The 112816-nt window shown below is 65.3% G+C and carries 105 protein-coding genes, 2 tRNA genes and 1 pseudogene (2 of these 108 only partly in view); 50 read left to right on the plus strand and 58 right to left on the minus strand.

Going from position 1 to position 112816, the window contains the following annotated elements; genetic code table 11:
* On the minus strand, window positions 1-840 hold the 5' portion of the coding sequence (gene mutM / locus AAFG07_RS41900; RefSeq protein WP_342725364.1) for a bifunctional DNA-formamidopyrimidine glycosylase/DNA-(apurinic or apyrimidinic site) lyase. 42 nt of this gene lie to the left of the window's left edge; 840 of the gene's 882 nt are visible here — the first part of the coding sequence; it begins with the start codon at window positions 838-840; its stop codon lies off the left edge, out of view.
* 138 nt (window positions 841-978) lie between these two features.
* Between mutM and ubiE the strand changes: the two genes are divergently transcribed.
* From ubiE to AAFG07_RS41940, 8 genes are all read left to right on the plus strand, one after another.
* Window positions 979-1740, plus strand: coding sequence for a bifunctional demethylmenaquinone methyltransferase/2-methoxy-6-polyprenyl-1,4-benzoquinol methylase UbiE (gene ubiE / locus AAFG07_RS41905; protein ID WP_342725365.1), 762 nt, complete (start codon window positions 979-981; stop codon window positions 1738-1740).
* A complete protein-coding gene (gene ubiB / locus AAFG07_RS41910; protein ID WP_342725366.1) occupies window positions 1737-3311 on the plus strand; it encodes a 2-polyprenylphenol 6-hydroxylase in 1575 nt (524 codons plus the stop codon). The genes ubiE and ubiB overlap by 4 nt, the downstream gene beginning before the upstream one ends.
* 64 nt (window positions 3312-3375) lie before the next feature.
* Complete coding sequence (coaBC, locus tag AAFG07_RS41915) at window positions 3376-4800, plus strand: bifunctional phosphopantothenoylcysteine decarboxylase/phosphopantothenate--cysteine ligase CoaBC (protein WP_342725367.1); 1425 nt, start codon at window positions 3376-3378, stop codon at window positions 4798-4800.
* Window positions 4797-5255 (plus strand): dUTP diphosphatase, encoded by a 459-nt coding sequence (dut, locus tag AAFG07_RS41920; RefSeq protein WP_342725368.1) that lies wholly within the window; start codon window positions 4797-4799, stop codon window positions 5253-5255. The genes coaBC and dut overlap by 4 nt, the downstream gene beginning before the upstream one ends.
* A gap of 328 nt (window positions 5256-5583) precedes the next feature.
* Window positions 5584-8094, plus strand: coding sequence for an ATP-binding protein (locus AAFG07_RS41925; protein WP_342725369.1), 2511 nt, complete (start codon window positions 5584-5586; stop codon window positions 8092-8094).
* On the plus strand, window positions 8091-9614 hold the full coding sequence (gene tsaE / locus AAFG07_RS41930; RefSeq protein ID WP_342725370.1) for a tRNA (adenosine(37)-N6)-threonylcarbamoyltransferase complex ATPase subunit type 1 TsaE: 1524 nt from the start codon (window positions 8091-8093) through the stop codon (window positions 9612-9614). The genes AAFG07_RS41925 and tsaE overlap by 4 nt, the downstream gene beginning before the upstream one ends.
* A gap of 87 nt (window positions 9615-9701) precedes the next feature.
* Complete coding sequence (locus AAFG07_RS41935) at window positions 9702-10022, plus strand: PilZ domain-containing protein (protein ID WP_092120760.1); 321 nt, start codon at window positions 9702-9704, stop codon at window positions 10020-10022.
* A gap of 116 nt (window positions 10023-10138) precedes the next feature.
* Window positions 10139-10861, plus strand: a complete 723-nt coding sequence (locus AAFG07_RS41940; RefSeq protein WP_342725371.1) for a nucleotidyltransferase family protein — start codon at window positions 10139-10141, stop codon at window positions 10859-10861.
* A 14-nt stretch (window positions 10862-10875) separates the two neighbouring features.
* On the opposite strand, the gene AAFG07_RS41945 is transcribed toward AAFG07_RS41940, so the two are convergent.
* Together AAFG07_RS41945 and AAFG07_RS41950 are read right to left on the minus strand one after the other, a co-directional pair.
* Window positions 10876-11889 (minus strand): DUF2891 domain-containing protein, encoded by a 1014-nt coding sequence (locus AAFG07_RS41945; protein ID WP_342725372.1) that lies wholly within the window; start codon window positions 11887-11889, stop codon window positions 10876-10878.
* Window positions 11886-12788 carry a hypothetical protein gene (locus AAFG07_RS41950; protein ID WP_342725373.1) on the minus strand — a complete coding sequence of 301 codons (903 nt, stop codon included), beginning with the start codon at window positions 12786-12788 and terminating at the stop codon, window positions 11886-11888. Before AAFG07_RS41950 ends, AAFG07_RS41945 begins: the two co-directional genes overlap by 4 nt.
* On the opposite strand from AAFG07_RS41950, the gene AAFG07_RS41955 reads away from it, so the two are divergent.
* The 4 genes from AAFG07_RS41955 (at window position 12760) to trxA (ending at window position 21016) form a co-directional block, all read left to right on the plus strand.
* Window positions 12760-13881, plus strand: a complete 1122-nt coding sequence (locus AAFG07_RS41955) for a LysR family transcriptional regulator (protein ID WP_342725374.1) — start codon at window positions 12760-12762, stop codon at window positions 13879-13881. The two genes, AAFG07_RS41950 and AAFG07_RS41955, sit on opposite strands and share 29 nt — an antisense overlap.
* An 83-nt stretch (window positions 13882-13964) precedes the next feature.
* Window positions 13965-17111 carry a double-strand break repair protein AddB gene (gene addB, locus AAFG07_RS41960; RefSeq protein WP_342725375.1) on the plus strand — a complete coding sequence of 1049 codons (3147 nt, stop codon included), beginning with the start codon at window positions 13965-13967 and terminating at the stop codon, window positions 17109-17111.
* Window positions 17105-20581, plus strand: a complete 3477-nt coding sequence (gene addA / locus AAFG07_RS41965) for a double-strand break repair helicase AddA (RefSeq protein WP_342725376.1) — start codon at window positions 17105-17107, stop codon at window positions 20579-20581. Before addB ends, addA begins: the two co-directional genes overlap by 7 nt.
* Before the next feature lie 114 nt (window positions 20582-20695).
* Entirely contained in the window at window positions 20696-21016 is a 321-nt protein-coding gene (trxA, locus tag AAFG07_RS41970) for a thioredoxin (RefSeq protein WP_016847387.1), read from the plus strand.
* 216 nt (window positions 21017-21232) lie between these two features.
* On the opposite strand, the gene AAFG07_RS41975 is transcribed toward trxA, so the two are convergent.
* The 13 genes from AAFG07_RS41975 to aroA form a co-directional block, all read right to left on the minus strand.
* Entirely contained in the window at window positions 21233-21973 is a 741-nt protein-coding gene (locus AAFG07_RS41975; protein WP_342725377.1) for a metallophosphoesterase family protein, read from the minus strand.
* A gap of 128 nt (window positions 21974-22101) precedes the next feature.
* Window positions 22102-23445, minus strand: a complete 1344-nt coding sequence (locus AAFG07_RS41980) for a folylpolyglutamate synthase/dihydrofolate synthase family protein (protein ID WP_342725378.1) — start codon at window positions 23443-23445, stop codon at window positions 22102-22104.
* The gene (gene accD / locus AAFG07_RS41985; RefSeq protein ID WP_342725379.1) at window positions 23442-24383 is read right to left on the minus strand and encodes an acetyl-CoA carboxylase, carboxyltransferase subunit beta; all 942 of its coding nucleotides are present in this window, start codon (window positions 24381-24383) and stop codon (window positions 23442-23444) included. Before accD ends, AAFG07_RS41980 begins: the two co-directional genes overlap by 4 nt.
* 106 nt (window positions 24384-24489) lie before the next feature.
* Window positions 24490-25326 (minus strand): tryptophan synthase subunit alpha, encoded by an 837-nt coding sequence (gene trpA / locus AAFG07_RS41990; RefSeq protein WP_342725380.1) that lies wholly within the window; start codon window positions 25324-25326, stop codon window positions 24490-24492.
* A complete protein-coding gene (gene trpB / locus AAFG07_RS41995) occupies window positions 25323-26540 on the minus strand; it encodes a tryptophan synthase subunit beta (protein WP_092120781.1) in 1218 nt (405 codons plus the stop codon). The genes trpA and trpB overlap by 4 nt, the downstream gene beginning before the upstream one ends.
* The gene (locus tag AAFG07_RS42000; protein WP_342725381.1) at window positions 26537-27208 is read right to left on the minus strand and encodes a phosphoribosylanthranilate isomerase; all 672 of its coding nucleotides are present in this window, start codon (window positions 27206-27208) and stop codon (window positions 26537-26539) included. Before AAFG07_RS42000 ends, trpB begins: the two co-directional genes overlap by 4 nt.
* Window positions 27209-27283: 75 nt before the next feature.
* Entirely contained in the window at window positions 27284-27670 is a 387-nt protein-coding gene (locus tag AAFG07_RS42005; RefSeq protein WP_207834248.1) for a LapA family protein, read from the minus strand.
* A gap of 83 nt (window positions 27671-27753) precedes the next feature.
* Complete coding sequence (locus tag AAFG07_RS42010) at window positions 27754-28083, minus strand: integration host factor subunit beta (protein ID WP_050426527.1); 330 nt, start codon at window positions 28081-28083, stop codon at window positions 27754-27756.
* 174 nt (window positions 28084-28257) lie between these two features.
* On the minus strand, window positions 28258-29235 hold the full coding sequence (gene sppA, locus AAFG07_RS42015) for a signal peptide peptidase SppA (RefSeq protein ID WP_342725382.1): 978 nt from the start codon (window positions 29233-29235) through the stop codon (window positions 28258-28260).
* A gap of 290 nt (window positions 29236-29525) precedes the next feature.
* The gene (rpsA, locus tag AAFG07_RS42020) at window positions 29526-31235 is read right to left on the minus strand and encodes a 30S ribosomal protein S1 (protein ID WP_342725383.1); all 1710 of its coding nucleotides are present in this window, start codon (window positions 31233-31235) and stop codon (window positions 29526-29528) included.
* Window positions 31236-31298: 63 nt separating this feature from the next.
* On the minus strand, window positions 31299-31568 hold the full coding sequence (locus AAFG07_RS42025) for a hypothetical protein (protein ID WP_342725384.1): 270 nt from the start codon (window positions 31566-31568) through the stop codon (window positions 31299-31301).
* Window positions 31569-31613: 45 nt separating this feature from the next.
* The gene (gene cmk / locus AAFG07_RS42030; protein ID WP_342725385.1) at window positions 31614-32243 is read right to left on the minus strand and encodes a (d)CMP kinase; all 630 of its coding nucleotides are present in this window, start codon (window positions 32241-32243) and stop codon (window positions 31614-31616) included.
* The gene (gene aroA / locus AAFG07_RS42035; RefSeq protein WP_342725386.1) at window positions 32240-33577 is read right to left on the minus strand and encodes a 3-phosphoshikimate 1-carboxyvinyltransferase; all 1338 of its coding nucleotides are present in this window, start codon (window positions 33575-33577) and stop codon (window positions 32240-32242) included. The genes cmk and aroA overlap by 4 nt, the downstream gene beginning before the upstream one ends.
* Before the next feature lie 146 nt (window positions 33578-33723).
* On the opposite strand from aroA, the gene AAFG07_RS42040 reads away from it, so the two are divergent.
* From AAFG07_RS42040 to AAFG07_RS42050, 3 genes and pseudogenes are all read left to right on the plus strand, one after another.
* Window positions 33724-34134 carry a TIGR02300 family protein gene (locus tag AAFG07_RS42040; RefSeq protein ID WP_092126373.1) on the plus strand — a complete coding sequence of 137 codons (411 nt, stop codon included), beginning with the start codon at window positions 33724-33726 and terminating at the stop codon, window positions 34132-34134.
* Between the two features lie 94 nt (window positions 34135-34228).
* A tRNA-Ala gene (locus tag AAFG07_RS42045) sits at window positions 34229-34304 on the plus strand.
* 132 nt (window positions 34305-34436) lie between these two features.
* Window positions 34437-34676: pseudogene (locus AAFG07_RS42050) on the plus strand (GIY-YIG nuclease family protein).
* Window positions 34677-34686: 10 nt separating this feature from the next.
* On the opposite strand, the gene AAFG07_RS42055 reads toward AAFG07_RS42050, so the two are convergent.
* Complete coding sequence (locus AAFG07_RS42055) at window positions 34687-35148, minus strand: MarR family transcriptional regulator (RefSeq protein ID WP_342725387.1); 462 nt, start codon at window positions 35146-35148, stop codon at window positions 34687-34689.
* Between the two features lie 172 nt (window positions 35149-35320).
* Between AAFG07_RS42055 and AAFG07_RS42060 the strand changes: the two genes are divergently transcribed.
* The 8 genes from AAFG07_RS42060 to AAFG07_RS42095 all read left to right on the plus strand — a co-directional run bounded on the left by AAFG07_RS42060 (window position 35321) and on the right by AAFG07_RS42095 (window position 42624).
* The gene (locus AAFG07_RS42060) at window positions 35321-35746 is read left to right on the plus strand and encodes an organic hydroperoxide resistance protein (RefSeq protein ID WP_076863571.1); all 426 of its coding nucleotides are present in this window, start codon (window positions 35321-35323) and stop codon (window positions 35744-35746) included.
* Window positions 35747-35963: 217 nt separating this feature from the next.
* Complete coding sequence (locus tag AAFG07_RS42065) at window positions 35964-37169, plus strand: CaiB/BaiF CoA-transferase family protein (RefSeq protein WP_342725388.1); 1206 nt, start codon at window positions 35964-35966, stop codon at window positions 37167-37169.
* 249 nt (window positions 37170-37418) lie between these two features.
* Window positions 37419-38735 (plus strand): sn-glycerol-3-phosphate ABC transporter substrate-binding protein UgpB, encoded by a 1317-nt coding sequence (gene ugpB, locus AAFG07_RS42070; protein WP_229168473.1) that lies wholly within the window; start codon window positions 37419-37421, stop codon window positions 38733-38735.
* A gap of 162 nt (window positions 38736-38897) precedes the next feature.
* Window positions 38898-39779 carry a sn-glycerol-3-phosphate ABC transporter permease UgpA gene (gene ugpA, locus AAFG07_RS42075; RefSeq protein WP_342725389.1) on the plus strand — a complete coding sequence of 294 codons (882 nt, stop codon included), beginning with the start codon at window positions 38898-38900 and terminating at the stop codon, window positions 39777-39779.
* Window positions 39779-40627: a sn-glycerol-3-phosphate ABC transporter permease UgpE gene (gene ugpE, locus AAFG07_RS42080; RefSeq protein ID WP_223971514.1), complete on the plus strand. Its 849-nt coding sequence runs from the start codon at window positions 39779-39781 to the stop codon at window positions 40625-40627. The genes ugpA and ugpE overlap by 1 nt, the downstream gene beginning before the upstream one ends.
* A complete protein-coding gene (locus AAFG07_RS42085; protein WP_342725390.1) occupies window positions 40627-41709 on the plus strand; it encodes a sn-glycerol-3-phosphate import ATP-binding protein UgpC in 1083 nt (360 codons plus the stop codon). The genes ugpE and AAFG07_RS42085 overlap by 1 nt, the downstream gene beginning before the upstream one ends.
* Before the next feature lie 172 nt (window positions 41710-41881).
* On the plus strand, window positions 41882-42307 hold the full coding sequence (locus AAFG07_RS42090) for an Hsp20 family protein (protein WP_092120814.1): 426 nt from the start codon (window positions 41882-41884) through the stop codon (window positions 42305-42307).
* A gap of 50 nt (window positions 42308-42357) precedes the next feature.
* Window positions 42358-42624 (plus strand): DUF1150 domain-containing protein, encoded by a 267-nt coding sequence (locus AAFG07_RS42095; RefSeq protein ID WP_176534635.1) that lies wholly within the window; start codon window positions 42358-42360, stop codon window positions 42622-42624.
* Between the two features lie 110 nt (window positions 42625-42734).
* On the opposite strand, the gene AAFG07_RS42100 is transcribed toward AAFG07_RS42095, so the two are convergent.
* Both AAFG07_RS42100 and AAFG07_RS42105 read right to left on the minus strand, forming a co-directional pair.
* On the minus strand, window positions 42735-44066 hold the full coding sequence (locus AAFG07_RS42100; protein ID WP_342725391.1) for an MFS transporter: 1332 nt from the start codon (window positions 44064-44066) through the stop codon (window positions 42735-42737).
* A 338-nt stretch (window positions 44067-44404) separates the two neighbouring features.
* On the minus strand, window positions 44405-44752 hold the full coding sequence (locus AAFG07_RS42105; RefSeq protein WP_342725392.1) for a DUF6665 family protein: 348 nt from the start codon (window positions 44750-44752) through the stop codon (window positions 44405-44407).
* 262 nt (window positions 44753-45014) lie between these two features.
* On the opposite strand from AAFG07_RS42105, the gene AAFG07_RS42110 reads away from it, so the two are divergent.
* A complete protein-coding gene (locus AAFG07_RS42110; RefSeq protein ID WP_342725393.1) occupies window positions 45015-45572 on the plus strand; it encodes a cytochrome P460 family protein in 558 nt (185 codons plus the stop codon).
* Between the two features lie 50 nt (window positions 45573-45622).
* Here the strand turns inward: AAFG07_RS42110 and AAFG07_RS42115 are convergent, their stop codons facing one another.
* From AAFG07_RS42115 to AAFG07_RS42140, 6 genes are all read right to left on the minus strand, one after another.
* Entirely contained in the window at window positions 45623-45823 is a 201-nt protein-coding gene (locus AAFG07_RS42115) for a hypothetical protein (protein ID WP_342725394.1), read from the minus strand.
* Between the two features lie 42 nt (window positions 45824-45865).
* Window positions 45866-46108, minus strand: coding sequence for a hypothetical protein (locus AAFG07_RS42120; protein ID WP_342725395.1), 243 nt, complete (start codon window positions 46106-46108; stop codon window positions 45866-45868).
* Between the two features lie 91 nt (window positions 46109-46199).
* Complete coding sequence (locus AAFG07_RS42125; RefSeq protein WP_342725396.1) at window positions 46200-46580, minus strand: hypothetical protein; 381 nt, start codon at window positions 46578-46580, stop codon at window positions 46200-46202.
* Between the two features lie 279 nt (window positions 46581-46859).
* Window positions 46860-48398, minus strand: coding sequence for an AMP-binding protein (locus AAFG07_RS42130; protein WP_342725397.1), 1539 nt, complete (start codon window positions 48396-48398; stop codon window positions 46860-46862).
* Window positions 48399-48541: 143 nt separating this feature from the next.
* The gene (locus AAFG07_RS42135) at window positions 48542-49672 is read right to left on the minus strand and encodes a DUF5938 domain-containing protein (protein WP_342725398.1); all 1131 of its coding nucleotides are present in this window, start codon (window positions 49670-49672) and stop codon (window positions 48542-48544) included.
* Between the two features lie 36 nt (window positions 49673-49708).
* Window positions 49709-50512: an SDR family oxidoreductase gene (locus AAFG07_RS42140; protein ID WP_342725399.1), complete on the minus strand. Its 804-nt coding sequence runs from the start codon at window positions 50510-50512 to the stop codon at window positions 49709-49711.
* A gap of 331 nt (window positions 50513-50843) precedes the next feature.
* Between AAFG07_RS42140 and AAFG07_RS42145 the strand changes: the two genes are divergently transcribed.
* Complete coding sequence (locus tag AAFG07_RS42145; protein WP_342725400.1) at window positions 50844-51482, plus strand: TetR/AcrR family transcriptional regulator; 639 nt, start codon at window positions 50844-50846, stop codon at window positions 51480-51482.
* A gap of 200 nt (window positions 51483-51682) precedes the next feature.
* Here AAFG07_RS42145 and ptsN read toward each other — a convergent pair whose 3' ends face one another.
* From ptsN to AAFG07_RS42185, 8 genes are all read right to left on the minus strand, one after another.
* The gene (gene ptsN / locus AAFG07_RS42150; protein WP_029082506.1) at window positions 51683-52144 is read right to left on the minus strand and encodes a PTS IIA-like nitrogen regulatory protein PtsN; all 462 of its coding nucleotides are present in this window, start codon (window positions 52142-52144) and stop codon (window positions 51683-51685) included.
* Between the two features lie 231 nt (window positions 52145-52375).
* Window positions 52376-52975 (minus strand): ribosome-associated translation inhibitor RaiA, encoded by a 600-nt coding sequence (gene raiA, locus AAFG07_RS42155; RefSeq protein ID WP_176534627.1) that lies wholly within the window; start codon window positions 52973-52975, stop codon window positions 52376-52378.
* A gap of 185 nt (window positions 52976-53160) precedes the next feature.
* Entirely contained in the window at window positions 53161-54816 is a 1656-nt protein-coding gene (gene rpoN, locus AAFG07_RS42160) for an RNA polymerase factor sigma-54 (protein WP_342725401.1), read from the minus strand.
* 90 nt (window positions 54817-54906) lie between these two features.
* Window positions 54907-55893, minus strand: coding sequence for an LPS export ABC transporter ATP-binding protein (gene lptB / locus AAFG07_RS42165; RefSeq protein ID WP_342725402.1), 987 nt, complete (start codon window positions 55891-55893; stop codon window positions 54907-54909).
* A 262-nt stretch (window positions 55894-56155) separates the two neighbouring features.
* The gene (locus AAFG07_RS42170) at window positions 56156-56899 is read right to left on the minus strand and encodes an LptA/OstA family protein (RefSeq protein WP_342725403.1); all 744 of its coding nucleotides are present in this window, start codon (window positions 56897-56899) and stop codon (window positions 56156-56158) included.
* A 5-nt stretch (window positions 56900-56904) separates the two neighbouring features.
* A complete protein-coding gene (gene lptC / locus AAFG07_RS42175) occupies window positions 56905-57630 on the minus strand; it encodes an LPS export ABC transporter periplasmic protein LptC (RefSeq protein ID WP_342725404.1) in 726 nt (241 codons plus the stop codon).
* Window positions 57631-57812: 182 nt separating this feature from the next.
* A complete protein-coding gene (locus AAFG07_RS42180) occupies window positions 57813-58427 on the minus strand; it encodes a ribonuclease D (RefSeq protein ID WP_212312608.1) in 615 nt (204 codons plus the stop codon).
* 242 nt (window positions 58428-58669) lie between these two features.
* Complete coding sequence (locus AAFG07_RS42185) at window positions 58670-61450, minus strand: autotransporter outer membrane beta-barrel domain-containing protein (RefSeq protein WP_342725406.1); 2781 nt, start codon at window positions 61448-61450, stop codon at window positions 58670-58672.
* 442 nt (window positions 61451-61892) lie between these two features.
* Between AAFG07_RS42185 and AAFG07_RS42190 the strand changes: the two genes are divergently transcribed.
* Complete coding sequence (locus AAFG07_RS42190) at window positions 61893-63158, plus strand: MFS transporter (RefSeq protein ID WP_342725407.1); 1266 nt, start codon at window positions 61893-61895, stop codon at window positions 63156-63158.
* A 153-nt stretch (window positions 63159-63311) separates the two neighbouring features.
* Here AAFG07_RS42190 and AAFG07_RS42195 read toward each other — a convergent pair.
* Window positions 63312-63398: transfer RNA gene (locus tag AAFG07_RS42195), tRNA-Leu, on the minus strand.
* A gap of 148 nt (window positions 63399-63546) precedes the next feature.
* On the opposite strand from AAFG07_RS42195, the gene AAFG07_RS42200 reads away from it, so the two are divergent.
* Window positions 63547-64515, plus strand: coding sequence for a complex I NDUFA9 subunit family protein (locus AAFG07_RS42200; RefSeq protein WP_342725408.1), 969 nt, complete (start codon window positions 63547-63549; stop codon window positions 64513-64515).
* A 188-nt stretch (window positions 64516-64703) separates the two neighbouring features.
* Here the strand turns inward: AAFG07_RS42200 and AAFG07_RS42205 are convergent, their stop codons facing one another.
* Entirely contained in the window at window positions 64704-65510 is an 807-nt protein-coding gene (locus AAFG07_RS42205) for an undecaprenyl-diphosphate phosphatase (RefSeq protein WP_298371300.1), read from the minus strand.
* Between the two features lie 262 nt (window positions 65511-65772).
* Here AAFG07_RS42205 and AAFG07_RS42210 point away from each other — a divergent pair, with 262 nt between their 5' ends.
* The 3 genes from AAFG07_RS42210 to AAFG07_RS42220 are packed head-to-tail and all read left to right on the plus strand — an operon-like array spanning window position 65773 to window position 68436.
* Window positions 65773-66465: a glutathione S-transferase family protein gene (locus tag AAFG07_RS42210; protein ID WP_097671348.1), complete on the plus strand. Its 693-nt coding sequence runs from the start codon at window positions 65773-65775 to the stop codon at window positions 66463-66465.
* Window positions 66414-67604, plus strand: a complete 1191-nt coding sequence (gene queG / locus AAFG07_RS42215) for a tRNA epoxyqueuosine(34) reductase QueG (RefSeq protein ID WP_342725410.1) — start codon at window positions 66414-66416, stop codon at window positions 67602-67604. Before AAFG07_RS42210 ends, queG begins: the two co-directional genes overlap by 52 nt.
* Before the next feature lie 34 nt (window positions 67605-67638).
* Complete coding sequence (locus AAFG07_RS42220; RefSeq protein WP_342725411.1) at window positions 67639-68436, plus strand: acyl-CoA thioesterase domain-containing protein; 798 nt, start codon at window positions 67639-67641, stop codon at window positions 68434-68436.
* A 96-nt stretch (window positions 68437-68532) separates the two neighbouring features.
* On the opposite strand, the gene AAFG07_RS42225 is transcribed toward AAFG07_RS42220, so the two are convergent.
* Window positions 68533-69003, minus strand: a complete 471-nt coding sequence (locus AAFG07_RS42225) for a nuclear transport factor 2 family protein (protein WP_342725412.1) — start codon at window positions 69001-69003, stop codon at window positions 68533-68535.
* Between the two features lie 135 nt (window positions 69004-69138).
* Window positions 69139-69930 (minus strand): alpha/beta hydrolase, encoded by a 792-nt coding sequence (locus tag AAFG07_RS42230; protein ID WP_342725413.1) that lies wholly within the window; start codon window positions 69928-69930, stop codon window positions 69139-69141.
* Window positions 69931-70158: 228 nt separating this feature from the next.
* Between AAFG07_RS42230 and infC the strand changes: the two genes are divergently transcribed.
* From infC to rplT, 3 genes are all read left to right on the plus strand, one after another.
* The gene (gene infC / locus AAFG07_RS42235; RefSeq protein WP_092126381.1) at window positions 70159-70698 is read left to right on the plus strand and encodes a translation initiation factor IF-3; all 540 of its coding nucleotides are present in this window, start codon (window positions 70159-70161) and stop codon (window positions 70696-70698) included.
* A gap of 393 nt (window positions 70699-71091) precedes the next feature.
* Window positions 71092-71292, plus strand: a complete 201-nt coding sequence (gene rpmI, locus AAFG07_RS42240) for a 50S ribosomal protein L35 (protein WP_008539890.1) — start codon at window positions 71092-71094, stop codon at window positions 71290-71292.
* 77 nt (window positions 71293-71369) lie between these two features.
* A complete protein-coding gene (gene rplT, locus AAFG07_RS42245) occupies window positions 71370-71729 on the plus strand; it encodes a 50S ribosomal protein L20 (protein ID WP_029081033.1) in 360 nt (119 codons plus the stop codon).
* A gap of 2 nt (window positions 71730-71731) precedes the next feature.
* Here rplT and AAFG07_RS42250 read toward each other — a convergent pair whose 3' ends face one another.
* Entirely contained in the window at window positions 71732-72142 is a 411-nt protein-coding gene (locus tag AAFG07_RS42250) for a hypothetical protein (RefSeq protein WP_342725414.1), read from the minus strand.
* A 195-nt stretch (window positions 72143-72337) separates the two neighbouring features.
* On the opposite strand from AAFG07_RS42250, the gene pheS reads away from it, so the two are divergent.
* The 5 genes from pheS (at window position 72338) to AAFG07_RS42275 (ending at window position 78408) form a co-directional block, all read left to right on the plus strand.
* Window positions 72338-73420: a phenylalanine--tRNA ligase subunit alpha gene (gene pheS / locus AAFG07_RS42255; RefSeq protein ID WP_342725415.1), complete on the plus strand. Its 1083-nt coding sequence runs from the start codon at window positions 72338-72340 to the stop codon at window positions 73418-73420.
* Window positions 73421-73602: 182 nt separating this feature from the next.
* Window positions 73603-74037, plus strand: a complete 435-nt coding sequence (locus AAFG07_RS42260; RefSeq protein WP_342725416.1) for a DUF559 domain-containing protein — start codon at window positions 73603-73605, stop codon at window positions 74035-74037.
* Window positions 74034-76442: a phenylalanine--tRNA ligase subunit beta gene (pheT, locus tag AAFG07_RS42265; protein WP_342725417.1), complete on the plus strand. Its 2409-nt coding sequence runs from the start codon at window positions 74034-74036 to the stop codon at window positions 76440-76442. The genes AAFG07_RS42260 and pheT overlap by 4 nt, the downstream gene beginning before the upstream one ends.
* A 210-nt stretch (window positions 76443-76652) precedes the next feature.
* The gene (locus AAFG07_RS42270; RefSeq protein ID WP_342725418.1) at window positions 76653-77429 is read left to right on the plus strand and encodes a sulfite exporter TauE/SafE family protein; all 777 of its coding nucleotides are present in this window, start codon (window positions 76653-76655) and stop codon (window positions 77427-77429) included.
* Between the two features lie 34 nt (window positions 77430-77463).
* Window positions 77464-78408 (plus strand): MBL fold metallo-hydrolase, encoded by a 945-nt coding sequence (locus AAFG07_RS42275; RefSeq protein ID WP_342725419.1) that lies wholly within the window; start codon window positions 77464-77466, stop codon window positions 78406-78408.
* A 316-nt stretch (window positions 78409-78724) separates the two neighbouring features.
* Here the strand turns inward: AAFG07_RS42275 and AAFG07_RS42280 are convergent, their stop codons facing one another.
* Window positions 78725-80134, minus strand: coding sequence for an FAD-dependent oxidoreductase (locus AAFG07_RS42280; protein ID WP_342725420.1), 1410 nt, complete (start codon window positions 80132-80134; stop codon window positions 78725-78727).
* A gap of 198 nt (window positions 80135-80332) precedes the next feature.
* Between AAFG07_RS42280 and AAFG07_RS42285 the strand changes: the two genes are divergently transcribed.
* Window positions 80333-81214, plus strand: coding sequence for a YiiX/YebB-like N1pC/P60 family cysteine hydrolase (locus tag AAFG07_RS42285; protein ID WP_342725421.1), 882 nt, complete (start codon window positions 80333-80335; stop codon window positions 81212-81214).
* Window positions 81215-81366: 152 nt separating this feature from the next.
* Window positions 81367-82992, plus strand: a complete 1626-nt coding sequence (locus AAFG07_RS42290) for a glycosyltransferase family 39 protein (protein ID WP_342725422.1) — start codon at window positions 81367-81369, stop codon at window positions 82990-82992.
* Here the strand turns inward: AAFG07_RS42290 and AAFG07_RS42295 are convergent, their stop codons facing one another.
* Window positions 82993-85080 (minus strand): TonB-dependent receptor, encoded by a 2088-nt coding sequence (locus AAFG07_RS42295; protein ID WP_342729401.1) that lies wholly within the window; start codon window positions 85078-85080, stop codon window positions 82993-82995.
* A gap of 261 nt (window positions 85081-85341) precedes the next feature.
* On the opposite strand from AAFG07_RS42295, the gene nikR reads away from it, so the two are divergent.
* A complete protein-coding gene (nikR, locus tag AAFG07_RS42300) occupies window positions 85342-85779 on the plus strand; it encodes a nickel-responsive transcriptional regulator NikR (protein WP_342725423.1) in 438 nt (145 codons plus the stop codon).
* Window positions 85780-85935: 156 nt separating this feature from the next.
* Here nikR and AAFG07_RS42305 read toward each other — a convergent pair whose 3' ends face one another.
* Window positions 85936-86883, minus strand: coding sequence for a hydroxymethylglutaryl-CoA lyase (locus AAFG07_RS42305; protein ID WP_342725424.1), 948 nt, complete (start codon window positions 86881-86883; stop codon window positions 85936-85938).
* Window positions 86884-86890: 7 nt separating this feature from the next.
* Window positions 86891-88060: a CoA transferase gene (locus AAFG07_RS42310; RefSeq protein ID WP_342725425.1), complete on the minus strand. Its 1170-nt coding sequence runs from the start codon at window positions 88058-88060 to the stop codon at window positions 86891-86893.
* Between the two features lie 121 nt (window positions 88061-88181).
* On the opposite strand from AAFG07_RS42310, the gene AAFG07_RS42315 reads away from it, so the two are divergent.
* From AAFG07_RS42315 to AAFG07_RS42325, 3 genes are all read left to right on the plus strand, one after another.
* Window positions 88182-89105 (plus strand): LysR family transcriptional regulator, encoded by a 924-nt coding sequence (locus tag AAFG07_RS42315; protein ID WP_342725426.1) that lies wholly within the window; start codon window positions 88182-88184, stop codon window positions 89103-89105.
* A gap of 253 nt (window positions 89106-89358) precedes the next feature.
* Window positions 89359-90771, plus strand: a complete 1413-nt coding sequence (locus AAFG07_RS42320) for an MFS transporter (protein ID WP_342725427.1) — start codon at window positions 89359-89361, stop codon at window positions 90769-90771.
* Window positions 90772-90920: 149 nt separating this feature from the next.
* Window positions 90921-91673: a sulfate transporter family protein gene (locus tag AAFG07_RS42325; RefSeq protein ID WP_342725428.1), complete on the plus strand. Its 753-nt coding sequence runs from the start codon at window positions 90921-90923 to the stop codon at window positions 91671-91673.
* On the opposite strand, the gene AAFG07_RS42330 is transcribed toward AAFG07_RS42325, so the two are convergent.
* The 6 genes from AAFG07_RS42330 to nth all read right to left on the minus strand — a co-directional run bounded on the left by AAFG07_RS42330 (window position 91670) and on the right by nth (window position 98570).
* Entirely contained in the window at window positions 91670-93172 is a 1503-nt protein-coding gene (locus AAFG07_RS42330) for a DHA2 family efflux MFS transporter permease subunit (RefSeq protein ID WP_342729402.1), read from the minus strand. The genes AAFG07_RS42325 and AAFG07_RS42330 overlap by 4 nt on opposite strands.
* A 62-nt stretch (window positions 93173-93234) precedes the next feature.
* Window positions 93235-93747, minus strand: coding sequence for an isoprenylcysteine carboxylmethyltransferase family protein (locus AAFG07_RS42335; RefSeq protein ID WP_342725429.1), 513 nt, complete (start codon window positions 93745-93747; stop codon window positions 93235-93237).
* The gene (locus tag AAFG07_RS42340; RefSeq protein WP_342725430.1) at window positions 93744-94805 is read right to left on the minus strand and encodes a type III polyketide synthase; all 1062 of its coding nucleotides are present in this window, start codon (window positions 94803-94805) and stop codon (window positions 93744-93746) included. Before AAFG07_RS42340 ends, AAFG07_RS42335 begins: the two co-directional genes overlap by 4 nt.
* A gap of 131 nt (window positions 94806-94936) precedes the next feature.
* Window positions 94937-96568 (minus strand): MFS transporter, encoded by a 1632-nt coding sequence (locus AAFG07_RS42345; RefSeq protein ID WP_342725431.1) that lies wholly within the window; start codon window positions 96566-96568, stop codon window positions 94937-94939.
* Window positions 96555-97706: an HlyD family secretion protein gene (locus AAFG07_RS42350; protein ID WP_342725432.1), complete on the minus strand. Its 1152-nt coding sequence runs from the start codon at window positions 97704-97706 to the stop codon at window positions 96555-96557. The genes AAFG07_RS42345 and AAFG07_RS42350 overlap by 14 nt, the downstream gene beginning before the upstream one ends.
* A 66-nt stretch (window positions 97707-97772) precedes the next feature.
* A complete protein-coding gene (gene nth / locus AAFG07_RS42355; RefSeq protein WP_342725433.1) occupies window positions 97773-98570 on the minus strand; it encodes an endonuclease III in 798 nt (265 codons plus the stop codon).
* Between the two features lie 22 nt (window positions 98571-98592).
* On the opposite strand from nth, the gene AAFG07_RS42360 reads away from it, so the two are divergent.
* The gene (locus tag AAFG07_RS42360) at window positions 98593-99153 is read left to right on the plus strand and encodes a DUF2244 domain-containing protein (protein ID WP_342725434.1); all 561 of its coding nucleotides are present in this window, start codon (window positions 98593-98595) and stop codon (window positions 99151-99153) included.
* Between the two features lie 57 nt (window positions 99154-99210).
* Window positions 99211-100110 carry a bifunctional helix-turn-helix domain-containing protein/methylated-DNA--[protein]-cysteine S-methyltransferase gene (locus AAFG07_RS42365; protein WP_342729403.1) on the plus strand — a complete coding sequence of 300 codons (900 nt, stop codon included), beginning with the start codon at window positions 99211-99213 and terminating at the stop codon, window positions 100108-100110.
* Window positions 100111-100246: 136 nt separating this feature from the next.
* Here AAFG07_RS42365 and AAFG07_RS42370 read toward each other — a convergent pair whose 3' ends face one another.
* From AAFG07_RS42370 to dnaK, 8 genes are all read right to left on the minus strand, one after another.
* Complete coding sequence (locus tag AAFG07_RS42370) at window positions 100247-100870, minus strand: 2,3-bisphosphoglycerate-dependent phosphoglycerate mutase (RefSeq protein WP_342725435.1); 624 nt, start codon at window positions 100868-100870, stop codon at window positions 100247-100249.
* Window positions 100871-100917: 47 nt separating this feature from the next.
* Window positions 100918-101730, minus strand: coding sequence for a 4-hydroxy-tetrahydrodipicolinate reductase (gene dapB, locus AAFG07_RS42375; protein WP_342725436.1), 813 nt, complete (start codon window positions 101728-101730; stop codon window positions 100918-100920).
* Between the two features lie 132 nt (window positions 101731-101862).
* The gene (locus AAFG07_RS42380; RefSeq protein WP_057020363.1) at window positions 101863-102159 is read right to left on the minus strand and encodes a DUF1330 domain-containing protein; all 297 of its coding nucleotides are present in this window, start codon (window positions 102157-102159) and stop codon (window positions 101863-101865) included.
* A 23-nt stretch (window positions 102160-102182) separates the two neighbouring features.
* Entirely contained in the window at window positions 102183-102905 is a 723-nt protein-coding gene (gene pyrF, locus AAFG07_RS42385; protein ID WP_342725437.1) for an orotidine-5'-phosphate decarboxylase, read from the minus strand.
* A gap of 6 nt (window positions 102906-102911) precedes the next feature.
* Entirely contained in the window at window positions 102912-103490 is a 579-nt protein-coding gene (locus tag AAFG07_RS42390; protein ID WP_342725438.1) for an NAD(P)H-dependent oxidoreductase, read from the minus strand.
* Between the two features lie 51 nt (window positions 103491-103541).
* Window positions 103542-104144, minus strand: coding sequence for an rRNA adenine N-6-methyltransferase family protein (locus AAFG07_RS42395; protein WP_097671376.1), 603 nt, complete (start codon window positions 104142-104144; stop codon window positions 103542-103544).
* 100 nt (window positions 104145-104244) lie between these two features.
* Window positions 104245-105375, minus strand: a complete 1131-nt coding sequence (dnaJ, locus tag AAFG07_RS42400; RefSeq protein WP_298371208.1) for a molecular chaperone DnaJ — start codon at window positions 105373-105375, stop codon at window positions 104245-104247.
* Between the two features lie 182 nt (window positions 105376-105557).
* Window positions 105558-107459 (minus strand): molecular chaperone DnaK, encoded by a 1902-nt coding sequence (dnaK, locus tag AAFG07_RS42405; RefSeq protein WP_097671378.1) that lies wholly within the window; start codon window positions 107457-107459, stop codon window positions 105558-105560.
* Window positions 107460-108035: 576 nt separating this feature from the next.
* Here dnaK and AAFG07_RS42410 point away from each other — a divergent pair.
* The 4 genes from AAFG07_RS42410 to AAFG07_RS42425 all read left to right on the plus strand — a co-directional run bounded on the left by AAFG07_RS42410 (window position 108036) and on the right by AAFG07_RS42425 (window position 111138).
* Window positions 108036-108971, plus strand: coding sequence for a hypothetical protein (locus tag AAFG07_RS42410; RefSeq protein WP_342725439.1), 936 nt, complete (start codon window positions 108036-108038; stop codon window positions 108969-108971).
* 96 nt (window positions 108972-109067) lie between these two features.
* Window positions 109068-109778, plus strand: coding sequence for a bifunctional nicotinamidase/pyrazinamidase (gene pncA, locus AAFG07_RS42415; RefSeq protein WP_342725440.1), 711 nt, complete (start codon window positions 109068-109070; stop codon window positions 109776-109778).
* Window positions 109779-109802: 24 nt separating this feature from the next.
* Entirely contained in the window at window positions 109803-110645 is an 843-nt protein-coding gene (locus AAFG07_RS42420) for a helix-turn-helix domain-containing protein (RefSeq protein WP_342725441.1), read from the plus strand.
* 67 nt (window positions 110646-110712) lie between these two features.
* On the plus strand, window positions 110713-111138 hold the full coding sequence (locus tag AAFG07_RS42425; protein WP_342725442.1) for a VOC family protein: 426 nt from the start codon (window positions 110713-110715) through the stop codon (window positions 111136-111138).
* Window positions 111139-111185: 47 nt separating this feature from the next.
* Here AAFG07_RS42425 and grpE read toward each other — a convergent pair whose 3' ends face one another.
* Together grpE and hrcA are read right to left on the minus strand one after the other, a co-directional pair.
* On the minus strand, window positions 111186-111791 hold the full coding sequence (grpE, locus tag AAFG07_RS42430; protein WP_342725443.1) for a nucleotide exchange factor GrpE: 606 nt from the start codon (window positions 111789-111791) through the stop codon (window positions 111186-111188).
* A gap of 164 nt (window positions 111792-111955) precedes the next feature.
* Window positions 111956-112816 carry the 3' portion of a heat-inducible transcriptional repressor HrcA gene (gene hrcA / locus AAFG07_RS42435; protein ID WP_342729404.1) on the minus strand. It continues 228 nt past the right edge of the window, so 861 of the gene's 1089 nt are visible here — the last part of the coding sequence; the start codon falls outside the window, past its right edge; the stop codon is at window positions 111956-111958.

Genomic DNA, 112816 nt, shown 5'->3' on the forward strand with positions numbered 1-112816 from the left:
CTGGGTGAAGCGCCTGACGATGCCCTCGCAGCCCGATGTGCGGCACTTCTCGCCTTCGCGGTCGTAGACCTGGAACGAATGCTGGAAGTAGCCGAGATCGCCGTTGGTCAATCGATGGTCGCTGATCGAGGAGCCGCCGGCCTTGATCGCCTGGTTGAGCACCGAATGGATCGCGTCGACCAACCGTTTGGAATGGTCGGTGGGCTCGGCCTTCTTCGTTGCAAGCGTCGCGGCCAATCGCCGCGGCGACAAATGCGAGCGAAACAGCGCCTCGCAGACATAGATGTTACCAAGTCCCGCCACCACGCGCTGATCGAGCAGCGCGGCCTTCAGGCTGGTCTTCTTGTTGCGGCACGAGCGCGCCAGCATCGCCGCGTCGAATTCGTTGCCGAGCGGCTCCGGTCCGAGCCCCTTCAACAACGGTTCGTCCTCGATCGCGTTGCGGGCGATGATCTTCATGTAGCCGAAGCGCCGCGGATCGTTGAAGACGACGGCCGCGCCGGACGACATGTGGAACACGACATGATCGTGCGCGCGATCCTCGCTGCGCGGATGGTGAAACTGTCCCGGCGCCGCCGCGCCCTCCTGCTTCAGCACGCGGAACGAGCCCGACATGCCCAGATGCATCAGCAGCACGTCGCCGGAGTTCAGGTCCGCCATCAGATATTTGGCACGGCGGCCGAGCCCGGTGATGGTCTGGCCCTCGAGGCGGGCGATAAAGTCTTTTTGAAACGGAAACCGCAAATCCTTGCGGCGGGCCTCGGCCTTGAGGATTTTGGACCCTTCCATGGCCGGTTGCAGGCCGCGGCGGACGGTCTCGACTTCGGGTAATTCCGGCATGGTAGGCATTCACCTTTTGGAAGTGACGTGATAGCGCCATTGCGGCCGCCGCGCTATGGTCCGGCTGGAGCGTTTTCGAGCGAAGCGGGCACCGGTTCGCGTGAAGAAAACGCGACCAAAAAGTAAGAGTATGAGTTGATGGATCGGCCGGATCAAACCACCCATTTCGGCTTCAGGGACGTGCCCCTGGGCGAGAAGCAGACGCTGGTGAACGAGGTGTTCCACAGCGTGGCGTCGCGCTACGACCTGATGAACGATCTGATGTCGGTAGGCCTGCACCGGGCCTGGAAGGACGTCATGATCACGACGCTCGACCCGCCGAAGGGCGACCGGCCGTTCGCGCTGCTCGACGTCGCCGGCGGCACCGGCGACATCGCGTTCCGGGCCGCCAAGACCGCGGGCACCGGCTTCCATGCCACGGTCTGCGACATCAATACCGACATGCTCGCCGTCGGCCGCGAACGCGCCGCCAAGCAGCACCTCGATGACCGCGTGTCGTTCGTCGAGGGCAATGCCGAGGCGTTGGGTTTCGGCGACCGCGCGTTTGACGCCTACACCATCGCGTTCGGCATCCGCAACGTGCCGCAGATCGACCTCGCGCTGCGCGAGGCCTACCGGGTGCTCAAGCCCGGCAGCCGCTTCCTGTGCCTGGAATTCTCTACCGTCGATGTGCCCGGCCTCGACCGGATCTACGACCTGTTCTCGTTCAAGGTGATCCCGCCGCTCGGCCGCGCCGTCACCGGTGACGCCGAGTCCTATCAATATCTCGTCGAGTCGATCCGCAAATTCCCGCGGCCGAACGCGTTCGCCGACATGATCGGCGCCGCCGGCTTTGCGCGCGTGAAGTGGCAGAGCCTCTCCGGCGGCATCGTAGCGCTGCATTCGGGCTGGCGTTTGTGATCTCTGCACTGACCCACATTTCGCGCCTTGCCCGCGCCGGTTTCGTGTTTGCGCGCGAGGGCGTGTTCGGCGTCGTCGATCCCGCGCTGGTGCCGCCGCCAGGGCAGCTCGCGCTGAAGCTGGCGCGGCTGATCGAGCGCCGCTCCGCCAAGTCAGGTCCACGGCTGTCGCGCGCGCTGACCCGGCTCGGGCCCGCCTATCTCAAGCTCGGGCAATTCCTCGCCACTCGGCCCGACGTGGTTGGCGTCGCGATGGCGCGCGATCTCGAAGCCCTGCAGGACCGGCTGCCGCCATTCGCGCAGGAAGAGGCCGAAGCTGTCCTCACGCAATCGCTGGAACGGCCGCTGTCGCAGGCCTTTGTGCATCTGGGTCCGGCGGTTGCGGCAGCCTCGATCGCGCAGGTGCACCGCGCCGAGGTCGAGCGCGATGGCGTGCGCCATCAGGTTGCGGTCAAGGTGCTCCGGCCCAATGTCGCCGCGCGCTTCCGGCGTGACCTCAGCGACTTCTTCTTTGTCGCGCACAAGGCCGAGACGCATTCCGCCGAGGCGCGACGTCTGCGGCTGATCGAGGTCATCAACACGATGTCGCGCTCGGTCGCGATGGAGATGGACCTGCGGCTCGAGGCGGCCGCGTTGTCCGAGATGGCCGAGAACACCCGCGACGATCCGGACTTCCGCGTGCCGGCGGTGGATTGGGATCGCACCGCCCACAGCGTGCTGACGATGGAGTGGATCGACGGCATCGCGCTGAACGACCACGCCCGGCTGGCGGAGGCCCAGGTCGACCTGCCGGACCTCGGCCGCAAGGTGATCCAGAGCTTCCTGCGCCACGCGCTGCGCGACGGCTTCTTCCACGCCGACATGCATCCGGGCAACCTGTTCCTCGACGAGGCCGGCCGCCTCGTTGCCGTGGATTTCGGCATCATGGGGCGGCTCGGGCTGAAGGAGCGGCGCTTCCTCGCCGAGATCCTGCTCGGCTTCATCACCCGCGACTATCGCCGCGTCGCCGAGGTGCATTTCGAGGCCGGCTATGTGCCGAGCCATCATTCGGTGGAGAATTTCGCGCAGGCGATCCGCGCCATCGGCGAGCCGATCCACAACCGCACCGCCGAGGAAATCTCGATGGCGAAGCTGTTGACGCTTCTGCTCGAGGTCACCGGCCTGTTCGACATGCAGACGCGGCCCGAACTGATCCTGCTGCAGAAGACCATGGTGGTGGTCGAGGGCGTGGCGCGCGGCTTCGATCCCAAGCTCGACATCTGGAAGATCGCCGATCCGGTGGTGCGCGAATGGATCACGCACAATCTCGGCCCGGCCGGACGCATCCAGGGCGCGATATCGGGTGTGGGCGAGCTCGGCCGCGTCATCGCCAATTTGCCGTCGATCGCCAGCCGCGCCGTGACCGTGCTCGAGCAGCTCGAGACCATGACGCGGGAGGGCCACATGCTGTCGTCCGACTCGATCGACGAAATGGCCCGCGCCGAGGCCCGCAAGGCGCGGGTGCAGACCGTCGGCCTCTGGGTCATTGCCGCGGCCCTGATCGCAATCTTTTTCGCCATCCGGGCCCATTGATTGCAATGCATGCACCATGTGATAGCATCGCTATCATATTTGAGCACCATGCCGAGGGCACGCCATGGCCAGCCTGACCATCCGCAAACTCGACGACGCCTTGAAGGCCTATCTGCGGCTTCGCTCCGCCAAAAACGGCCGCTCGGTCGAGGAGGAGGTCCGGGTGATCCTCCGGGAGCTCGCAGAGGGCGGCACGGCGCCCGCAGAGACGCCCGGCGCAGGTTCCGCGACAGTTGCAGCCCCTGCTCCACGGGTCGCCAGCGCGGCCGGCGAGCCCCGCGTGACCCTGATCATCGGTGGCGGGATCGCAGCCTACAAGGCGCTGGATTTGATCCGGCGGCTCAAGGAGCGGCACATCCAGGTCCGCTGCGTGCTGACCAAGGCGGCCCAGCAGTTCGTCACCCCGCTGGCCGCCAGCGCGCTGTCGCATGAGCGCGTCTACACCGACCTGTTCGACGCCGAGAGCGAGTTCGACGCCGGCCATATCCGCCTGGCGCGGGACTGCGATCTGATCGTGGTGGCGCCGGCGACCGCCGACCTGATGGCCAAGATGGCGCAGGGCCATGCCGACGACCTCGCCACCGCCACGCTGCTCGCGGCCAACCGGCCGATCCTGCTGGCGCCGGCGATGAACCCCTTGATGTGGAACAACCCGGCCACCCGCCGCAACGTGTTGCAGCTGCGCCGCGATGGCGTCCACACCGTCGGTCCCAATGCGGGGGAAATGGCGGAGGCCGGCGAGGCCGGCGTCGGGCGGATGGCCGAGCCGACCGAGATCGCCGCCGCCGCCGACCGCATGCTGCGCCCGCCGCAGCCGCGCCCGCTCGCCGGCAAGCGCGTGCTGATCACCGCCGGCCCGACCCATGAGGCGATCGACCCGGTCCGCTACATCGCCAACCGCTCGTCCGGCAAGCAGGGCTTTGCCATTGCCGCCGCAGCGCGCGCCGCCGGCGCCGAGGTCGTGCTGGTGACCGGCCCGGTCGAGCTCGGCGATCCCCAGGGCATCTCCGTCATGCGGGTAGAATCCGCGCGCGACATGCTGCATCGGGTCGAGGCCGCGCTGCCGGTCGACGTCGCGATCTTCGCCGCCGCGGTCGCCGACTGGCGGGTCGCCACGGAAGGCAGCCAGAAACTGAAAAAGACCGCGGCCGGGATGCCGCCGCTGCAACTCGTCGAGAACCCCGACATCCTTGCGACGATCTCCAAGCTGAAGGAGAAGCGGCCGCCGCTGGTGATCGGCTTTGCCGCCGAGACCGAACATCTGATCGAGAACGCCAAGGCGAAGTTCGCGCGCAAGGGCTGTGACTGGATCGTCGCCAACGACGTCTCGCCGGCGACCGGCGTGATGGGCGGCGACCGCAACACCGTTCACCTGCTCTCGCGCGAGGGCAAGGACGTCACCGTCGACTCCTGGCCGGTCATGACCAAGGAAGAAGTCGCGAGCGCGCTGGTGTCGCGCATCGCAAGAGCCGTAGGAACCGCATTGTGAGCGCCACCATCAAGGTCGAAATCCACCAATTGCCGCACGGCGCAGATCTTCTGCTGCCGATCTACCAGACCGCCGACGCAGCGGGACTCGACCTGCTGGCCGCAGTGCCGCGGTCGGCGCCGCTGCTGCTGCTGCCGGGCCGCTACGAGATGGTTCCGACCGGACTGACGATCGCGCTGCCGCCGGGCTATGAGGCGCAGGTGCGGCCGCGCTCCGGCCTCGCCGCCAAATACGGCGTCACGGTGCTGAATTCGCCCGGCACGATCGACGCCGACTACCGCGGCGAGATCAATGTGCTGCTGATCAATCACGGCCAGGAGGCGTTTTCGATCCGGCGCGGCGAACGTATCGCGCAGATGGTGATCGCGCCGGTCACAAGGGCCGAGCTGGTTCCGGTCGGCGTGCTGTCGTCGACCGATCGCGGCAGCGGCGGCTTCGGCTCGACCGGACGCTAGAACGCGACCGGAGAAGTGTGCGGCCGTCTCCGGGAGATCACGCTTCGGCGCGCGCTCTCCGCGCGAATACGGAGTCAATTCGCATAAAATCCACATCGCCCGCCGCATTTTTTCACAGCGGATTCTGCGTTCACGGTCTGGACTCTTACTCGCCGAGTCCGGTTGGGACTATTCTGGATTGATTCGAGCGCGACGGGGGGTCTTCGTCGGGCTGTTGGGTCCTGCTTGGGCATGATCCCCGGACAGACGTTATACGTTTGCCGTGGGGGAATACCGGTCTCCTGTTTTCCGGATCATGCCTTAAGGTTTGTGCGTTCTGGGGCAACATATGTCGGGCGTAGTCGCGGCAATGCGTCGAACCCTGCTGTCATGCACCTCACTGGCGCGCGACGGCATGCTTGGGCTCGCCATCACCGTATTGCTGCCGGCCCGCACCTCATTTGCCGCCGAGAGCCTGGTGGCCCAGGCGATGTCGGATCATTTCGGCTTCAATCATCAGGAGGTCGCGGTTCTCGCGACGTCGTTCGCGCTGGTCGGCTTCTCGGCCGTCGCCGCGATCCTCTTGATGCGCACCCGCCTGCGCGCCACAAGGAACGAGGAACAGTTGCAGTCCGAGATCACGGACCTGCAGGCGCAATCGGACCGGCTGCGCGCGCTGCTGTTCGTCGAGCCGCAGGTCCTGATCTCCTGGGCCGCCGGCGACAACCGGCCGCAGATCTCGGGCGACGTCTCGCTGGTGATGTCGCAGGAAAGCGCGCCGCAACGCATCCTCGCCTTCGGAACCTGGCTGCCACCCGAGCCGGCGCTGCAGATGGACCATGCGGTCGACGCGCTGCGCGAAAAGGGCGAGGCGTTCCTGCTCAACCTCTCGACCTCGGCGGGCCGCGCCATCGAGGCGATGGGCCGCGCGATCGGCGGCCAAGCCATCGTGCGGATCCGCGAGCTCGGCGGCCTGCGTCGCGAACTCGCCGAATCCAACCTGCGCTACAAGACGCTGCAGGAGGAGACCGAGCTGCTGCGCGATTTCGCCGCCGCCGCGCCGTGGCCGATCTGGGCCAAGAGCCTCGAGGGCAATCTGCGCTACGCCAACGCGGCCTATGTCCGCGCCACCGAGGGCAAGAGCGTGTCGGACGCGCTGCAGCGCAACCTCGAACTGCTCGAAAGCGACCAGCGCACCGAACTGACTCGCGCGCTGAACGACAATGCCAATTATGCCGCACGGCTGCCGATCGTGGTCAGCGGCGAGCGGCGGATCTACGACGTGCAGGCGCTCAAGCTGTCCGGCGGCAGCGCCGGCATCGCGATCGACGCCAGCGAGGCGGCTGCGCTGCGCGCGGCGATCGCACGGATGGTCGAGGCGCACCGGCGCACGCTCGACCAATTGTCCTCAGGCGTTGCCGTGTTCGATGCCGACCGGCGGCTCACCTTCTACAACGAATCCTATCGGCGGCTATGGGGCCTCGACCAGGCCTTCCTCGACAGCAACCCCGACGATTCCAGCGTGCTGGACCGGCTGCGCGCCAACCGCAAGCTGCCCGAGCAGCCGGATTTCCGCGCCTGGAAGGCCAAGCTGCACGAAGCCTACCGCGCGGTCGAATCCGAGACCTACACCTGGTTCCTGCCCGACGGCCGCGCCATCAGCGTCGTCACCACGCCGAACCTCGAGGGCGGCGTCACCTATCTGTTCGACAACGTCACCGAGAGCCTCGACCTCGCGCGCCGCTACGACCGCCTGACGCGGGTGCAGCGCGAGACCCTCGACAATCTCGGCGAGGCGGTCGCGGTGTTCGGCAGCAACGGCCGCGCCGAGCTGTTCAACCCGCCGTTCGCCAAGATGTGGAAGCTGCCGGCCGATGCGCTGCAGGGCGAACCGCATATCGAGGCGGTGGAGGCGCTGTGCCGGCCGCTGTTCGACGACGCGCTGACCTGGCGGACGCTGCGCGAGCAGATCACCGCGATCGAGAACCGCGCGCAGGTCGCGCTCAAGCTCGAGCGCAAGGACGGCAGCGTGCTGAATTGCATGACCATCCCGCTGCCCGACGGCAAGACCTTGCTGGCCTTCCAGGACATCACCGACACCGAGAATGTCGAGCGGGCACTGCGCGAGCGCAACGAGGCGCTGGAAGCCGCCGACCAGATGAAGGTGGATTTCGTCCACCACGTCTCCTACGAGCTGCGCGCGCCGCTCACCACCATCATCGGCTTCGCGCATTTCCTCAGCGATCCCTCGACCGGGCCGCTGACGCCGAAGCAGGCCGAATATCTCGACTACGTCACCAAATCGACCAACGCGCTGCTGGCGCTGACCAACAACATTCTCGATCTCGCCACCATCGATGCCGGCGCGATGAAGCTCGAGCTCGGCCCGGTCAATATCGGCCAGGCGATCGAGGCCGCCGCCGAAGGCATCCAGGACCGTCTCGCGACCGACCGCATCACGCTGAAGGTCGATATCGAGCCCAACATCGGCGCCTTCGTCGGCGACGAGCGGCGCGTGGTCCAGGTGCTCTACAATCTGCTCGCCAACGCGGTCGGCTTCTCGCCGCATGACGCCACCGTCGCGATCAGCGCGCACCGCACCGAGCACAGCGTGGTGTTTTCGGTGACCGACGCCGGTCCCGGCATTCCGGCCGAGATGCGCGACAAGGTCTTCAACTGGTTCGAGAGCCATTCGCACGGCTCGCGGCATCGCGGCGCGGGGCTTGGCCTGTCACTGGTCCGCTCCTTCGTCGAACTGCATGGCGGACGGGTGCGCGTCGATTCGACCGTAGGCCGCGGCACGACCGTGACCTGCGACTTCCCGATCGACCAGACCGCACATCGCAACGCCGCGGAATGACGGCGACCTCGACATTCGCGGTGGCGCTCGCGAACGAAACCGCGACGGCCGAGCTGATGGCCGACCTCGCGCTCCTGATCGGCGCCGGCGACGTCATCACGCTGTCGGGCGACCTTGGCGCTGGCAAGACCGCGGCCGCCCGCGCGCTGATCCGCTACCTCGCCACCGACGAGACGCTGGAAGTGCCGAGCCCGACCTTCACGCTGGCGCAGACTTATGACCTGCCGTCGTTTCCGCTGGTTCATGCCGACCTCTACCGCATCAACGATGCCAGCGAACTCGAGGAGATCGGGCTGTCGCCACTGCCCGACGACGTCGTGGCACTGATCGAATGGCCGGAACGCGCGCCGGACGCCATGCCCACCGACCGCATCGACATCGCGTTCAGCCACCGCCCGGCGCTCGGATCGGCGGCCCGCGCAGCCGAGATCACCGGCCATGGCAAAGGCGCGGCGAAGGTTGCGCGGCTCAACGAGCTGCGCCAGTTCCTCGAGCGCGGCGGCTTCCTCAACGCCCGGCGCGAGCGCATGCCGGGCGATGCCTCGACGCGCTCCTATGCGCGCCTGCGCAACGACGACGGCAGCGTCATCCTGATGAACTCGCCGCGCCGCCCCGACGGCCCGGCGATCTACAACGGCCGGTCCTACAGTGCAGCGGTGCATCTCGCCGAAGACGTCAGGCCGTTCGTCGCCATCGGAAACGGCCTGCGCAAGCACGGCTTCTCCGCACCCGCGATCCGCCACATCGATCTCGAATCCGGCTTCCTGATCACTGAGGATCTCGGCGCCGAAGGCGTGATCGAGGGCGATCCGCCGCAGCCGATCGCCGAGCGTTACGAGGCCGCCGTCGACATGCTCGCGGCGCTGCATCGCGAGGCGCTGCCGGAGCAGCTGCCGCTGACATCGGACGAAAGCTACGACATCCCGGTGTTCGATATCGACGCCTGGCTGATCGAGATCGGGCTGATGCTGGAATGGTACCTGCCCGACCGCGGCGTGCAGCCAAGCGAGGATCTCCGCAGCGAATTCCTCGGGATGTGGCGCGGCCTGCTGCGGAAGCCCGCCGCGGCGCCGCAGACCTGGGTGATCCGCGACTTCCATTCGCCGAACATCATCTGGCTTGCCGAGCGCACCGGCATCCTGCGCGTCGGAATCATCGACTTCCAGGACGCGCTGCTCGGCCCTGCGGCCTATGACGTGGTGTCGCTGCTGCAGGATGCGCGGATCGACGTGCCCGAGCAGCTCGAGCTGTCGCTCTTGACCCGCTACATCAAGGCGCGGCGCGCGACCGACGAGAGCTTCGATCCGGCGGGCTTCGCCGAACTCTATGCGATCATGTCGGCGCAGCGGAATACCCGCCTGCTCGGCACCTTTGCGCGGCTCAACCGCCGCGACGGCAAGCCGCAATATCTCAAGCACCAGCCGCGGATCTGGACCTATCTCGAGCGGTCGTTGGCCCATCCGGCACTGGCGACCTTCCGCATCTGGTACACAGCCAACGTCCCTCCCCCGGTACCGTAGTTTACGGGTTATTAGCCTTGGGTCTCCTAAGGTTGCGGAGGCCGCTTTTCATCCAGGGCGCGGTCGGATCGGGAGCAGGACCACACGATGGGGACGGAACGACGCAAGGGCGATCGTGTCACGTTTGAGCGCGGCATAGCCGCGCACATGATGGGCATTGACGGCACCTGGCGGCGCGACTGCACCATGGAAGACGTGTCGGAGACGGGCGCCAAGCTCTCCGTCGACGGCTCGGTCGAGGGCCTGAACCTGAAGGAGTTCTTTCTGCTGCTGTCGTCCACAGGATTGGCCTATCGCCGCTGCGAGCTGGCGTGGGTCAATGGCGACCAGATCGGCGTCAACTTCCTCAAACAAGGCGACAAGAAGAAGAAAACTGCCAGACGCGGCGCGCAGGCTGCCGACGTCTAGGCCCGTTGCCGTCTTACGGCCGTCATGTCCGGTGACTATGGCGTCTGATCGATGCGCTTGCCGAATCGCCGTGATATGATCGGCGCCGAGAGATGATGACCGAGAATATCAGGAAAATGCCCGTCACTCCCCACAAGGCTATGGTGCTCGCTGCGGGCCTCGGCGTGCGCATGCGCCCCCTGACTAACACGATGCCGAAGCCGCTGGTGAGCGTCGCCGGCCAGCCACTGCTCGATCATGTGCTCGACAAGCTCGCCGGCGCCGGCGTCAGTGAAGCGGTCGTGAACGTACACTACCTGCCCGACCAGATCATCGAGCACGTCAAGACCCGCAGCAGCCCGCATGTGATCATCTCCGACGAGCGCGACCAGGTGCTCGGCACCGGCGGCGCGGTGGTGAAGGCGCTGCCGCTGCTCGGCGATACGCCGTTCTTCCATCTCAATGCCGACACGATGTGGATCGACGGTGTGCGCTCCAATCTGGCGCGGCTGGCCGAGACCTTCGACCCCGCGCGGATGGATATTCTGCTGCTGATGGCGCCGACCGCCTCGAGCATCGGCTATAGCGGCCGCGGCGACTATTCGATGTTGCCGGACGGCGCGCTGCGCAAGCGTCGCGAGAACCAGGTGGTGCCGTTCGTCTATGCCGGCGCCGCGATCATGTCGCCTGCGCTGTTCGCCGACGCCCCCACCGGCGAATTCTCGCTGACCAAGATGTTCGACCGCGCCAACGAGCAGGAACGGCTGTTCGGCCTGCGCCTCGACGGCGTCTGGATGCATGTCGGGACCCCCGACGCGATCCAGGCCGCGGAAGAAGCCTTCCTGGAAAGCGTCGCGTAAGCCGCTCGCCGCTGTCAGCCTTCGGCGTCGATGGCGAGCACCGCAAAACTCGCGAGCCAGTGCTCGCCCATATAGTCGCCGGCGATATGCGGCAGGCCGGCGTCGAGATGGCCTCGCGCAGCATCCAGCAGGATCGGGCGCCGCGCATCGCCCTCCGGCAACGCGACGGCCAGCGCGCGCCAGCACCATGCCCGGCTGAGATTGAGCCCGTCGAGATGCGCAAGCTTGCCATCCGACCGATCGGTGACTGTTGCAGGCCGGAACAGGGTTGCGGGCTCGCGTTGCGCAAGCCGCGGCAGGAAGCGGTCGAACCAGGGCAGGAAGTCGCCCGGCGCCAGCAGCCGGCGCATGCATTCGGCTTCGATCAGCGCCGACGACTGGAAATCATCGCCGCTCGGCTCGCCCCAGGCGGGACAATCCTGATCGGCGCCGTACCAGCGCAGCGCGGTCTCGCGGAGCAGCGCACTGAGCGCATCGTCCTGCGTCACCGCGGCATAGTCGGCGGCCATGCGAAGCCCGAACGCGGTGTTGAAATGCGTGCCGACCCGCACCGGATAGGTGGCGAGCGGCAGGAAATCGCGAAAGCGTTGCGCGAAGATTTGGGCCAGCGGAGCAATCAACCCGCGCCATCGCGTTTCGTCCAGACGCGCGAGCTCCGCCGCTAGCTTCAACAGCCAACCCCAGCCGTAGGGCCGCTTGAAGCCGCGCGCCGTCGGCGCCGCGAGATAGGCGCATTCGGCCGCGATCTTCTCCGTGACAAACTGTGCGTCGAACAAAGCGCGGATATCGTCCGCCGCTTCGGATGCCGGATAGCGGCGCAGTAGCCGGGCGAGCATCCAGTAGCTATGGACGCAGGAGTGCCAGTCATAGCTGCCGAAGAACACCGGATGCAGCTCACGCGGCGTCCGCGCGTCCTGCGGCCCTGCCAGCACATGATCCGGCTTGTTCGGATACTTGCGTGTGACATGGCCGAGCGCGATGCGGGCGAAACGGACGGCGAGGTCTTCGGTCAGGATCGTCGCGCTCATGATGGGGCTTTCTCCTTTCGCTCGCGCCGAACCAGCATCTCGATCAGGCGCGGCATCATATAGATCGGAAACTGTGTGGCGGCGAAGAACAGCGCCGTCATCGGCGACACCGCCGCGCCCATCGCCGACCAGACCAGTCCGACGTTGCGGTTGCTCAGAATGAGGCCCGTGGTCAATCGCTCGGCCAACGGACCCGGCGTGAGCAGCGCGCCGAGCGCTTGCAGCGCGAGATTGCAGGCGAAGGCAAGGCCCACCAAAGTCAGCGCGGTGGCCGGCTGCGCTGCGATCTGTGCACGCACCCCCGCCATGGTGGAAATCGCGAACACGAGCAGCGAGGCGAGCACAAGCGCGTCGATGATGTGCGAATGCCGCGCCAATTGTGCAGCGGCCTGACGGCGTAGCAGCAACGCCAGCGCGCCGGCGCCGACAACCAACAGCGCGAGCCGCGCGGCGAGCGCCAGCGGATCGAGCGCGAGGCCGGCAAATCCCGCCGCGATCAGCGGAACCGTGATCGGGGCCAGCGCCATCGACAGCAGCGTCACGGCGAGCGGAATGGTCGCGTCGAAGCCGAGCATGCGTGCGACCGCCGCCGTGCCGGTCGATGGCGGCGCGCACACCGACAGCACCAGCGCAACGATCAGCTCGGGCCGAAATCCGGCGCTGCGCGCCGCGAAGCCGACCGCAAGCGGACAGGCCAGCATCGCCAGCGCCGGCAACAGCAGCGACACCAGCGGACGCCCCAGCGCACGCCGGAACGCCGCACCGTCGACCTGGAGAAAGGTCCCGAGAACCAGAACAAAGATCGCCGCCGCCATCAGCGGGCGCGCGCCGTCCGCGAGGGGCGGGAAAGCCAGCCCGGCCAGGACGCCGATGATCAGCAAGGTCGGCCCGCGCGGCATCAGCTTCGCGACTGATCGTCCCAAGCCTGAACGTCTCAAGTCTGAACGTCTCAAGTCTGCACGTCTCAAGTCTGCACGTCTCAAGTCTTTCCGCCTCGTCGTCGAGTCGGTGATGACCGTAGGCGCGGGCAAATCATTGTTGAAATCGATTATTCTTATAAGCATTATTGCGGTGATGAATTTAGCCGCCGTCGATCTCAACCTGCTGGTCGCTTTCGAAGCGCTGATGGAGGAGCGCCACGTCACCCGCGCGGCCGAGCGCATTGGCCTCGCCCAGCCGTCGATGAGCAGCGCATTGCGCAGGCTGCGCGCGCTGTTTGCGGACGAACTGTTCCTGCGCGCCGGCGCGGGCATGCAGCCGACCGAAAAAGCGCTGGCACTGGCAGGACCGATCGGAGAGGCGCTGCGGCAAATCAGGGGCGCGCTGGCGCCCGATCCGGGCTTCGATCCGGCCACCGCGCGAAGGCGCTTCACCATCGCGGCGACCGACTACGGCGACCTCGTTCTGGTCCCGGAACTGAGCCGCCTGTTGCGCTTGGAAGCCCCGGGCATCGACCTTGCCGTGCGCCCGCTCACCGATGCGACGGCGGCCCTGGCAAAGCTCGAGCGCGCCGAGCTCGATGCGCTGATCGGCGGCCATCTGCCGGACTCGCCACGCTGCGTCCGGCACCGGCTGTTCGAGGAACGTTTCGTCTGCATCCGCGATGGCGCGCGCGCGAGCCGATCGGAGGCGCTCAGCCTGGAAGATTATGCGACCCTGCCGCACGCGCTGTTTTCCGCGGCCGGCGGCGATGGCCTGCCGAGCGTGATCGACGCGCTGCTGGCGCGCCATCGGCTGAAGCGACGGGTGGCCGTAACGCTGGCGCATGTGGTGGCCGTTCCCTTCGCCGTGGCCGGCACCGATCTGATCGCCACGATGGCCGAGCGCGTCGCCCGCCGCTTCACGCATCTCGCCGACATTGCCGTCGTGATGCCGCCGATCGACATCCCTGCCTTCGCGATCGACCTGATCCATACAGTCCGCGCGGCTGAAGATCCGGCGCTGCGCTGGTTCCTGGATGCCGTCGATCGCTGCGCCGGCCGGCTGCGATAATCAGCGGTGATGGCTGACCCGCAGGGGTGGCTAACGACGGCCGCCGCTCCCTATATTGGCGCCTGATTCGAACCAGGCAGCCCATGCGCGTTTTCAGCGTTCCCGTCTCTGCGCCGTTCCTGCGCACCGTCATTTCGGCGCTGGTCGATGGCCGGCTGGTCCCGGGATTCGAGGCGAAGAGCGATCCGGCAAAGCTCGCCGGCGCCACGCTCTATCTGCCGACCCGCCGCGCCGGCCGGCTGGCGCGCGAAATCTTCCTCGATGTGCTCGATTCCGACGCCGCGGTGCTGCCGCGCATCGTTGCGCTCGGCGAAATCGATGAGGACGAGCTCGCTTTCGCCGACCAGGGCGACGACGTCGGCGGCGCCGCGCCGCTGGAAATTCCGCCGAGACTCGGCGAGCTCGAGCGCCGGTTGACGCTGGCGCATCTGGTCGCCGCCTGGGCGAAGACGCCGGTGTCGGCGCCGCTGGTGGTCGGCGGCCCGGCCTCGACGCTGCAACTCGCCGGCGACCTGGCGCGGCTGATGGACGACATGGTGACGCGCGGCGTCGACTGGCGCGCGCTCGACCGCCTGGTGCCGGACCAGCTCGACAAATACTGGCAGCACTCGCTCGACTTCCTGCGTATCGCGCGCGACGCGTGGCCGAACTACCTCAAGGAGATCGGCCGGATCGAGCCCGCGGCGCGCCGCGATCAGCTGATCGAGGCGGAGGCGGCGCGACTGACCGCGCATCATGCCGGCCCGGTGATCGCGGCCGGTTCGACCGGCTCGATGCCGGCCACCGCAAAATTCCTCCACGTGGTGGCGAAGCTTCCGAACGGCGCCGTGGTGCTGCCCGGGCTCGACACCGATCTCGCCGAAGATTCCTGGGACACGATCGGCGGCGAACGCGGCGACGACGGCAGGTTCACCACGCCGCCCTCTTCGAACCACCCGCAATTCGCGATGCACGCGCTGCTCGACCGCTTCGGCATCAAGCGCCGCGACGTCGAGAGCCTTGCTGAACCTGCGCCGCTCGGCCGCGAGGTGCTGGTGTCGGAGACGATGCGCCCGTCGACCGCAACCGCGCAATGGCACGACCGGCTGGAGCGGCCCGAGATCGTGGCGCGGATTTCCGCGGGAATGACCAATCTCACCGTGGTCGAGGCGCCCAATCCGGAGATGGAAGCGCTGGCGATCGCGGTCGCCATGCGCGAGGCGCGGCATCTCGGCAAATCGGCCGCGCTGGTGACGCCGGATCGCGCGCTGGCACGCCGCGTGATGGCCTCGCTGACGCGCTGGAAGCTGGAGTTCGACGATTCCGGCGGCGATGCGCTGATGGAAACCCCGCCCGGCGTGTTCGCCCGCCTCACCGCGGAGGCCGCGGCCAAAGGGCTGGAGCCACCAACATTGCTCGCGCTGCTCAAGCATCCGCTGTTCCGGCTCGGCGGCGCCCATCGCGCGCTGAAGCGCGCGATCGAGGTGCTCGAGATCGCGCTGCTCCGCGGCACGCGGCCGCAAGCTGCGACTGGCGGCCTCGCGCGCGACTTCGCGCGCTTCCGCGCCGAGCTCGTCAAGCTGCACGGCGGCGAGACCTCGTCGCTGCACGCGATGGAGCCGCGCGCCCGGCTGCGCGACAACGAGCTCGACCAGGCCCAGGACCTGATCGCCAGGTTGCAGACGGCGCTGGCGCCGCTGGAAGGCATGGCGTCGTCAAAGCCCTATGATTTCGCCGAACTGGCCGCGCGTCATCGGGAGGCGCTGATCGCGCTGTCGGCCGACCAGAACGGCGTCGCAATCGTGTTCGAAGAACGCGCCGGCGCGTCGCTCGCGTCCGCCTTCGACGAGCTGCTCGCCAAGCAGGAGCCGAGCGGGCTGATGACGCCGCTCGCCGATTATCCCGAGGTGTTCCAGACCGCGTTCGCCGACCGCATGGTGCGGCGGCCGGAATCGGCGCGCGCGCAGCTCAACATCTTCGGCCAGCTCGAGGCGCGTCTGACCGAGTCGGATCGCGTCATCCTCGGCGGTCTGGTCGAGGGCGTCTGGCCGCCGGCGCCGCGGATCGATCCGTGGCTGAGCCGGCCGATGCGGCACGAGCTCGGGCTCGATCTCCCCGAACGCCGCATCGGCCTTTCCGCGCATGACTTTGCGCAGCTGCTCGGCCATGACGAGGTGATCCTCACCCATGCGGCCAAGGTCGGCGGTGCGCCGGCGGTCGCCTCGCGCTTCCTGCACCGGCTCGAAGCGGTTGCGGGCGAAGCGCGCTGGAAGGTGGCGACAACGGCCGGCGAAACTTACGTGCAATATGCCGCCGAGCTCGACCGGCCCGACACCGTCGAGCCGATCCCGCAGCCGGAGCCGCGGCCGCCGCGCGAGGCGCGGCCGCTGAAAATGTCGGTCACCGCGATCGAGGACTGGCTGCGCGATCCCTATACGATCTACGCGCGCTACATCCTGAGGCTCGATCCGCTCGACCCGGTCGACATGCCGCTGTCGGCGGCCGATCGCGGCTCCGCAATCCACGAATCGCTCGGCGAGTTCACACAGGTTTATGCCGACGCGCTGCCTGACGACATCACGAGCGCGCTGCGCGACATCGGGGCCAAGCATTTTGCGCCACTGATGGAGCGGCCCGAAGCGCGCGCGCTGTGGTGGCCGCGCTTCCAGCGCATCGCCGCGTGGTTTGCCGAATGGGAGCAGGCGCGGCGCGGCAGTATCGACGCGATCAAGGCCGAGATCCGCGGCGAGATCGGCATTCCGCTCGACGCTACGAGGACATTCACGCTCTCCGCGCGCGCCGACCGCATCGAGCGGCGCGACGACGGCAGCTTTGCGATCCTCGACTACAAGACCGGCCAGCCGCCGACCGGCAAGCAGGTGCGCATGGGCCTGTCGCCGCAGCTCACGCTGGAAGCCGCAATCCTGCGCGAGGGCGGCTTTGCCGACATTCCGGCGGATTCCTCGGTCGGCGACCTCGTCTATGTCAGGCTGAGCGGCAACAACCCGCCGGGCGAGCAGCGCTCGCTGGAGCTCAAGATCAAGACCAACGACACGCCGCAGCCGCCCGATGAGGCCGCCGACAGCGCGCGGCGCAAGCTGGAGGCCTTGATCCGCGCGTTCGACGACGAGCAGCAGGCCTACACCTCGCTGAACCTCTCGATGTGGGCGAACCGTTACGGCGCCTATGACGACCTCGCGCGGATCAAGGAATGGTCCGCGGCCGGCGGTTTGGGGATCGAGGAATGGTGAAAGCGCCGCGCCCCATCCCGCCGGCGGTACGCGACGCGCAGGCGCGTGCATCCGATCCGAAGGCGTCGACCTTCGTGTCGGCCAATGCCGGCTCGGGCAAGACCCACGTGCTGGTGCAGCGCGTGATCCGCCTGCTGCTGTCAGGCGTGCCGCCGGAAAAGATCCTCTGCATCACCTTCACCAAGGCCGCCGCGGCCAACATGGCCGAACGCGTGTTCACGACGCTCGGCCATTGGGTGACGCTCGACGACACCGCGCTCGATACCGCGATCCGCGAGGCCGGCATCGCACATCCCAGCGCCACCCTGCGGCGCGAGGCACGAAAACTGTTTGCCTGCGCGCTGGAGACGCCCGGCGGCTTGAAGGTGCAGACCATCCACGCGCTGTGTACCCGCCTGCTGCAACAGTTCCCGTTCGAGGCCAACGTGCCGGCGCGCTTCGCCGTGCTGGACGACCGCGACCAGAACGAGATGATGGAGCGTGCCAACCTCGCGGTGTTCCTCGAGGCCTCGCGGATTCCCGACAGTCCGATCGGCCGCGCGCTGCGGACGGCGATGGCCAACGCCGCCGACGTCACTTTCAAGGAGGTGGTTCGCGAGGCTTGTCTGAGCCGCGACCATTTCATGGCCTGGACCGATGCCGCCGGCAACGCCGCGGCCGCCGCCGCGCAGATGTCTGCCGCGCTCGGCGTCTCCGCCGATATTCGTATCGAGGATGTCGAGCGCGAGATCGTCGACGGGCCTAACCTGCCGAGGTCGAGCTGGAAGAAGCTGGCGACGCTGCTCGACACCAGCAGCAAGGCGGATCAGAGGCAGGCCGAGCGGCTGCGGAGCGCGCTGACCTTTACCGGCGCGGCCCAGGTCGACGAATATCTCGGCGTCTTCCTGACCGATGACCGCGCGCCTCGCGCCTCTGTCGTCACCAACAACTTCATCAAGAAGAATTCCATCGCAGGCCACAGGTTCGAGGCGGAGGTCGACCGGCTCGGTCCGTTGATCGAGCGCCGCCGCGCCGTGGTCGCGCGCGACCGTACCGAGGCATTGATCCACATCGCGACCGCCGCGGCCGCGCACTACCGGCGCGAGAAGCTGGAGCGCGGCCTGCTCGACTATGACGATCTGATCGACAAGACGCTGGCGATGCTCGACCGCGTCTCCTCAGGCTGGGTGCATTACAAGCTCGACCGCGGCGTCGATCACGTGCTGATCGACGAGGCACAGGACACGAGCCCCCGGCAATGGGACATCGTCGCCCACATCATCTCGGAGTTCACCTCCGGCGCCGGCGCGCGCGACGGTCTCGTGCGTACCGTGTTCGCGGTCGGCGACGAGAAGCAGTCGATCTTCTCGTTCCAGGGCGCCGCACCCCGCGAATTCGACCTGCGCCGGCGCGAGCTGAAGCGGCGGTTCGAGGAGGCCGGGCTGAAATTCGATCCGGTGTCGTTCACCTATTCGTTTCGCTCGGGGCCGGTGATCCTGCATTCGGTCGACCACGTGTTCCGCGAGCAGGAGATCTTCCGCAGCATCCATGCGGTCGAGAACGGCTACCCGATCCACAATGCGATGGCCGACGCCGGCCCCAGCCTGATCGAGCTCTGGGATCTCGCCGTCGCCGACGACCGCCAGGATATCGAAGGCTGGCGCGCGCCGTTCGACGGCGTCTCGGTGACGAGCCCGGAGGTGAAGCTCGCACGGCGCATCCAGGCCGAGATCAAGCGGCTCGTCACCAGCGGCACCATGACCGGCAGCGAAGGCGGTCGGCGGCCGCTGCGTTACGGCGATATGCTGATCCTGGTGCGGCGGCGCGGCAACGCCTTCGACGCGGTGATCCAGGCGCTGAAGCACGCCAACATCCCGGTCGCCGGCGCCGACCGGCTGAAGCTGACCGAGCACATCGCGATCATCGACCTGATGAACCTCGCCGACGCGCTGCTGCTGCCGCAGGACGACCTTGCGCTCGCGGTGGCGCTGAAGAGCCCGCTGTTCGGCCTCGATGACGACGACCTGTTCAAATTGGCGTACCAGCGCCGCGGCTCGCTGCGCGAGGCGCTGGCCGCACAGGCGCCGACCGATGAGCGGTTCGCGGCCGCGCTGCACCGCCTCGAGCAATGCGAGCGCCGCTTCACCCAGGAGACGCCGTTCGCGTTCTACGCCTGGCTGCTTGGCGGCGACGGCGGGCGCGCCCGAATCCTGCGCCGGCTCGGTCACGAGGCCAACGACGCGCTCGACGAATTCCTCGAGCTCGCGCTGGGCTATGAGCGCAAGGCGCCGGCCTCGCTGCAAGGTTTTGTCGCCTGGCTGCGCGCCGCCGACACCGAGGTAAAGCGCGACATGGAAATTTCGCGCGACGAGGTTCGCGTCATGACCGTGCACGGCGCCAAGGGCCTCGAAGCGTCGGTGGTGTTCCTGGTCGACACCACGACCTCGCCGTCGGACACGCAGCGGCTGCGGCTGATCCATCTGCCGCAGGGCAACGCCGCGCCGAACGCGCCCGGCGTCGTGGTGTGGGCCGGCAAGAAGGCCGAGGATCCCCCCAATGTCGCCGACGCGCGCAAGGCGATGCTCGGCGACACCGAGGACGAATATCGCCGCCTGCTCTATGTCGCGATGACCCGTGCGGCCGACCGGCTGATCGTTGGCGGCTGCATGCCCGGCAACATGAACACGGTGAGGAAATCCTCCTGGTACGACCTGATCACCAGGGGGCTCGCGAATGCCGGGCTCAAGCTCGAAGAGCTCGAGACGCCGGCCGGCAAGGTGATGCGCTATTCGCGGCCGGACGACGTCGCCGATCTCACCGGCGCGGCTGCATCGACGGCCGCAGCGCCGATCGCGCTGCCGTCCTGGCTGCGGACCGCGGCCGCACCTGAAGCTTCCGCCGCGGGCGTGCTGCGCCCGTCCGATCCGGCCGACGGCGACAGCCACCCGATACGAACCGGCGAATCGATGCTGCTGCGCGCCCGCGCCCTGCAGCGCGGCACGCTGGTGCATCGCCTGCTGCAATCGCTGCCCGAAATTGCCGCTGAGCGGCGGCGCACCGCCGCGCTTGGCTACCTCGCGCGCAATGCCGACGGCTGGAGCGACGAGGAGCAAGCCGCGCTCGCCGACCAGGTGCTGGACTTGATTGCCGATCCGCGTTTCGCCGCGGTGTTCGCACCCGGCAGCCGCGCGGAGGTCTCGATCGTCGGACGGCTGGAGCGGCCGGGCCAGCCGAAGACGTTGGTCTCAGGCCAGATCGACCGGCTGGTAGTGACGCCAAACGACGTCCTGATCGTCGATTTCAAGACCAACCATGCTCCGCCGAAGACCGCCGCCGACGCTCCCAGGGGCTATGTCCGGCAGCTCGCGCTGTACCGGGCCGTGCTGGCGAAGCTTTATCCCCAGCTGCCCGTCCGGGCGGCGCTGCTTTGGACCGAAACACCTGAAATCATGGAGATATCCGCCCCCGCGCTGGACGCCGGGCTGGCATAAGTTCATGTCGGCGTGAGCGAGCTTGACCCGGCAAGGGGGCATTCATACGTTTGCCCCATGCTCCCGGGCGCGATTCTCAGCCGCCCTTTTGTCTCAACCGAACGAGGTACTCACATGGCCGTTGGCAAGGTTTCTGACGCCGATTTCGAAGCCGAAGTGCTCAAGGCGACCGGGCCGGTGGTCGTCGACTTCTGGGCCGAGTGGTGCGGCCCCTGCCGTATGATCGCGCCCGCTCTCGATGAAATTTCCGGCGCGATGGGCGACAAGGTCAAGATCGTGAAGCTCAACGTCGACGAGAGCCCGAAGACCGCCTCGAAGTATGGCGTGATGTCGATCCCGACCCTGATGATCTTCAAGGGCGGCGAGATGGCGTCCCGTCAGGTCGGCGCCGCGCCGAAGGCCAAGCTGCAGCAGTGGATCACCGCTGCGGTCTGATCTGTTTCGAATTAGCTGATTTGCGACACGGCCGGCGTCATGCCGGCCGTTTTGTTTTTGCGTAGCCCGGATGGAGCTGAGCGTTCCCCTTCCCCCTGAAAGGGGAAGGTCGGGATGGGGGTCAGCCGCAGGCGACGCTGCAAGTGGAGAGAGCAGATCCCCACCGCTTTGCTCTGACGAGCAAAGCGACCTCCCCTTTTCAAGGGGAGGTTGGAGCTACCTGATCCATCCGGTCGCCAGTGCTGAGGCGAGTTCGGCCTGGCCGTGCTGCCGCGCCAGCGCCGCCATTGCCGCGTGATCGTAGGGGATGTGGCGGAAGGTGACGTCCCAACCGCCGTCAACTTTTTCAAGAATCGCGTAGCGCGCATCGGGCGAACCGGCCTCCACCACATGCGGATGCGGCTTGCCGGCGCGATAGCCGGGCGAGCCGACGCTGCCGGGATTGACGATCAGCCGCCCATCGCGAAGCCGCACGGCGCGCGCGGTATGGGTGTGCGCGCACAGGATCAGCGATTGCGTCACGCCGGCTGCCCTCGCCTCGATCGCTTCCAGCGTGGATATGCAGACTTCGCCGCCCGGCAGCACCGTCTCGAGCCAATAGGTTTCGTCGTCCTGCGGTGTCGCGTGACAGAGGAAAACCTCGTCGCGATAGACCGCATTCGCCGGCAGCGTGCGCAGCCAGTCGAGATGCCGCGGCTCGAGCTGGGTGTAGGTCAGCCGCTCCCAGGAGCCCATTTTCTCGTGCGGGCGGTCGATCAGATAGCGGTCGTGATTGCCGAGCAGATGGACGGCATCGAGCGCCATCAGCATGTCGATGGTCGGCCGGGCGTCGAGCGGCCCGCTCACCATGTCGCCGAGATCGACGATATCGGAAATTCCCTGCGCCCGGATGTCCGACAGCACCGCTTCAAGTGCGAGATGGTTGCCGTGGATGTCGGCGATCGCAGCAAAGCGCATGGTGTTGTCCTGTCCTCAAGCGCCACGTCCCGTAGCCCGGATGGAGCGAAGCGCAATCCGGGATTCAGCGTCCGCGGATCGTGTGGCCCCGGATTTCGCTTCGCTGCATCCGGGCTACGACACCGGGATCATGCAGGAGGCGTGCCGTTGGCCGCGAGCACCGGGCCGGCCAGGTAAAGCGAGCCGGCGATCAGGATGCGCGGCGGCACCTCGTAGGCCAGCGTGGCGAGCCGTTGCAACGCGGCGTCGACACCGGATGCGATCTCGACGCGCATGCCGAGCGCACGCGCGGCATCGGCGAGCTTGTCCGGCGCCATGCCGTTGTCGCGGCCGGGCACCGGGACCGCGATGATGTGGCGCGTCAGCCCGGCGAAATTGGCGAGGAAGGCATTGGCATCCTTGTTGGCCATCATGCCTGTGATCACGACCAGCGGCCGCGACACGCGCTCCTCGAGATCGCCGAGCGCCGCCGCCGCAACGCGGCCGCCCTCGGCATTGTGCCCGCCATCGAGCCAGACCTCGGAGCCCTGCGGCCCCTGGCAGACCAGCGCGCCTGAGACCAGCCGCTGCATCCGCGCCGGCCATTCCGCGTTGACGATGCCGGCCTCATAGGCCGCGATGTTGAGCTTGAACGTGTCGATCGCACGCAAGGTCGCGATCGCGAGGCCCGCATTGTCGAACTGGTGCCGACCGAACAGTTTTGGCGCGGCGAGATCCATCAGGCCGCGTTCGTCCTGATAGACCAGCCGGCCGCGCTCGACGCCGACATGCCATTGCTGGCCGGCGGCATGCAGCGGCGCGCGCATGCGCCTCGCCTCCGCCTCGATCACGGCCATCGCATCCGGCGCCTGCTCGGCAGAGACCACCGGCACCTTGCGCTTGATGATCGCGGCCTTCTCGCCGGCTATCAAAGTCAAGGTATCACCGAGGAATTCCATGTGATCCATGCTGACCGGCGTAATCACCGAGGCCAGCGGCGTCTCGACCACATTGGTCGAATCCAGCCGGCCGCCGAGGCCGACCTCGAGCAGCGCAACGTCGGCCGGATGCTTCGCGAACAGGCAGAACGCCACCGCCGTCTCCATCTCGAAGATGGTGATGGGATTGCCGGCGTTGATGCGCTCGCAATGCTCGAACGTCGTGCGCAGCTCGTCGTCACCGACGAGCTTGCCGCCGCCGACAGCGCCCAGCCGGTAGCATTCGTTGAGCCGGACCAGATAGGGCGATGTGAAGACGTGCACGCGCAGGCCGGCGGCTTCGAGGATCGCGCGCAGATAGGCGATCGTCGAGCCCTTGCCGTTGGTGCCGGCGACATGGATCACCGGCGGCAGCTTGCGCTCGGGATGATCGAGCCGCTCCATCAGGCCGCGCATGCGATCGAGGCTGAGATCGATGCGCTTCGGATGCAGCGCCGATATCCGCGCGATCAACGCCTCGAACGAGGGTTGCGATGGGGCGGCGCTTGCGGTCACGCGTGCGGCGCGGCCGGCACCGTCTCCGGTGCCGTGACGATCTGGGCCGGCTCGGTGACGGCGACCGTGGGCTTGGACGCGGTTTCAGGCGCCGGCGCCTTGGTCAGCAGGCGGCACAGCCGCGCCAGCGTGGCTTTCATCTCATGGCGGTGGACGACCATGTCGACCATGCCGTGCTCGCGGAGATATTCGGCGCGCTGAAAACCTTCCGGCAGCTTCTCGCGAATGGTCTGCTCGATCACCCGCGCGCCGGCAAAGCCGATCAGCGCGCCGGGTTCGGCAATCTGAACGTCGCCGAGCATCGCATAGGAGGCGGTCACGCCGCCGGTGGTCGGATTGGTCAGCACCACAATATAGGGCTGCTTCGCCTCGCGCAGCATCTGCACGCCGACCGTGGTGCGCGGCATCTGCATCAGCGACAGGATGCCTTCCTGCATCCGCGCGCCGCCGGACGCGGCGAATACGATGAAGGGCGACTTCTTCTCGACCGCGAGCTCGAGCCCGCGCACGATCGCTTCACCGGCAGCCATGCCGAGCGAGCCGCCCATGAAATCGAAATCCTGCACCGCGACCACGACGCCGGTGCCTTCGAGCTTGCCGTAGCCGACCTTGACCGCGTCGTTCAGGCCGGTCTTGGCCCGCGCATCCCTGATCTTGTCGACATATTTGCGCTCGTCGCGGAATTTCAGCGGATCCGCCGTCACCTCGGGCAGCGCAACGTCGAACCAGGTCTCGTTGTCGAAGATCGACTTCAGCCGCGCCACCGCGCCCATGCGCATGTGGTAGTTCGAGCCGGGGATCACGAACTGGTTGGCCTCGACGTCCTTGTAGAACACGAGCTGCCCGGAATCCGGGCACTTGATCCAGAGGTTCTCCGGCGTCTCGCGCCGCAGGATGTTGCGGATCTTCGGCCGGACGACGTTGGTGAGCCAGTTCATGGTTCGCTCCGAAATGCGGGGTCAGTCCCGGCACCAGCTGGATATATGGCGGGCCGGGCGAACCCGGCAAGCCGCCGTTGGCGGCCTTGTTGCCGCAAAATGTGGCTTATTCAGCGGCCTGCTTGGCGCCCCGGACCCCCTGCGCCAGCGCAGACACCAGGTCCGCCACCGCGCTCACGGTCTTCGGCGTCGCGCGGCCCTCGGCATCGAGATTGGCGCGCACCACGTCGACGATCGCGGTGCCGACCACGGCGCCGTTGGCGTTCTCGGCGATCGCGCGCGCCGTTTCCGGCGTGCGGATGCCGAAGCCGACGCAGACCGGCAGCTTGGTGTGCCGCTTGATGCGGGCGACGGCTTCCGCAACCGCGTTCGAATCGGCCGTCGCAGCGCCGGTGATGCCGGTGATCGAGACGTAATAGACAAAGCCCGAGGTGTTCGCGAGCACCGCCGGCAGGCGCTTGTCGTCGGTGGTCGGCGTCGCCAGCCGGATGAAGTTCAGCCCGGCCTTCAACGCGGGGATGCAGAGCTCGGTGTCTTCCTCCGGCGGCAGGTCGACGATGATCAGGCCATCGACGCCGGCGGTCTTGGCATCGGCCAGGAAGCTCTCGACGCCGTAGATGTAGATCGGATTGTAGTAACCCATCAGCACGATCGGCGTCGCGTTGTCGTCCTTGCGGAAGTCGCGGACCATCGCCAGCGTCTTGCGCAGCGTCATGCCGCCCTTGAGCGCGCGCAGGCCAGCGGCCTGGATCGACGGGCCATCGGCCATCGGATCGGTGAAGGGCATGCCGATCTCGATGACATCGGCGCCGGCCTTCGGCAGCGCCTTGAGGATGTCGAGCGAGGTTTTTGCGTCGGGGTCGCCGGCCATCACGAAGGTGACGAAAGCGGAGCGGCCCTGCTGCTTCAGCTCGGCGAAACGTGCGTCGATACGGGTGGTCACTTCTGCCTCGCCTTCAAGATGTCGCCGACCTGCGGCACGTCCTTGTCGCCACGGCCCGAGAGGTTGACCACCATCAGGTGATCCTTCGGCCGCTGCGGCGCGAGTTCGGACAGTTTTGCGATGGCGTGCGCGGATTCGAGCGCGGGGATGATGCCCTCGAGCCGCGACAGCAGCTGGAATGCGGCCAGCGCCTCCTCGTCGGTCGCCGAGAGATATTTCACGCGGCCGGTCTCGTGCAGCCAGGCGTGCTCGGGGCCGATACCGGGATAATCGAGGCCCGCCGAGATCGAATGCGCTTCCTCGATCTGGCCGTCGGCGTCCATCAGAAGATAGGTGCGGTTGCCGTGCAGCACGCCGGGGCGCCCGCCGGCGAGCGAGGCGGCATGCAGCTGCGTCAGCCCGTGACCGGCCGCTTCGACACCAAAAATCTCGACCGAGGGATCGTCGAGGAACGGATGGAACAGGCCCATCGCATTGGAGCCGCCGCCGATGCAGGCGATCAGCGAGTCCGGCAGGCGGCCCTCGGCCTCCTGCATCTGCGTGCGGGTCTCGTGGCCGATGATCGACTGGAAATCACGCACCATCATCGGATAGGGGTGCGGACCCGCCACCGTGCCGATGCAATAGAAGGTGTTGTGCACATTGGTGACCCAGTCGCGCAGCGCGTCGTTCATCGCATCCTTCAGCGTGCGCGCGCCCGACTGCACCGGGACGACCTTGGCGCCCAGCATCTCCATGCGGATCACGTTCGGCTGCTGCCGCTCGACGTCGACCGCGCCCATATAGACCACGCATTCGAGCCCGAACCGCGCGCACAGCGTCGCCGTCGCCACGCCATGCTGGCCGGCGCCGGTCTCGGCGATGATGCGCTTCTTGCCCATCCGGCGCGCGACCATGATCTGGCCGAGCACGTTGTTGACCTTGTGCGAACCGGTGTGGTTGAGCTCCTCGCGCTTCAGATAGATCTTCGCGCCGCCGAGATGCTCGGTGAGCCGTTCGGCGAAGTAGAGCGGCGAGGGCCGGCCGACATAGTCCTTCAGATAGACGTTCATCTCGGCCTGAAACGCCGGATCGGCCTTGGCGTCGGCATAGGCCTTTTCGAGATCGAGGATCAGCGGCATCAGCGTTTCCGCGACGAAGCGTCCGCCGAAAATGCCGAAATGCCCGCGCTCGTCGGGGCCGCTGCGGAAGGAATTGGGCAAGTTTTGATTCATCGAACCATCAGTTCTTGGGTAGTTCTTTGGGTTGCGCGTGCGGCGCGGATGAAGGCGCGGATCAGCTCGGGATCCTTGATACCAGGCGTGCGCTCGACGCCCGACGACACGTCGACCCCGCCGGCGCGGGTGACGCGGACAGCTTCAGCGACGTTCTCGGCGTTGAGCCCGCCGGAGACCATGTAGGGCAGCGCGAGATCCAGATTTTCCAGCAGGTGCCAGTCGAAGGGCGCGCCGAGACCGCCCGGCCGCGTGGCATCCTTCGGCGCGCGGGCATCGAACAGGATGCGGTCGGCGACGCCGGCATAGCCCGGCAGCGGGGCGAGATCGGCCGCGGTCTCGACCGGCAGCGCCTTCATCAGCGGCAGGCCGAACTTCTGCTTGATGTCGCGCAGCCGCGCGGTGGTTTCCTTGCCGTGCAGTTGCAGGATATCCGGGCGCAGCGTCTCGACGATGTTTTCGAGCGTGGCGTCGTCGGCATCGACGGTCAGCGCGACCTTGACGGCGCGGCCCTTGGCGCGGCTGCCGAGCTCGCGCGCGGTCTCGAGGCTGATATGGCGCGGCGACGGGGAGAAGAACACGAACCCCACCATGTCCGCGCCGCCCTCAAGCGCGACGTCGAGCGTCTCGCGCGTGGACAGGCCGCAGATTTTGACGAGCAGGGGCATGGTCTCGAAACGGGTCTCAAAAACGGGTTTTCGGGCGTCCGGACAGGGGTTGGCCCGGGTCCGACGGGGCGGGTTCTACAACGTCGCGCCCTGCTTGTCTCGCCCATTGGGCCCGTAAAAGCCCAGCTGGGCCGGGGCCGAACGGCGCTGCGCGTCGTCCCGGGAGGCGGTGGCCCTGAGGTCGGCGAGCTCGGCGCGGACGTGCCGGGCGTCGGCCTCATGCTGCCGGGCGGCGCGGCGCCAGCGCCCTTGCTTGAACCAAGTTCCAATGCCACCGGCGATTACGCCGAGAATGGCGGACGCGATGATGACGACGAACAGCGGCAGTGTGACCGCAACCGTCGGCGTCACAGAGTTGAAGGGATCAAACGACACCGTCACCCAGTGACGGTTGGCGACGGCAAAGATGATGAAGATCAGCCCGAGCGGAACGACGACCACTGCCGTGAAGAACTTTCGCATGACCATCTCTCGCCGCGATGGAGAAAGTGCGGGCCCGTCGCCCGCAGCAACGACAACGCCGGGCGTCGCGCTAAGCGTCAGCCTTAAGCATCAGCCTTGGGCGCGTCGATCTTGGAGGCCCCCGCCTCAGCCTCGTCGCGATTGAGGCGCTCGCGCATTTCCTTGCCGGTCTTGAAGAACGGCACGCTCTTCTGGTCGACCGGCACATGCTCGCCGGTACGCGGATTGCGGCCGGCACGGGCCGGGCGATGCTTCACCGAGAAAGCGCCAAAACCGCGCAGCTCGACGCGGTCGCCACGCGCCAGCGCCGCGACGATTTCATCGAGAATCGCATTCACAATGTTCTCGACGTCCCGCTGGTAGAGGTGCGGGTTGTGCTCGGCGATACGCTGAACAAGTTCGGATTTGATCATCGAAAATGGGATCCGGGCTCTTGCGGAAACCCATTTCCGTGAAAATGCCGTGCACTGTCAAGACGCTAAATCGATTTAGGACGCCGTGAAATCGCGTGACAAATAGCCCAATTGGGGCATGCGGCGATTCCCGCAGAGCGAGAATACCCTGATCAGTACGCCTTTCGCTCTCGACTAGTCGGTTCCTCCGGGAGCCCACAGCGCCAGCATGCCGTCGAGCCCGAATCGGTCGACCGCCTGGGCTACGCCACCCTGCTCGATCCGCCGCGCGATGCCGCCAAGGCCGAACGCATCGAGCGTCATCGACGCCGCGGTGCGCAGGAAGGTCAGGTCGCTGAATCGCGGATTGAGCTTGTAATTGCGCACCGGCAGGTCGCTTTTGACCTTCTTCTCCGCAACCAGCCAGGCGATCGCGGTCTTCTCATCCCCGAGCTGATCGATCAGCTTGAGGTCGACCGCCTGCCGGCCAGTGAAGACGCGGCCATCCGCGACCTTCTCCAGCAGGGCGTCGTCCATGCCGCGCCGTTCCTTCACCAATCCACGGAACCATGCATAGGAATCCTTGACCAGGCCCTCGATCGCGGCGCGGGCCTCGGGGCTGGTCGGCTCCATTCCGTTGGGCGCGGCCTTCAGCGGCGAGGATTTGATCTCCTCCATCTTCACGCCGACGGTCTTGAGCAATTCGGAAACGTTGGGAAACTGGAACAGCACGCCGATCGACCCGACCAGCGAGGTCTGCTGGGCGACGATATGGTCGGAGGCGATCGCGGTGATGTAGCCGCCCGAGGCGGCCAAGCCCTCGACCACGACGACGAGCGGCTTCTTCGCCTTCAACTGCATCAGCGAGTCGTAAAGCTGCTCGGAGCCCGCGGTGGTGCCACCGGGCGAATTGATGTGCACGACAACCGCCGCATAGCTCGACTTGCCGAGCCGCTCCAGCGCCTCGACGCGCTCCTGGTCGCTGCGGATCAGTCCGTCGATATTGATCCGCGCGATCGTGTTCGACGTCGAGAAGGCGCCGCGTCCGCCGGCGGCGATCACACCCACGCCGACGATGGCCGCGATCGCGATGACCGCCGCGGCGACGCGCCAGAATGTCAGCTTGCGCCTGATCCGGCGACGGTCGACGATCACGTCTGAATCCAGCGACATCCGATCTCTCCAGAAATAGTCAGCGCGCAATCCGCGCGTTTTGCCGTCGCAGCGTCACTATCAGCTTAGCCAAATACATCAATTGCGACGCAATATGAAGAAAACAAGGCCCGCGACATCGCCGACATTAGTAGCCCGGATGAAGCGAAGCGTAATCCGGGAAAGATCGCCGCGGGGATAGAGCCCCGGATTTCGCTGCGCTTCATCCGGGCTACAAGGACAATGGGACCAACAAAAGGGGCCCCGGCTTGCGCCGGGGCCCCAATGTTCGCCTGAACTATAGCGAATGCTTACTTGTCGGTGCCGCGGTTCTTCAGCGCGGTGCCGAGGATGTCGCCAAGCGTCGCTCCCGAATCGGAGGAGCCGTACTGCGCGATGGCTTCCTTCTCTTCGGCAACTTCCAGCGCCTTGATCGAGACCTGCACCTTGCGGGCCTTCTTGTCGAACTGGATGACGCGGGCATCGACCTTCTCGCCGACGGCGAAGCGTTCGGCGCGCTGGTCGTTGCGATCGCGGGCCAGCTCGGACCGCTTGATGAAGGTGGTGAACTCGGTGCCCGAAATCCGGACCTCGATGCCGCTCTCCTTCACTTCGAGCACTTCGCAGGTCACGACCGCGCCCTTCTTGACGTCGCCCGGCTCGGCGAAGGGGTCGCCTTCGAGCTGCTTGACGCCGAGCGAGATGCGCTCCTTCTCGACATCGACATCGAGCACCACGGCCTTGACCATGTCGCCCTTCTTGAAGTTGTCGATGACCTGCTCGCCCGGAAGCTTCCAGTCGAGGTCGGAGAGGTGGACCATGCCGTCGACGTCGCCCTCGAGACCCAAGAAAAGTCCGAACTCGGTCTTGTTCTTGACCTCGCCCTCGACCACCGAACCGACCGGGAACTTCTCGACGAAGACTTCCCAGGGATTGCGCATGGTCTGCTTGAGACCGAGCGAGATGCGGCGCTTGACCGAATCGACTTCCAGCACCTGCACTTCGACTTCCTGCGAGGTCGAAACGATCTTGCCGGGGTGCATGTTCTTCTTGGTCCACGACATCTCGGAGACGTGGATCAGGCCTTCGATGCCCGGCTCGAGCTCGACGAACGCGCCGTAGTCGGTGATGTTGGTGACGCGGCCGGTGAAGCGGGCACCCAGCGGGTACTTGGCTTCGATGCCCTGCCACGGATCATCCAAGAGCTGCTTCATGCCCAGCGAGATGCGGTGCGTCTCGTGGTTGATCTTGATGATCTTGACCTTCACGGTCTGGCCGATGGTCAGCACCTCGGTCGGGTGGTTGACGCGGCGCCAAGCGATATCGGTCACGTGGAGCAGGCCGTCGATGCCGCCGAGATCAACGAACGCACCGTAATCGGTGATGTTCTTGACCACGCCGTCGATCACCTGACCCTCTTCGAGGTTCTGCACCAGCTCCTGGCGCTGCTCGGCGCGGGTCTCTTCGAGAACCGTGCGGCGCGACACCACGATGTTGCCGCGGCGGCGGTCCATCTTGAGGATCTGGAACGGCTGCGAGTTGTTCATCAGCGGCGCAACGTCGCGGATCGGACGAATGTCGACCTGCGAGCGCGGCAGGAAGGCCACCGCACCGTCGAGGTCGACCGTGAAGCCGCCCTTGACCTGGTTGAAGATGACGCCGTTGACCTTTTCGTTGTTCTGGAACGCTTTCTCGAGCTTGCCCCAGCTTTCCTCGCGGCGCGCCTTGTCGCGCGACAGCACGGCTTCGCCGAGCGCATTCTCGATCCGGTCGAGGAACACCTCGACTTCGTCGCCGACTTTCAGTTCGCTTTCACGGCCGGGGCCGGCGAATTCGCGCAGCGCCACGCGGCCTTCGGTCTTCAGGCCGACGTCGATGACGGCCATGTCCTTCTCAATTGCAACCACCTTGCCCTTGATGACCGAGCTTTCCTGCAAATTGCCGCCGGCAAAGGATTCATCAAGCATCGCCGCGAAATCGTCGCGGGTGGGGGTATAGGAAGACACAGTATTCGAAGCCATTTGTTCTCCAAATGCGGGATCATGCCGGCCGTTCGGGTTGATGGGCGCACCGCGCGTGAAGTGTCAGGGTTCCGCAAACCCTGACGACCGCTCATTGCAGGAGGTGCAACAGCGGGCCGGCAGTAAAACTGCACGTTCGGTACGTTTGAATGATCCGGAGCCTGAAACGAAAATATCGACTTCAAGACCTGGGAGCGGGCGTTCCTCCAGATGCGGCGAGGGTTCAAACCCGGCGCCGGCCCGCTCAGACACGGCCTCGACACGGTCGATGGCGCTCCGAACGGCGCTGATATAGCCCTGCAAGCCGTTTTCGGCAAGCAGGAAATGCCCCATTTTGCTGGGTTTTCGGGCCGAAAGGGCCCTCCGATGCCGGCGATTCTAGCGCCGGGCGCGCGCCGCCTCGACGATGGCGATGGCGGCGCGGACGCCGGCCTCGATGTCGAGATTGGAATTGTCCAGCGTGTGGGCGTCCGCCGCCGGCCGCAACGGCGCAACGGCGCGGTTCTTGTCCCGCTCGTCGCGCTTGAGGATGTCAGCCAGCACCGCTTCCTCGTCGGCGTCCTCGCCACGGGCGCGGGCCTCCAGGGTGCGCCGACGCGCCCGCACGCGGGGATCGGCGACCACGAAGATCTTCACGTCGGCATCCGGGCAGATCACGGTGCCGATATCGCGTCCATCCAGCACCGCACCGGGCGGATCGGCGGCGAACTGGCGCTGGAAGCTGACCAGCGCCTCGCGCACCCTCGGAAAGGCCGAGACAACCGATGCGCCCTCGCCGACCTTCTGGGTCTTCAGGATCGGATTGCCGAATTTCTCGGGATCGAGCTCGAGCGCGACTGATACCGCGAGCGCCTCGTCGTTGAGGTCGGCGCCTTGTGCCATCATCGCATAGGCCACCGCGCGGTAGATCACGCCGGTGTCGAGATGGCGGTAGCCGTAGTGGTGGGCGAGCCGCTTGCCGAGCGTGCCCTTGCCGGAGGCGGCGGGTCCGTCGATGGCGATGATCATGCGAAGTCAGCTCCGAGTGCGCGCATCATCGGAATGAAATCCGGGAAACTGGTGGCGATGAAAGCGGTGTCATCGATCTTCACCGGCCGATCCGAAGCACAGCCCATCACCAGCGCCGACATCGCGATGCGATGATCCATGTGGGTGGCAACGAGGCCGCCGCCTGGAACGTGGCCACGGCCCTCGACGATCAGATCATCGCCGGAAACCTCGACCTTGACGCCGTTGACGCGCAGCATGTCAGCGGTGGCTTCGAGACGGTCGGATTCCTTGACGCGCAGCTCCTGCAGTCCGCGCATGATCGTGGTGCCCTCGGCGAACGCAGCGGCGACCGCCAGCACCAGATATTCGTCGATCATCGATGGCGCGCGCTCCGGCGGCACCTCGACGCCCTTCAGCTTCGAGGCCCGCACGCGCAATTGCGCCATCGGCTCGCCGGCATCGCCGCGCACATCGCTCTCCTCGATCGAGGCGCCCATTTCGCGCAAGGTGGTGAACAGGCCGGTGCGCAGCGGATTGGTCATCACGTCGGAGAACACGACGTCGGACCCTCCGACGATCAGCGCCGCCACGATCGGGAACGACGCCGAGGACGGATCGGCGGGCACCACGACCTCAGCGCCGTGCAGCTCGGGCTCGCCATTCAGCGAGATCCTGCGGCCGTGGCTGCCTTCCTTGTCCGTGGAGATCTCGGCGCCGAAATGCTTCAGCATCAGCTCGGTGTGGTCGCGGCTCGCCTCCTGCTCGATGACCGTGGTGATGCCAGGCGCGGACAGGCCCGCCAGCAGCACCGCGGACTTGATCTGGGCCGAGGCGACCGGGGTCTTGTAGACGATCGGTACCGGATAGCGGGCGCCGTGCAGGGTGAGCGGCAGCCTGCCGCCCTCCCTGATGTCGCTGGTCCGGGCGCCCATCAGCTCCAAGGGATCGAGAATCCGGCGCATCGGCCGCGTACGCAGCGAGGCGTCGCCGTCGAAGATGGCCGCGATCGGGCAGCCGGCCACCGCGCCCATCACCAGCCGGCAGCCGGTGCCGGAATTGCCGAAATCGAGCGGAGCCGAGGGCTGGGCGAATCCACCGACCCCGACGCCTGCGACCGACCAGGCAAAAGGCGCCGTCCGCTCCACCTTGGCGCCCAGCGCGCGCATGGATTTGGCGGTATTGAGGACGTCCTCGCCCTCCAGAAGGCCGGAAATGCGGGTTTCGCCGACCGAAAGCGCCCCGAGGATCAGGGCACGGTGGGAAATCGATTTGTCGCCGGGAACGCGGACCTTGCCGGCCAAGGGGCCGCAAACGCGCGATTCCAGCGGGGTCGGGGTGTCGGAATGAGCCAAGATTGTGTCCTCTCGCGCCGCGGCAGGTATCACATAGGCAACACCGCGTCACGCGCCCGTCACTTGCGCACAAACCGCTATTGACAGCGGCTCCTCAACTAGCCAAGTGAAGCACCGTTTTTCAGCAAAATTCTGGGATGACCACGTTGGCTAAGTCCGAGCTCGGAACCAAGCGCATTTGCCCGACCACGGGCAAGAAGTTCTACGACCTCAACAAGAATCCGGTGATTTCGCCCTACACCGGTGAGGTCGTGCCGATCGCGCCTGTCGCCCCGCCGCGGGGCGGCCGTGGCGCCACCGTCAGTTCGCCTGCGACCGCCGCCGAGATGCCCGAGGCGGCCGAGACCGAAGAGTTGGTCTCGCTCGAGGAGGCCGATGCCGAGGAGAACACCGGCAAGGTCAAGGCCGTGGTTCCCGAGTCCGAGGACGATATCGAGGTCGACGAGACCATCGACGACGATGACGACGACGATTCGACCTTCATCGCCGACGAGGAAGAGGGCGATGAGGACGTGACCGATATTATTGGTGACGTCGGCGGTGACGAAGAGACTTGAGATCGGCGCCGATCTATGATCAACGGTGCTGCCGCGCGAGTCATCTAGGCCGCGCGGGCCGGGATCGATCCCCCAGGATCATCCCACTGGATAAGGGGCCATAGCTCAGCTGGGAGAGCGCTTGCATGGCATGCAAGAGGTCGGCGGTTCGATCCCGCCTGGCTCCACCACGCTTCGCCCTTCAGGCTACGCGTGGCGCAGCCACGAGTTGCCTGAAGGGCGAAGCGTGGTGTCCGGCGTAGCCCGAAGGGCGAAGACGGACTGCCAAGGGTTCTACTCCCGTCGGGCTTCAGTGGATGCGAATGTGGTACGTCTACATCATCCGCAGCATCAACTTCCCTGATCAGGAATACGTTGGCGCCACCGAGGATCTGAAACGGCGGATTCCCGAGCACAATGCCGGCAAGTCCGCGCACACCTCAAAATTCAGGCCGTGACAGCTCGTCTGGTACTGCGCATTTCCGGACAAGTACAAAGCTCTGGCATTCGAGAAATATCTCAAATCCCATAGCGGCCGCGCCTTCGCCAAGAAGCGTCTCTAACCACGCCCCACTACTCCCCCAGCACCGCATTGAGCCGGTCGCGCAGCGCGACGATTTCATCCTTCATCGCCATCAACTCGCCAACCGTACAGTCCGAGGCCGCAAGGATCGACTGCGGAACGGCCTTGGCCTTTTCGCGCAGCGCGTGGCCCTGCGGCGTCAGTGCGATCAGCACGACCCGCTCGTCTTCGGTGCTGCGGGTCCGCTTGATCAGTTCCGCCGCTTCGAGCCGTTTCAGCAGCGGTGTCAGCGTGCCGGAATCCAGGAACAGGCGCTCGCCGAGGTCCTTCACCGGCACGTCGTCGCGCTCCCATAGCGCCAGCATCACGAGATACTGCGGATAGGTCAGCCCGAGCCGGTCGAGCAGCGGCTTGTAGACCCGGTTGAAGGCGTGCGCGGTCGAATAGACCGCAAAGCAGATCTGGTTATCGAGCCGCAGCGCCTGATCCGCCGCCGTCTGTTTCCTGACCATGATTCCCATCGAATCCATCTCGTTTCCGGGTCATTCTGGGCTCACAGGACCGCGGATTCAATTGCGAACAATTAAATGTGAGGCCGCATAATTTATATTGCGCACAATCTAATTGGATGCAATACATAGCACGTCGAATTCGAACTGAAGTCCAAACCCAAGGGAGACCACAATGTCTGTGAACGTGCTCTATAAGACCAGCGCCAAGGCAACCGGCGGCCGCGACGGCCATGCGGCAACGCTCGACGGCGCGCTCGACGTCAAGCTCACGACCCCGAAGGAGCTCGGTGGCGGCGGTGGCGCCGGCAACAATCCGGAGCAGCTGTTCGCAGCCGGCTATGCCGCCTGCTTCATCGGCGCCATGAAGTTCGTCGCCTCCCAGGGCGGTCCCAAGGTTCCCGCCGACGCCTCGGTGACCTCGACAGTCGGCATCGGCCCGCGCTCGGAAGGCGGCTTCGGCCTCGCCGTCGATCTCGCCGTCTCGCTGCCCGGCCTGTCCCGGGCCGACGCCGAAGCGCTGGTCGAGAAGGCCCACCATGTGTGCCCCTATTCCAACGCGACCCGCGGCAATGTCGACGTCAAGCTGAGCGTCGTCTAACTCACCGACTGCCGATAGTCCGCCACGTGCCGCGTGGCGGACTATTGCGTTTCAAGAGAGCATTGCAGATGCCAGTTCGCTCTTTTCAGTTCGCTTGGCGAACGCACGCGCCGCCTGCTGCATGGGCCTGCGCCGACGGAAGCATTGCTGCCTCGCCTGAAGACCGTTAGCTCTGGGACCCTCGTTATCCGATCCCAACTGAGCGAAGGTTGTTTCCATGAATACCCCAGCAGCTACGGGCGCGATGACCGGACTGCGCGTGATCGATCTGACGCGCGTGCTCGGCGGCCCGTATTGCACCCAGATCCTTGCCGACCACGGCGCCGACGTGATCAAGGTCGAGCCGCCCGCCGGCGACGAGGTGCGCGACTGGGGCCCTCCCTTCCATGAGGAAGACGCGGCCTATTTCGTCGGCATCAACCGCAACAAGCGCTCGATCGGCCTCGACCTCGCCTCCGAGGGTGGACGCGCAGTGCTGATGAAGATGCTCGAGACCGCCGACGTGCTGATCGAGAACTTCAAGCCGGGCACGCTCGACAAATGGGGCATCGGCAACGACGTACTGCGTGCGAAATTTCCGCGCCTCGTGCATTGCCGGATCTCCGGCTTCGGCGCCGACGGCCCGCGCGGCGGCAATCCCGGCTATGACGCGATCATCCAGGCGATGACCGGCATGATCGCGGCGACCGGCTCGCCGGAGAGCGGCCCGATGCGCATCGGCGTGCCGCTGGTCGACATCACGACCGGGCTCTATGCGGCGATCGGCATCCTGATGGCGCTGTCGGAGCGGCAGCGCTCGGGGCTCGGCCAGTTCATCGAGACCACGCTGTACGAGACCGGGCTTGCGATCATGCATCCGCATACCGCGAACTATTTCATGCATGGCAAGCCGCCACAGCTCACCGGCAACGAGCACCCGAACCTCGTTCCCTACGCGATCTTCCCGACCAAGACCGACAACATCTTCATCGGCGTCGGCAATGACGGCACCTTCCGGAAGCTCGCCAAGGAAATCGGCAAGCCGGAGCTCGGCACCGATCCGCGCTTTGCCCGCAACAAGGACCGCATCGCCAACCGCGATGCGCTGCGCGCCGAGCTTGCCGCGGTGTTCAGCCAGCACGAGGCCGAGCCGCTGTGCAACCGGCTGCTCGCTGCCGGCCTGCCGGCTGGCCCCGTGCAGAAGATCGACCAGGCGCTGACCAACCCGCACACGATCCATCGCGGCGACGTCATCGAGAAGGATTGGTACAAGGGCGTCGCCTCGCCGATCCGCCTCGAACGCACCAAGCCGAGCCTGCGCCGCACGCCACCGAAGTTCAGCCAGCACGCTGCGGAGGTGCTCGGCGAGTTCGGCTACTCCAGGGACGAGATCAACAGCCTGGTCGACAAGGGCGTGGTCTGCGGTCCCCAGCGCAAGCGCTAAAAGCGTATTCGAGCAAAGCCCGTCCCGCACGCGATGCGGGATGGGCAAGCCAACACATCGCCCCTGCGGTGCAACGTCGCGTCCGGCGTTGCACCGCACGCACGCGGCTGCGTTCTCCGCCTTTTTTAGCGCTTCCCTTTGCTTCGGCTTCCCCCGTACCATGGCTTTCGTTTATACGGTCATTTGAACGTCATCCGGCGCTGATAACGCGCCCAACGAAAGATGGTGTTCCAACCGGAGGGGCTTTTGATGATTTTCAGACGACTCGGCGCTGCTGCGGCAGCCGCTGCCACGCTTGTATTCGCGTCGCCTGCGTTTGCAGTGACGGAAATTCAGTGGTGGCACGCGATGACCGGCGCCAACAACGATGTCATCGTCAAGCTGGCCAACGACTTCAACACCTCGCAGTCCGACTACAAGGTGATCCCGACCTACAAGGGCGGCTACGCCGACACCATGAACGCCGGCATCGCCGCGTTCCGCGCCGGCAACGCGCCGCACATCATGCAGGTGTTCGAGGTCGGCACCGCGACGATGATGGCCGCCACCGGCGCCGTCAAACCGGTCTACAAGCTGATGGCCGACGCCGGCGAGAAGTTCGATCCGAGCGTCTATCTGCCTGCGATCACCGGCTATTACTCGACCTCGAAGGGCGAGATGCTGTCGTTCCCCTTCAACTCGTCGTCGACCGTGATGTGGGTCAATCTCGATGCGCTGAAGAAGGCCAACATCGCGGAGATCCCGAAGACCTGGCCGCAAGTGTTCGAGGACGCCAAGAAACTGAAGGCGGCCGGCTACACCACCTGCGGCTTCTCCGGCTCGTGGGTCACCTGGGTCAATCTCGAGCAGCTCTCGGCCTGGCACAACGTGCCGCTCGCCAGCAAGGCCAACGGCCTCGACGGCTTCGACACCGTGCTCGAATTCAACGGCCCGCTGCAGGTCAAGCATCTCGAGAACCTGGTCGAGCTGCAGAAGGACAAGACCTACGACTACGCCGGCCGCACCAACACCGGCGAAGGCCGCTTCACCGCGGGCGAGTGCCCGATCTACCTGACCTCGTCGGCCTTCTTCGGCAACGTCAAGGCGCAGGCCAAGTTCAACTTCACCGCCGCGCCGATGCCGTATTATCCCGACGCCAAGGGCGCACCGCAGAACTCGATCATCGGCGGCGCCTCGCTCTGGGTGATGGGCGGCAAGTCGGCTGAGGAATACAAGGGCGTGGCCAAGTTCCTGACCTTCCTCTCGGATACCGACCGCCAGATCTGGATCCACAAGGCCTCGGGCTATCTGCCGATCACCAAGGCCGCCTACGCCAAGGCTAAGGAAGAGGGCTTCTACAAGGACCAGCCCTATCTGGAGACCCCGCTGCTCGAACTCACCAACAAGGAGCCGACCGAGAATTCCCGCGGTCTGCGCCTCGGCAACATGGTGCAGCTCCGCGACATGTGGTCGGAGGAGATCGAGCAGGCGCTGGCCGGCAAGAAGACCGCCAAGCAGGCGCTGGACTCGGCCGTCGAGCGCGGCAACCAGATGCTGCGGCAATTTGAAAAGACCGCCGTCCACTGACATGATGGGCTAAAGCGCGATGAAGATCGGGTTGAATCGTCACCGCGCTTTAGCTTCTTGTTTGAGCATGATCTTTTCGGAAAACCGCTTCGCACTTTTCCGGATCATGCTTTAGGCAACCGGCAGGCCGCAAGCGCGCGGCCTGCCAATTCTTGCGAGATCATGCAAAAGCAAGCGATTTTCCAGTCAAAGCTGTTGCCTTACGCGCTGGTTGCCCCGCAACTCGCGATCGTTCTGATTTTTTTCTACTGGCCGGCCGCGCAGGCGGTGATCCAATCCTTCCTGCTGCAGGACGCTTTCGGCCTTTCGACCACCTTCGTGTGGTTCGAGAACTATCTCGAATTGTTCAAGGACCCGGCCTATTTCGCGGCGATCGTCCGAACCTTCGCGTTCTCGCTTGCGATCGCGGTCTCCTCGCTGTCGTTCGCGCTGCTGCTCGCGGTGATGGCCGACAAGCCGCTGCGCGGCTCGACGCTCTACCGCACGCTGCTGATCTGGCCCTACGCGGTCGCACCGCCGGTGGTCGGCGTGCTCTGGGTGTTCATGCTGCATCCCTCGCTCGGCGTGCTGTCGCGCTATCTGCGCGCCATGGGCGTTGACTGGAATCCATTGCTCGACGGCGACCAGGCTGCAGCCCTGATCATCCTCGCCGCGGCCTGGAAGCAGATCTCCTACAATTTCCTGTTCTTCCTCGCCGGGCTGCAGAGCATCCCGAAGAGCGTGATCGAGGCCGCCGCGATCGACGGCGCCCGCCCGATGCGGCGGTTCTGGACCGTGATCTTCCCGCTGCTGTCGCCGACCATCTTCTTCCTGTTGGTGATCAACATCGTCTACGCCTTCTTCGACACCTTCGGCATCATCGACACGATGACTCGCGGCGGCCCCGGCAAGGCGACTGAGACGCTAGTCTACAAGGTCTATACGGATGGCCTGCTCGGCGGCAATCTCGGCTCCTCCGCAGCACAGTCGGTCATCCTGATGGTCATCGTCGTCGTGCTGACGGGAATTCAGTTCCGCTTCGTCGAACGCAAGGTGACCTACTGATGGTCGAGGAGGAAGGCTTTCAGCGCTATCTGGCTCACGCCATCCTGTGGATCGGGATCGCGATCGTCGCCTTCCCGGTCTATCTGGCGATCGTCGCCTCGACCCAGGACAATGCCGTCATCGCCAACGGCCAGATGTCGCTGTTGCCCGGCGGCCATTTTTTCGAGACCTACTACCAGACGCTGTTTGTCGGCACGAGCGGCTCGACCCGCGAGCCGGTGCTCAACATGATGCTGAACTCGCTGATCATGGCGCTGCTGATCGCGGTCGGCAAAATCGCGATCTCGATCATCTCGGCCTACGCGATCGTCTATTTCCGATTTCCGTTCCGGATGGCGATCTTCTGGATCATCTTCATCACCTTGATGCTGCCGGTCGAGGTGCGCATCTATCCGACCTACAAGATCGTCGCCGACCTGCATCTGCTCGACAGCTATGCCGGCCTGTCGCTGCCGCTGATCGCCTCGGCGACTGCGACGCTGCTGTTCCGGCAGTTCTTCATGACCGTGCCGGACGAGTTGCTGGAGGCCTCGCGCATCGACGGCGCGGGCCCGTTCCGCTTCTTCTGGGATACGCTGCTGCCGCTGTCGCGCACCAACATGGCCGCGTTGTTCGTGATCCTCTTCATCCTCGGCTGGAATCAGTATCTCTGGCCGCTTTTGATCACCACGCGCGACGACATGCAGACCATCCAGGTCGGCATCCGCAAGATGATCACCACGACCGATGCGCTGACCGAATGGCCCGTGGTGATGGCGACCGCACTGCTCGCGATGCTGCCGCCGGTGTTCGTCGTCGTCGTGATGCAGAAACTGTTCGTGCGCGGATTGGTGGAGACGGAAAAGTAATGGCTAACGTCACGCTGCGCAGCGTCCGCAAGACCTATCCCGGCGGCTTCGAGGCCATCAAGGGCGTCGATGTCGACGTCGGCGACGGCCAGTTCTGCGTGCTGGTCGGGCCAAGCGGTTGCGGCAAGTCCACGCTGCTGCGCATGGTCGCGGGGCTCGAGACCATCACCGGCGGCGAGATCGACATCGGCGGCCGCATCGTCAACCAGATCGAGCCTGCCGATCGCGACATCGCGATGGTGTTCCAGAACTACGCGCTCTATCCGCATATGAGCGTCTACAACAACATGGCCTACGGCCTGCGCAACCGCGGCATGGCCGAAGCCGAGGTCAAGACCCGCGTCGAGGAAGCCGCGCGCGTCCTCGAGCTCTCGCCGATGCTGGAGCGCAAGCCGCGCCAGCTGTCCGGCGGCCAGCGCCAGCGCGTCGCGATGGGCCGCGCCATCGTGCGCCAGCCGAAAGTCTTCCTGTTCGACGAGCCGCTGTCGAACCTCGACGCCAAGCTGCGCATCGCGATGCGGGTCGAGATCCGCAAGCTGCAGCGCCGGCTCAACACCACCTCGATCTATGTCACCCACGACCAGCTCGAGGCGATGACGCTCGCCGACATCCTCGTGGTCATGAATGGCGGCCAGGTCGAGCAGATCGGCAATCCGCTGGATATCTATCAGAAGCCGGCGACCACCTTCGTCGCCTCCTTCATCGGCGCCCCGCCGATGAACCTGATGCCGCTGCGCTCGGACGAGCTGACCTCCCAGATCGCGGGCGCCGATGGCGCCGGCATCGTCGGCATCCGGCCGGAGGATTTCGTGATCACCGGCGAGACCGCCTCCGGCGGCGTCGCGCTCGGCCTGACGGTCGAGGCGATCGAGCACGTCGGCGCCGAGACCTTCGTCTACGGCAGCCGCCAGCGCGAGGAACGGGCCATCGCCGCCAATCCGGGCGAACTGCCGCCCGGCGAAGTGATCGTCCGGGTTCCCGGCGCCACGGGGCCTGCGATCGGCGAGCAGATCCGGGCGGTCGCGCCGCGCGACAAACTGCATCTTTTTACCGCTGACGGCCGCAAGCGCGTCGGCCCGTAACTGATCGGGAAGAATTTCCCCCCATGTTGCGGGCGTTTAGGCTGGTTTCGGGGCTGCTTGAACGCTATCCAGATCGCCCCCATATCCCTCACTGACCGGAGAAGCCACACGGCCCGCCGGTTGCATGGGGTGCCGCAAGGGCCCCTCAAAGTCGCTTCGAGAGGACTTTGTAATGTCTCGTGTTCCATCGTTGTCCAGTCCGTTCCTTCTGGGATTCGACGAGATCGAGCGTGCGCTCGACCGCGTCGTGAAGGGCGCTGACGGCTATCCTCCGTACAATATCGAGCGGTGCGACCGTACCAACGGACAGCCCGAGCGGCTCCGCATCACGTTGGCGGTGGCGGGCTTCACCCGCGACCAACTCGATGTAACTATTGAGGAAAATCAGCTCGTCATCCGCGGCCGCCAGCAGGACGACAAGGCTCGGCAATACATCCATCGCGGCATCGCCGCGCGCCACTTCCAGCGCACCTTCGTGCTGGCGGAGGGGATGCAGGTGCTGGGCGCGGATCTGAAGAACGGGTTGTTGTCGATCGACCTGGCGAGGCCAGAACCTGAACGGGTCGTTAAGACAATCGCTATCAATGAACACGAATAATAGAAACAACGAGCGGACTCGACCGCTTATCTGACTGAGGAGTCGAGACCATGAGTGAAGCGAATATCATCTTCCAATCCGAGAGCGTCACGCCGGAAGCGCTGGCCCATCTGGGCGAGGGCCATATCGCCTATGTGAAGCAGGTCCGTTCCGAGGACGTGCCGGATCTCTTTCCGCAGGCGCCGAAGATCGCGCCGGGCCTCAAGCTGTTCGCACTGCATGCCGCCGACGGCACGCCGATCATGCTGACCGACAGCCGCGAAGCCGCGATCGCGAACGCCTGGAGCAACGAGCTGCAGGCCGTCAGCGTCCACTGACGCTAACCGACGGCTGAATTCAGCATCCGCGAGTTCAATGCGCGGGCATGCCTCGACACCGATCGAGGCGGCCCGCGCATTTTTTTGCGGACCTCGTTTGGATCATTCGATCAGGGTCTGTCGTGCTCCTCGGAAATGTCCTGGTTGGTGTAGTCGGGCATCATGGCGGTCGCGACAATGCTGACCACCGCGCAGAACAGGATGTAGAGCGCGATCACGTAGCCGGAGCCGGTGGCCGCCAGCAGCGCGGTGGCGATCAACGGTGCCGGTCCGCCCGATATGACCGAGGAGAGCTGGTAGCCGATCGAACTGCCGCTGTAGCGCAGCCGCGGCGTGAAGCATTCGGCGATCAGCGCCGCTTGCGGACCATACATCAGGTCGTGCGGCACGAATGACAGCACGATGGCGATGAAGATCAGCGCCGGCGCCGCCGTGTTCAGCAGGCCGAAATAGGCGAAGCCGAACAGCCCGGTCAGGACCGAGCCGATCAGATACATCCGCTTGCGCCCGATGCGATCCGACAGGTGCCCGGCCAGCGGGATGGTGACGAGCGAGACGAGGCCGGCACAGATCAGGCAGATCAGCAGGAAGTCGCGGTCTTGATGGACCACCTGGGTGCCGTAGGCGAACACAAAGGCGAGATAGATGTAGGCCGGCGCCTGTTCGGCCATCCGCGCCAGCGCCGCGAGAATGATCGACCGCGGCTGGCGCTTGATCACCTCGATCACCGGGACTCGCGCGACGCGATTCTCGGCCACGATCCGCCGGAACGTCGGCGTCTCCATGATGCCGAGCCGGATGTAGAGCCCGACCGCGATCATCACGAGGCTGAGCAGGAACGGGATGCGCCAGCCCCAGACCAGGAACTGGTCGCCTGAGATTCGGCTGAACGCCAGCACCGCGATATTTGCCAGCAGCAACCCGGCGGGACCGCCGAGCTGCGGCCACGAGGTGATGAAGCCGCGATGCTTGTTGGTTCGCGCCCACTCCATCGAGAGCAGCACCGAGCCGCCCCACTCACCGCCGACGCCGACACCTTGGAGGAAACGGATGACGGTCAGGATGACGGCACCCCAGATGCCGATCTGGTCATAGGTGGGGACGAGGCCGACCGCCGCGGTGGCGATCCCGGTCAACAGCAGCGTGGCGATCAGCGTCGCCTTGCGGCCGATGCGATCGCCATAGTGGCCGAAGATCGCGGCACCGATCGGCCGCGCGATGAAGCCCACCGTGTAGATGGCGAATGCCTCCAGCACGCCAACCAGGGGATCGGACTTGGGAAAGAACAGCTTGCCGAAGACCAGGCCGGTTACCGTGCTGTAGAGTAGAAAGTCGTACCATTCGATGGTGGTACCTACCGTGCTGGCAATCAATGCGCGACGCAATTGCGCATGATGCTCGGCTTCCGGGAGCGGGGCGACTGCAATGTCCAATGTCGTCATTGTACATCTCCCTGGCCCGACATGTTCGGGCCATCTGGAATGCGTTTCGTCCCCCGTCCACGGCAGTGGACGGTGGTATCGATGCCCAATTGTTTGTTTGGTTGGGGCAGGGCCGCAAAATGCGCGGGGCGTGCCCATGCAGGCCTTAAGGAAGCCGGTTCTGGATCGCGCGCGGCCTAACCGATCGCCATCGCGGGAGTACGACATCCCTTCATGACACGGTCTTGCACTCCGAAATCTAGTCCTTCGGCCCGCTCGGTAAATTCGACCTTGGTCTGTGGCACCCGCCGTCGGACTTTTCGTCGACCACTGCTGCAGCGCAGTGGCGGCCCGCGCCTTTATGGCGATGCGGTCGATGCGCCGAGCAGCGGCCCCATGCAGTGCTGCACTTCGCCGGGCACGCTGTAGGTGCGCATGATCGCGCGGCTGTCGCGCATGCCGCAGGCTTCCCGCTGCACCACGAACATCCAGAGCGCATGGCCGGCTTCTCGCACCAGGATGCGCCGCGTCTGTTGTGCGGACACGGGTGCTTCAGCGCGCGGATGGGCAGCATCGAACTCGCGCAGCCTGGCGAGAGCCTGTTCCAGCGCGCGGCCCATCCGTCCGAGTGCGGAGGCCTTCTCCTCGGCGAGCTCGTAAGCGAGAACGTCGACGGGAGTGCGATGGAAGCGAAAGTCGAGGGACATCGGTTATCCCCTGGGGTCGCATGCACGGCGATGCGCCCTGAGTCTTCTGGCGCGGTGGGACGGTTGTCAATAGGCGCTCACGCCGGTGCTTCGGGCCGCGGACCATGGCAGCGGCCCCATTTCGCTCCGCGCCATTCCATGCTGTAGTTCGGTCCCGTGACCAACGGTCCGCGCAGTCCTGAGCCTCGGAGAAGGCAACGGGACAAGAGGAATTTCCAGCAAGAGAATATCCGCCGCCAAATCGATTGAGGGAGATGCGACCATGCAGAAGAGCTCGCTGATCAATCTCGTTGCTTCGGTGTCGATGTCCGTCCTCGCGACCGGTGTCGCGATTTCCGCGCAGGACAAATACAGCCTGCAAGTGCCTGGTGGGCTCGCGTTCTCCGAGTTCAGGGGATACGAGGACTGGTCGGTGATCGCGATCAGCGAGAACGAAGGCGTCATCGCCGTGATCCTGGGCAATCCCGCGATGATCGGCGCCTACCGCGAGGGCGTGCCCGGCAATGGCAAGCCGTTCCCGGACGGCGCCAGGATGGCGAAGATCCATTGGATCCCGAAAAAGCAGGAAGCGTATCCCGGTCAGCCGACGGTGCCGGGCGCCCAACACGACGTCGACTTCATGCTGAAGGACAGCAAGCGGTTCGCGGATAGCGGCGGATGGGGATACGGCGCGTTCGAGTACGACGCGGCGTCGGACGTGTTCAGGCCAGCCACCACGGCGGACAATCCGCCACAGGAGAACGACGCGAAGTGCGGCTATGCCTGCCACACCGTGGTGCAAAACCGCGATTACGTTTTCACCGAATACGGCAAGAGGTGAACGCCGATCGCGCGAGCTGGCGCTCCGTGAGCCGCGCGCGCTTTCCGGCTTCAGTCCCTCGCTGAAACGGGGTCTTCCGCGCCGATGGCGCGGTCCAGGGCTTCGATCAAGGCCTGGACCTCGACGAACTTGCTGCGGGCGCGCTCCGCCTTGTCACGATCGAACGGAGCGGCCAGCACTTTCGCGTGCGCGTCCCTGTCCTCGATCATGCGATCGCGGGCCTTCTTCAGCGTTTCAAGTCGCTCACTCATCTGGGTCCTCCCGTACGTACCCGCTCACTCGCAACCAGGGACTCAGCCGAAATTGCTCGGAAGCTCACCCTTCCGGAAGAAGACCATGGGCTCATCATCATAGTCGCCCATTTCGGGGTCGCCGGTGGACGAGAATGCAACGACGGCGAGCTTGCTCAACGCCAGGCGCTCTGCCGTTCGCAGCGCGCCATTTGCCGTCTTGCAGACGATCGGAGGGTCCGGCTTGAGATGCCCGCCCTTGCCGGCGTTGAACGCCTGCACGACGTAGGTTGTTTCGCTTGCCATCAAGGCTCCTTCCGCCGGCCACCGGACGCGGTGACGCCAAGGACGAAGCGGTGCGCTCGTCGCCGGCCACTCGCGTATCTCGTCGCAAATCTCAACAACCGCGACAGATGTTTTTCAGCTTCGCCGCAAGGCGGGCCTCTTCCGCGATCAACGGGTCCTTGTATTCGGATCGCGGCGCGTTGCTATCGATGGCCGGAGGCTTCTTGACCGTCGGAGGGAACGCGGCATCGTAGCAGGCGAGACGACCGACCGTGCCTTCGATCTTGTGGCAGGCCGGTTCGGCGGCGAACGCGCCCTGTGCAAGCAGGGTGGCCGCAACCGCGGCGAATAGCAGCGTTTTCATACAGGAGCCTTTCCGGGTGATCGTCCCACTGAGCATTTCATGATTTTGGGTTGTGAGCCGGCTGCGCGCTTGCGCGTTGCCGGCCACATCAAGCGCCGGCCTGGCGTGGCCAAACGCCGACGAATTCATCGTTGCGTCGCCTTATCCATGCAGGACGGCGGCAGCGGCCACCAAGAGCAGAAGAAACAGGGGAACGATCACCGGCGGCACGATCCAATCGGCCAGACGAAATCCAGACACGTATGCTCCTCATCTGTTGGCGGGAGCCCTACGTTACCCTCAGTCACCGGTGGATGCCGTGGATGGGCGGTGATGCCGCGACTCTACGCTCAAGACCGGCGAATAGCGAGCGTTTAAACCCGATGCGGCAACAGCGTCAGGTCCACAGCGTCACCATCGAGCGCCGCCCTAGCTGCCTGAACGCCCGGTCAAGCGCGCGCGGATGTCCGGCTTCAGCACCTTGCCGACCTTGGAACGCGGCAGATCGTCCCAGACCTCGATCTGCTTCGGCGTCTTGATGCTGCCGACCTGCTGCTTGACGAACGCGGCCAGCGCCGTCGCATCGACGGTTTGGCCGGCGCGCGGCTGCACCACCGCGACGATGCGCTCGCCCCATTTGTCGTCGGGCAGCCCGATGACAGCGCAATCCTGCACCGCCTCGTGGGCGCGCAACGCGTTCTCGACCTCGATCGAGTAGACGTTGAAGCCACCGGTGATGATCATGTCCTTGGCGCGGTCGACGATGTAGAGGTAGCCGTCGCCGTCGATGTAGCCGATATCGCCGGTGTGGTGCCAACCATGTGCCGAGGCCTCACGCGTGGCCTCCGGGTTCTTGTAATAGCCTTCCATGACAAGCGAACCGCGCACCACGATCTCACCGCGCGATCCTGCGGGCAACAGCTTGCCGTCGCTATCCATGATGCCGGCCTGCACCAGCGGACCGATCCGCCCGGCGGAAGCAAGGCGCTCCATCGCGATGGTGCCGTCTGCATTGTAGTGATCGGCGGGCGCCATCATCGAGATCATCATTGGCGCCTCGGTCTGGCCGAACAGCTGCGCCATCGGCCCGATCCGCTTCAGGGCCTCGGCGAGCCGCGTCGCCGAGATCGGTGCCGCGCCGTACCAGAAGCATTGCAGCGAGGTGAGATCGGCTGCATCGAGCCCGGGATGATCGAGCAGCATGTAGATCACGGTCGGCGGCAGGAACGTATGCGTGACGCGATAGCGTTCGATCAGCGCGAGGTACTCGCCGATGTCGGGGTGGTGCATGATCACAACGCGGCCGCCCCGCGTCATGATCGGAAAACAAAGCACGCCGGCGGCATGCGTCAGCGGCGCCAGCGCCAGATAGATCGGGCGGCCCTTGAACGGGTAGCCCATCAGGGTCAGCGCGGTCATCGCCTCGATGTTGCGCCCCGAGAGCATCACGCCCTTGGGCTTGCCGGTGGTACCGCCGGTGCCCGGGATCATCGCGAGATCGTCGATCGTGTCGCGCCGATAGACATCGTCAGTGAGCCCGCCGAGCCAGCGATCGAACGACGGCGCGAACGGCAGCTCGGTATCAAGGCAGACCAGCGCGCGCAGCTTGGGCAGATCCTGCCTGACGGCTTCGACCATCGGCGCGAAGCTCGAATGAAACAGCAGCAGGCTGCAATCGAACTGGTCGAGAATGAACTTGTTCTCCGTCGCCTCGTTGCGCGGGTTGATCGGACACCACACGGCGGCCGCGCGCGAGATGCCGAACACACAGGCGAACGCGAGCGGATCGTTGCCGGACAGGATCGCGACCTTCTCGCCGGGCGCGATGCCCGATCGCTCGAGCCCGCGCGCGATCCGGTAGCTCAGCCGCTGCACCTCACCATAGCTGAGATCGCGCCCGTCCATGGTGAGGCACGGCGCGGCGGCGCCGAGCGAGGCACCCTTGTCGAGATAATCGATGAAGCGCATGGCAGGTCTCGCGCAAGAGGCGGGTGACGCGCGACTGCGTCACCCGCGGAGGCGGCGTTTTCGAGCCAATTGGATACCGGTCCGCTTGACGAAAACGCTTCAGGGAACGGAGTGTTGGGCCCCGAGCCGATCGGGGCCCAAGCTCAATCGTGCACGGTCAGGACCGGCTTGCCGACCAGGCCGAAGCTGCGCAATTGCCCGAGCAGCTCGTGATGGCCGAACGCCTGGCAGGCGGAGGCGAAGCCCACGCGCTTGGGCGGCTGCTGCAGCAAATACGCCGCGGCAAAGGCCTGCAGCATGCCGGTCTGCTTGTAGTTGCTATTGCCGTAGATGACGCAGTGCGCGCGCCCCAGCGGGCCGGAGGCGTACACCGAATCCAACGACTTGTTGACGCGCGGGTTCTCGCGCGGCGGCATGGTGTTCATCACGCCGGCCGCGGTCTGCGCCAGCGCGGCGTAGCGCTCGTCGGGCTTCATGTCCTTGGTCGCCTCCAGCGCGGCGGCGACGATCTGCGGCACGCCCAGCATCAGCGCGCGGTTGAACACGCCGCCCAGCACCTTGACGTTGGCCACGCGCGGATCGCGCTTGAACCACACCGGGTGCGAGGTGCCGCCCCAGGGCAGCGCCAGCGCCAGCTCATGCTGGCCGGGGATGGCGAGGTTGTAGAGGCCGGCATCGGGCTGATGCTCGACGTACTTGTTCTGCTCGAGGTAGTAGGCCTTGGCCATCGCGGCGTTGACCAGGATGGTCTGCGTCGAGGCGATGGTCGGGCTGCCGCCCCAGAACACGGCGATATCAAGCGTGTCGAGGCCGGGCGTCTCCAGGCACAGCTGCGCGGCGATCTCGCCGGTGGTGTACATCTGCGCGATGCCCGGCGCCAGCAGCAGGCCGGCATTGGCGAACTTCGCGCCGAACTCCTGCTCGAGCGTGATCAGCCAGTCCTGCTCGCCTGTCGTGTCGGTGTAGTGGCACTTGGCAGCGAGGCAAGCCTGCACCACCTCGGTGCCGAACTTGGCGAACGGACCCACGGTGTTGAGCACCACCGAGGCGCCCTTGAACAATTCAGTCAGCGCGGCCGCGGTGTGCGGCACGGTCACCACCTCGTAGTCGGCGGTCTCGATGCCAGCCACGTTCGACTTCATCGCGGCATTGAGCTTCTCGCCACTGCGGCCGGCGGCGATGAAGGGAATGTTGTACTCGCGCAGATATTCGCAGACCAGCCGGCCGGTGTAGCCGGAAGCGCCATAGACGATGACGGGTTTCTTCTCGCTCATTGCGATCCTCCGAAATGCTTGTTGTCGGCTTTGTTGCTACATGCCCATGCCGCCATCGACCGGAAGGCCGATGCCGGTGATGAAGCGGGCCTCGTTCGAGCACAGGAACACCGCGGCGTCGGCGATGTCGGAGACCTCGGCGAGCTTGCCGAGCGGCGTCTGCTCCACCACCGAGCCGACGGCGGCATTGACGTCGGGCGCGAGACCGATCTTCACGATGTCATTGGCGAGCTGCAGGCCCATGTCGGTCGGGATCAGGCCGGGATAGATGCAGTTCACCCGCACCCCATAACCGAGCTTGCCGGCTTCCATCGCGCCGACCCGCGTCATCCGATCGACGGCGGATTTGGTGCCGGAGTAGACGGCGATGCTCGGAAAGGCGATCGTCGCTGCGACCGAGGCGATGTTGACGACTGCGCCACCCTTGCCCGCGGCTCCGCCCGGCCGCATCGCGCGGAAGGCGTGCTTCATGCCGAGCACGGTGCCGACGATGTTGACGTCGCACATGCGGCGCGCGTCCTCGGCCTTGATGTCGGCGACCAGCGAGGTGATCTCGATGCCGGCATTGTTGATCAGGATGTCGTAGCCACCGAGGGTTTCGACCGTCGCGGCGGCGGCCCGCTCCCATTGCGCGTCATCGGTGACGTCGAGCTTGACGAAGCCGGTTTTGACCCCGGCCTTGGCGATCTCGGCGGCGCTGGCCTTGCCGGCATCGTCGAGGATATCACCGATCATGACCGCGGCGCCGGACCGCGCCAGCGCCTGCGCGATTGCCGCGCCAATCCCCCGGGCGCCGCCGGTGACCAGGGCTTTCCTGCCTTCAAGGCTCTTCGCACTCATGACGTAGTCCTCCCTTTGCTTGGTGATTGATCGGTGCTTTGGCGATCGACAGCACGCTCGGCGGCCTTGCGCATTCTGAGCGCATTGGTGGTGACGGCCGGCGTCGGCGGGGCGCAGCGTTGGCGCGCCCGGCAGTGCATTTCCTCCTTGATGTCGTTAGGTCAGCCGTCTTGACGGTTGTCCAAATTATTGCGCCAACCCTCGTCCAGGAACTTGACACTTGTCAAGCCTGAATTTGACAAGTGTCAAAGAGGATGATTGTGAAGAGATGGAGTGCGCCGCGGTTCGCGCGGTATAAGTTGCTGCAGGGAAGAGACAGGAAAGGCACGAGATGGCGCGGCAAGCGACAGGAGCGGCCCAACGCGTGGCGGTGGCGGCCGAGACGCTGCGCGACGAGAAATTCAACGCACGACGCGTCGAGCTTGCGGAGGCCGCGCTGGAAACGCTCGGCGAACTCGGCTTCGCGCGCACCAGCCTGCGCGAAATCGCGCAGAACTCCGCGTTCACGCACGGCGTGTTTCACTACTACTTCAGCGACAAGCTCGATCTGATCTGCTGCTGCGTCCGTCATTACAAGGCGAAATGCGTCACGCGCTACGACGAGGTGGTGACGACGGCACGAAGCCGCGACGAATTGACCGAAGGCTTCCTCGCCAAGCTCGCGGCGACGTTGCAGGACGAAGCCCGCATGCACCGGCTCTGGTACGACCTGCGCTCGCAGGCGATGTTCGAGCCCGCGTTTCGCAAGGACGTGCTCGAGATCGACAAGAGCCTGGAAGCGATGATCTGGCGGATCGCCACGCGCTACGCAGAGTTGGGCAACAGAAAGCCGGCATCGTCTCCAGCTGCGCTCTACGCGCTGTTCGACGGCCTGTTCCAGAGCGCGCTGCTCAGGCACCTCGCCAGCGACGAGAAGGCCGTCCCCGATCTGCTCGACGAAGTCCGCCGTCTGCTGCCGACGATCTGCTGAGAGAACTGCGAACGCTTCGTAGCCCGGATGAAGCGCAGCGAAATCCGGGATTTGCGCTGGTTGCGAGATTTCCCCGGATTGCGCTTCGCTTCATCCGGGCTACGGCGATCGAAATGATCGCGCAGTGTCGCGCGCCATCGCGTGGCGAACGAACTATGTCTTGATGACAATTGCGCGAACGAATTCGCGAATGCGGATGATTACGCCGCGCTCGCCGGCGGCAGCGCGAGCACCGAGTAGATCGCCTGCGCGTCGCGCGAGGCACGGAGCTTCTTGGCGACGTCCTGGTCGCGCAGCAGGCGGGCGATGCGCGCCAGCGCCTTGAGGTGATCGGCACCGGCGCCTTCCGGCGCGAGCAACAGGAAGATCAGATCGACCGGCTGGCCGTCCATCGCCTCGAAATCGATCGGGCGCTCGAGGCGGGCGAAGAAGCCGAACAGCTTCTCAAGCTTCGGCAGCTTGCCGTGCGGAATGGCGACGCCATAGCCGACCGCCGTGGTGCCGAGCTTCTCGCGCTGCAGCAGCACTTCGAACACCGCGCGTTCGTTCTGCCCGGTCAGCGCGGATGCACGCGCAGCGAGTTCCTGCAGCGCCTGCTTCTTGCTGATGACTTTCAAAGCCGGGAGAATCGCCTCGGGTGCGACCAAATCGGTAATCGGCATTGGGACGTTCCGAGGTGAATGAACCGTCAGGTTGCGAAATAGGCTTTACAGCGGCGGCGTCAAGAAGTTGAGGTGGGATGCGGGCTTAGCCCGGGTCCAGTTGGCAGGGCTTCTACTCCAACGTATCGGCGGTGCCAACACCTGCGAACCCTGTTCCGCCTCCTTATTGCTGGAGGCGGCGGACCATAAGCAGGGCCGGCTTCGGACGTCAATGCCATGGGCCAACTATCCTCAGGGGCTCACCGCCGGCGGATCGACCCAGCCGACATTGCCGTCCGTACGGCGGTATATGATGTTCAACCGGCCACTGCCGCCATGTTGGAATACCAGGCAGGAGGCGCCGGTCAGATCGAGCTCCATGACGGCTTCGCTGACCGACAGCCGCTTCAGCGCAGTGGTTGCCTCGGCAATGATCACCGGGCTGTATTCGGTGACCTCATCCTCGTTCTCGGGCGCCTCGATGACGTAGCTCGGCGCGTCGAGCCCGACGCCGTTCAATTCGGCAAACGCAGCGTTCGCGGTGTAGGTTTTGCGGGCCGAGCGGTCCTTGAGCCGGCTCTTGTAGCGGCGCAGGCGCTTCTCGATCATCAGGAGCGCGGCGTCCGCGCTGGCATAAGCGTCGGCGGCGTTGGATTCGGCTTCCAGCGTGATGCCGGAATCCAGATGCAGCGAGCAATCGGTGCGGAAGCCGAAGCCATCCTTGCTCAGCGTGATGTGACCGGAATAGTTGCCATCAAAATACTTTCGCAGGACCTCGTCGGTGCGCTCGCTGACGCGCGCGCGAAGCGCCTCGCCGATGCTGATGCTCTTTCCCGAGATTCGAAGGGTCATTTGATGCCTCAATTGCTGGATGCCTCGATCACTCTTGCAGGAGCATGATGTTTGCTGGGCTTCCGGTCACCTCCCTTGCTGGACGACGCTTCGCCAGGAAAGATTGAGACTATCGCGATTTGACGCGAACGCAACGAGGGCATGATCCTGCCCGTACTCGGACGGGGTCGTACTCAAGAAGTAACCTAAACGGGGGCTGTATCGCGCGAGCGGTCGGGCGAGGAGGCAGGGGCCGAAAGGGCATTACCGAGCATGCTCTGTTTGTCACGGCGGCGCTGCACCGAGGATGGTATCCGCATCGCCTCGCGGTACTTCGCGACGGTGCGGCGGGCGATATCAATGCCCGAAGCGCGCAAACGTTCCACGATCGTGTCGTCGGACAGGATCGCCGACGCCGCCTCGCCGTCGATCAATTGCTTGATGTGGTGACGCACCGCTTCGGCCGAATGCGCCTCGCCGCCGTCGGCGGAGGCGATCGACGCGGTGAAAAAATACTTCAATTCAAAACTGCCGCGATTGGTCGCCATGTATTTGTTGGCGGTGACGCGCGACACCGTCGATTCATGCATCTGGATCGCATCCGCTACCGCCTTCAGATTGAGCGGCCTCAGGTGCGCGACGCCATAGGTGAAGAATCCGTCCTGCTGGCGGACGATTTCGGTTGCGACCTTCAGGATGGTGCGGGCGCGCTGATCAAGCGCGCGGACCAGCCAGGTCGCGTTCTGCAGGCAATCGGTGAAGTACGACTTGTCACCGTCCTTGCGGATCGTCTTCGACAGCTCAGAGTAATAGGTCTGGTTGACCAGGACGCGCGGCAGAGTGTCGCTGTTGAGCTCGACATGCCAGCCGCCGTCGGGACCCGGACGCACATAGACGTCGGGCACCATGGTCTGCGTCCGCGCGGCGCCGAACTTCAGCCCCGGCTTCGGATTGAGCCGGCGGATCTCGGCGATCATGTCGGTGATGTCTTCGTCGTCGACGCCGCACAGCTTTCGCAAGGCCGCGATGTCGCGCTTGGCGAGCAGATCGAGATGCTCGACCAGCGCCTGCATCGCCGGATCGTAGCGATCGAGCTCGCGCAGCTGGATCGCCAGGCACTCGCTAAGATTTCGCGCGCAGACGCCCGGCGGATCGAACTTCTGCAGCACCGCGACGACCTCGTCGACCGCCTGCTGCGACGCTCCGAGGCGCTCGGCGGCCTGGCCGAGATCGGCCGGCAGGTAGCCGGCGTCGTCGACCAGGTCGATCAGATACTGCCCGATCATGCGCTGCGCCGGCGCCGAGAACGCCACCGCGAGCTGTTCGGCGAGGTGGTCGGAAAGTGTCAGCTCGGCGGCCACGAAGGCCTCGAGATTGTATTCGTCGTCGCTGGAGGCGCCACCGCCCCATTCGGTATAGACCGACGGGGCCGCGTCCTGCGCGGCGCGCGCGGCGGCTTCGGCCGGCTCTTCGGAGAACACGTTGTCGAGCCCGGTGTCGAGCGTCTGCTCGATCTCGGCGCGGGTGCCGAGGTCGCGGTTCAGCCATTCCTCCTGGCCGGGCTCAAAGGCGGGCTCGCCGCCCGAGCCTGCGGCCATGTCGGACGGCTCGCCGTCATCCCCGTAGCTCGAGGAACCGTCGGAGTCGCCGTAGTCCGGCCGCTCCATCGCCGGCTCGCCCGCCACCGGCGGTTCCGGCCCATCGGCGGCCCGCTCGAGCAGCGGATTGCGCTCCAGCTCTTCCTCGACAAAGGCCGACAGATCCAGGTTCGACAGTTGCAGCAGCTTGATCGCCTGCATCAGCTGCGGCGTCATCACCAGCGACTGCGACTGGCGGAACTCTAGTCTTTGCGTCAGCGCCATGGAGGCAAGATCGATCCCAAAAATTGGCTCGATTCTTGCTTATATTAGTCCGCCTGGGATGTACACGGCTTGACGGATGCAAAATTTGGGCTAGAGGCGGAATTCCTCGCCAAGGTAAAGCCTGCGTACATCCGGGTCGTTAACGATCTCCTCCGGGCTGCCCTCAGTCAAGATCTCACCGGCATAGACGATATAGGCGCGGTCGGTCAGGCCGAGCGTCTCGCGGACATTGTGGTCGGTGATGAGCACGCCGATGCCGCGGTTGGTGAGATGGCGGACGAGGTCCTGGATGTCGCCGACCGCGATCGGGTCGATGCCGGCGAACGGCTCGTCGAGCAGCATGTAGTTCGGGCGCGTCGCCAGCGCGCGCGCGATCTCGACGCGGCGGCGCTCGCCGCCGGACAGCGCGATCGACGGGCTCTTGCGCAGCCGCGTGATGTTGAACTCGTCGAGCAGCGAATCCAGCTCGTGCTCGCGCTTCTTCTTCGAGGGCTCGACGACCTCGAGCACCGCGCGGATGTTCTGCTCGACCGTCAGGCCGCGGAAGATCGAGGCTTCCTGCGGCAGATAGCCGATGCCGAGCCGCGCGCGCTGATACATCGGCAGCTTGGTGACGTCGTGGCCGTCGAGCTCGATCGCGCCGCGATCGGCCTTGATCAGGCCGGTGATCATGTAGAACACGGTGGTCTTGCCGGCGCCGTTGGGCCCGAGCAGGCCGACCGCCTCGCCGCGGCGCACATAGATGCTGACGCCGCGCACGACCTGGCGGCTGCCAAAACTCTTTTCCACGCTATGCACAGCCAGATAGCCCGGCCGCTTGATGAGCTGCGGCGCAGAAGCGGCATTGTTCCTGGCCGGCCTCGCCCGCGCCGGGGCGGGTGCCGCTGCGGGCTGGGATCGCGGCAGCTCGACGGCGGGAACCGGAGCGGCGCGCGCCATCGGCGGCGCGTCGCGCACCGGTGACGTCAGCATCTCGCCGAACTGGTCGCCGAGCGCCGTGATGTCGTCATGCGCGCGCGCAAATCCGGAACTGCGTTTCGCAGGGCGCCGCCGGAACATGCCGAGAAAATCCACCATCCCCGCTTCGCTTCAGCCTTTCACGGTGATCCCGCGACCTTGCCTGCGGACCAATCGATTCGCACGGCAAAGCGCCAACATGCGCCTTGAATGAATGGATGCCCCTGTCCCGGCCAACATAACTCCCCCTCAAAGGCACATCGTCCGGCCGGGCCGCTGGAGTAGATACAGTCTCGCCCGGCGCGCTTCAACCTTGCGACCGCAAAATTTTATCTAACTTATTGATTCTACTTCACCTTACGCGAAGCTTACTTTGGGAGGCCTATTTCGGCTTGCTGCCCGGAAGCAGCTGAAGCGGCGACGGGGCAGCAGGGGCCGTGCCGGGGGCGGCCGGCGTGCCGCAGCCGCCCTTGCCGTTCTGTCCGCCCTGCGACTGGATGAACAGGCCCTGCACCTTGCCGCTGTCGGATTCCACCCGCGAGACGCCGGTGGTCATGTCCACCAGCAGGCGGTCGCCGCGCAGCACGTTCTGGCACTGGGTCAGCACGACCTGGCCGCCACCCCCGCCGATCATGGTGATCAAATTGGTCTTGGTGTCGAAGATCGCGGTCTCGCCGGTGACGACCTGATCCTTCTGGGTGACGACGACATTGCCCTTCGCCTCCAGCCGCTTGATCGAGGACGCGCCGCCGGGGCCGGGCGTTGCCGACTGTATCGGCGCGCCCTTCTGACCGGCGGCAGCCTTGGTGCCGCCCGAGGTACCACTCGTGGCCGGCGTCGGCGACTGCGTCGATTTATCCTCGTAGAACACAACCAGCACCTTCGAGGTCATGGTGGTGTCGCCCTGCACGACCTTCACATTGCCGGCGAAGGTCGCCTCCTTCTTCTTGTCGCGCATTTCGAGCGAGGCGGCCTCGATCTGGATCGGCTGGTCGCGGTTCTGCGAAAAGCCCTGCATGGCGTTGGGAACGCCACTCATCGAGCCCTGTGCGGACGCAGTGCCGGCTGCGAACAGCGTGAGCAGAAAGGCCGCAATTGCGATGCCGTGCGGAAAACGTCTCATCATCAAATTCATTTCGGGTTGGCGGACTTGCGCGGCTTCGGTGGCGGCGGAGGTGGCGCGGGCTCGGCGGGCGGGCTCGGATTGTTGTCGCCGAGCTTGTCCAGATTCATCACGACATTGCCCTCGAACCGCACGAGCTCGCCGCTGTTGTAGATCCTGAGGCGGTCGGCGGTCAGCGTGCCTTGGAGCAGCTTGACGTCGACATGCTCGTCCGACGACACGTTGCCCTTGTTGATGTCGACAAAGGCCTGCGTCAGTTTGGCCTCATAGCCGGTGGACGACTGCAGGAAGATATCCTGCCGCAGGTCGAGCAGCTGCTTCTTGTTGTCGAAGAAGCCGGTGCGCGCATCCATCGTCACTGTCGACTGATCCTGCTGCGCCACCTTGGCGCGGATCGTCTTCAGTTCGACATGATCAGGGTCGGTGACGTCCTGGATCGCCGCCTTGGCCCACATCTCATAGGGCCGGCCCTCAGCGGAGAAGCCGGCGATATGCGGCGATTCCATCGTGATCTTGGTGCCGGACACGACGAGGTTATCCATCTCGACCGGCAGCTTGGGGATCATTTCGCGGAATGGATTGTAGACCGAGACGAAGATGATCGAGGCCATCGACAGCCCGACCACTGCAGGCACCGCGACGCGCAGAATCCGCACCATGCGGCTGTGCCGCGCGGCAGCGGCAAAGCGCGCCTCGAGGCCCGTGACATAGGCTGGATTCTGAACCGAATTCACCTGAGCTCCAGAGGCGCGGAATTGCCCCTATTCTAGCCGGAGCCGCCCGAATATGCAGCCCGGACCTCGCGTCGCGCCCCCCAAGCCGACTTCAAGGCGGACCACGCGTGAACAGTTTGGCCGAAACGGGGCGGAACCGGCCCTGCTGCGACGAATTCGGCGCCCATCATGAACGGGCGAAATCAGGAATGGGCGAAGATGTCCTCGGCCTCCCAGCCGTCGAGATCGAGCCTGGCGCGCGTCGGCAGGAAATCGAAACAGGCCTTCGCGAGATCCGTGCGTCCCTCGCGCGCCAGCATGACATTCAGCTTGTCGCGCAGCGCATGCAGGTGCAGCACGTCGGACGCGGCATAGGCGAGCTGGGCCTCGCTCAGGCTTTGCGCACCCCAGTCGCTCGACTGCTGCTGCTTCGACAATTCGACGTTCAGCACTTCGCGCACCAGATCCTTCAGGCCATGGCGGTCGGTGTAGGTGCGCGACAGGCGCGAGGCGATCTTGGTGCAATAGACCGGCGCCGGCATCACACCGAACGTGTTGTAGAGCACCGCGACGTCGAACCGCGCGAAATGGAAGATCTTGGTGATCGCAGGATTGGCGAGCAGCGCCTTCAGGTTCGGCGAGTCGGTGTGCCCCTTCGGAATCTGGATCACGTCGGCGGTGCCGTCACCGTTCGACATCTGCACCACGCAGAGCCGGTCACGGTGCGGATGCAGTCCCATGGTCTCGGTGTCGATTGCCACGGAATCGGTGTAGCGGGACAGATCAGGCAGATCGCCGCGATGCAGGCGGATGGTCATGCTGTCAAAAACCTCGTCGAATCGCTCTCGGGACAAGCTATCGTTCAATTCCCCGACAGGCGAGCGTGCATCAAGCTTCGTTGTCCAAGCCTTGGCTTGCGTCTCGGCGTCAAAGCCCATCAAGGGCGGAGCGCCGGCAACGCGAACCTCATTGTGCACGCACAGATGGTTCAGGGTTTAGCGCCATTGTGCAGCGGAGACAATGGCTTGGGCAGTCCACAGCGCCAGCGCGGCGCGCGCCATTATTGCCAGCTGACGCGCAGCCCGAGCCGGCCGGTGATGTCGTCGCGGCGGGTGCTGTCCACCGACGTCGTGTAACCCGCGCTCGCATAGGCGCTGATCGTGCGATTGAGCTGCGCGATAACGCCGGCGCCGATCTCGACCGCGGTGCCGCGGCTTTGCACGCCGATCAGGTCGGTGGTCGCAAAGGCGATGCTGCGGTCATTCGCGGCCGTGTGCCAGAGATTGGCCTCGAGATAGGGGCGCAGTTCGGCGGTGCCGACGCTGAAGGTCGCGGGAACGCGCACGCCGAGCCGGCCGGTCAGCGTATCGGCGCTGCCGGGCGCGACGCTGGAGAAGATGTCGTTGAAGCTGTCGAACGACTGGCGCTGCCAGATCAGTTGCGCCTGCGGCTCGATCGCGAGAAAGCGGTTCAGCTGTAGCGGCACGCCGGTTTCCAGCGACGCCGCGACACCGGTGCCCGACACAAGCGCGCCGACCTGACGATCCGACTGCGGGCTTGCACCGTAGAAGCTGCCCATCAGCACGGCGTCGACGTACCAGCCTGAGGGGCCGATATGGGTCCAGTAGCCGCCGACATTCTGGCTGTCGATCGAGAGCGTGCCGGTGCGGACGTTGTTCATGCCGAGCGCGAAGCCGTTGATGCTGCCGCTGGCCCAGCCATACGCATAGAACAAGCCCGCGCGATCATGATGCCCGGGCGCGGATTCAAAGCGCAGGATGTCGACGCCGACCTGCACGCCGGCCATGGTGCCGTCGAAGGACGGGCTGACCGTGCCGGCCCAGCTCTGCGCGCTGTGCGAACCGTACGCGCGCGCCCACGCTGCCGGTTGTTCACCGCCACTGGTCAACAAGGCCTGATCGCCCTGGCGCTGATGGAAGGTGCCGAGCGTTGCGAGCCCGAGCTTCTGCGCGACCTGCGGCAACGCCGAATAGACCGCGACCTCCTCGCGGTAGAGCTCGACGGGCGCTGCGCCTGCCGGCGGCGGCGTCAGCGACGACAGGTCCTCTGCCGGCAGCATCGCGGGCGGCGGCACCACGTTGGGCGATGCCGGCGGCGTTGGTGCGGGTGCAGCCGGTGGCGCCGGCGACGATGTGCCGGGCAACAGCTGCGAGCGGAGATACCAATTGTCGGCGCTGCCGGCCGAGACGCCGCCACGAAACAGCAGATATTCGTGCGCGCCGGCCACGACGGCGTTGGAGAGGCCGAATGCGCCGGGGGCCGTGCTGCCGCCGTTGACCGCCTGCACCACCATGATGCCATCAGAGGTGGTCAGCGCGCCCGCGCCGCCGGCATTGGTGACGGTCACCGCGGTCGAGCCCGACGCATTGCCGCCGGAGATGACGAGCCGATCCGACGGCGAACCGTCGCCACCGAGCACGGTGCGCAGATAAAGCCCGCCGCCATTGCCGACATAGTTGCCCGCGATCGTCAGGCTGTTCGCTGCGGTGGCGCCGCCATTGGTGAGATTGATGACGCCGGCGTTGGTGACGGTGATCGGCGGCCCGCCCGGAAACGACGTGATCGACGGGTTGGCGCCGTTGCCGGCCAGCAGGCTGCTGCCCGCCGCAATCGACACATTGCCGGTCAGCGAGGTCTGCAGCGTCAGCGAACCGCTGTTGATGAAGGTGTTAGCGAAGGTGCCGGTGCCGGCCCAGGTCCAGTCAGCGCCTTCCATCGTCAGCGTTTGGAATCGCGCGAACGCATTGTCGGCCGTGCCGCTGCCTTGCAGCCGCACCTGGTTGTTGCCGCCGCCGCCATCGGCAAGGCCGACAATTTGCGAGCCGGTTTGCAGGATCATCGTCACCGCACCGCCGCCGCCCGCGAGCGCCGTGCCGCTGTTGCCGGCGATCAGGCCGGCATTGACGATGGTGGTGGCGCCGTTGAGCGTGCGGATCGCGGGCCCGTTCTGGCTGATGATCTTGCCGCCGGCGAGGTTCTCGATGCGCGCGGTGAACGACGAGCCGGCCGTGTTGGAGAACACGCCGTCGGCATTGACGCCACGCGCCTCGATGGTGCCGCTGTTGCGCAGGACGGCGGCATTGCCCTGCATGAAGACGGTGTTGTTGGCGGTGCCGCCGGCATCGCCGCCGGTCGTGAGCAGCGTGCCGGTGTTGGTGATGGTCATGAATTGTCCGGCGGAGAAGATCGCACGCGCACCGGCGCCGGCCGTGGTGATGGTGCCGCTATTGGTGAAGGTGTTGCTGTCGCCGGTCTGCACATAGAGGCCGTGCGACTGCGGGCCCTGGGTGGTGATGGTCCCGGTATTGATCAGCGTATTGTTGTTGTGCTGCGTGAGACCGGTGATGGCAAGCCCGCGCGAGGTGCCGTTCTGCGTCGTGATCGTGCCGTTGTTGATCAGCGTGTTGCCGTTGCTGCTGGCGGCGATCGCATTGCTGCCGGCGCCGGTGGTCGTGATCACGCCCGACGTAGCATTGGTGAAGACATTGCCGTCGCCGCTGCCGAAGATCCCCGTGCCGCCGCCGCTGATGGTCAGCGTGCCGTTGTTGGTGGCGGTGCTGCGGGAGACAAGGCCGATCGCGGCCGCGCCGGCGCCCGGCGTGATGCCGGCGCCCTGCAGCACGTTCACGGTGACGTTCGAGCTGCCGGCTGCGGCCTGCACGCCAGCGGGTGAGGGATTCGGCGCTGTGGTCGAGCAGGTCACCGTCTGACCGCTCGCCGGCGCAAGACTGTCGCAGGCAGCAAACGCCTGCGAGACCGATAGAAGATAGCCGCCACCCAAAGTGCACGACAGGATCGCCGCGAGCCGCGATGAAACCATGCCCTTACTCCAACCTCGGCGCGAACCCGACCCCCGGCCTCCCGCCACCTGTGACCCCCCTGCCCCGCTCTCAGCGTCGGCTGATCCGCTCCGTTCAAGCTTGAGACGATTTGCAGCGATCTGTTGCGCGACCGCCACAGACGGAACCATGAGCTGTATCATCACGATTCACATCCTTGACGTGCGTACGCTTCCGAGGTTGTGAAGTACAGCACTCACCCGTTGCAGTTATCGCCCGACACAACCGGAAACAATCGCTTGGCGTGATCCGGTGCACCGCTGCCCCCATTTTCTCGCCAAGTTCGATCTGGGGCGCACGGCCAAGTCATTGCCGCCGCACGTTCAATTTCGATGGAACTGTTGCCGGCGCGCCCCATGAAATCCGGCCGTACCCTCCCTATCTGTTGCCAGCCCGGACCCGCTTCGCAATGAAATGAGCCTTATGTCGGAACAGACCATCGCCGCGCCGATCGACGAGCCGCAGGAACGCGGCTTTTCGCGCTATCAAGCCTTCCTGATCGCGCTGCTTGCCTTCACGCAGTTCACCCTGATCCTCGACTTCATCATCATGTCGCCGCTCGGCGCCATCCTGATGCCGTCACTCAACATCACGGCGGGGCAGTTCGGCGTCGCGGTCTCGGCCTACGCCTTCGCGGCCGGCATTTCCGGCATCCTCGCCGCCGGTTTTGCCGATCGCTTCGACCGCAAGCGGCTCTTGCTGTTCTTCTATGTCGGCTTCACCTTCGGCACCGCGCTGTGCGCACTGGCGCAGAATTTCCATGTGCTGCTGCTCGGCCGCATCGTCACCGGCCTGTTCGGCGGGGTGATCGGCTCCGTCGTGCTCGCCATCGTCACCGACCTGTTTCCGCTGCATCTGCGCGGCCGGGTGATGGGCTTCATTCAGACCGCATTCGCCGCGAGCCAGGTGCTCGGCGTGCCCGCCGGGCTGTTCCTGGCCAATCACTGGAACTGGCACATCTGCTTCGTGGCCATCGTCGGCCTGTCGATCGCGGCGATCGCCACCATCGCGCTGGTGATGGAGCCGGTCGACGGCCATCTCAAGCTGCAGCACGACCGCAACCCGTTCCAGCATTTGATCGCAACCGTCGCGCAGCCGCGCTACACGCTGGCCTTTTTGGTGACGACGCTGCTGGCGACCGGCGGCTTCATGCTGATGCCGTTCGGCAGCGCCTTCACCGTGCACAATCTCGGCATCGATATCGTCCATCTGCCGACGATCTATCTGGTCTCCGGCCTGTTCAGCATCCTGATGGGACCGCTGGTCGGCCGCGCCAGCGATGCATTCGGCAAATATCCGACCTTCATCTTCGGCTGCGTGGTGTCGGCCATCATGGTGCTGATCTACACCCATCTCGGCCACGTCTCGCTGCTGACCGCGATCATCGTCAATGTGCTGATGTTCGTCGGCATCTTCTCGCGCATGATCCCCTCGCAGGCGCTGATGTCGGCGATCCCCGACGCCAGCCAGCGCGGCTCGTTCAGCGCGATCTCAGCGTCGGTGCAGCAGTTGTCGGGCGGGCTCGGCTCGGTGGCTGCCGCCGCGATCGTCGCCGAGAATCCGGACGGCTCGCTGCTCCATTTCGACCGGATCGGCTACGTCGTCATAGCGAGCTCGATGATCTCAATGATCGCGATGTATTTCGTGCAGCGGCCGATCGCGCGGCGGGCGGGACGGCGTGTGGTGTGAGAGGCGCGGACGCGACACCGACTGGGGAAGCAGGCTGCGGCCATCGCTTCGGGCCAGCTGCAGCCCGACACACCGAGCATAACGGTGACGGGTTACGGCTTCGCCGCACCCACCCTCCGGATACTGAGCGATTTCAATCGCTTAAAAAGGAGGTGGTGCCCAGGAAAGGACTCGAACCTTCACGGCCGTTAAGCCACTGGCACCTGAAGCCAGCGCGTCTACCAATTCCGCCACCTGGGCATGTGGAGCGGCTTAGTAAGGATCGGTTACGCGCTTGTCAAATTCGCGATTGGAAATTCAAATAGCCTGTACAGGATTGGGCTGATGGCGTATCGGCAGAAGCTCTAAATACGCCCAATCGCTCTCGAATCCGGCAGGAATGGACCTCATGGCATCGAACCTGGAAACGCTCGTCACGGTCTTCGGCGGATCGGGTTTTCTGGGACGGAACGTGGTCCGGGCACTCTGCAAGCGCGAATACCGCGTGCGAGTCGCGGTGCGGCGGCCTGAACTGGCGGGCCATCTGCAGCCGCTCGGCCGGGTCGGGCAGATCCATGCCGTCCAGGCCAATGTGCGCTACCCGGCCTCGGTCGAGGCGGCGATGCGTGATTCGCATATCGCCATCAACCTGGTCGGCATCCTGGCCGAGGGCGGCGGGCAGAGCTTTGACGCCGTGCAGGTGAAGGGCGCCGAGACCATCGCCAAGGCGGCAGCCGCGAATGGCGCTCGGATGGTCCACGTCTCGGCGATCGGCGCCGATAAGGATTCGCTGTCGGGCTATTACCGCGCCAAGGCGGAAGGCGAGCAGGCGGTGCAGGCCGCCCTGCCACAGGCCACCATCATGCGGCCGTCGCTGCTGTTCGGGCCGGAGGATCAGTTCACCAACCGCTTTGCGGCGCTGGCGCGGATGTCACCGGTGCTGCCGCTGGTCGGCGGCGGCGTCAACAGGCTGCAGCCGGCCTATGTCGCGGACGTCGCGGACGCCGTGGCCGATGCCGTGGACGGCAAGGCGAAGGCAGGCGCGACGTACGAGCTCGGCGGGCCGGAAGTGCTGACCATGCGCGAGGTGATGCAGATCATCCTTCAGATCACGCAGCGCGATCGCATGCTGGCGCCGCTGCCGTTCGGCCTCGCCAAGCTGCAGTCATATGTCCTGCAATTCGCACCGGGGCCGTTCACGCTGACCCCGGACCAGGTCGCGATGCTGCGCTCGGACAATGTCGTGTCCGACGCCGCCAAGGCCGCCGGTCTCACTTTCGCGGGTCTCGGCATCACGCCCGATTCGATGGAAGCGATCGCCCCGCAATATCTCTGGCGCTTCCGCGCGACCGGGCAGTTCCAGAAGAAGAGCGCGTAGGCGCTCTCTCCACCTGACGTCCCGGCATCGCCGACGCGGGCTGCCCCGCCCACGCAACACGGCTCTTTCCCCGTCATCCTGAGGAGCGCGGAACGCGCGTCTCGAAGGATGAATCGGCCACGGTCGGGCCGTCGCCCTTCGAGACGGCCGCTTTGCGGCCTCCTCAGGGTGACGGTGATGGATGGCCTCTACCTTCCCATCGCCAGCGCGATCAGGCCGAGCGTGCCGACGATCACGCGCCACCAGGCGAAGAAGGTGAAGCCGCGGCGGGTGACGAAGTTGAGGAATGCCCGCACCACGATCATCGCGGTGATGAACGACACCACGAAGCCGACCGCGATGACGCTGAGATTGTCCGAGGTGAAGTCGCCGCGGTTCTTGTAGAAATCATAGGCGAACGCGCCGACCATGGTCGGGATCGCGAGGAAGAACGAGAACTCCGCCGCCGAGCGCTTGTCGGCGCCGAGCAGCATCGCAGCCACGATGCTGGCGCCGGAGCGCGACACGCCGGGGATCATCGCAAGGCACTGCGCGACGCCGATCCAGAAATACATCAGCAGCGGGAACCGGGTCGCGTCGTCCTCGTACACCTTGAGATCGAGCTGATCGACCCAGAGCAGGACGGCGCCGCCGACGATCAGCGTGAAGCAGACCACCCACGGATTGAACAGGAATTCCTTGATGTATTTGCCGGCGATCAGGCCGATCACGACGGCGGGCAGGAACGCCACCAGCACGCCGATCACGAAGCGGCGGTCGTCGGGATTGGAGAACATGCCGAGCGCGACGCGCCACAATCTGGTGAAGTAGAGCACGAGGATCGCGAGGATCGCACCGAGCTGAATCAGGATCGCAAAGCTCTTCCAGAAATTGCCTTCGCCGAGATTGAAGAAGCGTTCCGCAAGCAGCAGGTGGCCTGTCGAAGAGACCGGCAGGAACTCTGTGACGCCCTCGACGATGCCGAGAATCACCGCCCGCAGCATATCCGTCATCATGATCTGATCTGCCCTGTGTGAAAAACCGAATTCTTCTCGCTTATTCGCACATAGGCCGCAATCGCAAAGAATCGTCAAACAATGGGTTACCCGGCCGATTTGCTGGGCTATAGCGTTTTTGTGACCCGCGCCATCTGCGGGGGTGGCTACCGGTTTGCGTGCCGACGCGACATAGAGACGAGCGGAACTGGTCCGCCCAATTCACAGGTCAGGTCACACAGGTTGATGGTTTCTTAAGCGCCACGACACTACCAAGGGCTTCATGTATACGCTGTATCACCATCCGTTCTGTCCGCATTCGCGCTTCATTCGCCTCGTGCTCGGCGAGTATGGCCTCGATCTGCGCCTGGTTGAGGAACGCGTCTGGGAGCGGCGCGAGGCGTTCCTGGCGCTCAATCCGGCGGCAAACACGCCGGTGCTGATCGCCGAGGGCTTTCCGCCGATCCCGGGTGCACCCATCATCGCCGAATATGTCGACGAGACGCATGGCCTCGATGCCGGCGAGCGGCGGCTGTTGCCGACCTCAACGGCCGAGCGCGTCGAGGTGCGCCGGCTGATGGCGTGGTTCAACGAGAAATTCTTCGAGGAAGCCTCCAACCCGCTGGTGACCGAGCGGATCTACAAGCGCTTCATGAGCGAGGACAATGGCGGCGGCCCGCCGGCGCCCGACATCATGCGCGCCGCCAAGGTCAATGTGCGCTATCATCTGAGCTATATCGGCTGGCTGGCGAAGACGCGGAACTATCTCGCCGGCGACCGCCTCACCTACGCGGATCTCGCCGCCGCGGCGCACCTCTCGGCGATCGACTATCTGGGCGACGTGCCATGGAGCGAGGACGACGCGGCAAAGGCGTGGTACGCGCGGGTGAAATCCCGCCCGTCGTTCCGCCCGCTGCTCAGCGAATGGCTGGCGGGGGTGCCGGCGTCGCGCACCTATGTGGACCTCGACTTCTGAACCAGGCGGTCCGCCTCTCTCCGTCCGATCTCAAGGCCGCCCTTCAGCGCGAGGCGCGCGCGCTCGGCTTCGACGCCATCGGCTTCACCGATCCTGATGCGACGCGCGAGGCCGGACAATATTTTTTGGAATTCCTCGGCTCCGGCGGCCATGGCGACATGGACTGGCTCGCGGCCAATCCGGAGCGGCGCACTGAGCCGCGCGTGCTGTGGGGTGGCGTGCGCTCGATCATCATGCTCGGCGTCAATTACGGGCCCGACGACAACCCGCTGGATATTCTCGCGCGCCGATCGCATGGCGCGATCTCGGTCTATGCGCAGGGCGACGACTATCACGACGTGATCAAGAAGCGGCTGAAGATTCTCGCGCGCTGGCTCGCTGCTGCGACCGGCGACGAGGTGAAAGTGTTCGTCGACACCGCCGCGGTCATGGAGAAGCCGCTCGCGCAGGCCGCAGGCATCGGCTGGCAGGGCAAGCACACCAATCTGGTGTCGCGCGAATTCGGCTCGTGGCTGTTTCTCGGCGCGATCTATTCCGCGACCGAGCTGCCGCGCGACGAGGGCGAAGCCGATCATTGCGGCAGCTGCCGCGCCTGCCAGGACATCTGTCCGACGGCGGCGTTTCCGACTCCGTACAAGCTCGATGCGCGGCGCTGCATCTCGTATCTGACGATCGAGAACAAGGGTCCGATCCCGCACGAATTCCGCAAGGCCATCGGCAACCGCATCTATGGCTGCGACGATTGCCTCGCGGTGTGTCCGTGGAACAAGTTCGCGATGGCGGGACGCGAGCAGAAGCTTGCGGCGCGCGACGCGTTGCGCGCGCCCGCGCTTGCCGATCTCGCGCGGCTCGGCGATGCCGCGTTTCGCGCGCTGTTCACGAAATCACCGGTCAAGCGCATCGGCCGCGACCGCTTCATCCGCAATGTGCTGATCGCGATCGGCAATTCCGGCGATGCAAACCTCGCCGCAGAGGCGCAGCACCTGCTCGACGATACAAGCCCGCTGGTGCGCGGCGCGGCGGTGTGGGCGCTATCGCAGCTGATCGCCCGCGATGCGTTTGCGACGCTGGCGTCACGAGCCGACGCCGAGCCCGATGCCAGCGTGCAGCAGGAGTGGCGCGCGGCAGCCGGCTCTTGATTTCATCGCGCCGTTCCCGTCATGGTCGACAACCATGACAAACCCGCCCTTCTTCACCAGACATGGCGACGGCTTCATGCCGACGTCAGTTGCCAACGGACCGTGGAGCCCGGAATCGATGCACGGCCGCGTCGTGATCGGGCTGCTCGGCTTCGTCATCGAGGAGCGCCACGGCTCCGACGATTTCGTCCCCGCGCGGCTCACGGTCGACATGTTCCGGTTGCCCAACATCACGACGCCGGTCGAGGTGACGACGAAGCTTGTGCGCGATGGGCTCCGCATCAAGGTGATCGAGGCCGAGTTCGTCTCAGGCGGCACCAGCATGGCGCGCGCCTCCTGCCAGTTGTTGCGCAGGACGGAAAATGCGCCCGGCAACGTGTGGTCGCCGCCGAACTGGAAGGTGCCGGCGCCCGGGGAGATTCCGAAGCCCGCCGATCCGAGGCTCGGCATGAACGGCAAATGGGAGACGCGGCCGATTGTCGGCCACATGGGCTCGCTCGGCGAGCGCAGGCTCTGGATGAGCGAAGTCCGCGAGCTCGTCGCGGGCGTGAAGATGACGCCGTTCGTCCATGTCGCGACCGGCGCGGATTTCGCCAGCCCGTTCGCCAATGCCGGCGACCAGGGCCTTGGCTACATCAACAGTGACGTCACGATCTATCTGCACCGATTGCCGGTGAGCAACTGGATCGGCTTCGAGGTCGTCAACCATCACGCCACCGACGGCATCGCGATCGGCGAATGCTGGCTCTATGACGAGCAGGGCCCGATCGGCACGTCGACCGTCGCGGCGCTCGCCCAGCGCAAGCCGATGACCAATCCGCCGCCGCCGTAGGTCCTCGTCATTGCGAGCGAAGCGAAGCAATCCATTTGTCCGCGCATGCGGTGGCATGGATTGCTTCGTCGCTTTGCTCCTCGCAATGACGGCGAACTACTCGGCCAAATGCCGCTGCATCTCCGGCCGGGCCCTCAGCGCAGCGCCTTGCTTGCCGACGATCTTCGCGATCCGCTCCGGCGCGAAGTTCAAGTCGACGAAAGCCGGCGCGGTGTTGGCGACCTCGTGATACTCCGTGATCTTGCCGTCGCGCAGCCGCATGATCGCGACGCCCTCGAACATCGCACGCGCGCCGTTGGCTTCCGGCAAGGTCGAGCGGTAGCTGAACGTGTAGCGCGCATAGAGCGTTGTGCCGTCGCTGACGGGATCGTGCATCACCCAGCGGAAATCGGTCGCGGTCCGGTAGAACCAGTCGTCGATCATCTCGGCGATCCTGGTGTGGCCCTCGAACGCGCCGTAGAACACGTCGTGGTAGACGCCGTCGTCGGTGAAGAGGCTTGCGAAGGCCTTGCCGTTGCGCTGCTCGACCGCGTCGCAGAACGCGCGCAGCATTGTGGTCGTGTTCATTGGCGTTTCTCCCCGGTGCTTGTGGCCCATCCTTCGAGGCTCGCTTTCGCTCGCACCTCAGGATGACGCCTGTTTCTGTAGCCGTCACCCTGAGGTGGCCGCTTCTTCAGCGGCCCTCGAAGGGCGGCGGCGTGGCTAGATCTCCGCCACCGCGGCGATGATCCGCGCGATGTCCTGCGGCCGCGACAGCCGGTGGTCGCCGTCCTGGATCATGGTCAGCACCACGTCCTCGGCCGGCAGCCGATGCACCAGCGCGAAGGCGTGCTTCCACGGCACGTCGGGATCCTGCGCGCCCTGCAGGATGCGCACTGGGCAACCGACGTCGATCTTGCTGCCGAGCAGCAGATGGTTGCGGCCCTCCTCGATCAGATCGCGGGTGATCGGATAGGGCGAGCCGTCGCCATATTCGGACGGCCTGAGCCAGACGCCCTTGGTCTCGATCTCGGCGCGGATCTCCGGCGAAAAACCCTTCCACATCAATTCCTCGGTGAAGTCGGGCGCTGGTGCGATCAGCACGAGGCCGGCGAGTTGCGCCTTCGCGTTCCCGCGACGCATGATCTCGCGTGCCAGCAGCAGCGCCATCCAGCCGCCCATCGAGGACCCGATCACGACCTGCGGCCCGCGGCAGAACTGCGAGAAAACAGCGACGCTCTCCTCGAGCCAGCGGCCGATCGTGCCGTCGGCGAAGTCGCCGCCGGATTCGCCGTGGCCGGAATAGTCGAACCTGACCGAGCTGCGGCCATGCTCGGCCGCCCATGCATCGAGCGCGATCGCCTTGGTGCCGGTCATGTCGGACTTGAAGCCGCCGAGCCAGAACAGGCCGGGATTGCTGCCAGCCCGGGCGCGCACCGCGATCCGGCGCGCCCCAAGGCCCTCGCCGACCTCGATGAAGGCGGGTTCCTGCTCGAATGCGGCGGTTTGGCTCATGGTTCGGTCACTCGCGTGTCAGAGACCTGCTTTTCAATCGTCGCGCGGCAGCGGTCAACGGCAGCAGGCCCGCCTTGCAGAGCAGGTGCGCCCGCTATATGTGCCGGGCGTGGCCAAAATGCCTCGCAATTGACGGTTTTGCCGCGTAAAAGAGCGAGTTCGCTTGCCCGTCGCAGCGTCTTGCTTCAAAATATCCGCCTTCCCTTTCACAACTTTGGAGAGTTACCCATTCGCCGTCCCAATAGAGCCCCGCCCACAGTCGCAAAAGACGGGCCGCGCACCAATGATGAGATTCGCAACGCGCAGATCCAGCTGATTGATTCAGATGGTGTCAACCAGGGCACCGTCGAAACCATGGTGGCCATCAAGATGGCCATGGAAGCCGGCATGGATCTTGTCGAGATTTCGCCGAACGTCAGTCCTCCGGTCTGCAAGATCATGGACTACGGCAAGTACAAATATTCCGCGCAGAAGAAGGCCGCCGAAGCTCGCAAGAAGCAGAAGGTCGTCGAGATCAAGGAGATCAAGCTCCGCCCGATGATCGACGATCACGACTATGACGTGAAGATGCGCGCGATGCAGCGCTTCTTCGAGGAAGGCGACAAGGTCAAGATCACCTTGCGCTACCGCGGTCGTGAGATGGCGCACCAGGAGATCGGCACCAAGCTCTTGGACAAGGTGAAGGCCGACGTTGCCGAATTCGCCAAGGTCGAGCAGGACGCGAGGTTCGAAGGCCGCCAGGTCGTGATGGTGCTGGCGCCGCGCTAATTCGAATTCGTCGCTTTGCTGAAAATGGAGCAGCCCGTCAGACCTCTGGCGGGCCGTTTCTTTCCTGTAGCCCGGATGGAGGCTCCCGTAGCCCGGATGGAGCGCCAGCGTAATCCGGGACGGTGCGTCCGCGGCTCGACCTGCCCCGGATTTCGCACCGCTCCATCCGGGCTACTGTTCCGTAGTTTGGCTACCTGAAACGTTGCAAAACCGCCGATCCTCTGTCATAAGCCGGGCCTTCGCCGCCCGGCTGATCAAGGGCTGCCGTGGCGACGTTCAGTGCAGGTTCTTTCAATTCGGAAAAAACCATAGCACTTTCAACGCTCTAACGAGCATTTTAGCCGACCGAACGCCTCTTTGGGCGATATTCGTGTTGGGCGACAGGAGAGCTAAATGCCCAAGTTGAAGACTAAGTCGGGCGCTAAAAAGCGCTTCAAGGTGACTGCCACTGGCAAAGTCATGCACGCCCAGCGCGGCAAGCGCCACGGCATGATCAAGCGGACGAAGAAGCAGATCCGTCAGCTCCGCGGCACCCGCGTGCTGTTCAAGACCGACGGCGACAACGTCAAGAAGTACTTCTTGCCGAACGCCTGATCGCGCTCATCTGCTTGAACCCGGCCGCCTGAAGCGCGGCGCCCCGTCACTTCTTCTAGATCTCAAGGATTTCCGTCATGTCTCGCGTCAAACGCGGTGTGACCTCTCACGCCAAGCACAAGAAAGTCTTCAAGGCCGCCAAGGGCTATTACGGCCGCCGCAAGAACACGATCCGCACCGCCAAGCAGGCCGTCGAAAAGGCCGGCCAGTACGCCTTCCGCGACCGCAAGCGCAAGAAGCGCACCTTCCGCGCGCTCTGGATCCAGCGCATCAACGCTGCGGTCCGTCCGTTCGGCATGACCTACAGCGTGTTTATCAACGGCCTCTCCAAGTCGGGCGTCGTGGTCGACCGCAAGGTGCTGTCGGATCTCGCGATCCACGAGCCGGTTGCGTTCCAGGCGATCGCCGAGAAAGCCAAGGCCGCGCTGGCTGCCTGATCCTAGCGGGCCTTCTGGCCCGCTTTCAGCGCCTTCTGCGAATAGCGCTGGGCGACCTGCGCCCGACAGAACGCCGTAAACGAGATGTACATGGTGCCGGATTCATTCCGGTACTTGCGGTCGCAGACCTGCATCTCGTGCTGGTACGCCCGCTTCGGCGCGCCCTTGAGGCCGGACAGGAAGTCCGCCTCGCATTTCTTCTCGACCACGGCCCCGAACTGGACGTCTCCGCTGGCGCCGTATTCGCACGCCTCGAAGATCTTCATCGCGCGGTTGCAGCTCGGCGCCTTCTCCAGCACCGCGATGATGTCGTCCATCTGGGTCGATTTGGCGGGACATTCCTCGGTCGCGGCATACGCCGCGCCGAGCATGAACAGGACCGCTGGCACGGCCAGGCAAGATCGCAGCAACATCGCGTGGGTCTCCTTGAACTCCCCTTGGGTAGCCCGACCTCCGCGCGGGGTTCAATGCAGTCGGCCACAAGCCCGAAATGACCGGCTTTTTGCTTGACGTTACGGCCTTCGGGCGGCGACAACCCAGCCGAATTTTGGCGCATGGTTCGGAAGCCGGCTCTTCCCGCCGGATCATGCTCAGCGCAGGAATTGACCGTGTCCGACCTCGCAACGCTCGAAACATCCATCCTCGACCAGATCGCCTCGGCCGCTGACGAGGCCGCCCTCGAGGCGGTGCGCGTCTCAGCGCTCGGCAAGAAGGGCTCGATCTCGGCGCTGCTTGCCACCCTCGGCAAGATGTCGCCGGAGGAGCGCAAGACCGAGGGCGCCAAGATCAACCTCGCCAAGGATGCGGTGACGCAGGCGCTCGCGGCCAGGCGCGATGTGCTGAAAGCGGCCGCGCTCGATGCACGCCTTGCCGCCGAGACCATCGACGTCACGCTGCCGCTGCGCGAGACGCCGGCGGAGACCGGCCGCATCCATCCGCTGAGCCAGGTGTGGGACGAGCTCACCACGATCTTCGCCGACATGGGCTTTGCGGTCGCCGAAGGTCCCGACATCGAGACCGACGACTACAACTTCACCAAGTTGAATTTCCCCGAGGGCCATCCCGCGCGCGAGATGCACGACACCTTCTTCTTCAACCCGAAGGAGGACGGCACACGCATGCTGTTGCGCACCCACACCTCGCCGGTGCAGGTGCGCACCATGCTGAGCCAGAAGCCGCCGATCCGCGTGATCTGCCCGGGCCGCACCTATCGCATCGACTCGGATGCGACCCACACGCCGCAATTCCACCAGGTCGAAGGCCTCGTGATCGACAAGGGCTCGCATCTCGGTCACCTCAAGTGGATCCTGCACGAGTTCTGCAAGGCGTTCTTCGAGGTCGACCACATCAACATGCGGTTCCGGCCCTCGTTCTTCCCGTTCACCGAGCCGTCGCTCGAGGTCGACATCCAATGCCGCCGCGACAAGGGCGAGATTCGCTTCGGCGAGGGCGAGGACTGGATGGAGATTCTCGGCTGCGGCATGGTGCACCCGAACGTGCTGCGCGCCTGCGGCATCGATCCCGACGTCTACCAGGGCTTTGCCTGGGGCATGGGCATCGACCGCATCGCGATGCTGAAATATGGCATCGCCGATCTCCGCCAGCTGTTCGAGAACGACATCCGCTGGCTCAACCACTACGGCTTCAAGCCGCTCGACATCCCGACGATCGCGGGAGGGTTGAGTACGTGAATACAACTCCCGCTTCCATCGCGGAGAGAGCCCCCTCCCTGACCCTCCCCCGCAAGCGGGAGAGGGAATGGATAGGGCGTGCTCGCATGGATACGAAGATTCCATCGCCGCGAACGGTCGAACTCCCTCTCCCGCTTGCGGGGGAGGGCTGGGGTGGGGGTCTCTCCGCAGTGGGGTTGCCTATGGTCGATCCTGAACATCCGGATTGGAAGATATCCGCACGACTGCGCGCAAATGCGCGCGCGCTCAGACGTAACTCCACCGACGTGGAGCGAATCCTCTGGTCGGAGCTGCGAGGCAATCGTCTGAACAGCGCAACCTTCCGCCGTCAGGTGCCGATCGACAACTACATCGCTGACTTCGTCTGCCACGCGGCGAAGCTGGTAATTGAGCTCGACGGCAGTCAACACTTTTCGGACGAAGGCGAACGCGCCGATGCCGTACGCTCAACCGTTATCGAAGCAAAAGGCTTCAAAGTGCTTCGCTTCAGCAATCTCGACGTCATGACAAACCGCGCAGGCGTCCTTGAAACAATCGCCGCTGCCATCGCGGAGAGAGCCCCCACCCTGACCCTCCCCCGCAAGCGGGAGAGGGGACCGGAGAAGTCATCGTCATGAAGTTCACCCTCTCCTGGCTGAAGGAACATCTCGAGACCGACGAGCCGCTCGACAAGCTCGCCGACAAGCTCACCATGATCGGGCTTGAGGTCGAGAACATCGAGGACAAGGCGAAGGCGCTCGCGCCGTTCACCATCGCGCGCGTGATCTCGGCCGAGCAGCATCCGAATGCCGACCGGCTGCGCGTCTGCATGGTCGACACCGGCGACGGCGGCGCGCCGGTGCAGGTGGTGTGCGGCGCGCCGAATGCGCGTGCGGGGCTGATCAGCGTGTTCTCGCCCCCCGGCACCTACATTCCCGGCAAGGACATCACGCTGGGCGTCGGCACCATCCGCGGTGTCGAGAGCCGCGGCATGCTGTGCTCGGCCGCCGAACTGCAGATCTCCGAGGACCACGACGGCATCATGGAGCTGCCGGCCGAAGCGCCGCTCGGCAAGGGCTATGCCGAATGGGCTGCGCTCGGCGATCCCGTCATTGAGATCAATTTGACGCCGAACCGGCAGGACTGCACCGGCGTGCACGGCATCGCGCGCGATCTCTCCGCCGCCGACATGGGCAAGTTCAAGGACCCGGGCATCAAGCAAATCAAGGGCGAATTCCCTTGCCCGGTTCAGGTCAAGGTGGAGGACGCCGCGCTGTGCCCGGGCTTCGCGCTGCGGCTGGTGCGCGGCGTCAAGAACGGTCCGTCGCCGGAATGGCTGCAGAAGCGGCTGACCTCGATCGGCCTGCGCCCGATCAACGCGCTGGTCGACATCACCAACTTCATGACCTACGACCGCGCGCGCCCGCTGCACGTGTTCGACGCCAAGAAGGTGACGGGCAACCTAACCGTTCGCCGCGCGAAAGATGGCGAGACGCTGCTCGCGCTCGATGGCCGCACCTACACGCTCGACAACAATGTCTGCGTGATCGCGGACGAGCACGGCGTCGAGTCGCTGGCCGGCATCATGGGCGGCGAGGCCTCGGGCTGCGACGACAACACGACTGACGTGCTGATCGAATCGGCGCTGTGGAACGAGATCAACATCGCGCAGACTGGCCGCAAGCTCGGCATCAATTCGGATGCGCGCTACCGCTTCGAGCGCGGCGTCGATCCGGCCTTCATGGTGCCCGGGCTCGAGCTCGCGACCAAGCTGGTGCTGGAGCTGTGCGGCGGCACGCCGTCCGAGAACGTCGTGGTCGGCAAGCAGTTCGGCGAGGACCGCGTCGTCGATTTCCCGCTCAGCGAGGTCAAGCGCCTCGCCGGCATCGAGGTGCCGCTGGTCGAGGTGAAGCTGATCCTCACCCGGCTCGGCTTCATGCTGGCCGGCACCGGCCCCGTCGTGAAGGTCGCGATCCCGTCCTGGCGCACCGACGTGCAGGGCAAGGCCGACATCGTCGAGGAGATCGTGCGCATCGTCGGCGTCGACAAGGTGCCAATGACGCCGTTCGATCGCGGCGAGGAGCCGCGCAAGCCGGTGCTGACGGCGATGCAGCAGCGCACCCGCCGCGCCAAGCGCGCGCTCGGCGTCCGCGGCCTGGTGGAGGCCGTGACCTGGTCGTTCATCACCAATGACGCGGCAAAACTGTTCGGCGGCGGCCAGAGCGAGCTCGTGCTTGCCAACCCGATCGCGGCCGATCTCTCCGACATGCGGCCGAGCCTGCTGCCCGGCCTCGTCGGGGCGGCTCAGGCCAACATCAACCGCGGCACTCCCGATGTCGCGCTGTTCGAGGTCGGCCAGGTGTTCCGCGGCGACAAGCCCGAGGACCAGCTCGTGGCCGCCTCCGGCGTGCGCCATGGCTACGCCTCGTCGAAGGGGATCGGGCGGCACTGGACCGGCTCGGCCGCGGCGGACGCGATGGATGCCAAGGCCGACGCCTTCGCCGTGTTGGCGGTCGCCGGCGCGCCGATGCAGGCGCTGCAGATCGTCCCCGGCGGTCCGGCGTGGCTGCATCCGGGACGTTCCGGCACCATCCAGATCGGCCCGCAGAACGTGCTCGGCTATTTCGGCGAGTTGCATCCGCGCGCGGCCGAGGCGCTCGGCGCCGACGGTCCGATGCTCGTGTTCGAGGTGATCCTCGAGCGCATCCCGCAAGGCAAGCAGAGGGCGACCCGCGCCAAGCCGGTGCTGGAGCTCTCGGCGTTCCAGCCGGTGTCGCGCGACTTCGCGTTCATCGTCGACCGCAGCGTCAAGGCCGGCGACATCGTCCGCGCGGCGCAGAATGTCGACAAGAAGCTGATCACCGACGTGACCGTGTTCGACGTCTATGAAGGCAAGGGCATCGATCCCGACAAGAAGTCGATCGCGATCGCGGTGACGATCCAGCCGCGCGAGAAGACGATGACCGACCAGGAAATCGACGCCGTCGCCGCCAAGGTCGTCGCCGAAGTGACGAAAAAGACCGACGGCACGCTGCGGGCGTGATCAGGCTGCGCGCGCTGTATTGACACCGTCACCCTGAGGAGGCCGCGTAGCGGCCGTCTCGAAGGGTCGACGGCCCGACTGCGGCCGTTCATCCTTCGAGGCTCGCTCCGCTCGCACCTCAGGATGACGGGTCTGACACAAGTGCAGTTGCGTTAGAACCGTGGTGCGAGCGCGCCGGACAGTAGATCTAACCTCACTTTCGGCCCCCGCATGACCTCCCTCTCCCTCCTCCCCTCCGACATCTCGACCAGCATCGCGCTTGCGATCTGCGCGATCGCCTTTGTGTCGGGCACGGCGCGCGGCTTCTCGGGTTTCGGCTCGGCGCTGATCTTCATGCCGCTGGCGAGCAGCGTCGCGGCGCCGCGGCTGGTGGCGGCGCTGCTGCTCATCATCGATTTCGTCGCCGCTGCGCCACTGCTGCCGAACGCCTGGACCCATGCCGACCGCAAGGCGACCGCGGTGATGGTCGCCGGCGCGCTGGTCGGCGTTCCCGTCGGCACCTATTTCCTGACGGTGCTCGAGCCGGTGACCACGCGCTGGATCATTTCCTGCTTCGTCGCGGCGCTGCTCGCGCTGCTGCTATCGGGCTGGCGCTATCACGGCAAGGATCACGCCGCGCTCTCGATCGGCGTCGGCGGCCTCTCCGGCTTCTGCAGCGGGCTTGCGCAGACCGGCGGCCCGCCGATCGTCGCCTACTGGCTGGGACGCCCGATCTCGTCGGTGATCTCGCGCGCCAACATCGTGCTGTTTTTCGGCGCCTCGGATTTCTTCTCGCTGGTCAGCTACTGGTTCACCGGATTGATCACGATCGAGTCCGTCAAGTTCTCGCTGATCGTCGGCCCCGTCTACGGCATCGGCGTCTGGTTCGGCGCGTCGCTGTTCGGCAAGGCCAGCGAGCAGGTATTTCGCGCAATATGCTACGCGCTGATCGCGGCGGCCGTCATCGTCGGCCTGCCGGCGCTTGATGGCATTTTGCGCGGCGGGTAGGGTCATTATCTAGAAGGAATTCAGGGAGGATCCGATGATCGATCGCCGCAATGCATTGAAACTGGCGCTCGGCAGCGCCGCTCTGCTCGCGGCGCCCAGCGTGCGCGCGCAGGGCACAAAGCCGCGCACGCGCATCGTGTTCCTCGGCACCAAGGGCGGCCCGCGCGTCGGCAACGGTGCCTCCAACCCCGCCAATCTCGTCGTCGTCAACGACACGCCGTTCGTGATCGATTGCGGCATGGGCGTCAGCCGCCAGCTGGTCAACGCCGGCGTGCCGATACCGTCCGTGAAGTACATCTTCATCAGCCACCACCATTCCGATCACAATCTGGAATACGGCAATTTGGTCTACAACGCCTGGGCGGCCGGCCTCTCGACGCCGATCCATTCGTTCGGTCCCAACGGCATCGAGGCGATGACCAAGGAATATTGGGAGCTGAACAAGTTCGACGTCGAGACCCGGATCGCGGACGAAGGCCGGCCCGATCCACGCAAGCTGCTGATCGCCAAAGACATCACCGACGACGGCGTGGTGCTGAAGACGCCTGACGTCACCGTCACCGCGTTCCGCACGCCGCATCCGCCCATCGTCGACAACTTCGCCTACAAGTTCGAGACCCCGGACGGCACGATCGTGTTCTCCAGTGACACCGCCTACAATCCGAAGCTCGCCGAGTTCGCCAAGGGTGCCGACGTGCTGGTGCACGAATGCCTCTACATTCCCGCGGTCGATCGCCTGGTCGCCAAGACCAAAAACGGCGCGACGCTGAAGAAGCATCTGCTCGACAGCCACACCTCCACCGAAGACGTCGGCCGCATCGCAGCCGCCGCCGGCGTCAAGACGCTGGTGCTGAGCCACTTCGTCCCCGGCGACGACCCTGATGTCACCGACGACGACTGGACGAGAGACGTGAAGACGAATTTCAAGGGCCGCATTGTGGTGGCCAAGGATCTGATGGAGCTGAAGCTGCCGGTGTGAGCTCCCTTCGTCATTCCGGGGCGTGCGAAGCACGAACCCGGAATGACGGGTGGAAGGAGCCGCGGAGCGGCGAAACGACAGGCAAAACTCGGACAAATCATATTGCGAGAATGTGGATGGTCGACTCTCAGGTCGTGAGACAAATTCCGCGTCGTCCCGGGCAAGCGTAGCGCGACCCGGGACCCATAACCACCGATGGTCATTGCCGCGCAACGCTGGGGCTACAGCTCACTCCTACGACACAACCCTGTGGTTATGGGTCCCGGCCTTCGCCGGGACGACAGCTGTTATGCAGCAGCTCTCTGCCCAACCACCATCAATTCATCGGCCCGGCAGAGCGAGGCGCGCGGCGCTTGTGTTTTGCGGCGGGCGCTGCGGGCTCCGGCGTCGCATCCTTCGCCCCGCCGATCCTGCGCAGCGCGGCATCGGCGGCGCGCTCGCCGCTTTCCCAGGCGCCGTCGACCGTGCCCCACAGCGTCTCGTGGGTGGCCTCGCCCGCAAGATACATCGCGCCGATCGGCTCGGACAGGATCCTGCGGGAGAATTGCGCGCCGGGAACTGCTGCCGACATCGCGCCGAGGATGAAGGGCTGTGCATTCCAGCGCGTCGCGCTGGTCTTCTTCACGGCAGCGCCGACCTCGCTGCCATAGAGCTTCGTCAGCCATTCCACCGCGAAGGCGGACATCGCCTTCTCGCCCTGCGCGGACAGGTCGCGGCCGAACGAGCCCGCGACGTCGATCGTACATAGCGAGGAGCCCGCGATGTTGCCGTAGAGCAGCGCCGTCTTGGTCGAATTGCTCTGCTCGATGATGACGTCGTCGCGCGACAGCCCGAGCGGATTGCCGGGGATCTGCAACGCGATGCGATCGTAGCTGCCGAGGCCGAGCTTGGCGGCGGCGTCGAGCGTGCGCTTCGGGATCTCAGGCGCAAACTTGATATTGCCGCTCGCGAGCACGTTGCTCGACACCGTGACGATGGCGGCGCGCGCGGTGATCTTGCCGGAAGGCGTCTCGACCATCACGTCGCGATTGCTCCACAGGATGCGCTGCGCGGGTGTCGACAGCGCCAGCGGAAGCTGCTCGCCGAGCTTCGCGATCAGCGCGCCGAGCCCTTGCCGGCAGGCGATCGCGGTGTTGCGATCCTGCGCGCGCACCTTGTCGACGGCCGAAAGATCCTTCAGATCCTTGCCGCTGAAATTGGCGCCGAGCAGAAATTCCGCAGTGCCGGCCCAATCGGCGAGATCCTTCGGCATCGCCGCGGCGCAGGCGATATCGGCCTTGCGCGACGCATCGTCGATGGCGCGGTTGGCGCGCACCAGCGCCGCCAGAAACTCTTCGGTCTCGCCGGGGCGGGCGTAGCGCCGGCCGATGCGAATCTTCTGCCCTGCGGGTGCGGTGACGATGTCGAGGCCCGCGGAGCGCGCCAGCCGGATCATCGGATTGGTTTCGGGATTGTGCATCCAGCGCGCACCGCGGTCGAACGGCACCTCGAAGGTCGATGCATCGGTCTGGCAGCGGCCGCCGACCTGGCCGGACGCCTCCACCACGATCACCTTGCGGTTCGCGGCGGCGATCCGTCGCGCCGCGGCAATGCCCGCGGCACCCGCACCGATCACGACAATGTCGGCCTCGCGCGGCAGCGGCGCAGCGACAACCCGGCCGCCCAGCACGGGCGCCAACGCCAGAGCTGCGGACGCCGACAGGAAATCGCGGCGGGTCACTGTCATGACATTGCTTCTGGCATGGTTTCCGGGGACTTGCAGAGAATGGGAACGCTTCGCGAACTGTGCCGCATCTCACCGACCGCAGCAACCATCATGGTAAATCAATCATGATTGATCCGCCGATGGCATGAACTAAATTGCAACGGCTTGCGACCATGATTAAGTGAACAGAAGCGGTCGTAGAACCGCTGGGGGGAATTCATGGGCGTAATGCTCGATACCGTCGGCAAATGGATCGCGGGGTACCTGCAGAAGGAAGTCCCTGGTTACGAGCCGTTCACGCCGAGCGACCCGGACCATCTGCGGGGCATCATGCAGCCCGGCGATGTGCTGCTGGTCGAGGGCAACAACCGGATTTCCGGCATCATCAAATACCTCACGCAATCGACCTGGTCGCATGCCGCGCTTTTCGTTGGACCGATCGACGGCGCGTTCGAGCCTGACGGCGAACAGCATGTGCTGATCGAGGCCAATATCGGCGAAGGCGTGACCTCGGCGCCGCTGTCGAAATACCTGTCCTATCACACCCGCCTCTGCCGCCCGGTCGGGCTGTCCTTCGAGGACCGCACCACGGTGTGCCGCTACGCCATCAACCGCATCGGCTTCGGCTACGACACCAAGAACATCGTCGATCTCGCGCGCTTCCTGTTTCCGCTGCCGATCCCGCAGCGCTGGCGGCGCCGCATGATCGCGTTCGGCTCCGGCGATCCGACCAAGATCATCTGCTCGGCGCTGATCGCGCAGGCGTTCGACGCCGTGCGCTATCCGATCCTGCCCAAGATCACGCGTGCTGCCAGCCGCAAGGCGCGCCGCGAGATCCTGCACATCCGCGATTCCTCGCTCTACATGCCGCGCGACTTCGACATCTCGCCCTATTTCGAAGTCGTCAAACCCACCATCGTGCACGGTTTCGACTACACGGCCCTGCACTGGGCCGACAAGCAGAAGCCGCTCCAGGAGGTAGCCGGCGAGTTCAGTGTGTTTCCAGAGTATAAGTCGCCGCCGCTCGTTCCTGAAGCGATTGACGAAGCGGCGCCGCTTCCGGCTGCGGAAGTGACCGCTACGGAAACCGCGCCGGTGTGACGGCCGCAGGCGTCAGGCTCGACATGTCGAGCGCTGGCCGCCTCAACCCCGGTCTGGAATCCGTCTCATCGTCCGGCGCCGCCGTTGAGTTCTCGCGCTCGCATCACTAGGGTGCGCGCGCTTCACGCCTGCTTTCATTCGGTAGTTTTACGGTGCTTTCGCTTATCAATTTCTCAGCGATAGCTGCCGCGTCGGACAAGGATCCGGCGCGCTGGCGCCGTCCATTGATCAAATGGCTGGAGGGAATCGAGACCGGGTGGTCGATCCCGATTCTGCTCGTCCTCTTTGTCGCGATCTGGACCACGTATCTCGTCATCGCCTATCTCGGCGCCGGCCTGCATCCGGACGTGCTCGAGACCTGGACGCTCGGCCGGCACCTCTCATGGGGATACCCCAAGCATCCGCCGTTGATGGGCTGGATCACGCGGGGATGGACGGCGATCTTCCCCGTGACCGACTGGTCGCTGCAGCTGATGGCAATGGTCAACGCGGCTGTGGCGCTGTGGGCGGTCGACCTGATCGCCCGCCGCTTTGTCCGTGGCGAGAAGCGGGCGATCGTGCTGCTGCTGTTGATGCTGCTGCCGGTCTATCAATTCCACGCTCAGCGCTTCAATGCGAACACGGTGCTGCTGGCAGTCTGGCCGCTGGCGACCTACTGCTTCCTGCGTGCGTTCGAGGCGCCCAGGCAGCTCGGCTGGGCGGTCGCGGCAGGCGCGGCCTGCGCACTCGCGATGCTCGGCAAATATTATTCGATCTTCCTGGTCGCGAGCTTCGTCTCCGCAGCCGTGCTGCATCCGGATCGCCGCCGCTATCTGCTGTCGGCCTCACCCTGGATCTCGGCGTTGGCCGGCATGCTGGTGCTTGGCCCGCATCTGCACTGGCTCGCCACCACAGGAGCAACGACGTTCGACTATGCGCTCGCGCATGCCGGCGCCGACCATGTCGCCGCGCTATGGGAAGTCACCTACTTCATCACGGGCCTGATCGCGGCGCTCGCGATCGCGGCGGTGACCTGGGTGTTCATTGCCGGCCCGCGGCTGGCGCGGCTGCCTGCCGATTTCCGCGCGATGAACCCAGGGCTCCGTTTGCTGCTGCTGGTCGCAATCGGGACCATCTTGTTTCCGGTGACCGTCTCGCTCGCGATCGGCACCGACCTGCCGTCGCTCTGGGCGGTACAGGGTCTCTTCCTGTTCGTGGTTCTGATCGTGTGCGCAACGAGCTACCCGATCGAGCGCTTCTACGCGGTCAACCTGACCGTCATGGTGGCCGGGATCGCCATTCTCGCGGTCACCGTCGGCGCTCCGATCCATGCCCTCTATCGCAACGCTTACGGCTATGAAGAAGGCCGCGACTTCTATCACGCCGCCGCGATCGAGCTCACGACGCGATGGCGCGACGCGGCCGGGACGCCGCTCGCCGCGGTCAGCGGCGACGACGCGCTCGCTTTCGCTGCCGCCTTCTACAGTCCGGACCATCCGCGCTATGCCCGGCCGTTCGCTTATCAGTACACCTGGGGATTGCCGCGCAAGACCACGCTCGATCGCGGCTGGGCCGCATTGTGCTTCGCCGACCAGACGGAGTGCCTGAGCTGGATGGAGCGCACGACGTTGCGCGCGACCGACGTCTTTCGCTCCGAGTTTGATGCCCAGGCGACGCTGCTCGGCAGGCTCGGCCGGACACGGCGCGTCGTGATGCTGATCGTGCCGCCCTATCGCGAAACACCCCCGGTGCGGCCCGATGTCGAGGATTTCAGCTCGAGCCGCCGCGTGCGCGACTGATCAGAAAGTCGCCGCCAGCGTCAGGCGCACGGCAAGCGGCTCTGCGGGATGCACATGACGGTCCGCGACGCCGTCGATCGGCTCACCCGGCAGCCGCGACAGATAGTCATATTCAATCTGGTTGGTCTGCGCGTTGAAGAGATTGAGGACGTCGAGCTGCAGCCGCATCCCGTTGTCGAATTTATAGCCGGCGCGGGCGTTGACGATGAACGACGACAGCGAACGGACGCTGTCGTCCTCGATCAGCGGACGCGGGCCGAAATAGCGGGCGCGCAGGCTGCCGAACCAGCCGGTGTCGCGCCCGAAGGTGACGCCGCCGCTGGCAACCCAGGCCGGCGCGCCGGGAATGAAATTGCCGACCGGATCATAGTCAGTGAAGCGCGCGCGGGTATAGGCGAGGTCGAAATCGAGGCTCATCCACGGCAGCAGTTTGTACTGGTTGGTCCACTCGACGCCGATCCGCCGGCTCGGCCGGCTCGGCTCGGTGGTGCCAGCATCGCCGACGAACAGCAGTTCGGAATCGAAGTCGAGCACGAACACCGCAAGCGACGAGGTGAGACCGTCGATCGCCTTGGTGCGGATGCCGAGCTCGGCGCCCTTCGAGCGCACCAGGAGCGGCACGCGTTCGAGCGGCGTCACCCTGTCGTTGGGATCGACCGTGATGGTTGCGCCGCGGATATCGTTGGAATGCAGGCCGAAGCCGGCATTGCCGTAGAACTCGGTCTTGGACCAGGGACCGAGCACGATGCCCGCCTTCGGGCTCGTCATGGCGGCCTGCGCGTTGCCGGAATTCTGCGGCGTGTCGCTCAGCACGTGGCCGGCGAAATAGTCCTCGCGGATACCGACCGTGGTGCGCAGCCAATCGGTCCAGCGCGCGGTGCTATCGGCCCACAGTGCGACGCTGCCCTCCTGCACCTGGTCGTTGCGCACCGTGGACAGGGTCTCGCGCTGCGCGGTCTTGAACAGGCCGACATTGATGTCGTCGTAGCGGGTCTGCACGCCGACCCGGGTCTGGGTGTCGACGCCGGCGATGCGGACATCGGCGGCGTGGCTGGCATCGAAGCCATAGACGGTGCGCTTGTCGATCTGGCTGAACTGGTCGCCGTTGACGGGGTCGTCGAGAAAATACGTGAAGTCGTTGTAGAGCTGCAATGACGAGCGGATCACATAGGCGTTGAGCTTGGTCTGCCCGTAGTCGCTGGACTGCGCCCAATTGCCCGACAGGCTGAAGCGGCTGGAGGTGCCGCCGTCGGTCGGATCGAGCGAACCGTAACGGCCGATCAGGCCCTGATCGATGGCGCGCTGCGCGACCTGGTCGGTCGAATTCCAGCCGTTCGAATAGGCCATCGCAGTCAGCGAGAAGCCGTCGGTCGCGGTACCCTGGCTGTAGCGCAGTACGCCGTTGAGCTTGCGAATGTCATCCGGCACGTCCCACGGGCCGTTGTATTTGTTGGCCTCGAAGGCTGCGAGCAGCGTGCCGTCACCGACCTTGGTCGAACCCGCGGCCATCGCGCGCTGGTAGCCGAAACTGCCGGCGGTGATCTCGACGATATTCTTCGAAAGCCGGTCGAGATAGTTGATGTCGACCGCGCCGGCGGACGCGAAGTCGCCCTTGTCGGCGTAGTAGGGGCCCTTGCGGACATCGATCGACTGGATCAGCTCCGGGATCAGGAAATTGATGTCGGCATAGCCCTGGCCGTGACCATGGGTCGGCATGTTGACCGGCATGCCGTCAACGGTGATGGCAAGATCGGTGCCGTGGTCGAGATTGAAGCCGCGCAGAAAATATTGGTTGGCTTTGCCCTCGCCGGAATGCTGGGTGACGATCAGGCCCGGCACCACCTCCAGGACTTCGCCGACGCGCGAGACCGGCCGTGCATTGACCTCGTCGCCGCTGATCTGCCGCTCGCTGGCGGCGGTCGGTTGCAGACTGGAAGACACCGTTGCGGAGCCGCCGCTGATTCCGCTGGTTGTAGAGGTGGACTGGTTCGGTTGCGGCGCGGCCGGCTTGCGGCCGCTGGGGGCGACATGGTGTGGACGCTGGGATGGTTTGGCCCGCCTGGGCTGCGCTCGATCTGGCGAGGTCACCGTCACCTGCGGCAGTTGCCCGGGCGCGGCGGAAAGCGTCTGCGCTTCGGCGACCGGCGCGAATGCTGCAATGGATACGGCGGCGGGAAATATCCGCCATACAGTACGACGCAACGCCCATGCCCCCGCATGATCCTGTTACAGTCACGCGACGACCGCACCAGCTTAAACCAATCCCGGCATAGCGACGCTAGCAAGCACGGTATGACGTTTCAAGAATAATGTCATACCGCCGCGCCGACCAGCCAACACGGATAGTCCATGCAACGCATCACCATCACCATCGAGGATGATCTGCTCGCGGAGATCGACGCCGCCGCCGAGGCGCGCGGCTATCAGAACCGCTCCGAGATCATCCGCGACCTCGCGCGCGCCGGCCTGCAGCAAAGCACGGAGGACGCGCCGTCAGGGCAATGCGTCGCGGCGCTGGTCTATGTCTACGATCACGCCGCGCGCGACCTGTCGAAGCGGCTGGTGCAGAATTTCCACGGCCATCACGACCTGTCGCTGGCGACGCTGCATGTCCATCTCGACGACGACAGCTGCATGGAGGTGACGGCGCTGAAGGGCGCCAGCGGCGAGGTCCGCCATCTTGCCGACCACATCATCGCCGAGCGCGGCGTGCGTTACGGCCGCGTCGTGATGATCCCGACGGCGGCGGACAAGAAGCCGCGCAAGCGGGGGCATCGGCATGACTGAGGATGCTTACCTCGCCCCGCTTGCGGGGAGAGGTCGGATTGCATCGCTAGATGCAATCCGGGTGAGGGGGTACAGGTCTATCCAGTGAGATTGCCCGCGGAGAGGCCCCCTCACCCCAGCCCTCTCCCCGCAAGAGCGGGGCGAGGGAGAAGAAAGCTAAGCCGCCTTCGCCTTGGCGCCGCCGGGCAGGCCGGCGCGGGCGAGGCCGCCATAGAGCTGCTCGTTCGGCATCTCGGCTTTCAGGATCGCGCGTACCTCGATGAGGCGATCGAGATCGATGCCGGTCGGAAATCCCTTGCTCTCGCAGAGGAAGACGAGATCCTCGAACACGACATTGCCGGTGGCGCCCGGCGCGAACGGGCAGCCGCCGAGGCCGCCGAGCGAGCCGTCGAGCACGCGTGCACCTTCATCGAGCGCCGCGGAGGCATTCGCGATGCCCATGCCGCGGGTGTCGTGCAGATGGACGCAGACCGGCTTGGAACCTGCGATCTTGACCGCGCCGCGCGTCAGCTCGCCGACCTGCTTCGGCCCGGCATAGCCGACCGTATCGGCAATCGCGACCATGTCGACGCCGACCTCGTAGAGCTTCTCGGTGAGGCGCAGCACCTCCTTCGGATCGACCGCACCGACGATCGAGCAGCCCAGCCCCATCGAGATCGCGGCATTGACCAGCGGCTTGTGCGCGCTGGCGTCGCGCAGCTCGCAGAGACGCTTGATGTTCGCAATCGCGGACTCGCGCGAGCGGTTGGCATTGGCCTGGCTGTGCTCCTCGGTCGCCGACACCACCGAGGCGATCTCGGCGACGCCGGAGGCCAGCGCTTCGTTGACGCCGCGCTCGTTCAGCGCCAGTGCGACGCCATGCGCGCCGGGCAGCGCGGCGATGGTCGCGATGACATCGCGGACATCGACGAATTGCGGAAAGGTCCTGGCCGGCAGGAACGAGCCGACCTCGAAATGCCGGACGCCGGCGGCATATTCGTCGCGCACCCAGCGCTGCTTCGCCGCGGTCGACGGGAATGTCTTCACGAGCTGCAGGCCGTCGCGCAGACCGACCTCGCGCAAGCTTACCTTGTCGTTGGGATAGATATCATGGACGCGGGTCATGTCAGCCTCACGCAGCGTTTCCGGTTGATGTAATCTTCTGTTGTGCGAGTTCGGCGCGGACCGCATCGGTATCGGCGCCAAGCACCGGCACTTTCAGGCCCTCGCCGATATGGTGGCCGTTCCATTCGACCGGCAGCGCGGGAACGCGGAACGGCTTGCCGTCGGCGTTGACATTATTGACGAGCCCGCCGGGCCGCAGCACATGCGGGTCCTGCAGCAGATCCTCCGGCCGGTTGATCGGCGAGAAGCAGATGTTGAGCGCGTCGAGCCTGGCCGAGAGGTCGGCGACGTTCCAGCCCTTGATCACCTCGGCGACGTGCGGAATGATCCGGTCGCGCGCCATGATGCGGTCCGTGGTGGAGCGCAGCGTCGGATCGTCGGCGAATTCCGTCAGGCCAAACTCGCGGCAAAAACTCTGCCAATGGCCTTCGGTGACGACCCCGATGAAGATGCGGTCGCCGCCGGCGGCATCGAAGATGTCGTAGATCGGCCAGGCATGCTCGCGCTCCGGCATCGAGCGCGGCTTGCGCCCGGTCATCTCGTACTCGACCATGTGCTGGGCAACCAGGAACAGGCAATTCTCGAACAGGCCGATGCGGATATCGGCGCCATTCCTGTTGCCGCCGCGCTTCTGATAGAGCGCAGCTAGGATCGAGATCACGCCGAACATGCCGCCCATGATGTCGTTGGCGGAAGAGCCGACGCGCTGCGGCTTGTCGCGCGTGCCGGTCATCGCCGCGAGCCCCGACATCATCTGCACGACCTCGTCGAGCGCCGGGCGATGATCGTAGGGCCCGGAGAGAAAGCCCTTGTGGCCGGCGATGATCAGGTGCGGATATTTCGCGCGCAGTTCGTCGGCGCCAAGACCCTGCTTGTCGAGCTGGCCATCACGAAAATTCTCCAGGAACACGTCGGCGCCGGCGAGCAACCGGTGCATGGTGTCGCGGTCCTCGGGCTTGGCGAAATCGAGCACGACGCTGCGCTTGCCGCGGTTGAACAGCGGGAAGAACGACACGCCCATGCCGCCGAGCGAGCGGGTCTTGTCGCCGGCGGGAGGTTCGACCTTGATCACCTCGGCGCCGAGTTGCGCCAGGATCATCCCGCAGGTCGGCCCCATCACCATGTGGGTCATCTCGACGACCCTCACGCCTTCCAGCGGCAGCCCGCTCCCGGTCATCGGTTTCTCCGTGCTCGTTGCGCTCGTTTTGACTGATCGGCGCAGGTTAGGCTTCCGCACGCTATCTGAAAAATATAATCTGTCGAATAGTGCATTCGTCGTTCTAGAACGCAGAACCCCCATGGATTCGCGCCAGCTTCGCTATTTCATCGCGGTTTACGAGCAACGCAACCTGTCGCGGGCAGCGGATCAGGCCAATGTCGCGCAATCCGCGCTCAGCCACCACATCGCCAATCTCGAGGCGGAATTCGCCACGCCGCTGTTCGAGCGCAAGCCGCGCGGCATGGAACCGACCGCAGCGGGCGAGCGGCTCTACGAGCATGCCCGCATCATTCTGCGCGCGATGGCAGCGGCCGAGCGCGAGATCAAGGAAGGCGGCAGCGCGATTGCCGGCGAGATCTCGATCGGCATGGCCAATTCCGGCATGAAGGCGATCGGCGTGCCGCTGATGCGGACCGTGCTGGCGAAATATCCGAACCTGAAGCTGTCGCTGACCGAGAGTCTCTCCGGTGCGACGCTGCTGCATTTGATGAGCTCGGACGTCGACCTCGCGCTGGTCTACAATCCGCCGTCGGAAAAGGATTTGATCGCCGAGCCGGTGCTGGAGGAGCAGATGTTCTGCGTCGGCACCGAGAAGCTGATCGGCAAGAAGGGACCGATCACGTTCGAGCAGGTGGCCCAGCTGCCGCTGATCCTGCTGCGGCACGGGCTGTCCGCCCGCGCTTTGCTGGACGACCCCGTGCCGCTGAAGCGGCTGGAGGCCAACGCCATCCTGCACCTCAATTCGACCAGCGGCATGATCGGTGCCTTGACCGCGGGCCTCGGCTGCACGATCGCGACGACGCATTTCGTCAGCGAGGCGTTGAAAGCCCGATTGCTGGTTGCGCGCGAGGTGATCGAACCCAGGCTGAGCCGCACGCTCTATCTCTGTCGCTTGCGCAACCGGCCGATGACCTATGTGATGGAGGAGATGTGCCGGCTGATCCGCTCCCTGATCGCCGAACAGGTCGGGCGCGGCGCGTGGGAGGCGACGCTGCTGATCTGAATGCACGACTCAGTGGTTGCATAACAGGTTCAGCGTCGTCCCTGCCTAGTGCGCAATTGCGCACTAGGCAGGGACGACAGTTGAACAAGTCGTTTGACAGGTGAATCAAAGCAACCCTTCCCCCTGAGTTCGAAAATATCGAACGATTCCTTCGATATGTTCGTCTGGATTTCTGGCACCCGGCTGCCAAACATGCCTCGCCGGCACGCCTTCGCAAGAAAGGCGGCCGCTGGAGCATTCGGGGAGGACCATCATGAGCGCCGTCGAACTCGGCTCGGTTGCCGATCTTGCCAACACGACAAGCGGGCCGGACGAGATCTCGCGGCGCCTCGAAGCGCTGCCCACCTCCGGCTACGTCTGGCGGCTGGTGATCCTGCTCTCGCTCGGCGGCTGCTTCGAAATCTACGATCTGTTCTTCACCGGCTATATCGCGCCGGGCCTCGCCCGCAGCGGGCTGATGACCACGACGACGCAGGCCTTCTTCGGCTTCTCAGGGATCGGCGCCTTCGTCGCGGCGACTTTCGCCGGCCTGTTCATCGGCACCTTCTGCCTCGGCTTCCTCGCCGATCGCTACGGGCGCAAGGCTGTCTTCACCTATTCGCTGCTGTTCTACAGCGCGGCGTCGGTGATCATGGCGTGCCAGACCACCCCTGGCGGCGTGCTGCTGTGGCGCTTCATCGCCGGAATCGGGATCGGCATCGAGGTCATCACCATCGACGCCTACATCACAGAGCTGGTGCCGAGCTGGATGCGCGGCCGGGCCTTTGCAATCAACCAGGCGGTGATGCTGTCGGCGGTGCCGATCGTCGCCGCGCTGTCGTGGTGGCTGGTGCCGCTCTCGCCTTACGGCATCGATGGCTGGCGCTGGGTGGTACTGATCGGCGCGGCCGCCAGCATGATCATCTGGGTGCTGCGGCTCTACGTGCCGGAAAGCCCGCTGTGGCTGGCCCGGCATGGCCGCCTTGCCGAAGCCGAGACAATCATGCGGAGGCTCGAGGCTTCATCGCCTGCGGCCGCGCCGCGCCCTGCCGTTAAAGCCGCGATGACGCCGGCACGTCCGGCGGTCGAAACCGGCTATGCCGATCTGTTCCGGCCGCCCTACGCCTCGCTCGTCGTGCTGTTCATGATCTTCAATCTGTGCCAGGCGTTCGGCGTTTACGGCTTCTCCAACTGGGTTCCGGCGCTATTGGTCCAGAAGGGCATCAACGTCACCAAGAGCCTGCAATATTCCTTCATCATCGCCTTCGCCTATCCGCTCGCACCGATGCTGGCCGCAACCTTCGCCGACCGCTTCGAGCGCAAATGGATCATTTGCGGCGCGGCCGCCGCGATCTCGGTGTTCGGCCTCGCCTTCGCGCAGCTCACCGAGCCGGTGCTCTTGATCGCCAGCGGCGTGCTGGTGACCGGCGCCAACATGACGCTGTCCTACGCCTACCACGCCTACCAGACCGAGGTGTTCCCGACCGCGATCCGGGCCCGCGCGGCGGGCCTCGTCTATTCGATGAGCCGGCTCAGCGCGACATTCTCCGGCTTCATCGTGGCGTTCATGTTGAGGGAGGCCGGCGTCAGCGGGGTGTTCGGCCTGATCACCGCGGCGATGGTCATCGTCATCATTACGATCGGTGTCTGGGGGCCCAACGTCCGCGGCAAGCCGCTCGACGCCTAAAGCGTTTCTTGACGCGAACCGGTGTCGACCCCGCATCAAATGCGAGCGGACTTTGCTCGAAAACGCTGTGACCGCGACACGAGCGGCACTTGCCGAAGCCATATTGGGTGGCTACCTCTCGCTCGTCATCTTGCAGAGGTAACCCGGTCATGTTTGACGCCGCCGTCAAGGCGCTTTCGCAAATCCTGTCGCCGCCGATGCGCACGATCTTGTGGCGTTCGATCGGACTTGCGCTGGTGCTGATCACCGTGCTCGCAATCGGCTTGCAGCGGCTGCTGGGCTGGTTTGCCGACACCGGCGAGGTCTGGGCCGAAGGCATGCTCGGCCCCAACTTCCATTCCACCCTGCACGTGCTGTCCTGGATCATCTCGATCTCGGCGGGCCTCGGCGTCGTGCTCGGCGGCATCTTCCTGATGCCCGCGATCACCTCGCTGGTGGCCAGCCTGTTCGTCGACGACGTCGCCGACCATGTCGAGCGCGAGCACTATCCGGCCGACCATCCCGGCACGGCGTTGCCGGTCACGCTCGCGACCATCGAGGGCGTCAAGACGGCGCTGCTGACGATCCTGGTCTACCTGGTCGCGCTGCCGTTCGTGCTGTTCGCGGGCGCGGGCTTCATCATCTTCTTCATCGCGACCGCCTGGCTGCTCGGCCGCGAATATTTCGAGCTCGCCGCGATGCGCTTCCGCTCGCCAGAGGATGCCAAGGCGATGCGCAAGGAGAATGCGGCAACCGTGTTCACCGCCGGCCTGTTCATCGCCGCCTTCGTGTCGATCCCGATCGTCAATCTGGCGACGCCGCTGTTCGGGATGGCCTTCATGGTCCACATGTACAAGCGGCTGTCAGGCCCACGGCGAGAGCTGATCGAGCCGGCGCGGCGAAGCAACGTGCCGACGATCTAGTTCGCATCCCGAGGCACCGGGAGCGATGCCGGTGTCCGATCGCGCGCGAATAACACCAGCAGAAGCCCGACGATCGCCACGCAGGCCAGCATCGCCCATGCCTCGTTGACGCTGAGGGCGAGCGATGCCCGCTCGACCAGCGGCCGGATGAACGCCACCGTCGCGTCATCCGGCGGACCCGGCGGGCGGTTGATCAGCAACATCGGATCGAGGCCGATCGCCTGTGCCGCGTTGAGATCACCTGCCAGCAGGCGTGCACGAAAATCCTCGCCATAGATTGGGCTTCGCCCGTAGAGGATGGTATCGATCAAGGCGATCCCGATCGCGCCACCCAGATTGCGCATCAGGTTGAACAGTCCGCTGGCGTCGGCAACCTCCGCCTCGGGCAGGGTGCCCACCGCAATGCGCGTCGGCGGCAGCAAACAGAACATGATCGCGACGCCGCGCACGATCTGCGGCCAGAACATCTCGCCGAAATCCGCGGTGCGCGGCTGAAAAGAGCTCAAGCCGAGACCGAGCGCAAACAAGGCGAAGCCTGTACAAGTCAACAAAAGCGCGCCGACGCGGCTTTCGAGGATTGCCGCCAGCGGCGCGGCGACGAGCTGCGCAACCCCCGTGACCAGCATGATGGTGCCGATCTCGAAGGCATCATGGCGGCGGACGAAGCCGAGGAATACCGGCATCAGATAGGTCGATCCATACAGGCCGATGCCGAGGCAGAAGCTCAGGGCGCAACCGATCGCGAACGAACGCCGCCTGAACAGGGTCAATCGCGCGATCGGATGCGTCGCGCGGAGCGTGCGCCGGATCAGCAGCGCCATCCCGGCCATGCTTCCGATTAGCAGGCTCAGGCAAAGCATCGAGACCCAGCCGCGCTGCGGCGCTTCCTTCAGACCGATCATGAGGCTTGCGAGCGCCGCTGCGAGCAGGGCCAGCGACCATGTGTCCAGTCTGGCGAACGCACGGAGATGCACGCCCTCCTTCGGAAGCAGCAACGGCGTGACCGTCGCCGCAATCGTTCCCGGAACCAGGTTGATCAGGAACAACCACGGCCACGACCAGGTCTGCGTGATCCAGCCGCCGACGACCGGTCCGACCGTCGGTGCGAGCACCGCGACGACGCCTCCGATCGTGGTCGCCGCCGGATGAAGGCGCGCCGGAAACAACATGAACACGGCGGAGAACACCGCCGGGATCAGGACGCCGCCGGAAAATCCCTGCAGCACGCGAAACGCCAGCAGCACGGCAAAGCCGCCACTGAAGGCGCAGCCGACCGAGGCGATGGTAAACAGGCTCACGGCGATCGCGAACAGCCACCGCAACGACAGCGCATGGGTGAACAATCCGGTCAGCGGGATCGCGATCACCTCGGCGATCAGATAGGCGGTCTGGATCCAGCTCATCGCGGAAGGCGAGATCGCAAGCGCGCGCTGGATCGTCGGCAACGAGGTCGCGACGACCTGGATGTCGAGGATCGCCATGAACATGCCGAAGCACATCAGGAGGAAGCCTGCCCAGGTCGCAACGGATGGGCTGTCGGTTGGATAATCCGCGCGACCGCTCATGGCGTGCCTGTGCGTGGCCAGCCGGCAACCGAGAGTGCGCGGCTTTCGGCGCGAATCCGGATCGCAAGCACCGCGAGATTGAGCAAGGTGAAGATCAGCGCCAGCACCGGCAGATGCAGTGCGAGCGGAAGCAGCGCGATTTCACCGACCACGACGGCATAGTTTGGATGCGGGAAAAACCGGTACGGCCCGGATGCGACCAACGGCGCACCCGGCAAGACGATGATCCGCGTGGTCCATCGCGGTCCGAGCGCAGCGAGGATCCACAACCGCAAGCCTTGCAGCAGCAGAAAGGCCGCGAGTATGGCCAAGTTGACATCCTGGTTGCGGCCCCAGATCCACAGCGCGGTCAGCCAGCCGGCATGAACCAGCACGATGAGCGGGTAATGTCTGGCGCCGACCTCGATCGCGCCGCGCGCCAGCAGCCGCTCCGTGTTGCGCCGCGCCAGCCCGAGCTCGCCGAGACGCTGCAGCGTCACCAGCGCAAGGATGACCGAGGCGAGGCTCATGCCGCGTGCCTGAGCGCGACGCAGCTGAGCGTGAAGCCGGGCCCGAGCGCCGTGAGCAGCGAGCGCGGCGGCAAGCCCTTGGCGCGGGCGCGTTCGAGGACGAAGAGAACCGTCGGGGCCGACATGTTGCCGCAGGCAGCAATGACGTCGCGCTCGTGATCGAGCGTGCCCTGATCGAGCGCCAGCGCCCGCTCCAGCGCGGCGATGACCTTGGAGCCGCCGGGATGGCAGAGGAAGCGATCGATATCATCGGCCGTCAGCTCCATCCGTGCCAGAATTTCGCTAACGGCCGGTCCAACATGGTCGCGGACGAAATCCGGAATGGTGCGCTGAAAGACGACGCCGAAGCCTTCCGGATCGACCGTCCAACCCATGATGCCGAGCGTATCCGGCCACAGCTTTTCGCCGGCCGCCTCGATCCGCGTCGCGCCGCCGTCTCCGGCGCGCAGCACGATCGCCGCGGCGCCATCGCCGAACAGGCTGGCGGCAACGATATTCGCCTTGGTGAGCTCGTCGTGGCGGACCGCGAGCGTGCAGAGTTCGAGCGCGACCAGCAGCACGTTCGCACCCGGCTGCGCCTGCGCCAGCCGCGCCGCGATCGACAGGCCCGACACGCCGCCCGCGCAGCCGAGGCCGAACACCGGCACGCGCGACACATCGGTCCGCAGGCCGAGCTTGCCGGCGACGCGCGCCTCCAGCGTCGGCGTGGCGATGCCCGTCGAGCACACCGTGACCACGACATCGATGTCGCTGCCGGTCAGGTCGGCACGCGTAAGCGCCTTGCGGGCGACATCGACGAACAGCGCCTCCGCGCCTTCCAGGAAGGCCTGCGTTCGCTCCGGCCAACCGCGCCGTTCGAGATACCATTCGATCGGCTTCACGCCATAGCGATGCTGGATGCCGGTGTTGGCGAACAGGCTGGAGAGCGTCTCGAACTCCGGATAGCGGTCGGCGAGAAGGTCGCGCGCGGCCTGCAGGACTCGTCCCTGATGGAACAGATGCGGTGGAACCGCCGTCGCCATGGAAACAAGCGCGGCCGTCTGCTTGGTCTCGATCATCGTGGCTCCCGTTCCCCCGCTTGTGGAACCACGCGGCGTGCAAAATATTTCAGGCGCCCACGAGATAGAGGGGGCGCCGCATTCACTATAAATTGACCCCGGCAGCAAGCCGCCGGCGATCTCCGCGCAGATCAGGAAGCGGCGGCGCCCAACCTGCGCAGCACGTCCTTCACGAAGCCAAGCGGCACCGGCGACAGCGGACCCTGCGGCGCGCGCGTGATCAGGGCGACCACGAACAGCGCCAGGATCGCGATCCAGAAGCACAGCCAGAAGCCGTCAATGTAGGCGAGCGTGTTGGCCTCGCGCTGCACCAGCGCCGCCAGCGTGCCGATGGCACGTCCCGCCGCCGTGCCGATGCCGTGGCCGGAAAATTCACCGGCCAACCGCTTCAGCAGGTTCACGACGTCGACATCGCCGCTCTGGACGTGCTGGCCGAGATAGTTCGAATGGATCTGCTCGCGAACGCGCAGCCAGGTGCCCATCAGGGCGATGCCGATCTCGGCGCCGCCGAGCCGCATGATCTGGATATAGGCCGCGAACGCCGTCGCCCGTGACGGATCGGAATTGGACAGCGCCATGATGATGATCGGCAGCAGCGTGAACGCCTGCCCGACCGACGTGAGCAGGACGATGCCGACGAAGTCCTCGCGTGCCCAGACATGGCTCAGCTGCGTGCCCCAGAGATTGGCGGCTGCGAATGCCGAGAATCCGAGCACCACGACGATGCGCGGATCGAGGTGACGCAACAGGACAATCGAGATCGGCACCAGCACGAACATCGGCAGCGCGCCGTAGGTGAACAGCAGCACGCCCGACTGCTCCGGCCGCAGCGCGCCGATGGTGCCGAGGAAATTCGGCACCAGCGACGAGTTCGACAGGCTGGTCAGCGTGTACAGCAGGATGACGATCAGCGAGAGCCCGATATTGCGCGAGAACAGCACGTTGAAATGCGCCCACGGCCGGCGCGCGACCGTCTCGTTGATCATGAAGGCGATGATCAAAAGCCCGCCGCCAATCAAGAGCGCCATCACGGTGCCCGACGACAACCAGTCAAGCCGGTTGCCCTGATCGAGGCCGGCATAGACCATCGCCAAGCCGGCGCCGAGCAGCAGCATGCCGCCCCAATCGGCATGGTGCAGCAGGTCGCGATTGACCGGCTCGTTCGGCGTGCCGAGATAGACCATCAATCCCATTAGCGGCGCGACCACGACGCCCTGCCAATACAGCCACTGCCAGCCGAGGTGCTCGACATAGAATCCGACCAGTGAGCTCGACGAATCCAGCGCGAAGCCGACGCGGATCGAATACATCGCGATCGCGGGCAGCCACCAGCGGATCGGCAGGTTGCGCAGGATGATCATCAGCGTCGCCGGCACGAAGGTGCCGAGCAGCATGCCGTGGGCGATGCTGAGCACGACGATCAGCGTCGTGTAGTCGTGCACGAACGGGATGGTCAGCGAGACCACGGCATAGACCAGGCTCGGAATGCCGAGCACGCGGCGCAAGCCGAACGCGGTGGCGAGCCAGGCCACCGCGGGCGCGATGAAGATCTGCGAGCCGATCGCCGCGGTCGAGAGCCAGGCGCCCTCGTCGAAAGTGAGCGAGAACGCGCCCCGCAGGTCGGGCAGGCCGACCGAGGTCAGGCGGCTGTCGAAATTCGCCAGGAACGCGCCGAGCAGCACGGCGACGACGGCAAACACCGGATAGCGTGCGACATCGCCGCGCGAGACCGGACCGCTGTTGCGGTCGTCATTTTCCGCCATTGGCGACCGCCTCGCCGGTATTGATCCGCGTGACCACCGACATGCCCGGCAGCAGGCGCTCGAGCAACGGCTGGCCCTCGTCGAATTGGATACGCACCGGGATGCGCTGCACCACCTTGGTGAAATTGCCGGTGGCGTTATCGGGCGGCAGCAGCGCGAATTGCGATCCGCTCGCCGGCGCGATGCGCTCGACGACGCCGCGCAGCGTCTGGCCGGAGAACGTATCGACGGTGACCGCGACCGGCTGGCCCGGCTTGACGTTGGTCAACTGGGTTTCCTTGTAGTTGGCGATCACATAGACGTTCGGCAGCGGTACAACATTGATCAGATTGGCGCCGATGTTGACGTAGTCGCCCGGCTGCACCTGGCGCTCGCCGGTGACGCCGTCGAACGGCGCGACGATCCTGGTGTATCCAAGCTTGAGCTTGGCCGATGCCAGCAGCGCCTTGGCGGCGTCGAGATCGGCGGCGCGTTGCTTCTTGGTGCCCTGCAGGACCTCGAGCTGATGGCGCTGCGCAGCGATCACCGCACGGCTGGCCTGCACGTCGGCCTCCGACTTGGCATAGGATGCGGTGGCTTGCTCGAGCCGCTGCCGCGTGCCGGCGTCGGTTTGCGACAGCGATTGCTGACGCTCTTGCTCCTGGCGCGCCAGGGTCTGCTGGGCCTCTGCTGATAGCCGCGAGGCCTCGGCCTGCGCGATGGTCGCATATTGCAGCTCGACCTGATTGTTGAGGTTATCGAGCGCGGCCTGCGCGCCGACCACACCGGCCTCGGCCTGCGCGACCTGCGCCTGATAGTCGGCAGGATCGATCTGCACCAGGAGATCGCCGGCCTTGACGCGCTGGAAATCGGAGACGGCGACGGTGAGCACTTCGCCGGACACGCGGCTCGAGAGCTGGGTCAACTCGGCGCGCACATAGGCATCATTGGTGGTCTGGATCGTGGCGCTGCCGACCCAGGCGTCCCAATGCGTGGTCGCCACCGCGACGAATGCGAGCGCAGCCAGCACCGCAAACAACGGGATGGCGAAACGGCTCCAGAAGCCGCTCGCCGCAGGCTGCGGCTTGGCTGGCGCGGCCGCCGGGGCAGGCGCGGTCTGGCTGGCGGGTAGCCGACTGTCTTGAACCTGCTCTGTCACACCACACTCCCGTCAGTCACACCCGGAACGCCGGACAATTTGCCAACACATGATGATGATCATGCCTTAGACGGTCTTCTCCGGCCACCGGCAAAGATCATTGATCAAACATACGTCGCAACGCGGACCGCGGGCGAGGCAGGTATAGCGGCCATGCAGGATCAGCCAGTGATGGGCGTGCAGCATGAACTCGGTCGGGATCACCTTCTCCAATCCCAGCTCGACCTCGAGCGGCGTCTTGCCGGGCGCGAGACCGGTGCGGTTGCCGACCCGGAACACATGGGTGTCGACCGCCATCGTATGTTCGCCGAACGCCATGTTGAGCACGACATTCGCGGTCTTGCGGCCAGCGCCAGGCAATGATTCGATTTCGGCGCGGGTGCGCGGCACCTCACCGCCGAATTCGGCGATCAGCTTCTCCGACAGCGCGATGACGTTCCTGGCTTTGTTGCGATAGAGCCCGATGGTCTTGATGTAGTCGCGCACTCGGTCTTCGCCGAGCTCGAGCATCTTCTCCGGCGTGTCGGCGATCGCAAACAGCGCCCGCGTCGCCTTGTTGACGCCGGCATCGGTTGCCTGCGCCGACAACACCACCGCAACCAGCAGCGTGTAGGGGTTGAGATGCTCGAGTTCGCCCTTCGGCTCGGGATTGGCTTTGCGGAACCGGTCGAAGGCCTCGTAGACCTCCGCCGCCGTCCATGGTTTTGGCTTTGCGGTTTTCTTGGCAACCTTCTTGGCGGCCTTGGTCGCCGGCTTCTTTGCCGCGCGTTTGGGCAGCGGCTTTGCCGCTTTGGCGGCTTTCTTCTTCGGCGCGGACCGAACGCTTGAGGTGCTGGCGCGTTGAGAGCGGATGATTTTGGCCATGAACGGGATATACTGATACGTCATGACCGCAGGCAACGACTTTGATCCGGGCGAAGACCCCAGGGCCGATGACCTCGACGTCGATGCGCCCGAGGCGGAGCCGAAACTGTTCTCGGCGCTGCTGACGCCGCACCGCTCGCTGAATCGCACCGGCTTTATCGTGCTGATGTCGTTCGTCACCGTGGTCAGCTTCATCGCCGGCGCGGTGTTCTGGTGGCTCGGCGCCTGGCCGATCTTCGGCTTCTTCGGCCTCGACGTGCTGGTGATCTACTGGGCGTTCAAGGTCAATTTCCGCACCGCCAAGGCGAGCGAGGAGATCACCGTGACGCCGTCGGAACTGCGGGTGCGCCGCATCAGTCACCGCGGCCATGTGGCCGAATGGGTGCTCAACCCGCTCTGGGTGCGGTTCGAGCAGATCTCGCACGAGGAGTTCGGCATCGAGCGGCTTTACCTGGTGTCCCGGGGCCGCCGGGTCAGCGTCGGCAGCTTCCTGAGCCCGGACGAAAAGGCCAGCTTTTCCAAAGCGTTGACTGCTGCGTTGAATACCGCGAAACGCGGCCTGACCTACAATCCCATCCGCTAGGCCAGCTTGTCGGAAATCGGGTGGTTTGGACGCGCCATGGCTCCTAAATCAGACACCATGATGACACTCGCCATACATGACCAGCGCCTGGCCAAGCCGGGCTTCCACCAGAGCGCCGCGCTGCGCGACTATGACTCGGTCCGGCGCGCCATCGCGTTCATTTCGGAGCACTGGCGCGCGCAGCCGACCATCGAAGCGATGGCCGATGCCGCCGCCGTGACGCCGGATGAACTGCACCATCTGTTCCGCCGCTGGGCCGGGTTGACGCCGAAGGCCTTCATGCAGGCGCTGACCCTCGACCACGCCAAGAACCTGCTGCGCGATTCCGCCAGCGTGCTCGACGCGGCACTCGACTCGGGTCTTTCAGGCCCGGGACGGCTGCACGATCTGTTCGTCACGCATGAGGCGATGTCTCCAGGCGAATGGAAGACCGGCGGCGGCGGCATGACGCTGCGCTTCGGCTTCCACCCCTCGCCGTTCGGCACAGCGATCGTGATCGCAACTGACCGCGGGCTCGCGGGGCTTGCCTTCGCCGACCCCGGCGACGAGCAGACCGCGTTTGCCGACATGAAGCGGCGCTGGCCGAACGCGACCTTTGTCGAGGACACTGACGGCACCACCGCACTGGCGCAACGCGTGTTCGATACGCGGTTGTGGCGCGCGGACCAGCCGCTGCGCGTCGTCTTGATCGGCACCGACTTCGAGGTGCGGGTGTGGGAAACGCTGCTCAAGGTCCCGATGGGCCGCGCGGTGAGCTATTCCGACATCGCCAGCAATATCAACAATCCGAAGGCCTCGCGCGCCGTCGGCGCCGCGGTCGGCCGCAATCCGGTGTCGTTCGTGGTGCCTTGCCATCGCGCACTCGGCAAGAGCGGCGCGCTGACCGGCTACCACTGGGGCATCACCCGCAAGCAGGCGATGCTGGGCTGGGAAGCTGGCCAGGTGGGATTGCACTAGCGCGAACGCGCTCTCACCGTCACCCTGAGGAGCGCGAAGCGCGTCTCGAAGGGTCGACGGCCCGGCTGGTGGCCGCGCATCCTTCGAGGCTCGCTCCGCTCCCACCTCAGGATGACGGATCACTGGACTTGATCGCCTACCCCGCGAGATCGACCTTCGATGCAACGGTGGAATCGGCGTTGAGCCGGTAGACCACCGGCGCGCCGGTCGCGAGTTCGCGCTTGAGGATCTGCTCCGGCGAAAGCTTCTCCAGCACCATGATCAGCGCGCGCAGCGAATTGCCGTGGGCGGCGATCAGCGTGCGCTGGCCGCGCAGCACGCCGGGCAGGATCTCCTGCACGTAATAGGGCAGTGTGCGCGCCAGCGTATCTTTCAGGCTCTCGCCGCCGGGCGGCGGCACGTCGTAGGACCGGCGCCAGACCAGGACCTGGTCCTCGCCCCACTTCTTGCGGGCGTCGTCCTTGTTGAGGCCCGAGAGATCGCCGTAGTCCCGCTCATTGAGCGCCAGATTCTTCGTGGTCGGCAACCCGGTCTGGCCGATCTGCTCCAGCATCAGCTTCAGCGTGTGCTGCGCGCGCGTCAGATCGGAGGTGAAGGCAACGTCGAACGACAGGCCCTGCGCCTTCAGCTTGCGGCCGGCGTCCTTGGCTTCAGCGATGCCCTGCTCGGTGAGATCGGGATCCTTCCACCCGGTGAACAGGTTCTTCAGATTCCATTCGCTCTGACCATGACGAACGAGCACAAGAAGACGATCACTCATTTCAGATTCCGTTTTCGCTTGGCTGGATTTTATTTCGTCGGGCGATCTCAGTCGCTCAACCCGAGAACGTCGGTCATCGAATACATGCCGGGCTTCTTGCCATGCGCCCACAGCGCCGCCTTCAGCGCGCCCTGCGCGAACAGCGCGCGGTCCTCGGCATGATGCGAGAGCGTGATGCGCTCCGAAGGACCGGCAAAGATCACGCTGTGATCGCCGGCCGCGGTGCCGCCGCGCAACGAGGCAAAGCCGATATCGCCGGCACGGCGCGCCCCGGTGAGGCCATCGCGGCCGCGCGCCGAATGCTGCTCCAGCGCGATCTGGCGTCCTGCAGCGGCAGCTTCGCCGAGCATCAAGGCGGTGCCCGACGGCGCGTCGATCTTGGACTTGTGGTGCATCTCGAGAATTTCGATGTCAAAGCTCTGGTCGAGCGACTGCGCGACGCGCTTGACCAGCGCGGCAAGCAGATTGACGCCGAGGCTCATATTGCCCGATTTCACCACGATGGCGCGGTCGGTGACGCTGCGGATCACCGCGTCGTCGGACTGCGACAGGCCGGTGGTGCCGATGACGTGAACAAGGCCGCGCTCGGCCGCGATCGCGACATTGGCGATGGTCGCGGCCGGCACGGTGAAATCCAGGATGCCGTCGGCAGCCGCGGACATCGACCACAGATCGGCCGACAGCTTGACGTCGTTGGCGGGAAGGCCGGCGAGCACACCGGCGTCCTTGCCGAGCAGTTCCGAGCCCGGCGCTTCCAGCGCGCCGACCAGCACCGCCCCCGGGGTTTCGGAAATCACCCGCGTCAGCGTGCGGCCCATCCGGCCGCCGGCTCCCGCAACAATCAGACGCATGTCAGCCATGGCTCACCTCTCACCGCCGTATAAAGCATGATCCGGCAAAGTGGAAACCGGTTTTCCGGCGCGGGATCATGCTTAAACGGCGGTCGTCGGCGACTGTTCCGGGCAACCGAACCGGCGGCCCGGTGTCCAGGCCTACGGGCTGTCGTGCCCCTCGATGATAATGAGGTCGGCGATCGAGTGCGGCTGCCGCACCTTGATATTGGCCTGGTATTCCGGCGATTGGTAGCAAGCGAGCGCGGTCGCGTAATCGGGGAATTCGATCACGACGTTGCGCGAGCGGCTCTGGCCCTCCACGCCGGTGAACTTGCCACCGCGCACGATGAACTTGCCGCCGAACTTCTGGAAGATCGCCGGGTTGGCCGCCATGTAGGGCTTGTAGCCCTCCTCATTGTGAACGTCGACGCGTCCGATCCAGTATCCCTTCGCCATATCTGTTCTCCCTTGTTGTTGGCTCAGGCGAGTGCCTGGGCGATCTCGGTGTGAATGGCTTCGGCTGCGGCCTTCGGATCGGCGGCTTCCATCACCGGACGTCCGACCACCAGATAGTCGGCGCCGGCGGCAATGGCGCGGGCTGGCGTCATGATGCGCTTCTGGTCGCCGGTCGCCGAACCCGCGGGGCGGATGCCCGGCGTCACCAGGTTCATCTGATCACCCACGATCTTGCGCAAGGCGGCAGCTTCCTCGGGTGAGCTGACGAGGCCGTCGACACCGAGCGCCTGCGCCTGCCTGGCGCGCGCTTCGACGAGATCGGAGACGTTGAGGCGATAGCCCGCTGCGTGCAGGTCGCTGTCGTCGTAGGAGGTCAGCACCGTCACCGCGAGGATCTTCAGGCCCGAACCCGCGCGCGCCTCGACCGCCGCCTTCATGGTCTGCGGGTAGGCATGCACGGTGAGAAAGGTCGCGCCGAGCGCGGCGACGCTTTCGACCCCGCGCGCCACCGTGTTGCCGATGTCGTGCAGCTTGAGATCGAGAAAGACCTTCTTGCCGCTGCCCGCAAGCTGCTTCGCCAGCGCGAGGCCGCCGGCGTAACCGAGCTGATAGCCGATCTTGTAGAAGGTGACGCTGTCGCCGAGCCTGTCGATCATCGTCTCGGCGCTGGCGACCGACGGCAAATCGAGCGCCACAATCAACCGGTCTCTTGGAGCGATCCTTGGAGCGATCTTGGCTGGCTGCATGTCACCTCACATCATGCGTTGGGAATGGTCGATCAGCTGCCGCACCAGCGCCCGCATCGTGTCGACGTCGGCCTGGTGCTTCAGACGATCCATGTCGTCATAGGCCTGCTCGGCAAATGACAGCGCGAGCTGGTTCGGGATCACGGCGGCATGGCACGCCGTCAGGATCAGGCGCAGCGCCGCCAGCGCGCGCGTTCCGCCGAGCCGGTTGCCGGATGCCGCAGCTAGCGCGAAGGCGCGGCCGTGGAACACTTGGCCACGGGTCTCGTGCGGGTCCTGCACGCGGCTCACCCAGTCGATCGTGTTCTTCACCAGCGCCGGCACCGAGGAATTATATTCCGGCGTCACGATCAGCACGCCATGATGGGCGCCGATCATCCGCTTCAGATTGACCGCGTGCTGCGGCACGCCCGATTTGGCCTGCAAATCGCCGTCATAGATCGGCAGCGGAAAATCGCCGAGCGAGATGCGGGTGACGTCGGCCCCCGACTGCGCGAGCTCCTGCGCCAGCACGGCGGCGAGCTTCGCGTTGAGCGAGCCTGATCGCAGCGATCCGGGGATCACGAGGATTTTCAGCGCGGACATTTGGCAATCGCGTTTGGGTCGTCGACCCGGCGCGACGACGCAGGGCGATGATCAGCCCTTGCGATACACCCAGACCCGCGCGGGCGGAAGGTTCATCCAGATCCGCTCGGACGCCTCTGTGGACACGCCGGGCAGCGACTTCGGAATCGGTGGCGCCACCGAATAGGTGAACTGGACGAACGGCGCACCGGGCGCGAGGGCCAGGAAGGCGTCGCGGACCAGCTTCAGGCGGGTCAGCATCGGCTTGGTGACCAGAGGCAGGCCTGAAACCACGGCCGAGGCCGGAGACTTCATGACGTCCCACAGCGTATCGCGAAGCCTGTAGGCGTCGCCCTGGACCACCTTGGCCTGCGGATAGCGTTCGCGCAGCAGCGCACAGAAGCCGGGATTGTACTCAACCAGGACGAGACGCTTTTGATCGACGCCATGCTCGATCAGCGCATTGGTGATCGCACCGGTGCCGGGTCCGAGCTCGACAACCGGTCCTTCGGACTCGGGATCGACATATTGCGCCATGGTGCGTGCGAGCAGCCGCCCGGACGGCATCACCGCGCCCATATGCAGCGGCTTCTCGATCCATGAACGGAGAAATCGAACCTCGTCGTCGAGACGGAGGGGCTTCTTCGACGCACGCACGGACGATTGCAGAGGCATGTCGCTACCAGGCGGGACCGCGCACAATCGAGCGGTTGTCAGAAAACAGTCATAAACACGTATAGATCGAAGTCGTTACGGTCAAGCATAACGACTGCGGCTAGACGGTGCGGCTTCCGAAGAAGTCCTTGACCTTAGAGAAGAAACCCGCTGCCTCCGGTTGCGTTGCGCCGGACGACAGTTTTTCGAACTCCATCAGCAATTCTTGCTGTTTCTTGGTCAGATTCTGCGGCGTTTCGACCACAACCTGGACATACATGTCGCCGGTCTGGCGCGAGCGGAGCACCGGCATACCCTTTGATGCGATGCGGAATCGGCGGCTGGACTGGGTCCCGGCCGGCACCTTCACCTTGGTCTTGCCCTTGTCGATGGTCGGCACCTCGAACTCACCGCCGAGGGCTGCGGTCACCATCGAGATCGGCACGCGGCAGTGCAGGTCAGCGCCATCGCGCTGGAAGAACTGGTGCGTGGTCAGCGACAGGAAGATGTAGAGGTCGCCGGGCGGTCCGCCGCGGACACCGGCCTCGCCTTCGCCGGCGAGACGAATGCGGGTGCCGTCCTCGACGCCCGGGGGAATGTTGACCGACAGCGTGCGCTCGCGCGTCACCCGGCCGGACCCGGCGCAGGAGGTGCAGGCGTCCTCGATCATCTGGCCGCGGCCCTGACAGCCGGGGCAGGTCCGCTCCAGCGTGAAGAAGCCCTGGGCCTGCCGGATACGGCCGGCGCCGCCGCAATGCGAGCAGGTCTTCGGCTTGGTGCCGGCCTTGGCGCCAGTGCCGGAGCAGGATTCGCAGGTCACCGAAACCGGGATCTCGATCTGCGCGGTCTTACCCTGGAAGGCCTCCTCGAGCGTGATCTCCATGTTGTAGCGCAGGTCGGCACCGCGTTCGCGGCCGCCGCCGCCGCGGCGCTGCCCGGCCATGCCGAACAGGTCCTCGAAGATGTCGGAGAAGGATGAGGCGAAGCCGGCGCCGAAGCCGGGACCGCCACCGCCCATGCCCTGCTCGAAAGCGGCATGGCCGAAGCGGTCATAGGCGGCGCGCTTGTCGCCGTCCTTCAGCACCTCATAGGCTTCGTTGATTTCCTTGAACCGGACCTCGCTGGTGGCGTCGCCCGGATTCTTGTCCGGATGCCATTTCATCGCGAGTTTGCGGAAAGCCGATTTCAGCTTGGTCTCGTCCGCGTTCCGCTCGACCTCGAGGGTCTCATAATAGCAGCGCTTGGTGGACATCCTTCAATTCCGTCCGAAGTTCGTCGCGATCGCCAAAGATTTCGCCAAGGATTGCGCAAGGGATTGCGTCAAGGATTGCGCCTGTCTGGAAGATGCAGCGATCGCCTTAAAGAAAAATGACCCCCACTCCTCCGAGACGCGTCGCGTGCTCTTTGGTGTGAGGGCCATGATCGCAAGCCCGCTTAAGCAGACTTCTTGTTGTTCTTGTCGTCGTCGACCTCGGTGAACTCCGCGTCGACAACGTCATCCTTTGCAGCGTCCTTGGCCGCATCGGCCTCGGCCTGCTGCTTGTACATGGCCTCGCCGAGCTTCATCGAAGCCTGCGCCAGCGTGTTGGTCTTGGCCTTGATCGCCTCGGCGTCGTCGCCCTTCAGCGCTTCCTTGAGGTCGCTGACGGCGTCTTCGATGGCGCGACGATCCGTCTCCGGAATCTTCGAGCCGTGCTCGGCCAAAGCCTTCTCGGTCGAATGAACCAGGCCGTCGGCATGGTTCTTGGCGTCGACCGCCTCGCGGCGCTTCTTGTCCTCGGCCGCATTGGCCTCGGCGTCCTTGACCATCTTGTCGATGTCGGCCTCGGACAGACCGCCGGATGCCTGGATCCGGATCTGCTGTTCCTTGCCGGTCGCCTTGTCCTTGGCCGAGACGTTGACGATGCCGTTGGCGTCGATGTCGAACGTCACCTCGATCTGCGGCATGCCGCGCGGAGCCGGCGGAATGCCCATCAGGTCGAACTGGCCGAGCATCTTGTTGTCGGCCGCCATTTCACGCTCGCCCTGGAAGACGCGGATGGTGACGGCGCCCTGATTGTCTTCGGCCGTCGAGAACACCTGGCTCTTCTTGGTCGGGATCGTGGTGTTGCGGTCGATGATGCGGGTGAACACGCCACCCAGCGTCTCGATGCCCAGCGACAGCGGGGTCACGTCGAGCAGCAGCACGTCCTTGACGTCGCCCTGCAGCACGCCGGCCTGGATCGCAGCACCGATCGCGACGACTTCGTCGGGATTGACGCCCTTGTGCGGCTCCTTGCCGAAGAACTGCTTCACCACTTCCTGGATCTTCGGCATGCGGGTCATGCCGCCGACCAGCACCACTTCGCCGATCTCGCCGGCGGTCAGGCCGGCATCCTTCAGCGCCTTGCGGCACGGCTCGATGGTCTTCTCGACGAGGTCGGCCACCAGCGCCTCGAACTTGGCGCGGGTCAGCTTCATGGTCAGATGCTTCGGACCGGTCTGGTCGGCCGTGATGAACGGCAGATTGATTTCGGTCTGCGTGGTCGACGACAGCTCGATCTTGGCCTTCTCGGCGGCTTCCTTCAGGCGCTGCAAAGCGAGCTTGTCGTTGCGCAGGTTGATGCCCTGCTCCTTCTGGAACTCGTCGGCGAGGTAGCCGACCAGGCGCATGTCGAAGTCTTCACCACCGAGGAAGGTGTCGCCGTTGGTCGACTTCACCTCGAACACGCCGTCGCCGATCTCGAGGATCGAGACGTCGAAGGTGCCGCCGCCGAGGTCGTACACGGCGATCGTGCCGGCCTTCGTCTTGTCGAGACCGTAGGCGAGCGCGGCAGCCGTCGGCTCGTTGATGATGCGCAGCACTTCGAGGCCGGCGATCTTGCCGGCATCCTTGGTGGCCTGACGCTGCGCGTCGTTGAAATAGGCAGGAACCGTGATGACGGCCTGATCGACCTTCTGGCCGAGATGCGCCTCAGCGGTCTCCTTCATCTTCTGCAGAATGAAGGCCGAGACCTGCGAGGGCGAATAGGTCTTGCCGTCGGCTTCGACCCAGGCATCGCCGTTCGATGCTTTGACGATTTTGTAGGGAACGAGCTTCTTGTCCTTCTCGACCATCGGGTCGTCATAGCGGCGGCCAATGAGGCGCTTCACCGCAAAGAACGTACGCTCGGGATTGGTCACCGCCTGGCGCTTCGCCGGCTGTCCGACGAGGCGCTCGCCATCGTCAGTGAAAGCAACGATCGACGGCGTCGTTCGCATGCCCTCGGCATTCTCGATCACCTTGGCGTTCTTGCCATCCATCACGGCGACGCACGAATTCGTGGTGCCGAGGTCGATCCCAATGACCTTACCCATGGTTTTGATATCCTCTTTGCTACGGCAGGTTGGTTGGGCCCTGACGGCGCTCCGTACCGAACCCCCAGACGTTCACATACTCGCGATATTGCGACGGTGAGCCTGATATAGGAGAGAGGGTCCTGCCCGCAAGGACTGGACGCAACGTTGAGGCCTGAAAAGACTGACGTTTGAAAGATTGTGTCAGCCCGGCCGCGGCCCCGGTTCAAGCCCAGACCAAGTTAACAAATCGGCAAGAATGCCGCCCGCCGTCGACCGCGACATTCGCGGCGCGACGTCAGCGCTGTTGAGTGAACGCTCACAAACGTCGTATGCGAGAGCGGCGCACGGGTCGAGGGCGCGCTGTTTGGCCGCTGGCGGCCGCAGGTGGTCGTCCCTGGAAACCTCGGGAAACTGGAAAGTGCCCGCCAATCAAGGCGAAAAGCCCATGGAATCGAGCCGGCTGGCCTGGAGCGGAGATTTGGCGGCCTGTTGCAGGGCCATCAAAACCGCTAAAAGCGGTCCGACTGAAGAGGCCATCCAGCCCTGCACCGGCCCCGTTGCGCGGCCACCCAAAGCAAAACCGGTAGATCCCCCATGACGCCTTTTCGAGTTCTCGTTGCGGTTGCCTTGCTGATTGCTGCCACCTGCCGTGGCTTTGCCGCCGACGTGGTGTTTCCGCCGGGCGCGCATGTCGGGATGAAACCGCTGGTGGGCCTCGTCCGCGCCAAATCGTTCATCGGCTTCGAGACCGAGGATCGGGGCGTCAAGGTCCTGATCGCCGACCTGCCCGCGGACGCCTACAACGAGGTCGTGACCGCCTTCAAGGCCAACCCGGCCGGCACCGGAAACATCAAGCCCGAGAGCCTCGAGACGCCGGCCGGCCTCGCCTACTACACCGTGGAGAGCGCGCGTGACGGCGCCAGCAATGTGCGGCGCTATTCCATGATCCTGCCGGGGCCGACCTTCTCCGGCTATGTCGCGGTGCAGGTGCCGGAGAACGCGGGCAAGATCTACACCGACGACGCCGTCCGGCAGATGTTCGCCTCCGCCGAAATCCGCAAGGAGGTGCCGGTCGACGAGCAGCTCGCCATGATGCCGTTCAAGGTCACCGAGCTCAGCGGTTTCAAGAATATCCGCATGCTGGCGCCGGGCGCAGCGCTGCTGATGGCCGACGGTGACGACAAGGGCCTGGAGGCCAAGCCCTTCATGCTGCTCGGCGTCATCGCTTCGGCACCGGCCACGCCCGATGATCGCGGCCGCTTTGCCCAGCAGATCGCGACCACGATCCCCGGCGTGCGCGACGGCCGGATCACCATGTCCGAGCCGATCCGGATCGACGGCCAGCCCGGCTTCGAGACGCGGATCGACGCGGTCAGCGGCAAGGACAACACCCCGGTGACCATCGTGCAGTGGCTGCGGTTCGGCGCGCAGACATCGCTGCGGATCATCGGCAGCTCGCCGCGCACCGATTGGGAGACCGCCTTCCCGCGCTTCCGCGCAGTCCGCGACGGCATCCAGCCGCGCGGCTGATCGGCCCTTCGCAAGGCCGGTTGGAAAAATCCCACTTTCGTCGTTCGTCGAACGGAACTAGCCTCCACGCGCGGTATCAAAGCGAGGAGGGGCGCGATGTTGGATCGACGACAGATAGTTGCGGGCCTCGGCACGTTGGCGCTTGCAACCCTGGTTCCCAAAAGTCTCTGGGCGGCTGCGATCAAGCCCGACGAGGGCTCCGCGCTGCTCGTGATCGACGTCCAGAACTGCTTCCTGCCCGGCGGCAGTCTCGCGGTGAAGGACGGTGAGCAGGTGGTGCCTGTCATCAACAAGATCGCCAGGAGCTTTGCCAATGTGGTGATGACGCAGGACTGGCACACGCCCGGACACGTCTCGTTTGCCTCGGTCCATGCCGGCAAGAAGCCGTTCGAGACCATCGACCTCGCCTACGGCAAGCAGGTGCTGTGGCCCGACCACTGCGTGCAGGGTACCGACGGCGCCTCGCTGTCGAAGGATCTCGCGATCCCGCAGGCCGAGCTGATCATCCGCAAGGGTTTTCACAAGGACGTCGACAGCTACTCCGCCTTCACCGAAGCCGACGGCAAGACCACCACCGGGCTTGCCGCCTATCTGAAGGCGCGCAATGTCGAACGGGTTTTCGTGGCCGGGCTCGCCACAGATTTCTGCGTGGCATGGACCGCGCTCGATGCGCGCAAGGCCGGCTTCGAAACCTATGTCGTGGAGGACGCCTGCCGCGGCATCGACACCCAGGGATCGCTCGCCAAGGCCTGGGCCGACATGGACAAGGCCGGCGTCAAGCGGATCCAGTCGTCGGATATCGGGTAAGACACCGCCTCACGCGAGATTCGCATGGCCGAGTTTGCGCCGCCCGTCGCATTTGAATTCGTGCAGCGCGCACCATCGCTGCGCACCGCGGGACTGATCGCTGCGATGACCGGCTATCGCGAGACCGCGACCGGCCGGTTAGCGCAGCGGCAGACCGCGCCGCTCATTGTGCCGCTGATCATCAGCTTCGGCTCGCCATTCCTGATCGCGCTCGGGCGCGAGCCTGAAGCGAGCGATCGGCAGCAGAGCTTTGCTGCCGGTCTCTATGCGGGGCCGGTCTACATCGAGTCCGATGGCCACGCCGCCTGCGTGCAGGTGGATTTCACCCCGCTCGGTGCTTACAGCTTCTTCGGCGGCGCCGTGACCGAGCTTGCCGGACGCATGATCGAACTCGACGACGTGCTCGGCCATGATGGCCGTCATCTGCGCGAACAGCTCGGCGCTATGTCGTGCTGGCAGCGCCGCTTCGACCTGATCGAGGATTTCGTGCTTCGCCGCGCCGGCCACACGCCGTCTCCCGAAATCGCGTTCGCCTATCGAAGACTGGCGCGTTCGGCCGGCGCCATCAGCATCACGGCACTGGCCGGCGAGATTGGCTGGAGCCGCAAGCATCTGGTCGGCCGGTTTCGGTCCGAGCTCGGCCTCGCGCCCAAATCGCTGGCGCGCATGATGCGGTTTCATCGGGCGAGCCGGCTTGCGCAAAGCGGATCCAGGCTCGGCTGGGCGGGGATCGCGGCGGAAAGCGGCTACGCCGACCAGGCCCACCTCGCCCGCGAATTCGTCGAATTCGCTGGCGAACCGCCAACGGCCTGGGCGCGCCGCCAGGCGCTGACCAGTGGCCGGCTGGTTCGTTCCGAGGACTGGTAACAAACCTTCAAGCCGAAGCCGCATCGGCTCGTGCAGGATGGCACGATCAGCCAAGGAGGCCCGTGACATGACGCACGACATCGAACCCCCGCGCATCTACCCGACCCTGCGCTGCAAGGACGCCGAGGCGATGATCGGCTGGCTCAAGACAGTGATCGGATTCACCGAGCACGTGGTCTACCGCGACGGCGGCGTGATCCACCACGCCGAGCTCGCCTACGGTTCCTCGATGCTGATGCTGGGGCAGAGCCGCGACGATGCCTATGGCAGGCTGGTCGGCGATGCCACCGGCCGCCGCACCGATTCAATCTACATCGCCGTCGACGATCCCGACGCCCTGCATGCGAAGGCCCGGGCGGCGGGTGCAAAGATCGAAATGGAACTGCGTGATACCGATTATGGCAGCCGCGATTTCGCCTGCCGTGACCCGGAAGGAAATCTCTGGAGCTTCGGCACCTATTGGCCGAAGGCTCATGAGAGGCCGCTGCCGTGAAGCCACGACAGCGCGCGCTCACAATTTCGCAATCAGGGTCGAACGGATCAGACCGTGATGTCGGCGCTCGGAGCGGCCTTGGCGCCGCCCTTGGAGACGCCGACCAGCGCCGGACGCAGGATGCGCTCGCCGATCATGTAGCCGGCCTGCACGACCTGCACCACCGTGCCCGACGGCACCGATGTGTCCGGCACCTCGAACATCGCCTGCTGGAAGTTCGGATCGAACTTCTCGCCGATCGGATCGAACTTCTTGACGCCGTTCTTCTCCAGCGCGTTGAGCAGCGAACGCTCAGTCAGCTCGACGCCTTCGATCAGCGCCTTCAGGCCGGGATCGGCGGCTTCCTTGGTCTCGGCCGGCACGGCGTCGAGCGCGCGCTGCAGATTGTCGGCGATATCGAGCACGTCGCGGGCGAAGCCGGTGATGCCGTAGGTCTTGGCGTCGGCAACCTCGCGGCGGGTGCGCTGACGGAGATTCTCCATCTCGGCCAGCGTACGCAGTGTGCGGTCCTTCGCCTCGGCGAGTTCCTTGGCCAGCGCCTCGGCCGATCCCGCCTCGGGGTCGTCAGGCATGATGTAGGGCTTCGAGACCACGGGCTCACCCGTCGGCGCCGAATTCTCGGTGTTGTCATTGGCCCGGTTCGGATCGGTCATGGCTTGCCTTCTCGAAAACTCGCGTCGGTTCAAATCTTGGGGATTGCTTGCCGGGATATCGTGCTTTGGGCGGCGAAAATCAAGCGCAACATACCGGCTTCGGGAACAAGGACCTCCGGCTTGGGTGGCGAAAACCCGTCAAATGAAAGCGAAATGCGCTCCGGTCAGCCGCCCAGCATCTTGCTGACGATGCGCGCGGCGTAATCGACGGTCGGAATCACCCGCGCATAGTTCAGCCGCGTCGGTCCGATCACGCCGAGCACGCCGACGATCCGGCCCTGGGCGTCGCCGTAGGGCGCGATGACGGTGGAGGAACCCGACAGCGAGAACAGCTTGTTCTCCGAGCCGATGAAGATCCGCACGCCCTCGCCGCGCTCGGCGCGGCCGAGCAGATCGATCACGCCACGCTTGGTTTCGAGATCGTCGAACAGCGACTTGATCCGCTCGAGATCGTCCAGCGCATGCAGATCCTCGAGCAGATTGGCGTGGCCGCGCACGATCAGCTGGCGGTCCTCGCTCTCGCCGCCGGACCAGCTCGCGATGCCGGCCGCGACGACCTTTTGCGTGAGCTGATCGAGCTCGGCGCGGTTTTGCGTCAATGCCGTCTCGAGCTCGAGCCGCGCTTCGGCCAGCGTCCGGCCACGGATCCGCGCATTGAGGAAATTGGTCGCTTCGATCAGGGCCGAGGAGGGAACGCCCGGCGGCAATGCCAGCACCCGGTTTTCGACCTGGCCGTCTTCGCCGACCAGCACGACCAGCGCCTTCTCCGGCTCCAGCCGCACGAATTCGATGTGCTTCAGCCGCGCATTCGACTTCTGTGTCAGCACCACCGCCGCGGCGCGGGTCAGCCCCGACAGCCGGGTCAACGCTTCGCCGAGCGCCGCCTCAACCGATTGCGCACGGCCGACCGCAGCAAGCTGGGTCTGGATCGATTGCCGCTCGGCCTCGGTGAGGTCGCCGACCTGCATCAGGGCGTCGACGAAGAAACGCAGGCCGAGTTCGGTCGGCAGCCGGCCCGCCGAGGT

The sequence above is a fragment of the Bradyrhizobium sp. B097 genome, from assembly GCF_038957035.1.
In the GTDB taxonomy this organism is placed as follows: Bacteria; Pseudomonadota; Alphaproteobacteria; order Rhizobiales; family Xanthobacteraceae; genus Bradyrhizobium.

Coding starts and splice junctions, on each gene's coding strand:
- AAFG07_RS42390 (WP_342725438.1), bottom strand. CDS start 103,490: ATGTCCGCGCTGAAAATCCTCGTGATCCCCGGATCGCTGCGATCAGGC.
- ubiE (WP_342725365.1), top strand. CDS start 979: ATGGATCGGCCGGATCAAACCACCCATTTCGGCTTCAGGGACGTGCCC.
- ptsN (WP_029082506.1), bottom strand. CDS start 52,144: ATGCCGATTACCGATTTGGTCGCACCCGAGGCGATTCTCCCGGCTTTG.
- AAFG07_RS42275 (WP_342725419.1), top strand. CDS start 77,464: ATGATCGATCGCCGCAATGCATTGAAACTGGCGCTCGGCAGCGCCGCT.
- AAFG07_RS41935 (WP_092120760.1), top strand. CDS start 9,702: ATGGGGACGGAACGACGCAAGGGCGATCGTGTCACGTTTGAGCGCGGC.
- AAFG07_RS42120 (WP_342725395.1), bottom strand. CDS start 46,108: ATGGCAAGCGAAACAACCTACGTCGTGCAGGCGTTCAACGCCGGCAAG.
- AAFG07_RS42125 (WP_342725396.1), bottom strand. CDS start 46,580: ATGAATTCGTCGGCGTTTGGCCACGCCAGGCCGGCGCTTGATGTGGCC.
- AAFG07_RS42305 (WP_342725424.1), bottom strand. CDS start 86,883: ATGACCCGCGTCCATGATATCTATCCCAACGACAAGGTAAGCTTGCGC.
- rpmI (WP_008539890.1), top strand. CDS start 71,092: ATGCCCAAGTTGAAGACTAAGTCGGGCGCTAAAAAGCGCTTCAAGGTG.
- rpsA (WP_342725383.1), bottom strand. CDS start 31,235: ATGGCTTCGAATACTGTGTCTTCCTATACCCCCACCCGCGACGATTTC.
- AAFG07_RS42180 (WP_212312608.1), bottom strand. CDS start 58,427: ATGACCATCCGCCTGCATCGCGGCGATCTGCCTGATCTGTCCCGCTAC.
- accD (WP_342725379.1), bottom strand. CDS start 24,383: ATGAACTGGCTCACCAACGTCGTCCGGCCGAAGATCCGCAACATCCTG.
- AAFG07_RS42370 (WP_342725435.1), bottom strand. CDS start 100,870: ATGAGTGATCGTCTTCTTGTGCTCGTTCGTCATGGTCAGAGCGAATGG.
- AAFG07_RS42115 (WP_342725394.1), bottom strand. CDS start 45,823: ATGAGTGAGCGACTTGAAACGCTGAAGAAGGCCCGCGATCGCATGATC.
- AAFG07_RS41925 (WP_342725369.1), top strand. CDS start 5,584: ATGTCGGGCGTAGTCGCGGCAATGCGTCGAACCCTGCTGTCATGCACC.
- nikR (WP_342725423.1), top strand. CDS start 85,342: ATGCAACGCATCACCATCACCATCGAGGATGATCTGCTCGCGGAGATC.
- AAFG07_RS42345 (WP_342725431.1), bottom strand. CDS start 96,568: ATGGCGGAAAATGACGACCGCAACAGCGGTCCGGTCTCGCGCGGCGAT.
- AAFG07_RS42010 (WP_050426527.1), bottom strand. CDS start 28,083: ATGATCAAATCCGAACTTGTTCAGCGTATCGCCGAGCACAACCCGCAC.
- rplT (WP_029081033.1), top strand. CDS start 71,370: ATGTCTCGCGTCAAACGCGGTGTGACCTCTCACGCCAAGCACAAGAAA.
- AAFG07_RS42205 (WP_298371300.1), bottom strand. CDS start 65,510: ATGATGACGGATATGCTGCGGGCGGTGATTCTCGGCATCGTCGAGGGC.
- AAFG07_RS42365 (WP_342729403.1), top strand. CDS start 99,211: ATGATGACACTCGCCATACATGACCAGCGCCTGGCCAAGCCGGGCTTC.
- AAFG07_RS42065 (WP_342725388.1), top strand. CDS start 35,964: ATGAATACCCCAGCAGCTACGGGCGCGATGACCGGACTGCGCGTGATC.
- AAFG07_RS42140 (WP_342725399.1), bottom strand. CDS start 50,512: ATGAGTGCGAAGAGCCTTGAAGGCAGGAAAGCCCTGGTCACCGGCGGC.
- ugpB (WP_229168473.1), top strand. CDS start 37,419: ATGATTTTCAGACGACTCGGCGCTGCTGCGGCAGCCGCTGCCACGCTT.
- pheT (WP_342725417.1), top strand. CDS start 74,034: ATGAAGTTCACCCTCTCCTGGCTGAAGGAACATCTCGAGACCGACGAG.
- AAFG07_RS42130 (WP_342725397.1), bottom strand. CDS start 48,398: ATGCGCTTCATCGATTATCTCGACAAGGGTGCCTCGCTCGGCGCCGCC.
- AAFG07_RS42425 (WP_342725442.1), top strand. CDS start 110,713: ATGACGCACGACATCGAACCCCCGCGCATCTACCCGACCCTGCGCTGC.
- ugpA (WP_342725389.1), top strand. CDS start 38,898: ATGCAAAAGCAAGCGATTTTCCAGTCAAAGCTGTTGCCTTACGCGCTG.
- AAFG07_RS42280 (WP_342725420.1), bottom strand. CDS start 80,134: ATGACAGTGACCCGCCGCGATTTCCTGTCGGCGTCCGCAGCTCTGGCG.
- nth (WP_342725433.1), bottom strand. CDS start 98,570: ATGGCCAAAATCATCCGCTCTCAACGCGCCAGCACCTCAAGCGTTCGG.
- AAFG07_RS42025 (WP_342725384.1), bottom strand. CDS start 31,568: ATGGGGCATTTCCTGCTTGCCGAAAACGGCTTGCAGGGCTATATCAGC.
- AAFG07_RS42210 (WP_097671348.1), top strand. CDS start 65,773: ATGTATACGCTGTATCACCATCCGTTCTGTCCGCATTCGCGCTTCATT.
- AAFG07_RS42170 (WP_342725403.1), bottom strand. CDS start 56,899: ATGATGAGACGTTTTCCGCACGGCATCGCAATTGCGGCCTTTCTGCTC.
- AAFG07_RS42320 (WP_342725427.1), top strand. CDS start 89,359: ATGAGCGCCGTCGAACTCGGCTCGGTTGCCGATCTTGCCAACACGACA.
- tsaE (WP_342725370.1), top strand. CDS start 8,091: ATGACGGCGACCTCGACATTCGCGGTGGCGCTCGCGAACGAAACCGCG.
- AAFG07_RS41950 (WP_342725373.1), bottom strand. CDS start 12,788: ATGCCGCGCGGGCCGACCTTGCTGATCATCGGCGTCCTGGCCGGGCTG.
- AAFG07_RS42315 (WP_342725426.1), top strand. CDS start 88,182: ATGGATTCGCGCCAGCTTCGCTATTTCATCGCGGTTTACGAGCAACGC.
- AAFG07_RS42000 (WP_342725381.1), bottom strand. CDS start 27,208: ATGCCCCTGCTCGTCAAAATCTGCGGCCTGTCCACGCGCGAGACGCTC.
- rpoN (WP_342725401.1), bottom strand. CDS start 54,816: ATGGCGCTGACGCAAAGACTAGAGTTCCGCCAGTCGCAGTCGCTGGTG.
- AAFG07_RS42270 (WP_342725418.1), top strand. CDS start 76,653: ATGACCTCCCTCTCCCTCCTCCCCTCCGACATCTCGACCAGCATCGCG.
- dapB (WP_342725436.1), bottom strand. CDS start 101,730: ATGGCTGACATGCGTCTGATTGTTGCGGGAGCCGGCGGCCGGATGGGC.
- AAFG07_RS42005 (WP_207834248.1), bottom strand. CDS start 27,670: ATGCGAAAGTTCTTCACGGCAGTGGTCGTCGTTCCGCTCGGGCTGATC.
- AAFG07_RS42110 (WP_342725393.1), top strand. CDS start 45,015: ATGCAGAAGAGCTCGCTGATCAATCTCGTTGCTTCGGTGTCGATGTCC.
- AAFG07_RS42105 (WP_342725392.1), bottom strand. CDS start 44,752: ATGTCCCTCGACTTTCGCTTCCATCGCACTCCCGTCGACGTTCTCGCT.
- AAFG07_RS42325 (WP_342725428.1), top strand. CDS start 90,921: ATGTTTGACGCCGCCGTCAAGGCGCTTTCGCAAATCCTGTCGCCGCCG.
- AAFG07_RS42330 (WP_342729402.1), bottom strand. CDS start 93,172: ATGTGCTTCGGCATGTTCATGGCGATCCTCGACATCCAGGTCGTCGCG.
- AAFG07_RS42395 (WP_097671376.1), bottom strand. CDS start 104,144: ATGCCTCTGCAATCGTCCGTGCGTGCGTCGAAGAAGCCCCTCCGTCTC.
- AAFG07_RS42380 (WP_057020363.1), bottom strand. CDS start 102,159: ATGGCGAAGGGATACTGGATCGGACGCGTCGACGTTCACAATGAGGAG.
- AAFG07_RS42055 (WP_342725387.1), bottom strand. CDS start 35,148: ATGGTCAGGAAACAGACGGCGGCGGATCAGGCGCTGCGGCTCGATAAC.
- AAFG07_RS42360 (WP_342725434.1), top strand. CDS start 98,593: ATGACCGCAGGCAACGACTTTGATCCGGGCGAAGACCCCAGGGCCGAT.
- AAFG07_RS42420 (WP_342725441.1), top strand. CDS start 109,803: ATGGCCGAGTTTGCGCCGCCCGTCGCATTTGAATTCGTGCAGCGCGCA.
- AAFG07_RS42145 (WP_342725400.1), top strand. CDS start 50,844: ATGGCGCGGCAAGCGACAGGAGCGGCCCAACGCGTGGCGGTGGCGGCC.
- pyrF (WP_342725437.1), bottom strand. CDS start 102,905: ATGCAGCCAGCCAAGATCGCTCCAAGGATCGCTCCAAGAGACCGGTTG.
- AAFG07_RS42230 (WP_342725413.1), bottom strand. CDS start 69,930: ATGAGCCAAACCGCCGCATTCGAGCAGGAACCCGCCTTCATCGAGGTC.
- AAFG07_RS42410 (WP_342725439.1), top strand. CDS start 108,036: ATGACGCCTTTTCGAGTTCTCGTTGCGGTTGCCTTGCTGATTGCTGCC.
- addA (WP_342725376.1), top strand. CDS start 17,105: ATGGTGAAAGCGCCGCGCCCCATCCCGCCGGCGGTACGCGACGCGCAG.
- coaBC (WP_342725367.1), top strand. CDS start 3,376: ATGGCCAGCCTGACCATCCGCAAACTCGACGACGCCTTGAAGGCCTAT.
- queG (WP_342725410.1), top strand. CDS start 66,414: ATGGCTGGCGGGGGTGCCGGCGTCGCGCACCTATGTGGACCTCGACTT.
- lptB (WP_342725402.1), bottom strand. CDS start 55,893: ATGGTGGATTTTCTCGGCATGTTCCGGCGGCGCCCTGCGAAACGCAGT.
- pncA (WP_342725440.1), top strand. CDS start 109,068: ATGTTGGATCGACGACAGATAGTTGCGGGCCTCGGCACGTTGGCGCTT.
- AAFG07_RS42060 (WP_076863571.1), top strand. CDS start 35,321: ATGTCTGTGAACGTGCTCTATAAGACCAGCGCCAAGGCAACCGGCGGC.
- AAFG07_RS42095 (WP_176534635.1), top strand. CDS start 42,358: ATGAGTGAAGCGAATATCATCTTCCAATCCGAGAGCGTCACGCCGGAA.
- dnaK (WP_097671378.1), bottom strand. CDS start 107,459: ATGGGTAAGGTCATTGGGATCGACCTCGGCACCACGAATTCGTGCGTC.
- AAFG07_RS42260 (WP_342725416.1), top strand. CDS start 73,603: ATGGTCGATCCTGAACATCCGGATTGGAAGATATCCGCACGACTGCGC.
- AAFG07_RS42285 (WP_342725421.1), top strand. CDS start 80,333: ATGGGCGTAATGCTCGATACCGTCGGCAAATGGATCGCGGGGTACCTG.
- AAFG07_RS42185 (WP_342725406.1), bottom strand. CDS start 61,450: ATGGTTTCATCGCGGCTCGCGGCGATCCTGTCGTGCACTTTGGGTGGC.
- AAFG07_RS41945 (WP_342725372.1), bottom strand. CDS start 11,889: ATGAGCGCGACGATCCTGACCGAAGACCTCGCCGTCCGTTTCGCCCGC.
- AAFG07_RS42135 (WP_342725398.1), bottom strand. CDS start 49,672: ATGAGCGAGAAGAAACCCGTCATCGTCTATGGCGCTTCCGGCTACACC.
- AAFG07_RS42085 (WP_342725390.1), top strand. CDS start 40,627: ATGGCTAACGTCACGCTGCGCAGCGTCCGCAAGACCTATCCCGGCGGC.
- AAFG07_RS42190 (WP_342725407.1), top strand. CDS start 61,893: ATGTCGGAACAGACCATCGCCGCGCCGATCGACGAGCCGCAGGAACGC.
- sppA (WP_342725382.1), bottom strand. CDS start 29,235: ATGTCGCTGGATTCAGACGTGATCGTCGACCGTCGCCGGATCAGGCGC.
- raiA (WP_176534627.1), bottom strand. CDS start 52,975: ATGACCCTTCGAATCTCGGGAAAGAGCATCAGCATCGGCGAGGCGCTT.
- AAFG07_RS41975 (WP_342725377.1), bottom strand. CDS start 21,973: ATGCGCTTTGCTGCGATCGCCGACATCCACGGCAACCATCTCGCACTT.
- AAFG07_RS42250 (WP_342725414.1), bottom strand. CDS start 72,142: ATGTTGCTGCGATCTTGCCTGGCCGTGCCAGCGGTCCTGTTCATGCTC.
- AAFG07_RS41955 (WP_342725374.1), top strand. CDS start 12,760: ATGATCAGCAAGGTCGGCCCGCGCGGCATCAGCTTCGCGACTGATCGT.
- AAFG07_RS42200 (WP_342725408.1), top strand. CDS start 63,547: ATGGCATCGAACCTGGAAACGCTCGTCACGGTCTTCGGCGGATCGGGT.
- AAFG07_RS42335 (WP_342725429.1), bottom strand. CDS start 93,747: ATGAGCCTCGCCTCGGTCATCCTTGCGCTGGTGACGCTGCAGCGTCTC.
- dnaJ (WP_298371208.1), bottom strand. CDS start 105,375: ATGTCCACCAAGCGCTGCTATTATGAGACCCTCGAGGTCGAGCGGAAC.
- AAFG07_RS41940 (WP_342725371.1), top strand. CDS start 10,139: ATGCCCGTCACTCCCCACAAGGCTATGGTGCTCGCTGCGGGCCTCGGC.
- AAFG07_RS42225 (WP_342725412.1), bottom strand. CDS start 69,003: ATGAACACGACCACAATGCTGCGCGCGTTCTGCGACGCGGTCGAGCAG.
- AAFG07_RS42220 (WP_342725411.1), top strand. CDS start 67,639: ATGACAAACCCGCCCTTCTTCACCAGACATGGCGACGGCTTCATGCCG.
- AAFG07_RS42310 (WP_342725425.1), bottom strand. CDS start 88,060: ATGACCGGGAGCGGGCTGCCGCTGGAAGGCGTGAGGGTCGTCGAGATG.
- AAFG07_RS42100 (WP_342725391.1), bottom strand. CDS start 44,066: ATGACGACATTGGACATTGCAGTCGCCCCGCTCCCGGAAGCCGAGCAT.
- AAFG07_RS42340 (WP_342725430.1), bottom strand. CDS start 94,805: ATGATCGAGACCAAGCAGACGGCCGCGCTTGTTTCCATGGCGACGGCG.
- addB (WP_342725375.1), top strand. CDS start 13,965: ATGCGCGTTTTCAGCGTTCCCGTCTCTGCGCCGTTCCTGCGCACCGTC.
- grpE (WP_342725443.1), bottom strand. CDS start 111,791: ATGACCGATCCGAACCGGGCCAATGACAACACCGAGAATTCGGCGCCG.
- cmk (WP_342725385.1), bottom strand. CDS start 32,243: ATGATCATCGCCATCGACGGACCCGCCGCCTCCGGCAAGGGCACGCTC.
- trxA (WP_016847387.1), top strand. CDS start 20,696: ATGGCCGTTGGCAAGGTTTCTGACGCCGATTTCGAAGCCGAAGTGCTC.
- trpB (WP_092120781.1), bottom strand. CDS start 26,540: ATGAATCAAAACTTGCCCAATTCCTTCCGCAGCGGCCCCGACGAGCGC.
- AAFG07_RS42090 (WP_092120814.1), top strand. CDS start 41,882: ATGTCTCGTGTTCCATCGTTGTCCAGTCCGTTCCTTCTGGGATTCGAC.
- ugpE (WP_223971514.1), top strand. CDS start 39,779: ATGGTCGAGGAGGAAGGCTTTCAGCGCTATCTGGCTCACGCCATCCTG.